This window comes from Streptomyces sp. NPDC051913 (genome assembly GCF_044593635.1).
Taxonomy (GTDB): Bacteria; Actinomycetota; Actinomycetes; order Streptomycetales; family Streptomycetaceae; genus Streptomyces.
Genome location: NZ_JBIUCI010000019.1, coordinates 61,333 through 176,675 on the forward strand (window position 1 = coordinate 61,333; position 115,343 = coordinate 176,675).

Here is a 115,343-nt window from a genome sequence, read left to right on the forward strand (position 1 = left end):
TCCCAGCTCGGCGGCGCCATCGGCACCGCCCTGCTCAACACGATCGCCGCCAGCGCGGCCAGCGACTACGTCTCCAGCCACGCGCAGGGCAAGCCGGGCGCCGAGGTGTTCCACCTCGCCGCGATCGAGGGCTACCAGCAGGTGTTCTGGTGGTGCGCCGCCATCTTCACCGCCGGCGCCGTCCTCGGCGGACTGATCCTGCGCAGCGGCCCGCTCCCGGCACCCGCCTGGGCCGCCAAGCCGAAGGTGGAGGAGCCGGAGGCCGGCGAGCCGGAGAAGGCACTGTCCTGACACACACCGCCTGAGCGACACGAAAGAGGGCCGGGTCACCCCGGCCCTCCTTTCGTTTCCCGGCGGCTTGTGTCAGCCGCGACGCGCGTCGGCTACGGCGCGCGTCAGCTACGGCGCAGCGAAGGCTTGCGCACCCGGAAGTTCGCCATCATGCCCATCGACGCGTGGTCGAACATGTGGCAGTGGTACACGTAGGTGCCCTCGTAACCGGTGAAGGTCGCCTGTAGCTTGACCGTCTCCCCGGGCAGCAGCGGCACCGTGTCCTTCAGCCCGCTCTCCGGCCCGGACGTGACGGGCTTGCCGTTGCGCTCCAGCACCCGGAACTGCACCAGGTGCATATGGAAGTTGTGCGGGGTGTAGAGATTGGCGTTGCGCACGTTCCAGATCTCCGTGGCCCCGTACTCGATCTCCGTGTCGACCCGGTCCATGTCGAACGACTTGCCGTTGATGAACGCGTCCATGGTCGCGCCCGTCTCGTCCATGCTCAGCACGAAGTCACGGCTGACCGTGGCGCTCCCCAGCGCGGGCAGCTTGCGCAGCGTCGCGGGCACCGTGCTGCGGTCCGTGACGGGAGCGGTGACCCGGAACTGCAACACCCGACCGAGCTGGTCGACGGGCTCGCCGGGCAGCAGACCGCCGGTGTTGGCCAGGATCAGCTTGGTGCCGGCGGCGTACTTGGAGAAGTCGATGACGATGTCGGCCCGCTCACCGGGGGAGAGCGACACCGACGTCACATCGAGCGGCTTCTCCAGCAGCCCGCCGTCGGACCCGATCTGCTGGAAGGACGAGCCGTCGGACAACTGCAGCGTGTAGAAGCGCAGGTTGGCCGTGTTGAACAGCCGGAAGCGGTACTTGCGGGCGGCGACCTCGAAGTACGGCCACGCCTTGCCGTTGGCCAGCAGCACCTGGCGCTTCATGAAGTCGCCCATGCTGTACACGAGTTGGCCGCTGTCGTCGAACCGCGCGTCGCGCAGCGCGATCGGCACGTCATACGCCCCCGACGGCAGGTTGAGGTTCTTCTCCACGTCGTCGGTGAGCAGATAGAAGCCGGTCAGCCCGCGGTAGACGGTCTCCGACTCCTGGTGGTGGGCGTGGTCGTGGAACCACAGGTTCGCGTGCGGCTGGGCGTTGGGATACGTGTAGATCTTCGAGTCGCCGCCCGGCGCGATGAGATCCATCGGCGAGCCGTCACTGCTCTCCGGCACATGCGCGCCGTGCAGATGGATCGAGGTCGACACACCCAGCCGGTTGGTCTGCCGGACCAGGACGCGCCGCCCGGAGGTCGCCTTGATGACGGGACCGGGGAAGTTGCCGTTGAAGGTGTACACGCGGGTCTTGCGGCCCGGCAGGATCTCGGCGTCCGCCTCCTGCATGGCGATGTCGTAGTAGCTGGTCAGGCCCAGGTCGCACACCGGCTCCAGCACCTTGGGCACCGGCATCGCCTGCTCGAACTGCGGAACGGTGGTCGGGTCCAGCTCGCTGGCCTCGGCCGTTCCGGCCATCGCGGGCACCAGCAGGCCCGCACTGCCGAGGGCGCCGGTCAGCGCGGCCCCCGTCATGAGGACGGTTCTGCGGTGGATCATGTCCCCTCCCCGTGGAGTGACGTGTGTTGGACATCAGAGACCCCGCAGAGGATGCCCGGCCGCACTCTCCGGTCCCTGGAGTGCTGGTGGAGCAGGAGAGACGGGAGAGCAGCCGTGGGACCGGCCGACCCCTACGGCCGACGGACCTGTCACCTCCCCCCGCCGCGACCTGTCACATAGACGAGAGACGAAGTCCGAGGAGGGGCCCTGCGTGAGCCGTGACGAAGAGTTCGAGGTAGTACGGCCCCTCGAGGCCACCCACACCGCCTGGGAGACCCCCCGCGCACCCCGGCCACGACAACCCCCGCACCCCGACCCGTGGTTCACACCCCCGGCACAGACACCCGACGCCGGGCCGGAAACACCCGAGGCCCGGGCGGAGACACCCGACTACGTGTCCACCGCGGCCGTACTGCTTCTGGAGCGACTGTCGTCGCTGGAGCGAGCGGTGCTGGTGCTGCGCGAGATGCTCGGCTGCGACATGGCGGGGATCGCGGCGGCCGTGGGCCAGCCGGAAGTCACCTGCCGTGAGCTCGCCGCCACCATCACCGCGCGAACCGACACCGGCACCCGCCCCTGGCCGCGCGAGATCACCGGCGCGGACCGGGTGGCCCGGCTGCTCACGGCGATCGTCCCGGCCCTGCTGGCCGTCGGCATCACGATGCGCCCCACGGACCCCGCCGGCACCCCGGGCGCCCTCTTCCACGACCCCCACGGCACCCTCCTGGGCGCCCTGGCCCTCGACATCGCCGACAACCGCGTCCACACCGTCCACTGGCTTCCGGCCCAACAGGTCCGCAAGGAAACAGGGGAGCAGACATGACACAGCACACCGCCCCGATCCGGCTGCTGCTGGCCGACGGCCGGCCCGGGCCACGGGCACGACTGCGCGCGGTCCTCGACGCCGAGGCGGACATCGAGGTCGTCACCGAGGCCGAGGACGGCAGGCAGGCGCTGCGGTCGGCCCGGGAGCGGCGCCCCGACATCGTGCTCACCGACGTGACCCTGCCCGGCCTCGACGGCATCGAGGTGACCCGGCGCATCAGCGCCGACCCGGCCCTGGCCCGGGTGCGGGTCGTCATCCTGACCGGCGACAGCCGCGACCGGCACGTCTTCGAGGCGCTGCGGGCCGGCGCCGCCGGATACCTCGTCGACGACACCACGCCCGCCGAACTCGCCCACGCCCTCAGGGTCGTCGCGCGCGGCGACGCCCTGCTGGCCCCGTCGGTCACCCGCCAGCTGATCGGCCGGCTCGTCGCCCGCTCGCTGCCCCCGACCCCACGGCCGGCCCTGCTCGCCGAACTGACCGACCGCGAGCGCGAGGCCGTCGCCCTGGTCGCCCGCGGACTGTCCACCGCCCAGATCGCCGCCCGGATGGTGATCACGCCGCTGACCGCGAAGTCCCACATCGACCGCGCCCGCGCCAAGCTACGGGCCCGAGGCCGCGTCCAACTCGTAGGCCTCGCCTACGCGTCGGGCCTGGTCGGCTCGGGCCCGTGACGGTTCCTGTCCGTCCTTGTCAGTCCCTGACAGGCCTCATCCCGTCTCCCAACCCCGCGAGATCCAGCAGCAGTTCCTTGACCTCGGTCGCCCCGTACCGCCCGCGCGCACCCCGCGGATCCGAGCACAGCAGCACCGGCCCGTCCTGCGGACTGTCCGGCAGCCGGCCGTGCGTCCCCTTCACCGCCGCCGCACCCGCGTCCAGCCCGATCGCGCTCATCAGATAGCGCATGCCCATCTTCTTGCGGGCCAGCGCCACCGCCGTCCGGCCCTTCGCGGCGAGGGGCGCCGCGGGGTCGAAGAACAGCTCGGCGGGGTCGTACCCGGGCTTGCGGTGGATCTCCACCAGGCGGGCGAAGTCTGGGGCGCGCTCGTCGTCCAGCCAGTAGTAGTACGTGAACCAGGCGTCCGGCTCGGCGACCAGCACCAGATCACCGGCCCGCTCGTGGTCAAGGCCGTAGGCCGCCTTCTCCGCCTCGCCCAGTACCTCGGCCACGCCCGGCAGGTCGGCGCACACCTTGCGCGCCAGCGGCAGATCCTCGGGATCGTCGACGTACACGTGCGCGATCTGGTGGTCGGCGACGGCGAACGCGCGTGACGTCCACGGGTCCAGGTACTCCATCCCGGCCTGGGTGTGCACCCGCAGCAGGTTCTCGCGGCGCAGCGCACGGTTGACGTCGACCGGACGGGACGCCCGCGTGATGCCGTACTCCGACAGCGCCACCACGGTCGCCCCGCGCCGGCGCGCCGCCTCAAGGAGCGGGGCGAGCACCGCGTCCAGCTTGGCCGCGGCGGCCGCCGCCTTGCGTCCGTCCGGGCCGAAGCGCTGGAGGTCGTAGTCGAGGTGCGGGACGTAGACCAGGGTCAGATCCGGGTCGTGGCGCTCCATGACGAGCCGCGCGGCCCGGCAGATCCACTCCGACGACGCGATGCCGGCCCCCGGGCCCCAGTAGTTGAACAGCGGGAACTCGCCCAGTGCGGTGGTGAGTTCGTCGTGCAGCTCGGGCGGGTCGGTGTAGCAGTCGGGGTCCTTGCGGCCGTCGGCGTGGTAGACGGGACGCGGGGTCACCGTCCAGTCGGTGTCGGCGCCCATCGCGTACCACCAGCAGATGTTGGCGACCGTGTACCCGGGATGGCGGCGGCGGGCCGCGTCCCACAGCTTGTCGCCGCCCACGAGCTTGTTGTGCTGGCGCCACAGCAGGACTTCGCCGAGGTCACGGAAGTACCAGCCGTTGCCGACGATGCCGTGCTCGCTGGGCGGGGCGCCGGTGAGCAGCGTGGCCTGCACCGAGCAGGTGACCGCGGGCAGCACCGGGGCGAGTTCGGCCTGCCAGCCCGTACGGGCGATGGCGGCCAGCCGCGGCATGTGCTTGAGCAGGCGCGGGGTGAGCCCGACGACGTCGAGCACGACGAGGGGAGTGGGCCGGGCGTTCAATGGATCAGCTCCCTAACAGGTTGCTCGCGCAGTCCCAGAGCGAGCAGTGCGTCCCGGGCGAAGGCCACCTCGGCGGCGATACCGTCGGCCAACTGGCCTTCGGTGACAGGGCGTTGGGCGGCGGGCAGCACGTTCCAGGTGTACGTCTCCACCTCCAGGTGGTCGCACAGCGCCCGCTCCCCGCCGACCAGCACGTCCAGCGCGTCACGCAGCACGTCGAGCGTGGCGTGCAGCGGCGGCTGCGGAGCCGCGTGCAGGGGTACGTGGTAGTGCACCCGCCACGGCCCGGGCAGCCGCGCGTCGAGCGCCTCGCCCAGGTCGTCGGCCGCGTGCCCGGCGGCGGAGCGGGTCTGGTGCAGGAACCGGGGTTCGGCGTACCCGCGCAGCGCGTCGGCCGTAGCGGCCTGCTCCGGATGGTCCGCACCGAGCGCGGCGGACACCTGCACCTTCACCACCGGCAGCCCCGCACCGGCCAGCCGGGCCAGCGCGTCCTCGGGCTCCTCCCACCCGCACGCCAGATGGGCCAGGTCCAGGCACACCCCGAGGTAGCGGGTGTCGATACCGGCCAGCCCCGCGGCCACCTGCTCGGTCGACTCCAGCACGCAGCCGGGCTCCGGTTCGAACCCGACCCGGATCAGCCGCCCGGTGCGCGCGTGCACGCCCTCAAGGCGTTCCGCGAGCTCGTCGAGCCGTCCCTGGGCCACCGCCTGGTCCGCCACCGTCCACGGCGTACGCCAGGCCAGCGGCAGCGTCGACACCGACCCGCGGGCGGCGTCGTCGGGCAGCAGCCCCGCCAGCACCCGCGCCAGGTCGAGCGTGTACGTCATCCGTGCGTCGCTCAGCCAGTCCGGCCGGTACACCGCGTGCTTGACCACCGGCGCGTGGAAGGCGCCGTAGGGAAAGCCGTTGCAGGTGACCACCTCCAGGCCGCGCGCGTCGAGGTCACGGCGCAGTCCCTGCACCGCGGCCGGGTCGGCGGCGAGCCGGGCGGCGACCGGCGCGGCCAGCCACAGTCCGACCCCGAGCCGCTCGACGCCCAGACTCCGCCGGGCCGGCACCGCGTAGGTGTCCAACTGCCGCACGATCTCCGGCAGTTCCTCACCGGCGTGGACGTTGGTGCAGTAACCGAGATGGACCGTCTGCCCGTCGCGGTGCGCCAGCCGCATCAGCTGCCTCCGCGCGCGATGGAGTTCCCGGCGAACGCGGAGGCCGCCTCACCCGCCGCGTCCGACAGATCCAGCCGCCCGGACTGCCCGTAGAACTCGATCGGGTTGCGCCACAGCACCCGGTCCACGTCGTCCTCGCTGAACCCGGCGTCCAGCATCGCCTGCCCGGTGGCGCGGGTGAGCAGCGGGTCGCTGCGTCCCCAGTCGGCGGCGGAGTTCACCAGGATCCGGTCCGGCCCCCACTCCCGCAGCACCACCGCCATGCGCTCCGGCGACATCTTGGTGTCCGGGTAGATGGAGAAGCCCATCCAGCAGCCGCTGTCGGCGATCTGGGCGACCGTCACCTCGTTGAGGTGGTCGACGACGACGCGGCCCGGGTCGATGCCCGACTCCCGCACCACGTCCAGGGTGCGCCGGGTGCCGCGCTGCTTGTCGCGGTGCGGGGTGTGCACCAGGACCGGCAGGTCGTGGACGACGGCCAGGGCGAGCTGGGCCGCGAACACCTCGTCCTCCGCCGGGGTCATCGAGTCGTACCCGATCTCGCCCACCGCGACCACCCCGTCCCTGGCCAGGTAGCGCGGCAGCGCGCCGAGCACCTCACGGCAGCGCGGGTCGTTGGCCTCCTTGGGGTTCAGCGCGAGGGCGCAGTAGTGGCGGATGCCGAACTGGCTCGCGCGGAACGGCTCCCAGCCGGTCAGCGAGTCGAAGTAGTCGGTGAAGGAACCGGCGTTCGTGCGCGGCTGGCCGAGCCAGAAGGCCGGCTCGACGAGCGCGCGCACACCGGCCGCCGCCATCCGCTCGTAGTCGTCGGTGGTCCGTGAGGTCATGTGGATGTGCGGGTCGAAGATGCGCATCAGACTGTCTTCTCCTTGAAGTCTGCGGACCGTGCCGACGCGGTGTCGCCGATCCCCCCTTGGTGTGCGGTCCGGGCCGACTCCGGGTGCCGGTTCTCCTCGGATACGGCGGATCGCGCCCACTCCGGGTCGCTGATCAGCGCCAGCAGGACGGTCGCGTCGTCGGGCAGGGACCGTCCGGCGGCCCGCCGTTCGTCGTCCAGGTCGGCCAGCATCCGGGCCAGTTCGCCGTCGGCCCGCCGGTCCAGGTCGGCCACGGCGGTCAGCGGTATCTCCATGAACACGCACTTGAGTACGGCCTGCCGCCACATCCCGTCGTCGAGCCGCCGGGCGGCGGGCCCGACCGCGGCGGCGACGAGCCGCGGGTCGTTGGTCCGGATCGCGTCGTGCAGCAACTCCACGGCGGCGGCTCCGATGTCGAGGCCCTGCGGCAGCTCCCGCGCACCGGACCCGATGCCTGTGTCCATGTGCTGCGGCAGCTCCACCGCACCGACCCCGACACCCGGCCCCGACAGCGCGCGCAGCACCGCCCGCTTCTCCGCCGCGCCCCCCTGCCAGTACAGCGCGGCGACCTGCCGGGCCAGCGCCGCCCCGCGCAACGGCAGCACGGCCAGCAGCAGCACCCGGGCCGCGTCGTCCACGCTCCAGTCCGCGAGTTCCGGACCGGCGTCGGCGAGGAGGCCCCGGCCGCACCGCCGGCCCACGGCGGGGAACAGCATGGTGATCGCGTCCGGGTTCTGCGCCACCTGCCAGCGGGCGTCACCCAGCCACTGCGGGTCGGCGACCCGGTCCTTCACCACGTCCGTCATGACGTCTGCGAGATGTCGGCCGGTCACAGGGAGACCTCCTCCGCTACACGGGTCGCGCTCAGGAACTCGGCCGCGGCGCGGGCGTGCGTCAGGAACGCCAGCGACGTACGCGCGACCGCGGGGGCGGCATGGGAGTGGCGGGGCAGCTCCACGGCCGTCAGCCCGCGGTATCCGGTCTCCGCCAGGGCCCGCAGCGCGGCCGGGAAGTCGACCTCGCCGGAGCCGAACTCCAGATGCTCGTGCACATCCCGCCGCATGTCGTCGATCTGCACGTTGACCAGGTACGGACCGGCCTTGGTGACACAGTCCGCCACCGGCAGCGGCTCGACACAGCGGCAGTGCCCGATGTCGAGCGTCAGCCCGAAGCAGTCCGGCGCGCCCAGCTTGCCGCGCAGCGCGAACCAGTCGTCGAGCGTCTCCACCAGCATGCCGGGCTCCGGTTCGAACCCCAGCCGTACGCCCGCCGCGTCGGCTGCCTCCACCACCTCGGCGCACCCGCGCACGAGCCGGTCCCAGGCCAGCCCCCGCGAGACCGGGGAGGGCCGGACACCGGCCCAGAAGGAGACGGCCTCCGTGCCCAGGTCCGCCCCGATGTCCACGGCCCGCCGCAGGAAGTCGAGCCGGGCGGCGGGTTCGTCGTCGAGGAGGGTGGGGGCGTGCTTGCGCCGCGGGTCGAGCAGATAGCGGGCGCCGGTCTCGATGACGACGGCGAGCCCGAGCCGGTCGAGGCGCGCCGCCAACGCCTCGACGCGGCGCGGCAGTTCAGGTGCGAACGGGTCGAGGTGATCGTGGTCGAGGGTGAGTGCGACGCCCTCGTAGCCGAGGTCGGCGATGACGGCGAGGGCGTCCTCGAGGCGATGGTTGGCGAACCCGTTGGTCCCGTAGCCGAAGCGGATGTCCGAGGACGTCATAGGGGAGCTGACAGGGGAGTTCATGGGGGAGTCCATAGGGGAGTTCACAGGGCTCATGTCGGCGACACCCGCCCCGCCAGGACCCGGCCGATCGGAGCGCAGGCGGCCACCGCCGCCGCCGCACCGGGCCGCGCCGACCGCGCGACGAGCGCGCCCTGCAACGTCGGCAGATTGGTGATCCCGGCCGCGACCGCGGCCCGTACGCTGCCCGCGTCCGGCGTGGCCAACGCCCGTACCTGGGCGTCGCCGTAGCCGGCCGCGTACCAGGCGGCCAGCGACCCGACCAGCCCCGGCCGCGGCGACCGCCCCGAGGCGGCGAGCGCGACCCCGGCCGTCGCGGCCAGCGTCGCCCCCGGCAGCAGCCGGCCGGCGCCGGACACCTCACGGCGCGAGAGCGCGGTGACCGTGTACGTGTGCGCCGCGACGGTGAGCGCGGGCACGAGCGCGCCCCGCCAGCCGCCCCGGCGGGTACTCGCACCGAGGAGCACGTCCAGCCCACGGCAGGCGGCCATGGCGGCCGGCCCCGCGGCGGTGCCCTTCAGCTTCACGTCGTACGCCCACACCGCACCGGTCAGCGGCACCGCCACCGCGAGCGCCCTGCGCCCCCCGGACAGCCCGGCGAGCGCGAGCCCGGCCGCGCTGAGCCCGGCCGCGACCCCCAGCGCCGCCCTGGCGCTGACCCGGCCCGAGGGGATCGGCCGCTCGGGCCGCTCCTCGGCGTCCAGGTCCCGGTCCGCCCAGTCGTTGGCCGCCATCCCCGCCCAGTACAGGCAGACCGCGGCGGCGGAGAGCCCGGCGGTGCGCGGGCCGAGGGCGCCCGCGGCGGCGGCACCGGCGACGGCGTCGCCCGGCACCGACAGCGCGGCGGGCGCGCGGACCAGTTCCACGAGATCCCGGGATGTGGTCATCGGCCGCCGCCCGAGCCGGTGCCGAGCCCGGCGAGATAGGTGCGCAGCGTCTCCCACTGGGCGTGCAGCGCATGATCCACGTCGCCCAGCGGGTCCTTGAAGAAGTAGGACAGGGACTCCAGCGGTCCGGTGTGCCCGGCCTCGTGCGCGGCGGCGGTGATCCGGGCCAGGTCCAGGACGAGCGGCGCCGCGAGCGCCGAGTCGCAGCCCTGCCAGGTGAACTGCAGGCACATGCCGGTGCCGAGGAAACCGTCGAAGGTGATCAGGTCCCAGGCCGTCTTGAAGTCGCCGATGTCGGCGACGTAGTCGATGCGGGTGTCACCGTCGGGCGCGTAGCCGAGGGTCTCGTGCAGCACCCGCTGCTTGCTGGCCGTCTTCGCGGCGTTGGCCTGAGGGTCGGTGAGGCTCGCGCCGTCGCCGCCGCCGAGCAGGTTGATGCCGGACCAGGAGCGCACCGAGAGGTTGCGCATCGCGAACATCGGCGCCAGCACCGACTTCAGCAGCGTCTCGCCGGTCTTGCCGTCATGGCCGGCGTACGGCAGGCCGCGCTGTGCCGCCAGTTCGGCGAGCGCCGGCAGCCGGGCTCCGGTGGAGGGGGTGAAGTCGACGAACGCGCAGCCGGTGTCGAACGCCGCGTAGGCGTACAGCGAGCTGGGCGGCAGCACCTTGCCGGGCACGGCGAGCGCGGCGGTCAGGGCGGCGAGGTCGGCGTGCGCGGGGTGCGACGGGGGAGCGGGTTCGGTGGAGGACACGTTGACCACCACCACCCGGTCCAGGCCGTGCCGTTCGGCGAACGCCCTGAGGTCGGCGGCGATCAGCGCCGCGTCCTCGGCCTGGGTGGCGGCGGCCGGGGCGGTCCGCAGGTTCGCCTCCACCGCGTCGAGGTCCTGCTCCAGCGCCTGCACCAGCCGGGCCGGCACGATGCCGGCGGCGGCCAGCTGCTCGGCCTTCTTGGCCACGGGGACCGTCGTCACGTCGTGACCGCCGAAGACCAGGTCGCCGAAGCCGGGCAGCGCCGACACGTCCAGCGCGGGATGAGCGGTCACGCAGCCCACCGGGTCGGCGAGCCCGGCACGCAGCGCGAGCGCCCCGATCACGCTGGTGGTGGCGACGGAACCGCGGGCACCGATGAACCAGATGCCAGCACGCACGTTGTCTCCTTCGATCACGAGTTCGATCACGAACACAATGGATCTTGTCGGTCTGTCACGACCGGGGTGGATCTTGATGCGTCGCGGGCCGGACCGGACTGCCCTTGGAGGCCCGGTCCGGCCCGCGAGCGGGACGACCGGACGGTCAGCCGATCTTGACGATCTGTCCGTCGCCGGTGGCGTGGATGTCCGTGGAGCTGGTGCAGGCCGGGGCGTCCGTGCAGGCCGGCCACATCATGGTCTTGTCCGCGACGTAGATGGAGCCGTCGGCGCCGGCCAGGAAGCCGGTGGGCGCGAACAGCTTCTCGTCCGCCAGGACGGTACGGGAGTTGTCCTTGTGGTTGATCTGGATGACGTTGCCGATCGGGTCACCGGTCGGCAGGAACCCGGTCGTGTCGAACTGGGTCACATAGAAGTCACCGTTGGCACCGAAGCCACAGCCGCTGATGGCGCTGAAGCCGCTCTGCCAGACCTTGAGCTTGCCGGTCTTGGGCGAGTACCGGTACACGTTGGCCGCGGTGGCCGAGTTGCCGTGACCGGTGATCTGGCCGATGTACACGCCACCGTCGGGGCCGACGTCGACACACATCGGAACGGCGTCCGAGCCGCCCGGCGTCTCGGGCACGAAGGCGAGGACCTTGGTCTTGCCCTTGCGGTCCACCGAGTTGAGCGTGTTCGCGCCCGCGTCCACCAGGTAGAAACCGCCACCCGGCTTCGTCGTCAGCGCGTACGGGTTGGACGCCGGGTAGGTGTCGGACAGGTCCGGGTTGTTCTTGGTCCAGTTCCAGTTGACCGTACCCGGGTTGGCGATCACCTTGCGCTGCCCGTCGGTGATGTCCATGATCGAGCCGTACTGCTTGCTCAGCGTCTTGGTCAGCTCCGGGTCCAGCCCGGCCGGAACCTGCTCCGGCGAGCCGGCCTGCAAGGTGTAGATGTGGCCCTTGCGGTCGACGGTGATGCCGTTGGGGCCGATCGTCTCTTCCTGGTTGAACGCGGTCGGCAGGTTCTCCGCGATCCGCACCGGAGTGCCGGACGAGACATCCGCGACCGAACCGGTCTGGCCGTAGCACCTGGTGGCGAAGCCGGTGCCCTGGCACGCGGTGGGGGTGGCCCCCATCTCGGTGACCAGAAGCTCACCGTCCGGGCCCCAGGCCAGGCTCCGCGGTGAGTTCAGACCCTTGGCCACCACGGTGACCGGCGCGTCGCTGGTGAGGTGGCGGGTCGGCCGGGCCTTCTGAGTGGCGGCCTCGGCCGCCTGCTCCGACGGTCCGACTCCCAGGCCGACGAGCGCTGCTGTGGCCGCCACTCCGGCGACCAGCATCCTGCTCGTTTTGAGACGCCGCATCTTGGACTCATTCCCTCCGGTCGAAACCACGACTTGCTGACGGGTGTTCACGACAGGACGCACCGGGACCGACTCGCACTGATGCGGTATGACCCGCCCCCTGCATCTTGTTCTGGCGCCTCAGCATCAACGACATGGCTTGTTCATGACTGCCGATCAACTTGGCGCCGACTTGGCGCCGAGCCCTGACGCCTCCGCGCCCCAACTCCCGCTGCTCGTCCCCCGCTTGCGCCCGAGTCCAGCCCACGGGCCACTACCGGACTTTCCGGCTACGTTCGTCTTCTCCGCCGGTCACATTTCGGCGCCGCGGACTGTCATGGGGGTGAGACCGCGGATCGGCGCGGTCGCGCGCGGCACGGAGCCGAGGCACACGGCGGACGAGGCCGGATGCGAGGAATCCGGCCCGAGACACCGGAACAGATCGGGAGAGACCATGGGTGACAGGCTCGACATGTCGTTGATGTACGCGATGCACAACGCGCTGCGGCGCGAGCTGGAGATCATGGCCACGATCACGGCACGCGTCGACGACGACCCGCGGCGCACCCTCGCCGGTGCCGCCGGCTGGGACATCTTCAAGAAGGCGCTGCACATCCACCACACCGCCGAGGACGAGGCGCTGTGGCCGGTACTGCGCCAGACCGTGGCCGACCGCCCCGACGACCTCGCCCTGCTGGACGCGATGGACGCCGAACACGCCTCCATCGACCCGCTCGTCGAGACCATCGACGCCGCCCTCGCCGACCCGGAGGCCGACGCCGACCGCCTCGCCGCCGCCGTCGACTCCCTGGCCACCAACCTCACCGGCCACCTCAAACACGAGGAGGACCAGGCCCTGCCCCTGATCCAGGAGGTCCTCACCCTTGAGCAGTGGCAGCACTACGGCAGGATCCACGGCGCCAAGACCGGCCCCGACGGCCCCCTCCTGACCCCCTGGGTCCTCGACGGCGCCGACCAGGAAACCATCGACGGAATGCTCGCCATCCTCCCCGAGCCTGTCCGCACCGCGTACCACACGGCCTGGGTGCCGGCGTACATCGAACTCGACAGGTGGAACACGAAGAACTGACGACACACGACGGACGCGGCCTCTGCCCACCAGAGGCCGCGTCCGTCGTGCGTGGCGCGACGAGTGGCCGGACCGTGATCACAACTCGTGCCACTCACCCAGCTCGCCCGGCTCTCCCACCTGGATGAATCGGTGGATGAGGGCCCACGCGCGATCGGTGGCGAGGACGTAGTCCCCACTGAACCCAGCCGAGTCGTCCATGATCGGTACGTGCACGACCGCATCCGCCGCGGCGGTTCCGTCACCGAGGAGAAGAGCCGACTTCTCGGCACCGCTGAACAGATGGACGACTGCTTGATCACCTTGGAAGCCAAGGGTCAGCCAGGGAAACTCATCGCCCGGCAGGCTGACCTCCAGGTACCCCCGGCCGCGCGAGCGCAGCGCGGTGAAGTGCTCCGTCAGCTCCGCCACGGCGGAGGTTCGTTCCCGCGCGCAGAACCGTCCCGATTCCAGATCCGTTGCCGCCCACGACACGAGCATCTCTACGGCCTCCCTTCCTGGGGCGCCGAGCTGCCGCCCATAGGGGAGCACGGGGAAACGGCGTGACGTGACCAGCGGCAACGGCGCCGCCGTCGAACGGCACCACACGGCACTTTAGGGCGGACCGCTCAGCGCGCGGCGCGCACTCGTCCCTCATCGAGCGTGACCACCTGATCGGCCCCGCCGAAGCCTTCCCGCTCATGGGTGACCAGCAGCGTCGTACGCCCCCGCGTGGCATCGAGGATGTCGGCCAGCACCGCCGCGGCGGTGTCCGGGTCGAGCCCCTCGGTAGGTTCGTCCAGGACCAGCACCGGCGGATCGGCGAGCAGCGCCCGCGCCAGCAGCAACCGGGTCCGCTGACCGCCGGAGGGCTGCGTGCCGTCCGGTCCGAGCACCGTGTCGAAGCCGTCCGGCAGCGACTCGATCCAGTCCAGGATCCGCGCCCGCCGCGCCGCCTCCCGCAGCTCGGCGTCCCCGGCATCCGGCCGCGCCAGCAACAGGTTGGCGTGAATACTGGCGTGGAAGACATGCGCGTCCTGCGTCATCCCGGTGATCACACGCCGCACCTCGTCACCGGCACACTCCCGCAACTCACGGCCACCGACCAGGACGCTGCCGCCCTCGTACTCCACGAACCGCATCAGCGCAGCGATCAGCGTCGACTTCCCCGACCCACTCGCACCGAGCAGCACCGTGCGCCGCCCGCCAGGCAACTCCAGACTCAGCCCGTCCAGAGCAGCAGGGCCGCCCGCCTCATGGCGTACCGTCACATTCTCGATCCGCACCCCGACCGCCCCGTCCACGACGAGCGACACCGGCGCAGCCGGCTCGACGACCGGGGCCGGAGTGTCGAACAACTCCGCCAACCGCCGCGCCCGCACCCGCACTTCGGCCAGCCGGAACGCCGCCGCAGGCAGCGGCTCCAACGCCTCGAAGGCAACCAGCGCCAGCACCGCCAGCACGGTCAGCTGTACGGCGGGCAGCCGCCCGTCGGCATGGGCGCGCAGCGCACCGTGCACCACCGCGACCAGCGTCGCCCCCTGGAACAGCAGCAGCACCGCCGAGGCCAGCGAGGTGGTCAGCGCGCGCCGCCGCTCCAGCCGGGCGATCCGCGCGGCGGCATCCTGCGCCCGCCCCACGGCCCGCCCCCGCGCCCCGTACGCGGCGAGATCCGCCGCCCCTTCCGTCAAGTCGACCACACGCGCGGCGAGTTCGGCCCGAGCAGCCGCCTGCTCCCGCCCGGTGCGATGGGCCACCGCGAGCACCGCGGCCGGCACCAGCAGCACAGCCAGCGCCAGCATCAGCCCGAGCATCAGCCCTGCCTGCGGCAGCAGCATCCACGCCGTCACCGTGGCGGCGATCCCCACCGCGACCGCCGCGCCGGTCGGCAGCAGCACCCGCAGCAGCAGATCCTGGGCGGCGTCGACGTCATCGACCAGCCGCGTCAGCAGATCACCACGACGAAAGGCGGGCGTCCCCGCGGGCGCCAACGGCACCAGCGCCTCGTACACCCTCGTCCGGAACCCGGCGACAGCCCGCAGCACCCCGTCATGCCCGAGCAGCCGGTCGCCGTAGCGCAACGCCCCACGCCCCAGCGCCAGCGCGCGCACGGCGACGATCGCCAGGCTCACCGACGCGAGCGGCGGATGCTCGGCGGCCCGCGTGATCAGCCAGGACGCGGTGGCCATGAGCGCCGCCGCGGCGAGTTCACTGCCGGCCGCGGCGAGCCCGGCGGGCAGCAACCGGCGCCAGTACGGCAGGAGTTGGCGTGCAAGACGCAGCGTCGGATGAGGGGACCCGCCTGACGGCCGGACGGGGGAATGGACGGCCGCCAGGCGGGAGTCGGTGTGGCCCATGGCCGAGATGTGCGAGGTCATGAGGCCACCGGCCCTTCTACGGGCACCAGTTGGGACGAGACGAGATCGCTGAGAGCGTGCCGGGTCACGACCGTGCCCACATCGGAGTCGACCAGCCCGCCCCTCAGCGTGACGATCCGGTCGGCATACGGCAGCAGGCTGGTGCGGTGGGCCACCACGATCGCGGTGCGCCCGCGCATCAGCCGCACCGTGGCGTGGGTGACGGCGGCCTCGCTGTCGGGGTCGAGGTGGGCGGTCGGTTCGTCGAGCAGCAGCACGGGGGCGTCCTTGAGGAAGGCCCGGGCGATCGCGATGCGCTGCCGCTGACCGGCGGAAAGGCCCGCGCCGTGCTCGCCGAGCGGGGTGTCGTAGCCGTGGGGCAGCGCCTCGATGAACGCGTCGGCGTGTGCGTCGCGGGCGGCCTGCCGTACCTCGGCCTCGCTCGCGTCGGGCCGCCCGAGGCGGATGTTGTCGGCGACGGACGCCGCGAACAGATGCGGCCGCTGCGGCACCCACGCCAGCCGCTCCCGCCACTCATCGGCGTCCAGGCGGTCCAGGTCGATGCCGCCGACCGTGATCCGGCCCGAAGAGGGCCGCGTGAACCCGAGCAGAAGCGCCAGCAGCGTGGACTTTCCGGCCCCGCTGGGCCCGACCAGGGCGATGTGCTCCCCGGGCCGCACATGCAGCGAGACCCGGTCCAGGGCGGCTGCCGCGCGCCCCGGATAGACGACGCCGACCCCGTCGAGCCGCACCGACACGGCACGCACCTCGGGCACCACGATCCGCTCCTTTGACCGCGCACCGCCGTCCTCGCCCTCGTCGAGGACCGCGAAGACCTGCTCGGCCACCGTGACCCCCTCGGCGCTCTCGTGGAACGCGGCCCCCATCGCCCGCAGCGGCAGATACGCCTCGGGCGTCAGGAACAGCACGATCAGTGCCGTCCGCAGATCCAGGTGTCCGTCCAGCAGCCGCAGCCCGACCGGCACCGCGACCAGCGCCACCGACAGGGTCGCGACCGTCTCCAGCACGAACGACGACAGGAACGCCACCCGCAGGGTCCGCATGGTCGCCTTCCGGTGCGCGTCGGCCATCTCACCGACCCGCCCGGCCTGGTAGTGCTCCCGCCCGAACGCCCGCAGCGTCGGCAACCCGGCCACGACGTCGAGAAAGTGCCCGCCGAGCCGCGCCAGCAACCGCCACTGCCGCGCGGTGCGCTGGGCGGTGTGCATGCCGACCAGCGCCCCGAACACCGGGATCAGCGGCAGGGTCACGACGACGATCAGCGCCGAGGTCCAGTCCGTAGCGAACAGCCACCCGACGACCGCGACCGGCACCACACCGGCGGCGGCCATCGTGGGCAGCGCCCCGGTGACATACGGGTCCAGGGTGTCGAGGCCACGGGTGAGCAGGGTGGCCGTCTCCCCGTGCCGGCCCGCCGCGAGCCTGAGCGGCGCACCTTGTCCGAGCCGGTCGGTGAGCCGCTCGCGCAGGGCGTGCTTGGCGCCGGACGCGGCACGCTGCGCGAGCACACCGCGCGCCCACGCCAGCAGCGCCCGTCCCACGACCACGGCACCCAGCGCGGCCGGCGTCCCGAAGGCGACCGCATGCCCGCCGAACCCGTCCGCGAGCACCGTCGCCAGCAGGGTCACCTGGCCGACGACGAGCCCCGCGCCGAGCAGCGCGAGGGCCGTCGAGGTCACCAAGTGGCGCCGCAGCACCGGCAGTTCCCGCATCAGCCGACGTTCGACCGGTTTCATCCCGACCCCTTCCCGTTCCCGTACGGCCGCTGCTCAGAAGTAGCTGGGGTGGCGCACACCCGTACGGCCGCGGAAGGCCCACCAGCTCCACGCCTGGTAGGCGAGGATCGTCGGCACCACCAGCACCCCGAACACGCTGAGGATCTTCAAGGTGGCGTCGTCGGTGACGGCCTCGTGGATGTCGAGTCCGTGCCCGGCCGAGCTGATCAGCAGATACGGGTAGTGCCCCGCCCCCACCAGCAGCACCGGCAGCGCGGTCGCACAGCAGGTCGCCACGAACGCCCGCACCTCGTGCCCGCCGGTGAAGGACCACCAGGCGACACCGAGCGCCACCACCAGCGCCGCCGCGATGACTCCCGACACCCCGCGATTGGTCATCGAGGCACCCGAGCCGAAGAACGTGAGCAGCAGCGCGACCACGGCCGCGCCCCCGGCACCCACCAGCAGCCGGGCACCCAACTCCCGCGCCTTCGCGGCCATTTCGGCTTCCGACCGGATGGCGACGAAGCCGGCGCCGTGCGCCGCGAAGAGCAGGATCGTGGCGATGCCGCACACCAGCACGAACGGCGAGAACACCTCACCGAACCCGACATGGAAGCTGCCGTCGGCCCGCCGCGGCACCCCGTGCAGCAGCAGCCCCACCACCAGCCCCCAGCACAGCGCGGGCAGCGCACCGCCGAACACCACCAGCGCGTCCCACACCTGCCGGCTCCGGGCCCCTCGGGCCCGCCGGCGCAGCTGCACCGCCGCGTTACCGAGCACCAGCCCGGCCAGAATCGCCACGATCAGCGGGTAGAGGCCGGACAGCAGGGTGCCCTCCAGATGCGGGAAGGCACCGAACATCACCCCGGCGAAGGCCACCAGCCACACCTCGTTGCCGAGGAAGAACGGCGCGATGGCGTCGAGCGCGGCATTACCACCCTCAGGCTTCTCGGCCCGCGCCTCCTCCTCGTCCGAGGCACGGAGGAAGGGGTGCAGCATCTGTGCGCCGTAGTCGTATCCACCGAGCACGAAGTACCCGGCGAGCATCAGGCCCAGCAGGCCCAACCAGGCGATCTCCAGAGACATCTCGCTCAACTCTCCCTCTAGAAAGCCGGGACCGGCCGCTTGTCGTCGGCGCCGCCCGTGGGCTGCTCGGGCAGGCCCTCGGGAAGCGGCTCGGTGACGCCGAGCTGGGTGGCGTCAGGACCGCGTACGGCGAACCGGGCGATCAGCGTCCAGTTCGTCACCGCGAGCCCCACGAAGATGGCGATGAACACCGTGCAGGACACGATCAACGAGGTCCTGCTGACGTGGGACAGGGCGTCCTCGACCGTCAGATGGCCGTAGACGATCCAGGGCTGGCGCCCCACCTCACGCACCACCCAGCCGGCCACCGAGGCGAGGAAGGCGAACGGGATGACCGCCACCATCAGCCAGGCCATGGGACGCCACCGCACCAGCCGGTCCTTCCACAGCAGGAACACGGCGATGAAGGTGATGGTCGAGATCGTGTTGCCGATGATGGTCATGGCGTTCATCGACAGGTGGATCCAGCCCTCCGGCGGCACGTAGTCGCCAGGCCCGAACTGCTCCACCAGCCGCCGCTGGACCTCGGCGACGCCGGAGTTCTCCAGTACGGCGTTCTTCATCGGCTGGGTCCGCTCGATGATCGGACGCTGGAGCTCACCCACGACGACGACGAAGAACGAGGCGAGCATCGCCACCCACGTCCCCAGCCGCAGCGAGGAACGGAACAGCTCCGTCTCCTTCGTCCCCCGAAGGAAGTGGAAGCAGCTGACACCGGCGACGAACAGACCGCCCGTCGTCAGCGCGGCCAGCACGATGTGACCGAGGGCGACCAGCGACATCTCGTTGGTCAGCAGCGCCCCGAAGTCGGTCAAGTAGGCGACACCGCCGCGTACTTCGTAGCCGACCGGGTGCTGCATGAAGCCGTTGGCGATGAGGATCCAGTACGCGGAGGCGTACGCGGTCAGGGCGACCAGCCAGATCAGCGTGACGTGCACGCCGCGCCGCAGCCGCCCCCAGCCGAAGATCCACATTCCGAGGAAGGTGGACTCCGCGAAGAACGCGATCAGCGTCTCCAGCGCCAGGGGAGCGCCGAAGACGTTCCCGGCGAACTTGCTCAGTCCGCTCCAGCTCAGGCCGAACTGGAACTCCATGACGAGGCCGGTGACGATACCGACCGCGTAGTTGATGACGTAGAGCTGCCCCCAGAAGCGCGTCATGCGCTCACGGACAGCCCTCTTGGCGGGATCACGGGTATATGCGGCCCTGGTGTGCATGAACGCGACCAGGGGGACGAGCCCCATGGTGAGGATCACGAACAGCCAGTGGATACCGGTGGTGGCCGCGAACTGGAGTCGGGCCAGCTCCGCAGCGCTCATGGTGCGACCTTCCTGAGGGAGGGCGGCGGGACAAGGACAGAAGTGCGGGACCCTCGCGTCGCGTGTACAGGCGTCGGGCGGTGAAGCCCGCCACCTGTGCGGTGGCCCCGGAAAGACGGTAGAGAAGAACACTCATGCATTTCCAAGACCGGTTTTGCCATGTGACGATGCCTCGACAGTTATAGGTGAAGGTGGACCGTGGATCTGCTGCAGTTGCGCTACTTCCAGACCGTCGCCCGTTTCGAGCACATGAGCCGCGCCGCGGAGGAACTGGGCATCGCCCAACCCTCGCTCAGCCGCACTATCGCCCGCCTTGAGGCCGAGTTGGGCTCCCCGCTCTTCGAGCGCCACGGCCGCGGCATCAAACTCAACGCCAGCGGCACCATGTTCCTGCGCCACGTCGACCGCACCCTCAGCGAGCTCGACGACGGCGTCAGAGCCGTCCGCGAGGCCGGTGACCTGGGCCTGGGCCGGGTCGGCATCGCCTGCGAGACCCTCCTGACGATCACCACGGTCCTCGGCAGCTTCCGCCTGGCCCACCCCCGCGCCGACGTCCGCCTCTTCCAGTCCAACGCGGAGGAGATGGAACGCCAACTACGCGCGGGAGAGGTCGACTTCTGCGTAGCCTCCCAGCAACTTCCCGACCCCCACCTGGACTCCCTCGAACTCACCCGGGAGGAGGTCCTGCTGGCCGTTCCCCGAGGTCACTGGCTGGACGGACGCGACAGCGTGACGATCCCCGAGATCGCCGACGAGCCCTTCGTCACCACCCGCAGGAGCCACTGGCAACGCGCCCTGCTGGACCGCCTGTTCGCCTCAGAAGGCCGCACCCCGGTGATCTCCTGCGAGGGCGACGAGCCCGGCGCCAGCCAGGTCCTCATCAGCGCGGGCCTGGGCATCGGCCTCATCCCGGCGATGTCCCGCCAGGCCGGCACCGACACCCGCGTCCCCGTCGCCTGGGTCCACCTGGACGCCCCCGCCTGCCACCGCGTCCTCACCCTGGTCTGGCGCCGCGACGCCTACCTCTCCGAAGCGGCCGTGAAATTCCGGGAATTCATCACATCCCGCCCCTTCATGACCCACCGACTCCCGGACCCGCGCCGACCGAACCCCTAGACCCTCTCGACCGAACCTCAAGCGGAACTGGACTTGGCCCGCCCAAAGTCCTCTGGTACGTTCACTGCCCTTCCCCGCCCGCCCCGCGCCGTATCGCCCGGCGGGCGAACAGAAGAGCCGGAGAGGTGTCGCGTCCCCACCGACTCTCCAGCGATCCTCCACGCCTCTTCACTGGGGTCCACATGCCCAAGATCACGTACATCTCCGCCGACGGCACCGAACGCACCCTCGACGCCCCCCTCGGCACGACCGTGATGCGCGCCGCCGAACTCAACGACGTAGAAGGCATCGTCGCCCAGTGCGGCGGCAACATGCAGTGCGCAACGTGCCACGTCTACGTCGACGAAACCACCCTCGACAAACCAGAACCCCCCCACCCCGACGAGCACTACATGCTCGACTACACCGTCTGCCCCCGCCGCCCCACCAGCCGCCTCAGCTGCCGCCTGAAGATCACCGAGGCAATGGACGGCCTGATAGTCCACACCCCCGAACGCCAGAACTGACACTGAGGGCCTGCCCGGCGGATCATGCCGCAGACGCGGGGTCTGGTGCGCCGATCTGCGGCGTTGTCGTCGGTCGCCGACGCTCCGCGTCGACTCCCTCCTCCGCCTTGCAGCTCGACGCACCAGACCCCGCTCACCCGCACCACATGACGAACCGCGGCTTTCCTGCGACCTGATCCGCCGGACAGGCCCAAGCCGGACCCGACTCTCCATCCACCCCCAGCCAAGGTGAGAAACGGAAACTGCGGAGGACCGCCGTTCCACCGACACACACCTGGGGGCCCGATGACGTCCGGAGAAGCCGACATAACCCGCCTGTACACGGCCGTGGAAGAAGCAGCAGCCCTGCTGGGCGTGGACTGCTCACGCGACGCCATGTGGCCGGCTCTCACCGCGTTCCAGGACGTACTCACCGACGGCAGCGTCGTCTTCAACATGGTCACCAGCGGCGGCCACATCGGAGACCTCTCCTTCGACTTCACGATGCCCACCACCGCCGGCGACCCCTACACCCGCGCCCTGACCCACGGCCTGGTGGACGACACGGACCACCCCATCCGCACCCTCTTCGCGGACATCCAGGCCCGTTTCCCCATCCAGTCCTACGGCGTCGACCACCGCCTCAACGGCGGCTTCAACAAGGCCTACGTCTTCTTCCCCCTGAGCGACCTCCAGGACCCGGCCCGCCTGGCGGACCAACTGCCGTCCGCCCCCAGCGGCCTGCAAGAACACCTGCGTACGTTCACCGCGCACGGCCTGGACAACAAGGTCTCCGCGATAGCGATCGACTACGCCCGCCGCACCTGGAACCTCTACTTCAACGGCCTCTCCCCCGACCACGTCACCCGCGAGTCGGCCCTCTCCCTGATCCGCGAGCTAGGCCTCCCGGACCCCAGCGACCAACTCCTCTCCTTCATAGAGACGTCATCGGCGCTCTACCCCACCTTCGGCTGGGACTCCACGAAGGTGGAACGCCTCAGCTTCTCCACCCGCACCACGGACCCCAGGGCCCTGCCCGCCCTCCTGGAGCCGAAGCTCGGCGAGTTCGCGGCCAACGCCCCGTACACCTACGACGGCGACCGCGTCCTCGTCTACGCGGGCGCCCTGTCCCGCAGCGAGGAGTACTACAAGCTCGCCACGTACCACCAACTGGCCACACAGGCCCACGACCGCATCCGCACAGCAAGCTGACCCGACCTCAGCCCCGCGCAGGACCGGGCCAGCCACACAACACCGCATCAAGAGCATCGATCACCCGGTCCCAGCTCTCCGAACTCTCCGGAGCACTGTGACTGAACCCGCCCTGCGCCTCCAGGCTGACAAATCCGTGAAAAGTGCTGCCCAACAACCGGACGGCATGCGTCTGCTCAGGCTCGACGAGGTCGTACCCCCGCAACACGGCCCGAGTCATCAACGCATGCCGTCCGCCCGCACTACGAGCCGCCTCCTCCGGCGTGAGCCGCAACTGAGCCGCCGCATACCGCCCAGGATGCTCCCGCGCATAGTCCCGATACACATCCCCGAGCGCCCGCAGGGCATCCTTCCCGGCCCGCCCCGCAAGCGCGACGGCCCCCCGGTCGGCAAGCTCCTCCAGCGCCAGCAGCGCGATGCGCACCTTCAGGTCATGCGAGTTCCGCACATGCGAATACAGACTCGCCACGGTGACCCCGAACCCCCGGGCCAGGCCGGAAACAGTCACGTGCTCAAACCCGACCTCATCAGCCAACTCGGCCCCGGCGAGCACCACCCGCTCAACACTCAGCCCCACACGCGCCACGACGATCACCCCAGACCAAAACCCTTTAGGGAAGAACCTAATCCCTTCCGGCCACGTCGCCGCCCGGGCCCACTACGCCGCCAGGAGAACAGGCGCGCCGGCCCTCGCGGCCTGCACCGACGACGGCGCGTTCCGGTCACGCCGCCCGGCGAAGACGAAGAGCCGCAGCACAACGAACCGCCCCGCCCCCGCAAGCCCGGAGGCACCGAGATAGACGACCTGCGCGGTCACCACGCCGGGCGAGGACTGCACCAGATGGAGAACGAACATGGCAAGGCTGGTCACGAGATAGGCGACACCGGCAGATCCGGCGGACTGCCAGTGCTCACGCCATCCGGCACCGCGCTTCTTGCCGAAGGTGTAGCGAGCGTGAAGCTCGGTGCACAGCACGGTGGAGAGGGCGGTGACCACAGCGTTGGACACGCCCCAGGGCACCACGGCGGCCAACATCACCACGGCGAAGCTGCTGAGCACCCCCACGCCCCCGCCGAAGACCACGAACCGCACGAAGGACGCGACCGGCCCAGGCGCGGACGAGGTCTCCACCAGGGTCTTGTCCGAGAGCGCCGACATGGCGGTGTCCTTCCGGGCTGAGGGCGCCGAGCGCGCCGACACGTTGTTTCCGATGCTGGAAAAGCTACGTTGCGTTCAAAGATGTGGCAACCGAATTATTGCCACTGAATCCCATCACTCCAGCTAGATGCCAATATTTCGTTGCAACGAACGCGGATGTAATGCAATGAGTCTCAGTCGGTACGTTGCAACGGGCTGGAGGTGAACGCTACGCGGAGAGCACGAGCTTCAGTCCCACTGCTGGTCCGCGAGGGAGGAGACCGGCTGAGGCTTCCCGATGACGGCCAGCGCGATGAAGAAGCTGATCTGCCCGATGGCGATGGTGAGGGTGGCCAGCGCCTTCTTGTCGTAGTGCCGGGCCACCTCGGCAAACAACTCGTCGGTGACACGCTCCCGACCGTGCGGAGCAGCCTGAAGGGTGGCCTCCACCAGAGCCAGGGCAGCTCGCTCGGCCCCGGTGAAGTACGGCGCGTCCTGCCACGAGGCAACTGCGGTGATGCGCTCCTCCGACTCCCCGGCCTTACGCAGGAAGCTGGTGTTCAGAACCGTCAGATAGGTGTTCCCGACGATCTGCCCGGCCCGCAGATGAACGAGGTTGATCGTGGTGCGCGGCACCGACTGGTTGCCCGTGGCCCGGAAGAACGCGGCACTGATGTCCTTCATCTCAGGCACGTAGGCGGTCGGGTCGGGCATCCGGGAGATCGAGGCGGGGTCCGTGTGTGTCATGGCTGCTCTCCTTCGCATCAACGTCGAGGTGTTCACTGAATTGACGGATGCCAGAAGGAATTTGTGACGAGATCAGGCAGGGAAGCGTGACTCGGCCACACAAGTCCCCGAAAACCGCTTGGCGGCCCGGGGCCGGCCGCTGCTAACCTCGCGGAGGCCGTGCGAGAGATCGAGGAGGTGGTACCCGTGAACGTATCGACATGGGTGCTCTCCTCAGGAGTCACGGGCGGACGATAGGCAGGTCGTCCGGGAGCGCCGCCCCAGTGCACTCCCGAAAGGCACGACCATGCACATCACCTCTGACCAGCGTCTCGACGACGAAGTCCGCGAGCGCGCCTTCACCTTCGGCGACATCCCCGGCTTCCTCTGGACCCCCGCATCAGCCTCCGCGGCCGCACCGGTGCCACTGATCCTGCTCGGCCATCCGACTCTCGGACTGACGAGGATGTACCCCCGGCTCGTGGCCCGGGCCCGGCACAGCGCGGCGCAGGGCTTCGCCACGGCCACCATCGAACTCCCCGGCTGCGGGGACCGCCCCCGCTGGCCCGCCATGGAGCAGACCCGCGCCGAACTACGCCGCACACTGCAGGCCGGTGAACCGGTCGGCGACGAACTCATCGACGCCCTGGTCCTCCCGCTGGTCGACAAGGCCGTCCCGGAATGGCAGGCCACCCTGGACGCCCTCCTCGCACTGCCCGAGATCGGCGGCCCGGTCGGCTACTCGGGAGGCGTGATCTCCATCGGCGTCCGGCTGGCATCGGTCGACCCGCGCATCAAGGCGGCCGGCCTCTTCGCCGGGAGCTACGTCCCGCGCGCCATCCTCGAAGAGGCCCGCCAGGTCACCATCCCGCTGCACGTCCTCCTGCAATGGGACGACGAAGGCAACGACCGCCAGGCCGCCTTGGACCTGTTCGACGCCTTCGGTTCCAAGGAGAAGACCCTGGAGGCCAACATGGGCGGCCACACCGGCGTCCCGCAGTTCGCGGGCGAGAGCGCGGCCAGGTTCTTCACACGCCACCTGAACTAAACCGGGCCCGTCAGACCGCCACCAGACGGCCGCCCTCCACACCGCGGGCCCCCGCTGTACGTTCAGCGGGGACCCGCGATCAGCACTGGTCCTACTGGTGCGACTGGTCCTACTGGTCCTACTGGTCCTGCGGGATGTCCTCAAGACCGCTCGTCTCGAACTCGGCATCGGGCATCGCCACCCCGCCGAGGAGGCCGTTCATGAGCTCCTCCATGTCGAGCGTCGTGGCGCCGGCGGGGGCGGTGGGCTTGGTGCCCTCGCGCATCCGCAGGGTCAGGCCCAGCTTCTTCACCTTGGCGTTCTCGGCCAGCTTGGCGAGGTCGAGGTCGACCTGGGCCAACTCGCCGTTCTTGAGCGTGAAGTCGGCCGTGACCTTGGCATTGGGAGCGTCCTTCAGCTCCTTGGCCGTGGGCAGCGGCAGGCTGCGATTTCTCATTTCAGTGTCACCATCAGTTCTCACTTGGATGCCATGGATTCCTGCTGGTCACGGCGCATACGTAGTGACATCAGATGAGAAGGATTGGTGACATCGATTGAGAATCACCAGCGCACCGAGATGAGAAGCCCATAGAGGTGGCTGCCTGACCTGCAGTTTTCTATCCGATCCCAGTGGATGCCGGTTCGGCGGCCGGTCGTCTGGCGGCGCCCTGGGACGTCTTCGTCGGGGGTATCAAGTGGCCTGGCCTCGCTGTTCGTTCGCTGCGCGTCCGGCTCAAGTGTCGCGTGCTTCGATGCCTGCAAGAGTCGGGCCGGGTTGTGCCTGCTGGAGGCCAAACGTGGCATTGCGGGGGATATTGCAGAGGTCCTGGTTCGTTGATCTGGTCCCCCAGGCGATGGACCCGCAAGCGAAGGCCAATGGGCTCCCTGGAGCGCGTAGGGACTCCCACCTGTATGGGGACGATGACGCCGGGGGTTGAGGATGCCTGCTACCTCGAGGACTGACCCCCACGCGTGTGGGGAAGACAGACGATCGGCGGGCAGCCCACCCCGGACTACAGACAGACCCCCACGCGTGTGGGGAAGACCGCCGCGGTAGCAAGGACACCTGGTCCGGCGAGGACAGACCCCCACGTGTGTGGGGAAGACGGTGATCGCGTCTACCTCAACGGCAAGGGCATGGAAAGACCCCCACGCGTGTGGGGAAGACCGGTTCAACCTGCAGCACGGGAGCCTCACTTCCGAAAGACCCCCACGCGTGTGGGGAAGACATCTGCGCGGTGATGTCGCCCTGTTCCTGGCGGGACAGACCCCCACGTGTGTGGGGAAGACCCTTCACGACCTGCGTCTTTGACGATGGCCAGGCTGTACTTTACCTCCCTTGGTTGAGCTGTGGTCCACCCTCGCTTGTGGAGTTGCCATGGTGCACGGGGCGTGGCCGGATTCAGCCGGGCAGCGTTTGGGGGTCTTTGATCAATGCCTGCACGGTGATATCTGTTGCCTCACTGTCCCGTAATGATCACTCGGGGTAAAGGTGACAGGGGGGAAGGATGCTGGACGGCGAGATCGCGGCGGAGGCCAGCGGGCCACCCAAGCTGAGGCTGGCTGGTTCGCAGCTGCACTTCCCCACTCCGCCCAGCCCGAAGAAGCAGGTCTTCGCCTACGACCCGGGGGAGTTCGAGGAGTTCGTCAAGGAGTGGGTGCCCGCTCTCGAGACTCGGTACGTGCGTGTGGAGCGGCACGGCGGCTCCGGTGACCATGGTGTTGATGTCGCGGCTTACCTGACGGCGCAGGCCATGGAGGGGGAGTGGCACAACTACCAGTGCAAGCACTACGGGGACGCGCTGAACTGGTCGAAGGCAGCACCGGAGATGCGGAAACTGTTCGCCGCGATCGTCCAGGGCCACTACACGCGGCCCAGCCGCTACATCTTCACGGCCCCGATCATCGGCCGGAGTCTCGTGCGGCAGTTCGCGGTGCCCTCCCAGACGCGCACGAAGTTCCTTGACGAGCTCGCCTCCACCACTGACCCCGCCATCACCTCACTCAGCCCCGCCCAGCGCCAGGCAGTGACGGAACTGGCCCGCGCAACCGACTTCTCCATGTTCGAGACGATCGACATGGACGACATGCTCGACCTGCATCGCACCACCCGCCACCATGCCGACCGGTTCACCCAGCCCCTGCCTGCCCGCCCCCAGATCTTGAAGCCGCCCAGCGAGCACACCCCTGAGGAAGCCCGCTACGTCCAAAAACTCGTGGACGTGTACCGGGAGCGGTGGGGAGACGAAGCCGACACCCTGGAACGCGCCGCGAAGCACCCGGAAGCACGCGAGCACCTCCACCGGCAACGCGAGGCCTTCTACAGCGCCGAGTCCTTGCGCCTGTTCGCCCGCGACGCCACCCCCGAAGGCCACTTCCAGGCCATCCTCGACGACGTCCACACCATCGTCGTGGAGGTCGCCGACGGCCAGCACCCCCGTGGATGGGACCGGCTGATAGCCGTGTTGACGGCAGCCGGCGCAGTCGTCCTGACCGACACGAACCTGGCCCGGCAAGTGAGACCCCTGGACCGAAAAGGGGTATGCCACCACCTGGCGAACGACGGCCGGCTCACCTGGTGCCAGGGAGGTCACGCATGAACCCGCTCAACAGCCCCCTCGAAGTCGGCGTACGCGCGCTCGCCCTGCTCGCGGAAAGCCACCCCGAGCCGATGGACCTGACCCAGCTGGTGCTGCTCGACTACGCCCTCCTGCACAGCGCAGAGTTCGACGGACCCCAGAGCCTGCACCCGGACCTGCCCGCCCGCCCCGGCGAACTTGGCATGAAACGCCGCCTGCTGGAACAAGGCCTCCTCGTCCTCGTCCGGGCCGGCCTGGCCGGCATCGAAGCCCACCACGACGGCCTGAAGTACCGGGCGACCGAACGCGGTCCCGCTTTCATCGACATCCTCGAAGCGCCCTACGCGGACCGTCTGCGCGACCGCGCGGAATGGGCCGTCCACGAGTACGCCCCCCGTGTCGACGTCGATGCCGCCACCCGCGCCCTGATCAGCCGCCCTGCGGAAACGCCCCTGCCGACCGAGGCCTCCCGTGACTGACCTCAGCCTGCTCCACCTCACCTACGCCGGATCCGGCAAACCGCCCGCGCAGGTCGTCTTCGACGACGCTATGACGGTCATCTACGGTGCCTCCGACACCGGCAAGTCCTTCATCGTCGAATCCATCGAGTACATGCTCGGCGGTGCCACCCTGCCACACATCCCCGAGGCCGAGGGTTACAGCCAGATCCTCCTGGGCCTGCGCATGCCGGACGGCAGGCCGCTCACGCTGGTGCGCCGCCCCCACAGCACCGCAGTCGCCGCCCACTTCGCCGATCTGAGAGACCTCGTCACCCGCACCGCCGACCGGGAACTCACCGCAGTCCACACCGCCCGCAGCACCCGAAGCCTGTCGATGTTCCTGCTCGACGAACTCGGCCTGGGCGACATCACCATCCGCAAGAACGAGGCCGGCGGCACCCGCGCGCTGACCCTGCCCGACCTCGCTCACCTGGCCGTGATCACCGAGACGCGCATGGTCGACCCGCTCTCCCCGGTCCTGCGCTCCGCGGCCTCCTCAACCAAGACGGCCGCCATGTCGGTCATGAAGCTCCTCCTCACCGGCGAAGACGACCCCGTCATCAACACCGGCCCCAACGCAGGCCAACGCCGCGTCAACAAAGGCCAGATCACCCTCCTGGACCAGATCGTCCTCGACCTCACCGCGAAACTCACCACCCAGGAAAACGACACACAGCTACGCCAGCGCCTCGCCCGCATCCAGACCACCATCGACACGCAGTCACAGTCCCTGCGCGTCATCTCCGAACGGCACCTCAGCGCCGTCACCACCCGCATGCAGGCATCCCAGGACCTCGCCGCGCTCGAGAGCCGCCTGAGCGAGGTCAGCGACCTCCTCACCCGCTTTAGGCTCCTCGAGCAGCAGTACCAGTCCGACCTGGACCGCCTTGCCATGGTCAGCGAAGCCGGCAGTCTCCTGGGCTTCTTCCGGGTGGGGACCTGCGTGTTCTGCGGCGCCGCACCCGAGCACCAGCACCCGGGCCACAGCGCTGAGGAAACCACCCAATTACATGACGCCGTCCAGGCCGAAACAGCCAAGACCACCGCTCTGCTCGCCGACCTGCTGCCCACCATCACCGACTTGAGCCATCAGCTCGACCACCTGGTGCAGCGCCGGCAAGCCCTACTGCAGCAGGGCAGCGAACTCGACACACAGATCGACAGCGCCGAGAGCCAACTGGAGCCTCTGCGCGCGCACATGGACGACCTGCTCACCGCGCGCTCCGCCATCGAGCGGGAACTGGAACTGCACTCACGCATCAACGAGCTGCAAGAACGCCGCTCGAAACTCGACGGCCAAGGCGCCGTTGCCTCGAGCCGTCCGGCCGAGCACATCCCCACCCGCACGCTCAACGACTTCGACAGCGTCCTCAGGGAAACGCTGGCCGCATGGAAGGTACCCGCGGTCGACTTCGCGGAATACGACCAGTACACGGCCGACGTCCGTGCCGGAAGCCGGCCCCGTGAGGGACGGGGCAAAGGCGTCCGCTCAGTCCTGCACTCGGCGTTCACCACCGCTCTCGCCCGGTACTGCATCGACCAGGACCGGCCCCACCCCGGATTCATCGTGCTCGACTCCCCGGTGGTCACCTACCGGGAACCAGTGGGCGACGACGTCGACATCACCGGAAACGTCGTAGAACACTTCTACCGCCACATGGCCACCTTCCCCGGGCAGGCCATCATCATCGAAAACGGCGACCCGCCCGCCGACATCCTCACCACCGCCACCTCCTACCGCTTCACCGGCTCCGACGACGGCAGGCCCGGATTCTTTCCCACCACCCGCGCCCCCGAAAGCACCCCGTAACAACCCCTCAAGGGAGGGTGCTGCAGTTCTGTGCGGAACTCCCCAACGCCCTGAGCCGGCCCGGTGCTTCGCATACCGCCTTGACCGGGATCGGCTCCAGGTCCGGATGCGCGTGCCGTGGTGCTCCGCGCCGTATGCATCCGCAGAACATTACACGCGGACGGCAAGCAGACGCGGGCACGACAATTCGGGCGAGCCGGCCCACACGCTGCTGGACCCGTTCTCAGTACCCCGGAACTACAGGTCCTCAACAGCACGGACCGTGCGCGACCGGGCTGGGTGATCCTGCCGTAGGTCAGTATCACCAGCACCTCGGCCCGGTGCAGTACACCAGGCACATCCGAGCCACCTGGACCGGAACAGCGAGTGTCGAAGACGCAGCCCAAGCATTGGGAATCTCCAGGTCGAAAAGCCAAGCACTCGTCTGCCGCGCCGACTTCCCCTGCCGCGTGCTCCGGATCGGCCGCACCAGCCGCATTTTCACCCTGTTCCTGCTTCGATTCCTCGAAAGCGGCAACCTGAATACAATCTCGCCAACAACGGGCACGGCGCTGACTCCTGATTTTGAAACCCGCTCTCTCGTCCTTGAGATAGGCCGAGCGCCCATTCCGCCAACGACCGTCTGAGAGGATCTGCCGTCGCACCGCCCTTACGCAACGACACGGGCCTGCCCATTACCTTCCTCGTAGAGCCCGGTGAGGGCTCGTGACTCCAACGCCGGTATGGCGTCCGGCAGATCACCCGCGCCAAGGCAGCGGGGGCTCGGCACGGTCGAATCCCTGGCCCGGATTGGCCGGGTCCACCCCGCCAATGCGGTGTGCAATCCACTTTTCTCAGCCGTTGGTGGCCAAAGAACGCCCTCGGAACTGTGGCCATTTTTCGATCATCACCCCTGAAACGTCGTTGACCCCTCCTGTGACTCGTGATCAGATCCATCCGCCCACTGTCCGTTAGCGCTCAACTGCTGGGCGCATGACGGGACTAGGTGAGCAGACACAGGAAGGGAAATAGCATATGCGTCTCAGACGGGCGTTTGCCGCGACTGCAGTCTTAGCCGTTGTCACGGCAGGTATGGCCACAGTCTCAGCTACAGCTGAGGAAGCACCGCCAGCCAGTGCACAGCCCGCCCCCTCGTACCAGGAGAGAGAAGCAGCCGCCAACAGACCACGTTCCGTCCCGAAACGCACGGACGCAAAGGCGTCGGCGTCGTGCCATGCCATCCAGCAGCAGGCTGCCGCCGACGGCAAGGGCGAGGCGTTATGCATCGAGACCCTGAGCGCCTCGGAGGTGCCGAAACGGCTGAAATCTGTGCGCACTTCTGCTGCCGGAGCAGGGGTCGTGTGGTGCGATGAGAAGGAGCTGGGTCAGGTCTTCGTGACCCGCACCTCGATCTGTGAGCATCAACTGATACATGCGGTGCTCATAAACACCCAGACCGGAGAGCCGTTGGGGGACGCATACCTGACGGTCAAACAAGAGGTGAACACGCGGGACGTGGACGGCTCGCCCATGAATGTGTACTTCGACGAGTACTTCTACATGCGGGTGCAAGCCGTCTCCGGAGCCCTAGTGGCGGGCTTCAACGTGGCCATCGACGCCGACTGTGCTCCCACGTCAGCGTGCCAACAAGGCCCCGGCCCCTGGACCGGCCCGGCGCCCGTCACGCTGCTCTCGGAGAAGGACGGAACCTGGCTCCGTTCATGGAAGAACACGACACTTCACGACACGTTGGCCCTGGGGTACACCATCACGGCGTCTCTGGGTACAGAAAGGGCCCGCTACTCCTGGGGAGTCAACGAATCCAACGCCTGGCAGGTGCGCTGCGACAACGAAATCACCAAGTACGCCGGCTGCGTTGTCCCTGCGTTCATCCCGACGTTCGTCACGGACTACGCCAAGTACCCGGCAGGCAGCGACTACGTCAACTCGGCCATGCAGTACATCAAAACCCATCCGGGCCGCGAAGGTGACGGCCAGCCTCTGCACCGCGAGGCAAACGACACGGTTGCGACAAAGAACCGCAACAGGGTGTGCGACAGCAGTTTCAAGCCCGAGGACTTTTTCAACAAGAAGTACGAGATCCAATGCGACGAGTACCCCTTCGCCCGCACCAAGGAAAGCGGTGGGCAACTGGGTATTACTTCGGGAAGCCAATGCAAGCAGTTCTCTGCCATGCCAGGGTTCAAAGACCAGGAACCTCGCCAAAATTGGACAACACAGGCCCTGGGTGTGCCACACGGTCCTGCGAACTGCGCCCGGGCCAGCATGATCAAGCCAGACAATGAAGGAATTGGAGGTGATCTCGGTCGCTTCTATACCAAGAACCGAATGATCGACAATGATCCGTTCTGGGTGAAAGCGCCGACCTGGCGTCCCTAAAGGAGTCTAGCGTGGGTTCGCCAGCATTTCTGCGGCGAACCCACGGTCGCGTCGCCTAGCCGAAAGCAGCGGACTTCAACGGTTCGAAGTCTGTGGCCCGCGGGATTTCGAGTGAGAAATCCTGTTCCAGGCGTGCCAGTACAGTAGAAGCAGGGTCATCAGATTCTGCGAGACCCTCGATCGAAATCCCGCCTGCGACTCCCCCTACCGGATGGATCGGGTCAAACGAGTTAATAACTTCACCGTTGATGAAATACTGCACCCAACTGGCCATGTTAGCGGTGCGGGTGAACGAGACGAAGCGAGTCGCTCGGGACACCTCGAGTCCAACGGAACGATTCGTTGCGTACGATCCGAACGACTGAATCGCGAAGGCCCACCCTGCAATCGAACCGAACCTGAGAACTTCCACATTAGGGCGGAGAAAATTCAGTTCACGCAATTCCTCTTCGTCCAAGTCGTGGAATTCCAGGCTTCCTTCCTCCGGGTAGCGACTACACAACTCAATCGCCTCGGCCTGATCCCTCGTCAGCATCAGCGCTCCGTCGGGATCAGATCCCATCCGTCGGATGAAGTTTTCCGGAGTCGTCCCCTCGCAAAAGGCCACGCTGAACCCCTCAGAGAAGGAAGCGCGTAGCCATTGCAGTCCATCGCTCATGTTTCTCCCTCTCAGGCCGCTGAGGCTAATGATCATACTGAGGGACGCTCGCCTGGACGCCGGTAACCGGGCTGGATGCCGGCGCCCTCTAACCAGCTCGTGCATGGTTGGCGTTGGCACGTCGAGGACCGCGGCTTGCCTCCAGGTTCACTTTCGCTGATTGCCGGAGAGCATGGCGGTCTGCTGGTGCGAGAGGAGCCCGGCTACGGCTTGGACGATGTCGGTCATGTGCTCGCGGCGGCCGTGGTGCCGGGCGAGGGCTCGCCAGTTCTTCAAGTGCGCGATGCCGTGCTCGACGCGGATACGGCGTGAGGAGTGGGCTTTGCGCTGGCGTTCATGCATCTCCTCGTACCAGTCCGGGGCGTTCTTCTTGAACTTGCGGTGCGGTGGTGTCACTACGCGCCCGCCTGTCTGAGCGCCCAGTCCCTGGTAGCCGGCGTCGGCAAGAATCTCCACGGCCGGTCCGTTGGCCAGGAGCTTGACCAGGCCCAACTGCCGGGCATGGGTGATGTCCGCGCAGCTCGCGGGTTCAGCCGGGCTGCAGAACACCACCCGCCCGTCAGCGTCCGACATGACCATGGACTTCACGGCATTCTGCTTGTTCTTGCCGGAGATGAACTTCTCCCGGTCCTTGCGTCCGGCAGCCGGGCGGCGGACCCGGATCTCGGTGCCGTCGATGATCCCGGTCTGCCCGCTTGCACCGAGATGGTCAATGACTTCGGCGAGCGTACGCAGTCGGACGTCGGGGGCAACGGTGCAGCCGCGCATCGCCAACAGCGGCCGTATTTCACCGATTGCGCGAGTGATGGTGGAGCGGTCGACGCCAAACCAGCAGGCCAGCACGTCATGGGTGGCGCCATGGCGAAGGTGGACGAGGGTGGCTAACAGTCGGTCGACGAAGACCAGCTTGTGTTTCGCCCCGGCACCCACGGCTCGGCGACGGGGACGCGACGCGAGACCAGCCTGATGGCGCTCGTGCCACAACGGGCCGATCTCGGCGACGAGTTCGGCGATCACTCCGGGCGTCAGCCCCGTGATCCGCTGGCTTCGCATGATCGCTGCACGTGCACGGTTCCCCACCACACCAACCATGATCAACGATCAGGGTCCTCGACGTGCCAACGCCAACCATGCACGAGCTCGTTAGTGCGGTGTCCAGTGAGGCAACGGTCCCCGTCCTGGCGGGCCGGGTTAGCAGCCACAAGAAGCGCGGCTCGTACGACGGTCGTTCGCCGAAGTTCGACTGCCGCGAACGCCATGCGGTCGAATGCGGGCGGGCCCATTCGCCTTGAGTGCTACCGTGCGAGGGCACTCAGGTAGGACAGGTCGACCATCCGCTACGAGGTCACCGTGCCGGTCGCAGCCCTGATTGACTCCATCTCTCTCCTGCTCGCCCTCGACGGACCATCCCCGTGGCACCGCCGGTGAGACGAGGTGCGAGGTTCTCGTGCCGGGAGTATTGGCACTTCGGCACGCTGTGCGTCTGCCGCCGCTGCTGCTGCGGCACCCCCAGGGCCCGCGGCCGTGGCCCCACCGCCCAGCTAGACGAAGCAGCCATTACGTCACTTCGATCCGTCAGCACGGCACCTGCAAGAATCCGCACGTGAGTTCCCTACCGCCTCGCAAGGCAACCCAACTGTGCTGTGAGACGGACTGCGGTCAGCCTGCCGCGTTCGCTACCCGTACGAAGAGCACCTGGTGCGATGCCCACATCACACAGATGCTGCGCGAGGGCGGCCTGGAACCCCTGGAGCCCTTCACGAAACCGACAGCCTGGCGTCTGACCCAGTGCCTTGCATGCGGCTGTGAGGCGCACTACCGCTTCGAGTACACCCTGGAAAAGAACGCGTACGGGGAAGCGACGTGCCGGGCCTGCTACTGGCGACAGTGGGCAGTTGAGGCTCGCCAGGCCATGGGCGCGTACGCCAACCTGACCCCGGTTCCACAGGCCACGGCGCGAGAACACGCCGAGAAGAACGGATTCGACTACCTCAGCGCGCTGACCGCGCCGTCCCTCTCCGACGACCCGCACCACGTCCGATGCCGCTACTGCGGTCGGCTGAGCGCCGCACGACTCGGGGACATCGGGTTCGGCTGCCAGTGCCAGGCCAACCCCCGCCGCGAGCGGCAGACGACCAAGCGCGCCGGAGCCCCAAAGCGCGACCTCCTCAAGGACAGCGACCTACCCGTCCTTGACTGGTGGGACCACGAGAACAACGACACCGCCACCTGGGAGACCGCCACCGTCAAGGCCCGCCGGGAGGCAGCCTGGCGCTGCCCCGACTGCGGACTGCGGTTCACCAAACGGATCCTCGACATGGTCAACCTGCGCGAGTGCCCGCACTGCGAACCGAAACGACGCGCCGAGCAGCAGGCACAGCACGCGCGCTACCAGACGACGCCGGTCGCCAACGTGCCTGAGATGCTCGCCGCCTGGGACGACAAGGCGGATCCCCAGACCGTGATGGTCGCGGACTACCAGCGCTGTCACCTGCGTTGCCCACAAGGGCACCGCTGTCGCCAGACTCCGCTGACCTATCTGCGCAACGGTTGCCCCTCCTGCCGCGGCCAGGCCACACGCGCGACGCGTCTAGAGGCGATCGAGAGCGATCCAGAAGCGTTCGGACTCAGCGTCGAGATCGCCGCACAGTGGCACCCGACCAAGAACGGCAACGCCCAGCTGGCGACGGTGTCGCCTGGTTCACGCAAGCTCGTGTGGTGGCGGAATGAAGACTGTGGCCACGAGTGGCAGGAGACACCAGCCCGCCGGGAGCAGGGCCAGCGCCTGCGCTGCCCGCAGTGCCGAACGATTCTCGATTCCCTCGCCTACCATTTCCCCGATCTGGCAGCGCAGTGGTCACCAGCTAATCCGCTCTCCGCATGGCAGGTGCGCCCTACCGGCCAGACCCAGTTCACGCCTGCCTGGATATGCCCTACCTACCCGGATCACGTATGGCGGGCGCCCTTGTCCTCACGGGCTAACGGCAGCGGCTGCCCCGAGTGCCGGCAACACGGCAAGTCCCGCATAGAACTCGACTACTGGGAAGCCGCGGAGTGCGCCTTCGGCCGGGCATCGTCAGGTCAGCCAGTCCGGCACGAGGCATTCGCCCGGCGCGCGAGCTGGCTAGTCGACATCACGGTCGAGACGGCAGGGCAGCAAAAACTCGCCATCGAGTACGACGGCGCCTACTGGCACGCGGACAAGACGGACCTCGACACCGAGAAGTCCCGCGACCTGCTTGCCGCCGGATACCTGCTGGCCAGGCTGCGCGAGCATCCATTGCAGCCCTTGCCGATCGGCGACCCGAACTACACGGAGTTCGTCGTGTACCCGGCGATGCCGACGCCGGACGAAACAATCGAGCAGGTCCGCGACTGGGCAAGCAAGCTAGATGGTGAGCGGGCGACCCAGCGCTGAGATCTGTCGGTGGAGCTGCCTGCCAGATGACAGACCCTCAAGCGGGCCTGGAAGCGCGTTGTATCGCCCTCGGGCCCTCAGGCTTGTGGGGAAAACTCTTTCAGCAGTCCCCGCAGTAAAGGGCATGATGGGCAGATTCGAGGATCGTTGGCAGTGCGAGGGCCCGGACGCCGTCGGCGGCGCGGCGACACCGAGCACGGCTGGATTAAGGCGGTGTGCGATCCCTGCCACGACGCGTGGTCCCGCCACACCATCTTGATCCTTAACGGTGCTGTGCGCCGCCGTGGACAATGACGGGGCCCGCTCGCAGCTGGTGGTCAGAGCACTTTCCATCGGCAGCCCAGCCGCAGGCCACCGAGCGGTGTCAGGTGTCAGGTGCTGGCCCTGTCTCAGCCAGCCTGCCGGCAGGGCTGGTCCTGCTGCTCCAGCCATTCGTGATCGCTCGGTTCGTCAGTCCGTCACTTCGGCCGGGCGGGAGGAGGTGCCGTAGCCCCGCTGCTTCGGGGCGATGACGTACGCATCGGACTCGGCGATCGACTCGACGCGGGCGGCACCACGACCGAAGGCCGCATCGAGGTCGTGATCCGCGGCCGCGACGAGTACACGCTCGCCGGCGAACTCGCAGGGCTGCTCAAATGGCTTGAGGTGACCGGCCCTCCGGACGTGCGACACCACCTAGCCCCGATCGGCAACGCGCTCGCCGAACGCTACCGCCGAGACGCGCCGCCCACCGTGAACGCCCGCCGGTGAGGGGGCTTCTCCAGGCCGCCCGACGCAGTTATGAGGCTTCCTCGAGGCGGATCGCATGAAGGCTGCCGTTCTTGGTCACGATGTACAACACGCCGCCCGACAGCTGAGGAACGCCCTGCTCGGCAGGCTCCCACACCAGGCCTGCGTCGATGTCCCCAAGACGGCGACGGGTCTGAAGATCCCATCCCTGTAGTACTCCCGCACGGCTCACCGCCCAGGCAGCGCTGCCCGCTACGTAGGCCGGCGCCTCGAATGATGCCGTCGGCCGGGCGGGTGCATCCCACACCTTCTCTCCCGTCGCGTCCGACAGCGCGAAGAGCCGGCCAGGGTCCCAAGCCGCAACGAGTATCTCCTCACCCGCAGCCACCGGGCGGGCCCGAAGGGCCCTGGCCACTTTGACTGTCCATCGGTTCTCACCGGACAGGGCATTCCAGGAGGAGACGTGGCCGTCCTGGTGGGCCAGACGAAGCGTCGTGTTCGATGACAGCATGCCCACGACAGGACCGGGCAGCTGCTCCCGCCGCACGAATGCACCGCTGTGCACGTCGTAGGTGCTCAGCCACGGCGCTTCTCCTCGCTCACCGGGAGAGATCACGTACACGCTGTCAGCGCTGACCAGCCACCGCTGCGCAGAAGCGAGACGGATCGGTTCGGCCCAGCGTGGGCGGCGCTTCTCGGTGTCGAGAGCCAGCAGTGTCCACGGCCTGGACGCGTCGCAGCCGGTCCAGGTGACGAACACACCGTCACCGACCACACGCGGAGTCTCCAGGAAACCAGACACCGCCGGCTCCGGCCGCCAGCTCCACAGGCGCCGCCCCGAGGCCGTGTCGTACACGTGCAAGACGCCCTGCAGATCGGGCACGTAGAGAGTGCCACGAGCACACACCGCCTGTCCCGCCGCGCACTTGTCGATCCGGGGACCGCTCTCCACTCCGGTGTGCAGGCTGCGAGGGCGCAGCGTGCTCCCGATCGCCGAGGCGAACACCGTGGTGCCGTCCACCGGGGGCTGATTGTCGTAGCCCATCGACTTCGGCTTCCACAGCGGCTTGCCGGAAGCGGCATCAAGGGCGTGCAGAACGTGGCCGTCCACGACCAGCAGAGTGCCGTCATGAACGCGTGGCTGGCGGGCATGCGGCCGCAAGAGACCGGTATGCGACCACACGACACGAGGAAGCCTCGACGTAGTGGCTCGCCCGCGGCGAGGCCGGGGCAGCGGCACTGCCACCTTCGGCGTCTCGTCACGGATGAACGGTGCGCCGCGCAGAGCCCGGAGCAAGGATTCCCGGTTTACGGTCGCCCCGGCGGGCGCGTAGTCACTTGCGCACTCCCGCAGCCGGGAGAAAAGCGCATCCCCATCGGCTGCCCCGGTCAGGCAAGCCATCGACTGCAGCCGTTCCACCGCCGCGGTCCGGTCAACAGGCCGTACACCCTCCAAGCGCAGCTCAAGAACAGACAGATGCGCCAGGAGCCGCCACGTCAGGGCATCGCAAGCAACTCCCGAATCAGGAGCACCATGAGCCACGGCGGCCGAGATCAGGGACTGAAGGTCCGAAAGCGCGCGGTGAGCAGACTTGTTCAGCCGTCCCGGCTCGGCCACGCGGTGCCGGAACACGCCGGCACTTCCGGCAGCCGCAGCAGCTGTCGTCAGGGCTTGCACCGATGCCGCCCGCGGGAAAGGCGCGGCCACGGCCAGAGCCAGATGCCAGCGGCCCGCGCAGAGATACGTCCACTGCTGCTGCAGGGTGGCCAGGAAAGCCCGCATCAGCTCCACCGATGAGGAGTCGCTGACAGCGAGCCGGGGGCGGCGCCGTACGCCGATCGACAGATAGTGCAACGCCCCGTTGCCCGCACGGCCCGTCACCACATAGTCGTCCACCGCTGTCACGGCGCGAGCCTGAAACCGTATTTCGACGGGCGTGACATGGTCACCCAGACCGGGCACCGGCGTCTGCGTCAGGAGATGCGAAAGCAGCACGGCGCCGAAGTGATGCTCGAGCACAGTCCCGCCCCCGCCAGTGGCGTAGGGACTCACGCCTGCGGCTGCTCTCATGCCCCGTCATGCCCTTCCCGGATCGTGCGTGCAGGTGCCAGCCGCCGCGCCGTGCCGCGCTGCTGACGTCGACGCACCGGACCGGTACGCCGTTGCACGCCGCGTACCAGATGCGGCCGGCACAGGACCTGTCGGGTGCGGCGACCGTGGTGTCCGATCGAGTAGGCCCGCCGGCATCCGTGTTCCTCACTGTCGGCTCCCGGCCCGGCGCCAGCGGTGCAGCAAAGCCGGACTGCCGGGGCGCACGGCGCAGGCGATGGCCACGTTGGGCCAGCCGTCCGGATGACTCTCGGGGTGGTCGTCTGGCCCTGCGTGCATCGTCGCGGTGGCCGAGGTGCTGCGGATGCCCTCTAGCGCGCTGAAAGGGAGCAGGCCACACGCTGCGTGGAGATCGCCTCGTGGGCAGGTACTGGGGGAGTGCTCTGCTGCTCCGCGCGGGCGGCCTCCAGCAGGCGCCGCCATGACGCAACGGTGGGCCGACGCCGCAGGAGCGCCCGTCGCTCACGCTCGGTCATGCCACCCCAGACGCCGAACTCGATACGGCTGTCCAGGGCGTAAGCCAGGCACTCGGTGTGCACGGGGCAGCCGGTGCACCGCGCTTTCGCGCGATTCTGCGCGGCCCCCTCGACAAAGAGGTCGTCTGGATCGCCGGTCCGGCATAGCCCGCGCTCACTCCAGTGAGGATCCGATATCACCCCGGTACTCCTCTCCTTAGTCCTGGCCGCCGTGCGGCCTGGCGGTTCATGCTGCAGGCATGTGACAGTACGTCCTGCCCCACAGGAGGGGCGCGAACTGGCTGGAGTCTGCACACGTTTGAGTGACAGGGACTTGCCTGATCAGCAACAGAACCGCTAGGGCACTTGAGCACGTGCGGGAAGGACTCTGCCAGGGCCGACCAGCCTCCACGATCCGGGGAAGGCCCTCCGCCCTGCGATGTGACGATCAGCAGGTCGCCTTCTGAATGTGCTCCCACGCCGCCTGGGCCGGTGGGCCCAGCCACCGAACAGCCGGGGAGCGGCGGCTCCTATGAGGCAGCGTCCTCGGGGTGAGGCTCCTTTTGGAAGCGGATGATTCGTGCGCGTGGCAGTGAGGCGAGGGTCATGCTGTGAGTTGCGATCACGAACTGGCAGCCCTGGGCGACCCGTTCGTACATCCACTGCACTTGCCGGGCGCTTGCGTCCGGGTGCAGGCCTGCCTCCGGTTCGTCGAGCAGGAACAGGCGATTGGGACCGTCCATGCCGTCCAGGAGGGCACTGGCCCCCTCGGGCGAGGTACCCAGGTAGGACACGAACAGGCGGCTCTCGGGCTGCCGGGACGAAGACCAGCGTGCCTGCAAAAGCTTGGCGAGTGCATGGCTGAGCGGGCTGATTCTCTGCGGCAGGCCGGGGTTGCTGAACTGGCAGCCCGTCAGCAGCGCCAGCGCCTCGAGCACCTTGGACTTTCCTGTGCCGTTCGCACCCGCCAGCACGGTGATACCGGAGTGCAGGGCCAAGCCCTCCTGCAGACTCCGCAGGATCGGCAGACGGGGCAGCTCCATGTGGTCCCCGACGGCCAGTTGCACCGACTGCACGAACCCCTCCGGTGCACCTGTCTGGTGAGCGAACACATCGGCGAGGTCGTCGAGGCACTCTCCGCATGCCTCGACTTCTTGCCGGGCGCGACCCAAGGTGCGGTCGACGTCCGCAAGGTCGCCGACGTGAAGAGCAAGAGCCGGCGACAGGCCTGGCCCGGTCACGGCTGCCGCTGGCTCGCCCAAGCGGCCTTCCGGCAGTAGCAAGCTGCTGAGATCGGCCACGTGCTGCGACCACTCCACCAGCATGCGCTGCGCACGCTCTCGCTCCAGCTCCGCCATGACCTGCTGGGACGTGCCTTCCTGCAGGCGACGGATCCAGGCCGGCACGGACGGGTCGTCCTGCGCCAGCCGTCCCCGCGCCTGGGCCAGCTGCAGATCATCCACGCGTTCCCGGATCCGCTCGCACAGCACGGTCAGCGCTCGTGCCACCTGCCGCAAGCGGTCCCGTTCCGCCAGCAGTGCCGCCTCACGGCGCTCTGCTTGGCGCAGTTGCTCGCCCAGGCCGAGTGCCCTGTGCGCGAGGGCACTGTCTGCTCGTTCGTTGCGGGGGGCCGCATGCTGCAGCGCCAGTTCCCAGGGGACCCGCACCTCGGCCAGGCGCTGTTGCTGGACTGCAGCGCTGTCGGTGGTGATGTCCACGACGGCCTCGATGAATTCCCACGTCAGGCCGCTTCCCGCGAGGCGTGCATAGGTTGCGCTCCGGCGCGGGGGTTGAGCGTCGCCGAAGTGTTCCGGGGTAAGCCGGTCGAGCAGAGCAGGCACGGTGCAGCCGGCCAGGTCAAGCCACGACCGCAGCAGGCCAGCCACCTCGTTGTGCGCGGCACTCGGCCCGGACAACGGTCCCCATTTCGTTCCCGCCCCTGGCATCCGGTGGCTCCCTTTCATCTGGTTCGCCTGCCCAGCTCCATGCTGCCGGGCCGCGACGCCGTCCGGGGCCATCCGCCGGACGGCCCGGACGGCTGACCGCGCCCCTGACGTCCGCAGGAGGCTGAGAAGCCCATCGGGCCACTCGGAGGAAGAAGACATGACTATGACGTCGCTTGACCCCCAAGCAGCACCCGCACCGGTGCACGGTACGGCCAAGATGGTGCGGTGGATCAACGGGCTGACGGCGCTGGCTCTGATCGTGGCCGTCGTCGTGCTCGCCCTCACCGACCAGAGCGCCGACATGGGTACGGTCCTCGGGATCGGCGGGGCGGCGCGTGCCGCGCAACGGACCACGCACATCAGCATCCGTGTCCGGCGTTCGCCGACCTGTACGGCAAGGATTTCCCCCTGTGCCCGCACCCGCCGCACATCGGCGCCTGACTGTCTGTGAGCCGTCGTCCTCGGCAGTGATGGTGCGACGGGATCAGCTGCTGGGCCCCGTAGGCCAGCTTCAGCTGGTGGTGAGCCGGACCGCTATTGGGCAGGACTCACGAGTGGCCGGCGCGACGTCGAGGTCGGCTGTGCCAAGGTGCAGGCTCAACACGTCCAGACTCCTGCCGCCGAGCAGTTGGCGCGTCGCCTCCGCTACGGCGAGGCAGGCGGCAATCACGCCGACGAAGGCAGCGCCGACTGCGGTCCCGGCGAGTTGGACCGCGCCGCACGCGTCACGGCGGGACAGGTCATCGAAAGCGTGGTTGCGCGGCAGCACGACGCTGTCGGCCGGTGGGTCGGCCCAGGCGGTCACCTGGTCGCTAGGGCGTGCCGCGGGAAAGCGGCGGAGCTGGATGGCGTTGAAGTCGGCCGGGCCTGCGCCGAGTCCGGCGTCGATGGCTAGTCTCCAGCCGACGGCGCTGATCATGCGTCGGGTCGGCAGGTTGTCCACGCCGAGGAGAGCGACGTGGGTGTCGTTCGGGGGGACGCGGGTGTTCTGCTGAAGGCGCTGCTCGACGATGTGGGTGTCGAAGCCGAGTGCGTCGAGGCAGGCGGCGACCAGGCGGGTCTTGCGGACCTGGGCGGGTTGGCGGGGGGTCAGCATGCCAGTGCTGTGGTTGGCGTCGACGGCCTTGTCCACGTCCTGGAGCAGGATGGAGACCCCACTGGGACTGGGGTAGGGCAGCCAGGACAGGGCCCAGGCATTGGCTTGTCCGAGATGGCCGAGTCCGATCAGCCACCATGCGGCTGGCACATGGGTCAGGGGTGGTCCCTCATTGCCTTCTCCGGCTGGGGACCACAGGTTGAGGCTGATGGGGCGGTGGCCGACGTCGCTGCCGGGACGGGCCTGCACGGCGCCGAACGCCTCATGGACACCGAGGGCGGCCGCGCAGAGCGCGGCCAGCACGTTCCCGGCATCGCTCACATCCTCTTCCTGAGTGTCCGCGCCGGCTGCCGTTCCCGCAGCCGGCCGCACTGAGGCAGTCCACCTGTTCCAGCCCACGTGCAGCACGACCGCACGAGTGGACAGGCTCAGGGAGAGAGCGGGGAGCGGTGTGCCCAGGAGCACCACCGGCCAGTGCGCTGGAACGTCCCGCAGGTTCGTCGCCAGGGTGCCGCCTTCCGCGGCCACGACATCGGCGACGGTGCGCCCGCGGTGCGGGCCGGCCGTCATCACGCCGTCGCCGTCCGCCACCACCGTGGTGTTGCCGAAGGCCCGCACGGCCGTGGCGATCGCGGTGCACAGTGCAGCCTGGTACGCAACATGCAGGCCAGACTGAGACCCGGCGACGATCACAACGCCGGTGTCGGCGTGGGCGTGGAGCGCGGCTTCGAGCGTCGGATGCGTCCCGTCGTGCACGCCCAGCAGGGCGGTGCGGTGGACGATATCTTTGCTGGGGACGTTCACGTGTTCCTCCGAAGGCGCTTCCAGCCCGCGGCCAGATGGTGGAGCAGGGCCCGTTGAAGACGGTGGCGGCCGTGCTCGCGGATACGGACGAGGGCCGCGGACTGCGGCCCGAAGGAGGACGACCAGCCCCCGTTCTCCCGTACATGCACGCCCAAGGCCGTGGGGTCGGTGACACCGCTGGCGAAGCGGGGGGCGATGAGCGCCACGTGGCCGTCGAGTGCGACCATCGGGTTGGCGGCGTCGGTGCGGCTTTGGACCACGCGGGCGGAGGGGTGGGTGTGGATGTCGCCGACGACGCGCAGTCGGTCGCGGCGGCAGCGGGCGGCCAGCGCGGTGTACCCGTCGGCGCGGAAGGTGATGGCGCCGGTGAGGCAGCCCGGGTCGAGGTCGTCGTAGTAGGCGATCGCGGTCACCGGCTGGGGGAGGCAGTCCGCAGGGTGGTCACGAGCCGTGAGCAGGAACGCCCCCGACTCACGCCGGCCCGCCCCGCGGCGTGCAAGCTCGCGGATCATGCTCCGGAACAGGGAGGCGTCGAAGACCAGCCGCGCGTCCGTCACGAGACGCCGCCTGACGGCAGGCGGGCTTCGGACAGCATGCGGTGCATTTCCTCCAGATAGAACACGATGGTTTTGCTGGAGTCCCAGGCCCGCGCCGGTGATTCGGTGGCCCACTGGCCGTGTGTCGCCAGGCCGACCCGGTCGCATGGCAGGTAGGGGGCGTTCCCGTTGCCGGGCGACCAGTCCGGGCGGAAGACCTCGGGGTTGCGGCCCGTGACGGGCCAGCGGTCGACCGGCAGGGGCGCATCGGCCACCAGGTCCCACGGCTGCCCGGCGGGCGCGGCGGCCGGATAGTTCTGTACGTCGAGGCGTATCCCGCACTCCGCGCCACCACCGACAGCGATGGCAACCGTCATCGTCGGCCAGGCGATGCTGACGATGCGCCAGAGCCCGGCGTCGATCCCGGCGTCAACTGCCGCATCCTGAAGATCGCGCAGTAGCCCTGCCTTGCACGGGTCGACGCCCGGCTCCGTGGCGCTGGTCATCCCTGGGACCTGCCGGCGTGGACCAGGTCGAGCGCCACCGCGCACGAGCCGGCCGGGACGATCGAGCCGACCGGGTCGGTCAGCCGCAGGTCCGTGGTGGTACCCGGCAGGCGCAGCACCAGGTCGGCCGCGTCGGCGGACGGGATTCCGAAGGCCTCGACTGCCTCCTTGCGTACCTGCCGCACCCGGGTGGCCGGGTGCGCCTGCACGACCTTCTCCGTGCCGGCGTAGGCGACGGTGACCTCGATCCGGTGGCACTTGTGGACGACGACGTGGCCCGGCTGCTCTCCGAACAGCTCGGCCACCGTCAGCTGTGCGTCCAGCTCCGTTTCGTCGCCGACGCGGTAGGCCTTCGCGTCGGCCTCGATCATCACCACGTCGGCGAGCCGGGCCGTCGCCTCGACCTCCCGGGTCTCCGCGCCGCCCTGGCCGCCCTTGTAGGTGTGGACCCTCATGACCTGCACCTTTCTCCAGAAATAGCGGCCAGGAGAAAGATCAAGGCCGCATCTGGAAGCGATCATACCGCAAAAAGTCGCGAGACCGGTAAAGATATCGAGAGTCAAGGAGAGTGTGGGGCGGCTTGGATGACGTACCGGCGACGGGATACGTTGATACGGTGTTCTTGACGATCCCCGACGCTGACCTCAGCGAGGTGCTCACCTCGCAGACCCTGCTCCTCAAGGTCTGGCCAGACGCCGCCCGAGAGGTCATGGTGCTGCTGCAACTCCTCAGGTCGGCGATGCCCACGCTCGCCGACGCCCTCGCCATCGGGCTGATCGCCATGGCCGCACCGACATCGATGTCCCGCATCGAACTGAGTCACCGGCGGGCCGCGCTCACGGCCACAGGCTGTCGCACCGACGGCAGCACGGTGGAGGCTCCGCACTCCCACCTCACCGAGATCACTCGCCTCGAGGTACACGATGTCCGCGCCGAAGGGCGCTCGGGCTTGTGGGTGCAGTCATGAGCGACACCGCGAAGGAGTTCCAGCCCAATTGGGGAGTCCACCCCGGCGAGATCCTCGGCGCCCTCCTCGACGAGCGGGGGATGCGGCAAGTTGAGCTTGCACAGCGCACGGGACTGTCTGCAAAACACGTCAACCAGATCGTCAAGCAGACGATCGGGATCAGCCCGGACGTCTCCATTCTCCTCGAGCGCGCGCTCGAGGTCCCTGCCTCCACCTGGATCAACCTCGACACGCAGTACCAGGCATTCGAAAGTCGGCGCCGTGCCGAAGCAACGCTCGGCGAATACGGCACCTGGGCCAGCCGGTTCGACACCGCCACCCTGCGTCGTCACGGGATCATCGATGCCGCAGACACCGGCATCACGCGCGCAGAGAAGATCCTCAAGCTCTTCCAGGTCGCCACGCCCGACGCCTTCACCCAGACATGGCTACGACCGTCGGTGTCCTTCCGCCGCAGCCAGGCATTCACCATCAGCGAGCCCAACACCGCACTATGGCTGCGCCTGGTCGAGCGCTCCGCACGCGATGTCTCCGTCGAACCGTTCAACGCCAGAAAACTGCGTGCTGTCGCCAAGACGATCCCGACCATGACCACCATGACCGTGCCCAATGGATTCGTCGCGGCGCGCGCCGCCCTCGCCGAGGCCGGCGTCGCCCTCACATTCGTGCGCGAGGTCCCAGGCACGCGCGTGTGTGCAGCCACATGGTGGATCGACGGCGACCGCCCGGCCATCGGCATCACGGAACGCCAGCGGCGCCACGACACCTTCTGGTTCAACCTCCTGCACGAGATCGGACACATCGTGCGGCACCCCCGCCGCACCAGCTTCCTCGACCTAGAGGGAGGAGGCGCCGCCGATGAGACCGAAGCCGAAGCCAACGACTTCGCGGTCGACCTGCTGTTCCCCGGTGACACCAGCAACTTGATCGCCCGCGCAACATCCCACCGCGAAATGATCATCATCGCTGCGCGGCTCGGCATCGGAGTCCCGATGGTCGCCGGACGTCACGGGAACCTGACCGACAACTGGAGACTGGTCAGCCGGCTGCGTGACTCGATCTCAGACGAAGACATCAGCGCGTTGGAGACCATTGCCAAAGAGGCCACCGTATAGGGCGTTCGCGGCAGCGCCAGTCCTGCAAGCCGAGGCGAAACCGTCGAGAGCGGGGGGCTCACGTAGAGCCGAGCCAACAGTCAGGTGACAGCTGAGGGGCCGGGCGGCCCGGTAGGCATCGACCTCGGCGTCCCTGAGAGGACAGACCCCCACATGTGTGGGGAGAGGCTCTCCGCAAGGTCATCGCCCGCGAGGTGAACGACAGACCCCCACGTGTATGGGGAAGTCCCTTGACAGCCTTGGCATTTGAAGATCAGCCGGGCGCTGCTTGCCTCACTTTACCTGGGCTGGATGTGCTGTGGGACGAACTTCTGCTGAGAGGGCTGCGAGGCTGTAGTCCCGCCTGGTCCGGCGCCGCTGCAACGAGCACGATGTGGTGGCTGTCCTGGTCAGCCCCAGCAGCGCGTACAACGAGGTGCGTCGGCGCTGCGCACCTCGTTGGCTCGTCAGGCGGCCGGGAGGGCGACGCGGGCCCAGACGGTCTTGCCCGGGGCCTGGCCGTCGGTGGTCCAGCCCCAGGTGCTGCTGAGGGCTTTGACGATGGGCAGTCCGCGATGGCGCTCGCCCAGCGGTGGGGGAGGGGCGAGGACAGGGCGGCGCCGACTGGGATCACGCACGATGCACAGCAGCGTCTGCGGGCGCAGGGCCAGGCCCAGCCATACCGCGCCCTGCGTACTGTCGCGTGCGGAGGCCCGGCTTCGGCCGTGGCGGACGGCGTTGGCGACGAGTTCTGAAGCGATCTGAACGGCATCGTCGCTGATGTCGGCAAGGCTCCAGCGGAGCATGGCCTGCCGGGTGAACTGCCGGGCGATGTAGCAGCAGTTGGTCGTGGCCGGGATGCGGCGGGCGGTGAACGGAGTGCTGCCCAGTGCGGTGCGGACGGCCAGGTTCTCGGTGGACGCCGGCGGCTGGCCCAGGAAGAGGGACGGCTGTCTTCGGGGCTCGTGTGCGCAAGGCGCGATGTCTGGCAGAAAAGTCTCGTCGTGACCTGGCGTCATCGTCCGTCCCCCGGAACTGATGCCGTGCCGGGCACGGCGTGCCGTCTTGACCGTCACTATCGCGGCCCGCTCGTCGTTCTTGCAAGCGAGGGGCTGCAATTGCAGAGCCCGTGTATTCGTACGTGTGAACGGTCATTCGCTTTGCGGAACGGGCTGGCCCCGGACCGTTTCAGAAAGGCACGGTGAGGCATGGCACAGGTGGACAACGGCGTCAGCGCGGACACGCTGGACGGCGCGCAGTGGCGTAAGAGCGGGCGCAGCGGAGGCAACGGCAACTGCGTGGAGATGGCCGTCCTGGCAGGCGGCGCCGTCGCAGTGCGCAACTCGAGGTTCCCCACAGGGCCTGCCCTCATTTACACCCGCGAGGAGATCGAGGCTTTCCTCGGAGGGGTCAGGGACGGCGATTTTGATTTCGCGGTCAAGTAACTGCAGGTAGAGGCATGGCCAATTCCTGACGTGGCCGCAAGCCGGCTGCCATACTCGCCTCCTCAGTCGCAGGAACAGGAGCACCTCGTATGGCAGCCGCGCGGAAGCCGCCGTCGATCCTCGGATTTCCGCACCGCCCGGAGTGGGGGCCGGCCGCCCACCGCAAGGCGCTCGCCGGACACTTGCGGCGCTGCCGGGACCACGCCGGCCTCCAACCCCGCCAGGCCGCCCGCTGCATCAACGCCTCCGAGTCGACCATCAGCCGTATGGAGAACGGCCTGTCCGCACTCAAACCGGAGGAGGTCGAGTACCTGTTCGACGCCTACGGTGTGGACGATCCCCGGGAACGGCACCGGATCGCCGACCTCCTTGAGGAAGCAGCCAAACCCGACGTCTGGCAGCCCTACGCCCAGTCCGTTCCGGCACTCCTGCGTCCGCTGCTCGCCATGGAGCCGGCCGCCCAGCGCATCATCTCCTACGAGCCCCAACTGGTGCCCGGCTGGCTGCAGACCGAGGAATACGCCGAGATCGTGATGCGGGCCGCCCACCCCACCATGCTGGCCCGCCAGATCGCAGAACGCGTGGCGCTGCGCGTGCAGCGCATCGAGATGCTGCGCCGTGAGACGACACCGCCGGTCCTGCTGGCCGTCATGGACTCCGAAGTGTTCCGTCGTCAGGTCGGCACGCCGGGGGTGATGTACCGGCAGATCCAGCACCTCCTCGCGCTGCTGGAAGAGCTTCCCTACCGCCTGCGCCTGCAGATCGCCCCGCTGAGCGTGGGCGCCGCGGGCGCCATCGGGCATCCGATCGTGCACCTGCGGTTCTTCGCATCCGACTACCTGCCCGACATGGTGTACCTCGAGCAGTACGAGGGAGCGACCTACCGGGAAAAGCCCGCGGAGTCCGAGCGCTATCTGGCCGTGCTGAACAACCTGTGCGGCGTGGCCAGCCCGCCCGCGCAGAGCCCTTCGCTGCTGACAGCGGCACTGGCCGCATGGCGCTGAGCACCGTCGCGGCAGCGGGCGTCAGCCGCGTACGAAGCCGACGCCTCCGTACTCCTCCCACTCCCAGGTGAGCTGGGCAGGCACATCGTCCTGCCCGGGCCGCCACGCGGACACTTCCACCAGGCCGGGCTCCACCAGATCCAGCGGAGCGCAGAACGCGGCCACGTCCGCCTTCTCCCGCACTCGCCCCCAATGACCCTGGGTCTGCACGTCCATGAGGCGGGTGACGACGTCCCGCACCTGAGCGGAGTCGCTGACCAGCTGGCACACCACCATCATGCTGCCGGCCGGCAGCCGATCGGCGACCTGGGCGATCAGCCGGGCTGGCTGGGAGCTGTCCGGGAGGCAGTGAAGGACCGATACGAACAGCGCCGCCACCGGCTCAGTGGGGTCGATGAGCCTGTCCACCGGCTCACTGCTGAAGATCGCGTCGGTGTCCCGCATGTCCGCCTGCAGCACGGCAGTGTTCTCGTTACTCTCCAGCAGCAGCCCGCCGATCCTGCGGACAATGGGGTCGTTGTCGATGTAGACCACCCGGCTGTCCGGGTCCACCCTTTGTGCCACCTCATGGACATTGTCCTGGGTCGGCAGGCCGGAGCCGTGGTCGATGAACTGGCGGATGCCATACTCGGCCGCCAGCACATGCACCACACGCCGCAAGAACTGCCGGTTGTTCAGCGCGAGTTCCCGCATGCTCGGCACATGATGGAGCAGTTCGTCGCAGGCCGCCCGGTCCGCGGGATAGTTGTCCCGCCCTCCCAGCAGATGGTCGTACATGCGCGCCACGCTCGGAACCGTGACATCCACCCCGTACGGCAACACCCGCGCCCCCTCCCGCTTCGGGGCGCCCCGACAACGCACCCGGTGGGTGACAGAGTGTAGCGGCGATGGTGCAGCGGTTCGGCGTGAACGAAACCCCTCATCACTCGAGCGAGGCACGCAGCAACAGGCCTGACACCTGCTCAGGCGGCACCCCGGTCACCTCGGCGATGCGCTCACAACTCAGGTCCATCTGCCGGCTCAGCACCTGCACATCGTCGCGCAGCTCTCGTGCCGTCGGGCCGCCGTCTGGGCAGGCGGCCTGCACACCGCGTGCGCGATCAATGTGGTCGTGAAGAATGCGCCAGGCTACCGCGGCCGGAGCGGCGCTGCCGAGGATCGCAGTCCAGGCCACCGCCAGCTCGGTGAAAGCCGCGGTGACCGCCACCTGCGCGGGGCCGCTCCTGCCAAGACACAAGGCGGCGAACTGCAAATAGGGCTCGTAGTGGCCTTCGCGGAAGGCGGCATAGGACGCCAGCGCCGCCCGCTCGGCCCGCAACTGCCCGGCAGCGGGAGGAGTTCGGCCGCCTGACGCATGGATAGCGCCCGCCGGGAACGCGGCACCTGCCACGGCGGAATGTGCGCTCATGGCACCTGCCCCGGCAGGGCAATGTGGACCGTGCCCTCCGGCAGGCGGGGATCGTCGCACATCAAGAACGTGTAGTGCACCGCCTCCCACAACGGCTGGAAGTCCACCGGACGCCCGCCCAGGGCATGGACGAGGGCGGCCAGGACCTCCCATTCGGGAACGTCGACGCCCGCCAGCACCCGGCGCGCGGTTGCGGCATCGACCGCGCGGGCCGTCAGCAGCTCGATCCGCTGCGGCGAGGGTGACTTCGCCGCCAGGTACAGTCCGCGCACCGCCGCGTGCAACTGCGCGAGGGCCTGGGGGACGGGCTGCCGCGCCGGAGCCGTGAGCCCGTGGGCCGCCTCGAACAGCACACGCAGCTCCGCCGGATCGGAGCCGAACAACCTCGCCAGCGAACACACCAGGTCCCAGGTCGGCAGGCGGTCACCCGACAGGACACGCGAGATGAACGACGGCGACAGCATGGTGGAGTTGGCCACCTCGCGGATGGTCAGCCCGCTGGCCGCCTGCAGTTGCGCCAGCGCCGAAGCCAACTGGTCCGCCGGGGAAGTCCCCTCGCCGCCGGCCTCGGCACTCTCACCCTCCACCAGATCCGCGGCCCGGGCCGTACCCGTTCCACGCCAGCGCGCCGGAGCAGCCTGTTTCTCGTTGGCATGCAGATCCATCATCCGCGCCACCCGCTCGGGCCCCCAGCGCGCCCGCGCCGTCTCCGGCGCGACATGAGCGGCCCTGGCCACGTCTTCCCATTTCTCACCGCGGTGCCGGGCATCTTGCACCGCACCCGCGATATAAATTTCCAGCTCCCGCCGGATCGCCTCGGCCCGCTCCAGCAGCGAGCCCAGCTCCTCCTCCCGCATCTCGCTGTCCAGCAGCTGCTGCGCCAGCCGGCGCACCTCGGCGGCCACCGCCGCACCCAACGGAGCCTGCTGGTCCGCACGCTTAGCCCGGTGTCCCTGCCGGTGCCGCTGAGCACGCCGACGGCAACCGGGGCCGCAGTACTTGCGGCGACGGCCGGCACCCGCCGTCTGCACCAGCGGGCCGTTGCATGTCGCGCATGTATCAGCCTGCGACGTTCCAGTCGCCACGTACGTCTTCCTCTCTGCTTCTGAATTTTTCTGCAGGCCGCACAGCGTTGCGCCCACGCGGGGCAACGCCACCGCCGGGGGGACGGACCGGCGCACACAGTGCACCGGTCCGTCCCGTGAGGCAGCCTCAGTCCAGCCGGGCCCACAGAAAATCGATCCGTGACCCGCGCCCCGCGGCCGCGGCGATGGCGGCGAACGCCACGCACGCCTCAGCAGGCCACGCGTCGGCGGACGGCAGGACGAAGGACAGAATCAGCACGACGACCGGGCCCAGGCTCACCGTGACAAGGAGGGCACGCAGACGTGCGCGGAAACCGGCTGCATTGCTAGCGTCCGCGTGCGTCCCGGACACCACGGTGCCCTGGACGACATTGGAGGCAGTCATCTTTCTCCTCAAGGAATTGACGGCTGTTCAAAATGCGGAGGGGCCCTGGTCCGTTGGTAGCCAGCCTTGAGCCGGGGCCCACCTTCGGCGTGACCCTAGCGTTCTGGCGATCCGTTCGGCTATCGGAGTGAGTCACTTACGGGTAAGTGGCCGCATTACCGTGCGAAAAAATCTGCGGAAGCGCGCATTCCAGCAGCCATCAACCCTGATTATTTCAGAATCCGACAACACCTGAAAGAAAGTGAGCATCCCTGAAAGGGAATGACTCTGATACAGGGTGCGCCGTCGCGTGAAAAACCAGAACGCCGCACTCCGGCGCACACGAGACTCTGGCTCGCGCCCGGCGACTGCGCATAGAAGCAACCCGCTCCCCGAATCCGTGACCGGACCCGAGGGGGGGTGCCTGCGGGGAGCTGGCTGCCCGCAGGAAGTACAGAAGACCGAAGCTTTTGCCTCGCGCGCTCTGTCACCGGAGCGAGCTGATCGCCCTGACAGAAACCGTCATCGATCATGCACCTGCCCCGACCCGCCCTGTGTGCGGGGCCGGCAATCGAGAGCCGGTCCCGGGCGGTGGAGCTGACAACAGATCCCACGTATCTGGGGGAGACGGCAGCCTGGGCGAGAACGGTGATGCGCTGCAGAGCAGACCCCCACTCGTGTGGGGAAGACGCGGCCATGCGTGAGCAGGGCGACCTGCCGGCGGACAGACCCCCACGCGTGTGGGGAAGACACTTAGCGACCTGGTCTTTTGAAGATCAGCAGGTCGGCTTTTGCTCACTTTACCTCGGTCGGACGTACGTAAGGCTGGCTTGGCGGCGGTCATTTTTAGCAGGGCGGCCGGGCCAGCCTGGGCAGTCGTTGGCGGAGCGTTGCTGAAGACTGCGGCAGGATGGTGTCAACGGGGCGGCTGTGGACGGTGGTTGGAGCGCGGGGGAAGTTGTGGGAGTGCGGGAGGACGCCCGGTCCGGCGGGCTTGACCAGACGCCGTGGGGCAAGTTCGACCAAGGTCAGCGGGCGGTGTACGCACTGCTGTTTCACCTTCTGGACACTGCGGCGATCGCCGGAGAGGTGTGGGACCGGTTTTTGACGCGTGGTCAACGAAGGCTGATCACGCGCGGACTCGGGATGAGCACGGCACAGGCCCGCTGCCTGGTGATGTTCATGGCAGGCCTGCACGACCTGGGCAAACTTTCGGCTTTCCAGCAGCAGGAGGCGCATCCCTGGGCGCGGATCAGCGAGGCACTGCGCGCCGACACCTGCAACTGGCAGCGCATGCCACACGAGCGGGCCTCCATGCACAGCGTGCTTCAGCTGCTGACCGAGGTCGGATACCGGGCCGACACCTCGGACAGTCCCGGGGTGCGGTTCGCGCAGATCCTGGGCGGCCATCACGGCCGTTTCCTGCAACTCGACCTCGACGGCGCGGCCAGCACCGAACGCGTCAACCGCGCGCTGGGCGGTCCGCTCTGGCAGGACCTGCGACGCCGCTACTTCGCCCTGCTGCGGCACCTGACCGGGGCCACCACGGTGCCGCACCGGGTCTCGATACCGGCCGCTGTGCTGATCACCGGGGTCGGAGTGATCGCTGACCGTCTGGCGAGCCAGGGCCACTACTGGCTGCCCAAGGCGCGCGCCCCGCTCTTCGCCCCGGTTGAGCACTACGCTCAGGCCGTCAAGGAGGCCCCCGGCGTGCTCGACGCCTCGGGTCTGGCCCGCATCTCGCTGCCCACTACATCCTTCGCCCAGGCCCATCGCGGTGTCACACATCCGAACGACCTGCAGGCCTCCCTGATCAGGCAGTTGGCTACCGTGATGGGAGACAAGGGGCCGGGCATCGTGGTGGTCACCGATGCCACCGGCGGTGGGAAGACCGTCGCCGCGCTGGAAGCCGCCCGCGTCTTCAACGCCGGCGGTGACACGGCCGGCGTCGCCTGGCTGCTGCCGACGACCGCCACCGCGGACGCCGCCTACGACGTGCTCGAGGCCTACGTGGCCGCACACCGACCCGAGCACGCCCCCGTCTCGCTCGTGCACAGCTCCGACTGGCGCAACAGCGCCTACAGCGACCACCGTCTGGCCGCCCACGCACCGTCCACCACCGACGAGTTCTGGACCGAAGACCTAGACGCGATCCAGGACCAGGACGCGAGGGCGGAGCAGCGGCCTGAGGAGCGGGTGACCGTGCCGGACGGCTGGCTGCGCGGCTGGGACCGGGCGCTGCTGGCCCAGTTCACCGTCGCCACCGTCGACCAGGCCCTCATGGCCGCGCTCCCGGTCCGCTTCAGCATGCTGCGCCAGCTGGCGCTGTCCGGCCGGACCATCGTCGTCGACGAGGTGCACGCCCTGACCCCGTTCATGCAGCGCCTGCTGGGCCGCCTGCTGAACTGGCTGGGCGCGCTGGGCTGCCCCGTCGTCCTGCTGTCTGCCACCCTCCCGGCCCGCACCTGCAACGAGATGGTGCGCAGTTACCTCGCCGGAGCAGGAAACTCCCGCAAGCAGCTGGCTGAGCGCGACTTCGCGCCCCCTTATCCGGGCTGGCTGTTTGCCGCGGCCGCCGACGCCACCGTGACCCGCATCGACCCGCTGGTGGCCGTGGCGCACGCCCAGCGCTTTCGCCGCAGCGCCGACATCCGCCTGCACCCCGTGCGCCACGACACGCACACCGACCCCGACGGCAGCCCCGCCCGCGAGAGCCGGCTCGAGCGCATCGTCGCCGAGATCACTCCCGTCGTCGAGAGCGGCGGCTGTGCCGCCGTCGTGTGCGCGACCGTGGCCGACAGCCAGCGCACGTACCAGCACTTGCGCGACAGCCTCCCCTGGCCTCGTGGAGCGGACGACGCACTGGTGCTGCTGCACGCCCGCCTGCCCGGCCACCGGCGCGAGGACCTCACCCGCCGTCTGCGCAGCCGTCTGGGACGCACCGGGCAACGCCCCGAGCGCCTGATCGTGGTGACCACCAGCCTGCTCGACATGAGCCTCGACATCGACGTCGACGTGATGGTCAGCGACCTCGCCGCCCTGCACACCCTCCTGCAACGCCTGGGCCGCCTCTGGCGCTTCGAGCACCTGCGAGCCGCTGGCACCCGCAGACCCGCCTGGGTGCGCCGGCGTCCGCGGCCCCTGCTGAGTGTCCTGCAGACAACCGACCACGAGGGCAACACCCTCCTGCCGGCCGCCTGGCGCACTCTGGAAGAGCCCTTCCTGCCGTATGCCACCGCCGACTTCCTGGCCCGTCGACCGGATTCCACCCTGGCCATCACGCTGCCCGACGACGTTCACCGCCTCGTCGAAACGGTGCACGGCGACGCCGAAGAACTCGCCCGCACCTCACCCACCCTCGAACACCGCTACCGCGCCTATCAGACCCGGCTCCGCGTCGAGGAACACCGCAGCGATCTGCACCTCATCCCCACCCCGCTGCACACCCTGTCGCTGTCCGACCTGTACCGCGAGCGCCTCCACGCCCGCGACGCCGCGACCCGTCTGGGCGTCATGCCCCGCCGCCTGCTGCCCCTGTACCGCACCCCGTCCGGCCGCCTGGCCCTTGACGAGGTCGGCACCCAACTGCTGAACCTGGACCGCAAACCGGCCCTCGCGCAGATCCGCACGATCCTCCAGCACACCCTGCCCGTCCCCGCGGCCTGGGTCGCCGACCTGCGCCCGGAACACCACGCCCCGACGGCCTGGCGCGAGCACGCCCTGCTTGCCGACCTCGTCCTGCTCCCGCATTCCGCCGATCTGCCCCGCCAGAGCGTGGCCTTCGGCCGCCACAGCCTGCACGTCGACCCCGTGCTCGGCCTGGTCCACGCCACCAATTAGACAACACCGCTGCGCGCGGGGCATGCCACGGAAGGCGAGCGCCGGCCGACGTAAATGATCTGGACTCCAGGGTGACGAAAAACCGGTGGACCAGCCGGTAATCAAACGATGAACCGCATGGTCAATAGTTCTCCGATCAGTGGCTAATATGGAAATGCGACGACAGGGCGCACAGCAGAACCAGTCGCTGCGCCTCTTCCCCTGCGCTGCCGCACGGCTGAGCACTGCACCCCTCCTTGGGCTCCGCCGTCGGCACATCCGGCTCCTCCGGCACGGCCAGACCTCGGCCGTCACTCGCAGCCGGGCAGGTTCGCGGGAATCTCCGGCATCAGGAAGCCGCTTGATTCCTCACTCTTCCCCTGCCCGGCATCTGGAGTTCCCCCGTGCCTGCGCCGTCATATCCAATAGACAAAGAACCCTGCATTCCCGTCCTATTTCTCGACGGACGCCACCAATACCTCGGACTGCGTGAACTGCTGCTGCACGCCCACGACATCGAGGACCTGGCCCTGCCCCTGCCGCCCGCGGCGTCCGGGCTGCTCCGGGTGCTGACCGCGATCGTCGCCCGGATCACCGAACTGGACGACCCTGAGATGAGCGCGGGGGCCTGGGCGGCCTGCCGCCGGGCGCTGCTGGAACAGCCCCACGGGTTCGACGCGGACGCGATCCACGCCTACTTCGACCGCTATACCTGGGACTTGTTCGATCCGGTGCGGCCCTTCCTGCAAGACCCCCGGCTGAGGACCCAGTGCACGGCCAGGGCAGGCGTCAACAAGCTTGTCTTCGGCCGACCGGAAGGCAACAACTTGGCCTGGCTGAGCCCGCACACGGACACCAGCCCGCACCCCGTGCCCACCGAGCAGGCTCTGTGGCATCTGCTCATCCACCACTACTACGGAGGTGCCGGCACCTGCTCCGTACGCACCGTCGCAGGCCGCTCCCTCAGCAAGGCCAAGTCCGGGCCGCTGCGCTCGAGCGTCTCCTTCCACCCGCTGGGCCGCACCCTGTACGAGACGCTCCTGGCCCATCTGCCCAAACCCGCAGACCACTGGCCCGAAGCGGCCGACCGGTGCCCGTGGGAGGAGCCCGAACTGCCCGACCCGCTGGCACCACCATCCCCGGTCACCTGGCCGGGCCAGCTGCTCACCGGCCGCTCGAACCACGCCCTGTTACTGATTCCTTCCGCCGACGGCAGACAGGTCACCGACGCCTACGTGACCACCGCACGTGACACCAAGCTCCCTGCCCTGGACCCGTATCTGATTCACGAGGCCACCGCCCGTGGCACCGGTGAACGCATCCCGCGCGAGGCGGACGCCGACAAAGCCCTGTGGCGGGACCTCGACGCGCTGTGCCTCGCCGGTGACGAAGACGCCGCCGTCCAGCGCCCCGATGCGTTCACCACCCTCAACGACCTGCCGGCCGGCCTGCGCGCCCAACTCCGCGTCCGCGTGCACGGCTTCGACCAGGAAGGCTGGACCCGCAACCGCACCTGGTACACGGCCCTGACCCCGCCGATCTGGCCCTGGACGCAGGAGCACGACCCAGGCATGGCCGAGCGGATCGCCGAATGCCGCACAGCAGCCGAGGCGGTCGGCGCGCTGCTGGAAGAAGTCTCCAAAGACGCCTGGCGCACCATCACCACGCCCTCCGGCGGCTCCCGCCCCGCTCGCGCCCCCAAACGGCTGCCCCTGTGGACCAAACACACCAGCACCTCCTACTGGCCGCGCGCCGAGCGCGTCTTCTGGCACCTGCTGGACCATCCCGAACCTGACGCGCGGACCGCGTTCGCCACCGAGGCCGTTGCCGTCCTGCGCGAAGTCACCCGCCCCGTCGTCGCCCGGCACTTCCCGGCCGCCCGCGCCGTCGCCCAAGCCGTCTCCACCCTGCTGGGTGCGCCGCGCCCCCGCCGCCGCAGCGCCCGCTGATCCCGCCGCCCCTCGAGGCTGCCCCAACGCCCGCTTCCCCGATCAAGGAAGACACCGTGCCCACCCTCACCACCGCGCAGCGCCGCGCCCACTACGACACCTTCGTCAACGAAGTGATCGACGTGTGCGCCGTCAACGGCGCCCGCGCCGCCCTTGCGTCGGGCCGCGGACGCCCCGTCGAGGAATGCGCCCGGATGAAGCCCTACCTGGTCGCCCGCATCGGCTCCTTCGGCGCACGGCGCGCCCACTACACCGTCGCGAGCCTGATCGCAGCCCAGCGCCACCTCGCGCACGAAGACGGCCCCTACGCACCGGAAACACCCTCGCCCACCGACAGCATCGAGGAGCCCGCCCGCCCCGGTTTTGGAACGGCCGGTGACGAGCAGATGGGCGACCGGCTGGGGGAGGGGGCCGGGGGAAAGCCGACGTCGCCGTGGGCGGGCCGTGCGTGGCGGGCCCGGCCGAATCTGGGCACCACCCTGGCCCTTGCCGTGATCCGGCACGGATTCAAGCAGTCCCGCATGGACGACCGCCTTCGCGTCCTCACCCGGCTGCCCACCCCCATGCTCCACCCCCGGCTGTGGACGCTCACCTCCCACCTCGCCAGCCGCGACGCCGCCCGCCTCGACTTCGCCGTCCTCCTCGACGACCTCGCCTGGTGGGACGAGGACCGGCTGCACACCGCCGACCGCTGGAGCGAGTCCTACTTCCGCACCCTCGACCGTCTCGCCCCCCAGGAGAACTGACATGGCCGCCTATGCGCCCGCCCGCTACATCGACCTGCACGCCCTGCAACCGATACCCGCCTCCCTGCTCAACCGGGGCGAGGACGACGATCCCAAGACGATGCTGCTGGGCGGTGCCGTCCGCGCGATGGTCTCCTCGCAGGCCTGGAAGCGGGCCATGCGCATGATGATGGAGGAGGACCTCGACGAGCACGCCGCCCGCACCCGCATGCTGCCCCTGCGCGTGGCCGACGCCCTGCGCGCCGACGGCTGGCCCGAAGAACTGGCTGCCTTCACCGGCGCCCAAATCGCCCGCTCGGCCAGCCGGGAGGGCCTGAAGACCGAAGAAGACCAGGGCGGCATCACCTCCGCCCTGCTCTACCTGCCGCGCAGCATCCTCACCGAGCTGGTCGAGCTGTGCCAGGAACACCGCTCCGACCTGGAAGAGGCCCGCGCCGAAGCCGCCGCCGCGGCTGACCGCCCCGCGCCGAAAGGCAGGAACCAGAAGACCCCCACCGTGCCCGCCGTCCTGCCCACCCGGACGGTTGCCGCACTGATCAAGCGGCGCACGGCGACCATCAACCTGTTCGGCCGCATGCTCGCCGAGATTCCCGACGCCCACGTGGACGGCGCCGTGCAGGTCGCCCACGCCTTCACCGTCCACCAAAGCGACGCCCAGCCCGACTACTTCACCGCGGTCGAGGACTGGGGCGACCCGCACGGCGCCGGCAGCGCGCACCTGCAGACCGCCTTCTTCACCACCGGTGTCCTGTACCGCTACGCCACCGTCAACCTGACCGAACTCACCCGCAACACAGGCGATCACGACCAGGCGCTGCGCCTGCTGACCCTGTTCGCCGAGACGTTCATCGAGTCCCTGCCCCAGGCCAAGAAGACCTCCACCGCCCCCCACACCCTGCCCCACCTGGTCCACTACGCCGTCCGCGACCGCCGCCCGGTCTCCTACGCCGCCGCCTTCGAACAGCCCGTCCGCCACGCTCCCGGCGGCGGCCACACCCTGCCGGCCGTCGCCGCGCTCTCCCGGCACGCCGCCGCAATCAACCGGCTCCTGGGCGAGCGCCGCCGCATCGCCCACGGCTACGCCAGCTTCCAGGAGACCCCCGTCGACGACCTCGGCACCCTGCACCCCTCCTACGAGGACCTGACCGAAGCCCTCACCCAGGCCGCAGCCCTGCCCTCACCCGCACCGGCAGTCGTATGAACGGGCTCCTGCTGCGGCTGTCCGCCCCGCTCATGTCGTTCGGGGAACACGCCGCCTTCCACTACCGCGACACGCTCTACTTCCCCACCCGCTCCGCGCTCATCGGGATGTTCGCCGCCGCCGACGGCCGTACGCGTGAGGAAGCACTGGCCCCGGACCCGGCCACCGGCACCATCCCCTACAGCGAGCTGCGCTTCACCGTCCGCATCGACCGGCCAGGCCACCGCCACACCGACTACCACACCGTCGGCGGCGGCCGCGCTCACAAACAAGGCCTGCGCACCAGCAGCGGCAACTACCGCAGCCAGAAGGCGTCCACTCTCATCAGCCACCGCGTCTACCTGGCCGACGCCGTCTTCATCGTCGCCGTCCACGGCCCCGACCCCCTCCTGGAAAAGATCGCCAGCCGGCTGGAGCAGCCCGCCTTCGCCCCCTACCTGGGGCGCCGCGCCTGTATCCCTGACGAACCCCTCGTCCTCGGCGGTCCCTATCCCGACCCGGTGCGGGAACTGCGCGCCCGCGTCCCGCTCAGCCTGCCCGCCCCGCCCCACCCCGAACAGGACACCGTGCCGGTCGACTTCGTCTGGGACCGCCCGCCCGAGCACCTTCCCGCCGCACTCGCCCACCGTGAAGTCGCCGACGTTCCCGTCGACTTCACCCCGGCACACCGCTTCCACCACGCCCGCCGCATCTGGCACACCACCGAACCACTGCCCGCCACCTTGTACGCCGCCCCGCCCGCCCTCCACGCCCTGACCGCCTACCACCTGCAGCAGGACACCCCGCGATGAGCATCCCGACCGCCCCCGGCACCAGCACTGGCACTGGCACTGGCATCGCAACTCTGGTCCGTATCAGCCTCAACGTCCACAGCCCCCAGGTCCGACGCGACCTGGCCCGCCCGGACAGCCTCCACAAGACGGTCATGACGCTGGCCCCCGCAGGCCTGGGCGACAGCCACCGGCAGGAGGCCGGACTGCTCTTCCGCCTGGACCAGGCCACCCGCCACGCGCCGCCCACCTTGCTGGTCCAGTCCCAGCTGCCGCCCGACCTCGCCGACCTGTCCCCCGCCTACGGTCAGACAGAAACCCGCGACCTGACCCCGATGCTGGCGGCCCTGACCGCCGGCCGGCGCGTGCGCTACCGCATCACCGCCAACGCCGTCGTCCGCCGCAAAGCCGCCGACAACCCAGACCGCCGCACGGACGAGCCGCTGCACGGCGACGCCGCCCTCCTGTGGTGGCACCGTAAAGCCGCCTACGCAGGACTCGCCCTGGACAGCGCCGCCCTCACCCCGATGAGCCGATCCCGCCACCCCATCAGCAAGGAGCACGGCAGCGACGGGAAAACAGCCCACTTCCGCTACGCGCTGACCCGCTTCGACGGCCAGGCCACCATCATCGAGCCCGACCTGCTGCGCCACGCCGTACTCGCCGGCATCGGCCGCGCCAAGTCCCACGGCGCCGGACTGCTCTCCCTCGCCCCGGCCTGACCCCCCAGCCGCTCCTGCGGAGCAGAAAGACATTCCTCCACCGTGCCTGCCACACCATCCCCCGACGGCCCCTACGACCTCACCTCACTGCGCGCCGAATCCGTGCGCCGACTGATACGCCTGCGCGATGCACAGCGCCTGACCCACCAGGACATCCGCACCGTGGCTGCCGCCTTCAACGTCCACCGGCACACCGTGCGCGGCTGGATGGACAACGCCGATGCCCACAACGGCACCTACACCCCCAAAGGCCGCCGACGCTTCACCCTTACCCCGGCCCTGCACGACGCCCTGGCCCGCTGGCACGGCAACGTCACCGCCGCCTACCGGGAAGCCAAAGCCGACGGCCTGCTCGGCGATCCGCCCGCCGCGAGCCTGGCGACCTTTCATCGCGCGGTGCACCGGGAACTCTCCCCCGGCCAGCGCGCCGCCCTGGCCGGGGGAGAGCGGGCCCGGCGTCGCCACGACGTGCACCGGCTGCGTCCACACGGGCACCGCAACGAGGTCTGGGAGACCGACCACGTCGAAGCCAGCGTCTTCGTCAACGTCGACGGACGGCGCCGCAAACCGTGGATCACCTGGTTCGTCGACCACGCCACCTGCGTCATCACCGGCCTGGCCATCACTCCCCACCACCCCAGCCAGGAATCCGTTCTCGCCGCCGCCCGCGACGCCATCCTGTGCGGCCAGCATCACCGGTCCTTCGGTGGCGTCCCCCAAAAGGTGCGCGTCGACCGCGGCCGCGACTTCCTCAGCAACGCCGTCGACGAAGCGTTCAAGAAATTCGGCACCGAACTGATCGTCCTGCCGCCCTACAGCCCGCACCTCAAAGGCACGGTGGAATCCCTCAACGCCGCCGTCAAGCACACCCTCTTCAAAGGCCTGCCCGGCTACAGCCACGCCCCGGCAAGCCGCCGCGACAAACGCGGCCACCCTCTGTGGCAGCTGCACGAACTCCTCGAGTTCGAGACCTTCGTCCAACTCGTCCTGGACTGGGTGCAGTGGTGGAACAACGACCACACCCTCGCCCGCCTGCACCGCCGCACCCCCGCCCAGGCCTGGGCCGACGACCTCACCCCCCTGGACACCATCGCCCCCGAAGCCCTGCACACCTACACCCTGCGCAACCCCGGACACCCCCTGAAGATCACCAGCAAGGGCGTCCGCTGGAAAGGCGCCTACTACGTCGGGGACTGGATGCACGGTTACGCGGCCGCCGGTGAACTCGTCCGCCTGCGCCACGAGGCCAACCACTTCCACGAGGTCCACCTCTACGACGCCCACACCCTGGCCTACCGCGGCTGCGCCTACCGCAGCGACGAGTTGAGCCCCCGCGAAGCCAAACGCCTCCAAGGCGCCCGCGAACGCGAAGCCGACCGCTACGCCGCCAAGGCCCGACGCGCCCGCAAGAGCGCCACCGCCCGTTACGCCGCCACCTCCACCCCCGGCCCGCCCCAGCGCCTGAACCGGATCTCCGCAAGCCAGGCCGCCGCCGAACTCCGCGAACTGCGCACCCCCGAGCAGGAGGACACCGGCGACACGCGCCCCGACCTCCTGCACCGGCCCAAACCCTCCGCCACCGGCTGGACCCAGCCCCTGCCCGACACCAAGGACACCCCATGACGACCAGCCCCGACGAACGGCCAGCCACCGGCCCCAACTACCACTACCTGCGCCTGCCCGGGGCCCGCGCCATCCTGACCAAGGCCAGCGAAGAGACCTACGCCAACCTCCTGACCACCCTGCGCGCCGACGGCGGCAACGGCGCCATCATGTGCGTCCACGGCGGCGTCGGCCTGGGCAAGACCTTCGCCGTCAACAGCCACCTCGACGAACTCGCCCCCCACACCACCCTGCGCATCAAACTCAGCTCCGCCAAAATCCAGGCCCTGCGCGAAGCCCTGTACAAGAAACTCGACCTGCCAGGACAGCCACCGGCCGGCAGCACCCGCTGCGAAGCGGCGATCAAAGACGCGCTGCGCGAGACCTCCCGCGTACTCGTCGTCGACGAAGCCCAATGGCTCGACACCCGCACCTTCGAATTCATCCGCGAGCTGTGGGACGACGACGAAACCCGCCTTGCCGTCGTCCTCGTCGGCGCCGAAAGCTGCTACCAGAAGATCAAGAACCGGCCCGCGCTCGACTCCCGCATTCTCATCTGGCAGCGCTACAAACCCCTCACCCCCGGCGAAGTCCTCACCGTCATCCCGCAGTACCACCCCCTGTGGGCGGGCGTCCCCACCGAGGACCTGCTGTGGATCGACGACCTGGCCTGCCACGGCAACTTCCGCCAATGGGCCAAGATCACCTACCTGATCCAGGAACAGCAAGGCGGCCAAGACCCCACCAACCCCAACCCCACCAACCCCGCCGCCCTCGGACACCCGCACTACAGCCGCGACCTGGTACGTGCTGTCCTCAGCCGCCTGGACCCCACCCAGCGCTTCGCCGACTGAACACATCCGGCGAGACGGCGCCGTGTACTACCTGCGCGGAACACGCCCTTGCCCGCAGCGAAGCCCGGCGGAAACTGACGGGCAGCCCCGACCTCTCAAGGCTGCCCCGGGCGGTCGTCCGCGTCAGGCGCCGAGAGGTGAGCGTCGATCCAGGACAGGCCGCCGAGGTCGAGGTGCTGGCGGGCCCGGGTGACGGCGACGTAGGCGAGACGGGCGTCGGTGTCGCTGACGGGCTGCCGGACCGGGCGGCCCTGGTCGTCGTGCTCGTTAGTGTCGTTGGGCGGCGTGAAGTCGCCGCCGATCTGGACGGTGGGCCATTCACGTCCCTTGGCGGAGTGAGCGGTGGAGACGGTGACGTCCGCACAAGCTTCGTCAGCGAGCTGGGCGACAGCCGCGAGGATGGCATCAGGACCATGAGTGTCCACGAGGTCGACGAAAGGCTGCAGGTCGCGCCCTGCGGGGTCGTAAGCGGCGTAGTCCTGCAGCTCGCCCCAGGAGGCGAACAGCACCAGCTCGGGATGGGTGGTACTACGGCCGTCCTTGAGATCACGGGCGGCGCCGGCCAGCGCGGCCAGCTGCCGGCCGCCGCGGGCCAGGGCGACACGGTGGCCGGCGCCGAGCAGCCGCATCACTTCGACCACGGCACCGGTATTCGTCCGGCACAGCACAGCAGCAGGATGCGCGAGCGGGCCGACCTGGGCGGCGAGAGACTCGGTGCCGGTCAGACGGATGGGCGCATCGGCGAGCGCGAGCCACCGGTTGGCCTCCTGCGCGATCCGAGGCCCGAAACGGAACGAGCGGGTCAGCGTGAGCGCCGTGGCATCGAACCCGGTCATGACGTCGCGGGCGCCGCGCCAGCCGTAGATGGCCTGGGCGGAGTCCCCCACCATCACCAGCTGGGCATGGTCGCGCTGGGCTGCGAAGACCTTCTCCAGGACCGGGTTGGTGTCCTGGGCCTCGTCGAGGAAAAGGAAGTCGGTGTCGATGACCGGCTTTTCCAGCGCCCACATCTTCAGGTAGTGGTCGTGTTCGAAACGCACCACACCGTGATCGGGATGGTGCAGGTCGGCCCAGGCTTTGAGAGCGAACGGCATCACCTCGTCGGCGAGTTGTCCGTAGTCCTCGTCCGCGTCCAGGCCGCGCAGACGCGGCACATGCTGGTGGGTCAGGGTTCGGTCGGCGGAGTAGCAGAAGCGGGTCACGGTGCGCAGCACTGTGTGGGACAGCGTCCGAGGGCTGACCTCACGGGAACTGATGCGCAGGGGGCGGGTGATGCCGAGTGCCTGGCCGGTCTTCCAGGCAGGCTGGCGGGGGCTGCTGAGCCGGCGGGCGTAGCGGTGCCCGACGGCGGCGAACGCGAGGGCGTGTGCGGTCTTGCACAGCACCGTGCGGGGAAAACGGGCGGCGGCATCCCGCGCGATGTCTCGGTTGAAGGCGACATAGCGGCCGCGCCGACGGGTGCCGCCTGCGAGCAGAGCGAGCGTGCTGGTCTTCCCCGTACCGGCGCCGGCCTGCAGGACGAGATGGTGACCTGCCTGGAACACGTCGCAGGCGTGCGCCTGTTCGTCGGTGGGCTTATGCAATGAGGGCTCCGCGAGAGAAGAGAAACACCAGGGGACAGGAGAAGACTGCGAGGGGAAGAGGGCCGTAGTTATCGCGGCAGGCCCGGCGGGTGACGGGCACCGCCGGCGCCGTCAGGCCAGGGCCGTGCCACCGCCCGGCCCGGGTGCGGGCCGCGCAAGCAGGACCTCTTCCCAGACTGTGATGGGTGGGCTGGCCCGCGAGGGGGCCCTCCAGGCGCGCAAGGCCCGTGGCCATGCAGCGCTGAGCGACCCTGCGGTCGCCGTCCTCAGGGAGGCGGCGGTCCGGCAGGGCGCGGGCGCCGGACGTCGGCGGGCAGCCGGTTGTGGAGGTACGCGTGGTGGCGCAACGGGTCAAAAGGCTCCCACTCGGTCACCGCCAGGTCGGGAGCCGCAGAGACGGCCTCGTGCTGCTGGCAGCGCTGGGCGCGCCATCGCAGCTGCTCCGCGTAGGGGATGGTGCTGAGGTCGTAGACCGCCATGACCTCAGCGGGCAGGGCCAGCTGACCTGTGGTCGCGGTGGCCGGTACCAGTCTCCAGGTGCCGGCCGGGGCGCCGGGGGAGAACAGGGGACTGGTGCACCGGTGGCGGCGCCGGGTCTGGGCGACGCACTGGATCTCGTCCACCGGGCGGGCGGCGAGGTAGCGGACGTACAGCAGTTGCACGATGGGCCGGGCCGGGCGGCAGGCCCGCGGGCCCGCTGCGGCAGGCGTGGCACCGTCAACCGGGGCCGGGGGAGGGGTGAAGGCGCCAGTGTCGATCCGGCGGCGAGTGTTGACGGCCAGCGCCCGGCGCAGTGCGGCCAGTCCGGGAGGAGTGGACAGGCTTTCCCGGGCCGGGCACACGACCGCGTGCCGCACGCGGCACCAGTTGCTGCCGTCGCCGGCCGGGTAGGCGGCCCCGGAACTGACGTGCCAGCGGCATCCTTCGGGTACCCCGGCGGCCGGCAGCTCGCGAGGGTGGAGGCGGACGGGCTGCTGTGTATCGGTGCCGAGGTGGTACCACTCGATCCGGTTGCCGCACTCGCGACACCGGTCGCCCTGGCCGCAGCGCAGCAGCCGGCTGGCACTGCCGGGGGCAACACGCAGGGACCGCAGAGGCAGAGGCCTGCCGTCCGGGTGCCAGGCGGGGCGAGATGAAAAGGAGCGCATGCGGGCGAACCTGCCAGCCAACACGCCGACTTGGCGCCGGCCGTGCTGAGAGATCGCCCGACCGGCCGCACAAGGTCAGACACCTGCGCGAACAGCAGTTCATGCGTTCGAGGTGCTCTCGCCGGTTCGGGTGGTCTGCGACGGCCGCACGGACGGGTCGTCAGTCCGGGGCGGGGCCGGGCAGGTCATGCCCGCGGCACAGCGTGCTGAACAGCTCATCCAGTGGCGTGGCCAGCGCGTGGGCCAGGGCGTGCCAGGTCTTCAGAGTGCCGATCGTGCGGCCCTGCTCGATCTCGATGAGGGTGCGTCTGGCCAGGCCGCTGCGGGCAGCGAGCTCGTCGTAGCTCCACCCGCGCGCGGCCCGCAGGCGCGCGAGTTCCAACCGCAGCGCGTCGAGGTCCGGATCGGGCGGCAAGATCGTCACCCGTCCATCCGACGGTGCAGACCCCTGCCCTGTCAGTGCAGACCTCTGCCCTACTTTTCCCAGGTGGCAGCGTCACGACAGGGCAGAGGTCTGCACTACGGTGTCCCGGCCGCCCCCACAACCAAGGACGGTGCCAGCCCCAACCACCTGGAGGACCACACGCCCATGAGGCTGCGCACAGCATGTCCGGCACCACCCCGCGCCTGGACCGTGGAACTGCGCCCGCACCCCCGCGGGCTCACCCTCGTATGCCAGCACTGCCCGCCGGGCGCCACACAGATCACCGCAGCTTCCGCCCGCTCAACCGCCCTGGCCCACCTCGCACGACACGCACGCGGCGACCTGCGCCCACCGCACCTGCGCATCTGCCAGTGCCACGAACGCGGCTGCCGCTGGCACCCCCGCCACCGCGGCTGCAATGGCCCCATCAGCCTCCTGCTCGCCTGTGAACGCGGCGGCCGCCTATGGCGCCTCGCCGACGCCTGCAGCGCCTGCGCCGCAGCAACCGCCCAGGCCGCCGTCGTACCCAACACCGTCCTTGCCGCCGCACCCGCGTCACCAGCCACCGCCCGGCGACGCACCGGACGCCACCCCAAAGAACCCGGAGAACGCACCCGGGTCTGCGAAATGCTCAGCTACCTCGCTGCCGCGCTCCCCGACAACACCTCAGCCACTGCACGCCTGCTGGCCCTGCAATGCGCACTGCGCATGACTACCACCATGCAGGTCCGGCTGCCACAAGGCGTACTGCGCAGCCTCCGCCTCGGCAACACTCCCGACCCATGGTGCGAACTGGAACGCGCGCACTGGCTACGCCTTACCGCCGCACACGCCGCCGCCGAGATCACTGCAGAACTCCTCGATGTCACACTCCTCGGCCAAGCCCCCGCCCGCCCTGACCGGCGGCAAGCCGCCGACTGGGCCCTGCGTTGCAGCTCCCCCTCTGCAACGCGCGCAACCGTTCCACTGCCCCAACTGGCAGGCCTCTACCTCGCCGCGCACACGGACCCGCACACGAGCACTGGCCTGGCCGAACTCGACCAGATGGCCCGCGCCTGCGGCACCCAGTCCGCACACCTGCCCACCACCCTGGACCAGCTGGCCGCCGCCCGGCTGCTCGCGACCTGGCGGGCTTGCCCGGAATCAGGAGACCTGCAATGGACCCTTGCACCCGCCACTCCACCCCGCGCCGGTCACCGCCGATAGCGAGAGCCGTGAGAGGACTCCCTGGAGCCGCCCCTGCACCCCCTGGCGCCCTCGAGGCGAGCAGAGCAGTCACGGTGCAGTATCCGAGCACGCTTCGGGGCCGGTGCCGCTGATGCCGTCGTCGAAAACCATCGCCGAGGGCGGGCGCCGCTGTGTGGGGGGCGTGGCCAGGTCATCCGGGCGTTCGCTTCAGGACTTCGCCGCTTTCGAGCCATGCACTGGTTCAGAGGGCAGGATCTTCGGCAGCACCAGTTCTTCGCCTGGGTGTGCGGACGCCCCAGATCAGCTTAGGAGCTCGCACGCGTATTCAGAGTGCTCGAGGCAGCCCCCATGGGGGCTGAGTCTCGGCCAGAAGCAGAGATGAATGTCGCGTACATGACCCATGGTGCCTACGGTGTGACTGCTCGTGCGTTGAGGGTGGGGGTTCATGGGGCCGTAGTTGCTCTGTGACGTGCTCGGGGGAGGGCGCATGCGGTCGCGGGCCAGAGTTTGTCGTGCATTGAGATCTGGCAAGCATCGGCTGGTGACAGCGGGTGCGCTGGTTCTTGCGCTGGCTGCAGGAGCTGTGACGGCTGAGGCTTCGCCACCAGAGCTGGAGCCAGAGCCTTCCCAGAGCGCCGTATCGACGAACGCAGCAGCGTCTCCGGCGCAGGGTCAAGGCCCCCTCGCAAAGGCGGAGGCCGCGGCCACCCAGACCACCACCGACAACGCCGTCTACGCCTACGATGCGGCGGGCCGTCTTGTCGGTGTCACCGATCCCGACGGTGAGACGGCCCGTTATCGCTACGACGAGGCCGGCAATCGGCTTGGCATTGACCGGTACGCCTCCAGCACTCTCACCGTGCTGTCAGTTGTGCCGGTGCGCGCGGCGCCCGGCGCCACAGTCACCATCTCGGGCACCGGCTTCTCCTCCACCGCTGCCAACAACACCGTCACGTTCGGAGGTAGGGCGGCTACGGTCGTCACGGCCTCTGCAACCCGTCTCGTCGCGAATGTTCCATCAGACGCAGCCAGCGGAACAGTGGTTGTGACCGTGGGAAGTTCAAATGCCCAGGCGGTGGAGCAGTTTACGGTGGCCACGGCCGACCCCGTGATCTTGACGGTCGCACCCAGCGCCGGCGTGCCCGGGGATCACATTGTTCTCTCCGGTTCGGGCTTCGCTGCCACGGCTACCGACAACGTGGTGAGGTTCAACGGCATCGTTGCCGCGATCAAGGACCACACCAGCACGTCGCTGACCGTCGAAGTCCCGCCAACCGCCCGTACCGGCAGCGTCGAGCTGGACACTCCGGACGGCTCAGCGACCGCGCCGGGAGACTTTACGGTCACTCAGGATGCAACCGAGGCCCTGTTCGACACCACAGTGCGCGCTTCGACCACGGATCCGGACCCGTCTCAGGTCGCGGTAGTGACCGCCGAGCACAAGGCGCGGGTTCTCTTCAATGCCGAGCGGGGCGACACAATCGGATTCGGCCTTGAGGGAGCGTCCTTTTCCTCGCGTGCCACCACCAGCCTCGTTTCCCCCCAGGGAACGACTCTCGACTCCACCACCTTCCTGTCCACGGCTGCCGACTGGGAGGTGCTCAACCTTCCTGAGTCTGGGACCTATCAGTTCGTCATCGACCCCCAGTCCAGCGACACAGGGTCCGTAGCCGTGTTGCTGTCCAAGCCAGCTACGGGGGAACTGGCCTTCGACGGACCGACGGTGACTACCCAGTTGTCCCGGATGGGCCAAGACGGCGCATGGACGTTCACTGCCGCCCAGGGCGATTCGTTGAGTATCGGAGTCGACGCCACCGCGATGGGTGGTTATCTGGTCTGCTACGTGTACCTCCCGGACGGGACGCGATCCACCTACGTCCCGGTCCCGGACGGAGACACCTACTCGAGAGACATCGACACCCTGCCGCAAAGCGGTCGGTACACGTTCCGCTGTGACCCCAACAACGGCGGCACCGGAACTGTGCAGGTCACCGTCTCTCATTACGTTCAAGCGGGTGTCCTCAGTGCCACTGGTGCATCCACGACCGTGGCCCTCGCACGACCCGGCCAGGACGGCATCGCGACGTTCACCGCACAGGCCGGCGATTACGTGAGTGTGGCCGGCACCGGGACCACCATGCCGACCTACGCCACAACGTCGATGACCGCGCCTGACGGCACCTATATCGCCAGCTTCACCTCGGCACCTGGTCGCAACACCGACTGGGATAGCGGGGTGCTGACGCAAAGCGGCACCTACACAGTCCGTGTCGCAGGCAGGTTTATCGAAACCGGCAAGACGACGCTGACCCTGTCGAAGGCGTCCGATGCGGGCCTGGTCCCCCTGGGCGGAGCCGCTGTCACGGCATCGGCGACCCGGCCCGGGCAGGACATGCTCGCCTCCTTCACTGCGCAAGCAGGTGATGATCTTTCATTGGGTTTGACAGCGAACACGTTCACCCAGAGCCTGCCGGTCACCATTCTGGCGCCGTCCGGCGCCACGGTGATCAGCAACCGCCGGATCTCAGCTGGTGCTTCGGGCACGATCGCTTTGACCGATGTCGCTGAATCGGGCACCTACAAGATCCTCATCGATCCCAGCAGTCTCGCCACTGGCACCATCAAGCTGAACCTCGCGCCAGCGACGACAACTGCCATGGCCGACGCCTTCACCGCAAATGTGCCGCGCCTGTCGGTGAAGGCCGCGTGCCGAGTGCAGTACATGGCGGATCACTTCTATGTCCCACTGCCGGATTGGTTCGAGGTCCGGGCCGATCGGTGCGATGACCTTGAGCGGCACGCTGAGGCAAAAGCGGAGAAGGACAAGAAGGCGGCCGGTGCACTTCCGCAGGGCCCGGATGCCTGGCAGCCGAGTGCGGCGAACCTGAAGGGCCGTGACTGGATCACCGGTCGCGGAGCGGCCCCTCAGGCTCCGGCCCGGCTGCGCGCCCCGCCTGGCAGCACCGCGTTGACCGGCCATGTCCTGAAACTCGACGGTACGCCGCTCGCCAAGGTCACTGTCCGGGTCGGAAAGAAGACCGTCCGCACCGACGCCCACGGCCGCTTCGTCCTGGCCGGCATCAGAGCGGACTCCACCACCGCCGTCGTGGACGGTACGAGCGCGAACACCAGAACACGCACATACGGCCGCTACGACATCCGCATCCATCCCGTGGCAGACAAAAGCACGGACCTGGGGTTCCCGGTTTGGATGACCCCGTTGGACACCAAGCACACCGTGACCTTCGACGCCCCCGCGAAGACCAACATCACGCTGACCACCCCGCAGATCCCCGGTCTGGAGGTGCGCCTCCCCAAGGGCTCTGTCGTGCGCGACGAACACGGCAAGACCGTCACCGAACTGGGCATCACTGCCATCCCGGTGGACCGTTCGCCCTTCCCGCTGCCCGAGAACAGCGTGGTACCGGTCTTCTTCACAGTGCAGCCCGGCGGCACGTACGTCTTCCCCGAGGGCGCGCAGATCGTCTACCCGAACTACACGCACGAAGCACCAGGGGCCCGTATCGACTTCCTGGCCTACGACCCAGGGAACAAGGGCTGGCACACTTACGGCCACGGCACGGTCACCCGTGACGGGAAGCAGGTCGTACCTGATGAGAAGACGCGGATATGGGCCTTCCACGGCGCCATGCTCAGCGTCTCCGACGCGATCCCGTTCGACCTGTCCGCCGTCGCGGACATTTTTGACTGGCTGTCGGGCGACCCGGTCGACCTGCAGACCGGACTGCTCACCGATTCCCGCACCGACCTTGGCGTCTCCGACCCGCTGGGTTCGGCCGAGGTCACCCGCACCTACTGGCAGGGCGATAGCCGCTCCCGCGCCTTCGGCATAGGCCGTGACCTGTCGTACAACCTGTACCTGCACTCCCGACACCTCTACACAGAGGTGGACTTGTACATCCCGGGCGGCCAGAAGGTTCATTTCGTCCGGACATCACCCGGTGGCGCCTACGGCGACGCGGTCTTCGAACCCGAAGGCACCCCCACCACCCTGAACGGCGCCAAGATCCAACAGGAATCGGGCGGTTGGCATCTTCGCCTACGCGACGGCACCGACTACATCTTCCCCTGGTACGGCCCGCTGAAAGAGATCCGCGACCGCCACGGCAACACGATCCGCCTCACCCGCTCCAACGGTTCCAAAGGCGACATCACCACCATCGTGACACCGGGTGGACGCTGGATCACTCTGACGTACGACGACAAGCACCGCGTCACCAGCGCACGGGACAACACCGGCCGCACGACCTCGTACGCCTACGACAGCAGGGGACGCCTGGAGACGGTCACCGACCCGACAGGGAAGGTGAGTAGCTATACCTACGACGGCACCTCAAACCGCATCGCGACCGCCAGGGATGCCCGCGGCATCGTCTACATGACCAACACCTACGACGCCGACGGCCGGGTCAAGAACCAGATCCTGACCGAGGGCGCGGAGTACTCCTACGACTACACCCACACCGGCACCGGCCAGATCACCGCAACACAGGTCGTCCAACCAGGCGGCTCAGTGCGCAGAACGGAGTTCGACGACGCCGGCTACGGCGTCTCCGACACCACTGCGTACGGCACATCGCTGGAACGCAAGACCAGCTACGAACGCGGCACGAATCACCGAATCGCTGCCGTCGTCGACCCGCACGGACGGCGCACAGAGCTGGCATACGACACGATCGGGCACCTGACTTCCGCCCTGGAACTGGCCGGTACAGCCGACGCCCGCTCCTCGGGCACCACATCCTTCGACGGCCCGTACGACCAGCCCACCAAGATCACCGACGCCCTGGGAAACACAACCGTCCTCACATATGGCACAACGGGCGATCTCCAGACCTCAACAGACCCGGAAAGCCGCACGACCGCCTTCACCTTCGGTACCGACGGCCAGATCAAAACGGTCACAGACGCAGCGAACGCCGTCACCGAATACACCTACACCCACGGTGACCTGGCGTCTGTAAAAGACCCCACGGGCCGTGTCACCCACCAGTTCACCGACGCGGCTGGACGCATCAGCGCACTGACCGATGAAGCAGGCTCGCTCACCGCGGTCGCCTACGACAAGCTCAACCAGGTCCGCGAGGTTTCCGACCCGCTTGGCAACAGCACCGCCTTCGGCTACGACGCGAACGGCAACCTCACCACGCTGACCGATGCGCGTGGCAACAGCACCAGCTGGGCGTATGACGACGCCGATCGCCTTGCATCGGCCACTGATCCCGTCGGCGCACAAGCCCTGTTCGAATACGACGCAGCCGGCTTCATGAACAAGGCCACCAGCCGGTCCGGACTGTCGGCCACAGCCACCTACGACCCGCTCGGCCGTCCCAAGACCGCCAGCTACGGGGTCAACGCCTTGGGGCAAGCCGAATCAACCGTCTCCTACACCTACTACGACAACGACCTGCTCAAGCAGATAACCGACAGCCAAGCCGGCATCCAGAGCTTCACCTACGACGCCTACGATCGCCCCGCCACCATCACCGGCCCTACGGGCACGGTCAGTTACGGCTACGACACAGCCGACCGTCGCACCCTCATGACCGCAGCCGGCACTACAACCACCTACGGCTACGACAAATCGAGCATCCTGACCTCCGTCAAGACCGGGAGCCAGGAAGTCACATTTGGCCTGGACGCCACGGGCCTGGAGAAGACCGCGCACTTGCCTGGTGGCATCACCCGCACGACCGGTTATGACGACGCCGGAATCGTTATGTCCATCGCCTATACCCAAGGCTCAGACACAATCGGCGACCTCACCTACACACGGGACACCCGCGCCCTGCAGACCGGCCTCACCGGCTCGCTGGCCCAAGTTGCCCTGCCAGCAGCCGAAACCGGGACACAGTTCGGCAAGGACAACCGCATCACCACCTATGACGGGAGGGCCTTCAACTACGACAGCGACGGCCAGCTCACGGACGACGGTCTCCGCACCTACACCTGGAACGCACGCGGCGAGCTCACCGGACTGACACGCAGTGGGGCCACCTCATCGTTCGGATACGACCCGCTCGGCGCCCGGATCTCCAAGGCCATTGGCGGCGTGACCAGCCGATACCTCACCGACGGCTCCAACCCGCTGGCGGAACAGACCAGTTCAGGAGATACCACTGCCACCACGGCCATGTCGGGACTGGACGAGTTCCTCACCCGCAGCGAGAGCGACAAAACCCAGATTTACCTGACCGATGCACTCGGCACCGTGGTCGGCCTGGCCGACACCGACGGCTCGATCGCCACCACGTACGCCTACGACCCCAACGGAGCGCCCACCGGCTCCGGCGCAACATCGTCCAACCCGTACACCTTCACCGGCCGCGAGGACGATGGCACCGGGCTGCTCTATTACCGCGACCGCTACTACGACCCCGAGACCGGCCGCTTCATCTCACAGGACCCCATAGGTCAGGCCGGCGGCACCAACCTCTACCAGTACGCCCTGTCCTCGCCCACCACCTTTACCGACCCCACGGGCGACAACCCCATGGTCGCCGGATGCATCGTGGGCGGCCTCGTGGACGGTGGCCTGGACTGGCTCTCCCAGCGCCTGTCCGGCCGCAAGGTCAACTGGGGTCAGGTCGGCAAAGCCGCCGCAGCCGGCTGCCTCGGCGGCATGCTGGGAGCGGGACTTGCCGCTAAGGCGGGGGCGAGGGCAGGTAGTTGCGTCAAGCCGAACAGCTTCACCGGCGACACCGCGGTGCTCATGGCCGACGGCACCCGCAAGCCGATCAGCGACGTCGCCATCGGCGATGCCGTGATCGCCACCGACCCGGAAACCGGGGAGACCGGGCCCCGCAAGGTCACCACCTTGATCAGGGGAGCCGGAGAGAAACAACTCGTCGACATCACCGTCGACACCGACGGCGACGCCGGATCCGAAACCGCCACGGTCACCGCCACCGACGGGCACCCGTTCTGGGTACCTGCACTCCACCAGTGGCTCGACGCGAGCGACCTCGAATCTGGGCAGTGGCTGCAGACCAGCGCCGGCACCTGGGTGCAGATCACAGCCGTCCGGCACCAGGTCCGCTTGACCGCCGTCTACAACCTCACCGTCGACGGCCTCCACACCTACTTCGTCGCTGCAGGCGGCCTGGACCTCCTGACCCACAACGCCACCTGCATCCTGGGACTCACAGACGACATCAGGGTCTACAGGAACGCAAGGCCGGAGGTCGACTTCGGGGACGACATCCTCAACCTCCGCGGCACCATGAACGGCGCAAGGGGCGGCAAGGGCGTCGGCGCCTGGAACTGGACACGCAACAAGCGCTTCATCGACGATGCACTGGCCAGTGGCAAGACGATCCGTCTGGTGACCGATCCCAACAAGCCTCTCTACATCGGAGGTAACGCCTACCAGCGGGAACTCAAGTACCTCAGGGACAAGGGGTACGGCTGGCGCAAGGTGGGTGAATACTGGGAGGTTTTCAGAGTCAGGCCCTAGTCCAGCCGAGAAAACCGAATGCAGGAGGTCCCGTGGTTCCGACAGCGAAGGTCTTCTTCGAGGAGGTCCGAACGGCCTGCGCCTCCACGGCGGCCAGCCTGGGACTCAGTGGTCCCGACGAGACCGATGAAATCATGCCATGTTCCGACTACAAGGGCACAGTTGTCCAATACAGCCTCTCTCTCAATGAATCAGAGGGAACAGTGAGATGCAGCGCCATGACCGAGACGGACACCGTCATGCTGACACTGAACATTGAGCCTCTGGCCATGGCACTTGGAGTTGTGGAAAAGCGCGGCGGTGTCTCCTACAGCGCCCGAAACCTGAAGCAACTCAGGAAATCCATCCAAGGACAGATCGACTACGTCCAGCGCGTACACCCGTTCTTCACCGACGCCGCCACTGCCGAGAGCCTGATGCGCCAAGCCGGTGCCCGTGAGTGGCGAAAAGGCGGCGCGTAGTGACAGTTGTGATGGGTGTAGCCACGTCAAAGCCCGGGCTGTGAGGTCGTTGAGATGAGTCGGTTCACGATGTCAGCGAGTCACTCAGAAAGAATTGCGATCAAGGGCGCTCTGTGACGACAAGTAGACGGAGGATCCTCCGTGCCTCGATCGCCGCCACCGCCGTTGGAACCGGTAGCCTCGCACTTGCCGGAGCCATGGCGCTGCACGGCGACTCCGCTGACCAAGACGGAACGCCGGCCCATCTGCGCGGCACAGCACCACTGCCCTACGCCCAGATCATCGCTCTTGATCTTGTGCCAGGCCGAGACCGCCCTGACCGAGCACTACGTTCCGCACAGCGCACTGTCGCAGCGCTCGACGGCAAGTCAACAATCGCTTGGCTGGCGTTAGGTGAAAGCCTAATTTCCGAAACTTCGGACAAGCCGCGATACCTCAAACGCATGCCAGCGTTCGCGGGCGATGTGCTGGATCCAAAGCAGTCTCATGGCGATCTCCTCCTTCAGATCACCGGAACTTCCGCCCGTGCTCTGCGTGCAACAGTCGAGCAGATACTACGCGCCCTGCCGCAATGGCAGGTGCGATGGAGCATGAAAGGGGATCGCCCGGAGAACCGCATCGAAGACGGGAAGGGGCTGTTCCGGAATCCGTTCCACTTCACTGAGGGATATGGGAATCCGGATACACGTGCCGAGACCATAGAGCGGTCCACCATCCAGGATGGGCACGGTGAGCCCGCCTGGGCGGTGGGAGGCAGCTACCAAGTCATACGGATCATCAGGCTGGCGACTTCCTTCTGGGACCGCGACACCGGCCATGAACAAGAACGCGTGATCGGCCGCCACAGAGATGGACGCTGGCTCGATGGCACCCCCGACACCGAACGGCCGGTCTTTGCCGCTGACCCGCACGGCAGAAACACACCGCTTGACGCACATGTCCGCAGGGCGGCCCCAGATCGACGCAGCCCTCCGATGATGGTGCGGCGCGGCTACAACTATCACCGAGGCCCCGAAGATCAGGGCCTCATCTTCTCTTGCTTCCAGAGAGACCTGGCCGAGGGCTTTGAGGCCGTGCAGATGCGACTGGAGGGAGAAGCCATGGCCAAATACGTTCTCACCATTGGAGGAGGCTACTTCTTTGTCCCACCACCAGGCGAACTATGGATGGATGCAGCTCTGTGAGCCGCTCCGGGCCTCATGGAGGCTCCGGACTGTCCCGAGTTGGGTGGAGCCGAGTTTTGGTTTCCGGTTACTGGCGTGGGCGAAGTTCGTACTCCACTGAGTGAGCCTGCCCAGCGCAGAGTGTCTGCGCGGGCGGTTGTGCAGCGTCTGGCGTGAAGTGCCGTACCGGGCCGCGGCTTCGCCGATAGGAGAGCCGTCGAGTACCTAAGAGCTGTCCCGCAAATGGTCGGTGGGGCGTGGCGCCAGGTGGTGAGCGGATACTCGCGAGACTCCGACGTGGCAGCTGTGGCAGCCTGCGGACATGCCAGAGCTGCGCGTTCATGCAGGCCGCCACTACGCCGTCCAGTTCCACTACGCCTTGCCGGACGACGCCTGGTGTGTGGAGCTGAGCGAGGCCGTCCCGGCGCCGGCTTCGTGGGCTGACATTCCCAATGCAGAGACGCACCTGCCAGGAACTGCGTTCGTGGTGGCGGTGATACCTGACGAGGACTCAAGTCTGGAGCCGACCGTTCACATCCACAGCCACGACGAGCACGTCATCCCCTACGAGATCATGCGCTGGTTCATGGAGCAGGTGGCCGAGCAGGTTGAACGCTGCCGCCTCGCGTTCGAGCAGGGAGCACCTGAAGCAATGGAATGATCGCGCAGTGAGTGGTGTGATCACGGCGTCGGAACCTTCCTGGATAGCCCCGTTCAGCGGCCTGAGCCCGCGGCAGTTCGGCAAGCTGATCACCGCGTTACGACGCGAGGGCGTAGACCCCGTCCGCAAGGGACGGCCATGGAGCCTGCCGCTGGAGGACCGGGTCCTGCTGGTCGCCGCGTACTGGCGGACGAACCTGACATTGCGGCAGCTCGCCCCGCTCTTCGGCATCTCGAAGTCGGCAGCGGATCGCATCATCGACCACCTCGGGCCCTCGCTGGCTCTGCAACAGCGCAAGCGGTTCCGCAAGGACACCGTGCTGATCGTGGACGGCACCCTGGTGCCAACCCGCGATCACACCATCGCCGAGCAGTCGAAGAACTACCGTTATTCGACCAACCACCAGGTCGTCATCGACGCTGACACCCGACTGGTCGTCGCGGTCGGCCAGCCCCTGCCCGGCAACCGCAACGACTGCAAGGCATGGGAGCTTTCCGGCGCAAAGGACGCCGTCGGCAAGACCACGGTCATCGCGGACGGCGGCTACCGCGGCACGGGCCTGGTCATCCCGCATCGACGCGAACGCGGCCAGACCGAACTGCCAGCTTGGAAAGAGGAACACAACGCCTCCCACCGCAAGGTCCGGGCCCGCGTCGAGCACACCTTCGCGCATGAAGACTTGGAAGATCCTCCGCGACTGCCGCCTCAAAGGCGACGGCGTCCGCTACGCCATGCTCGGCATCGCCCGCCTGCACAACCTCACCCTCACCGGGTGACGGAGAAGCCAGCAGGTCATCCGACACGTCAGAGATCATTTACGGGACAACGCTTAGACGCGGTTAGCTTGACGGCGGACGTCGAGCCACTGGCCATCGCCGTCGGCTTTGTGGAGAAGCGCGGCGGCCTCTCCTACAGTGCCCGGAACCTGAATCAGTTGCGGGCATCACTCCAAGGCCAGGCCGACTACGTACGACGTGTGCATCCTTTCCTCACTGACCCTGCCACAGCCGAGAGCGTGATGCGTAATGCTTATGCTCGTGAACGGATTCGGCGCGATTCATCGTGACCGGAGTCAGGCGGCACTGCTGCTCATCGACGGAACACCCGCCTAGGGGCGTCGATCCGTAGATGGCTACTGCGGCGACCCCGCAAGTGCAGTTCGGTGTCGATCGCGGTGAGAGAACCGCCATCGACACCGAACGGCCTAATCCGCCAGGCCACGGCTGAGAGCGACGCGTTCACCGAAGCCACGACATGGACAGCTCACCGTTGACGGTTCGCTGGAGCGGGGTGAGCTCCCCGGCTCGGCCGGGGTGTGAGGGGCATGGTCGCTCACCGGTCGGTGCCCATGGAGGCCATGTCGGCAAGACCCGGGATACCTCGGCGCTCCTGGCGAGGGCCACCGTCAGGTCGTTAGCGCGGCCAGGCGGCGCAGGCGAGATCCATAGGAGCCGCCCCACCGTGTCGGTCGCCGCCCGCACGTTAGTCCGCGCTGACAGCACTTGTGAGAGTAGCGCGGCCATCGCCGCCACGGTCGGTTGGGGACGCCATGAACCCGAAAGGAATGGTGAGTTGAATGCAGGAAGACTGGTTGGATGGCTTCTCGCGCTGGCTGTTGGCTGCCGGATATGAACGCGTAGATGTCGAACTCGATGGTCCTTTCGGAAATATCTTGATCCGATTCGAGGGTGAAGAGTGTGAGGTGATTACAGGGAGGGAGAAGCTGCAGTGGTATATCGGTATTGCCCCCAAGGGTGGCAGGCCAGTTATGATGCCTCGCGTATGGGCTAGTTATCTAGATGGGGTGGAGCCTGATGTTCGCGACGCGGAGCGTCTGGAATGGCAACTTGAATTTATCTACAGCCGTTTGACGGAGGTAGAAGAAGTTGCGGCTCGAGACAGCGACGTTGGCGATAAGCTCCGCGCTATAAATCGTAAGCTAGTAATGGATCGATTGAGGCTGGGTCCTGACATGAAGAGGCGTAAGAATGAGTAACGCAATGAGCCATTCAGCGTCACCGCTCCCGGGTGGACCTTGCCACAGTCGAGAACGCGATGCGGAATGCCGATGCCCGCGAATGGAGCTGGCGCGCCCCATTGTGATCTTCTAGCACTAGCCCAGCTGCCGTCCGACCGTGAGGCCACCGGCAGGGCATGAAGGCGTCGCTGCAAGCCTCTACGGAGAGTGGGTTGAGGAGGGCTATACAGATACCGGAAAGATTCGCCGCGAGGATGTCGGATGATGCCATCTGGGCGGAGAACATGAAATTCCTTGACCGAGGTATCTCCAAGGGCCACGGATTCCGGCTCGCCAGTTCTCCCAGCAGGGCAAAGGCGGGGACCGGATTCCAAAAGGAGAATCTCTATCTCCTCAGCAAGGGATATGTGTTCACCCCGAGCAGGAACGCCATGGTCCCAGGCATCGGTGCGAGGAGGTGAGATGAACTATGGCCCGTTGGCGTGGGTCAGCCACCGGCTATCTCCAGCAGGCGTTCGGTCTGGCGGACCACGTAGTCGGCGCAGGCGTCCACCTTGTTGTCGTGCCGAACGACGTCCGTGTACCCGTGGTCGTAAACGCCGACCTCTCCGTCCTCCTTCATGTACAGGAGGGGGGTGGTCCTCCTGTTATCGGAGTAGAGCTGCCAGTCTTTGATCAGCTCGGGTCGGCGTCGCAGGCGTTCGGTCACCAACCGGGTGAATCCTGCTTTTTCCAGACGAGGCGGATTGGCCTCCTCAAGAAGTTGCAGTGGACTCTTGGAGCCTTCCTTGTAGTCGCGTGGCAAGTTCAGGAGACGGTCGAGCCAGTCCTCGTCAGCAGGCATAGCACCAGTATGCCGCCGGCTCGGCGGGGTAGGAGGGCTTTGGGGAAGCCGCCGTCGAGCGAGGCAATTCGAAGGGCCACGGACCTCGTCACCAGTTCGCCGAGTAAGGCCACGTCGGGACCGGTCTCCAGACGGAGGTGCTCGAGGGTGGCGACGGCAGGCTGTTTTGGAAGCCGCGGGCAGGTCAGGGCCTGTCCTGAACGGAGGTGGCTGTGCCCGGTTTTGTCGTAGAGCTGGGCCAAGCCAGAGGAGTGGGGCCAACTGCACCGACCCGTCCAAAGTCGGGAGCCTGATGCGCAAAGCCGGGGCTGATGAATGGCGTCGACAGGGTACGTCGTGATCCATGCTTCGGTCTTGCGGCTGTGGCTTCATGGGGAGCGAAAAGGATAATTTGCGGCTGCACAAGGAAAGCGAGGGTGGAGGCGCGTGGCTCGACGCAAGGTCAACTTCTTCGACGAGGTTCGTACAGCCTTCGCTGAACTGGCAGACGACCTCAGGCTCGCAGGGCCTGAGGAGAGCGAACGAATCGCACCGAGTTCTCACTACAAGGGCGCTAGAGTTGAGTATCGGATCTTGCTCGATGTCATGGAGGGGACTGCTTCCTGTGACGTCGAAATCGCCACCGACACCGTCGACCTGACAGTGGACATCGAGCCGCTGGCCATAGCAACTGGGGTTGTTGAAAAGCGCGGCCGTATTTCCTACAGTGCCCGAAACCTGAATCAGTTGCAGAAATCGCTGCGAGGGCAGGCCGACTACGTGCGGCGTGTGCATCCGTTCCTAGCCGACCCTGTCACAGCTGCGCGCCTGATGCGGGAAGCCGGTGCTCGTGAGTGGATCCGGCCCGACCAATCGTGATCCGGGACCACCAGCCCAACCTCCTTCCCAGAGGCAGAACACTCAGCTGGTGGAGCCGATCGGTCGACGGCTATCGGCCGATAACGCAAGCGCAGCTCGGTGCTGATGACTTGGGACCGCCATCGACACCGAGCGAGTGAATGGGCTGCGCCGATGCTCCAAGGGTCTGCGGAGTGCCGGGTGAGGACGGCGTGTGCAAAGCTCGTGGCGTCATACCCGAATTTGCGACATCAACGCCTCAGTTGAAGTGACTGCTGGCCGTCCTACTCGCTGCTCAGGAGCCACTGCGACAGTCGTTCTCGCCCGCAAGCGTGCCGTGACCGTGCGCACGCTGCTCTGGGCCGGTCGGGAGGGGGATCTGCCTGCGGTGCGTACCTTCCTCGGGGACGACCTCGTCCGCGCTGACGAGCGAGGTGGCGTGCTGGTCCTGAGGATCCGCACGATGGAGCGGGGCGCGGAGCCGGATGAGATCCCGCCCGGCTGGGTGCTGATCGAGGGGGTGCGCGGCGAGCACTACGCCTGCGAGGGCGCCATCTTCGCCGAAACCTATGAGGTGGTCGACGCCGACACGGTGCCCCACGCGGACCGGGCCACCATCTTGCGTGAGGCCGCCGACGCGATCGAGGAAGACCAGGCCCGCGAGGAACGCGAGGAGCGTAACCGGCGCGGAGGGCTCGCCAAGGATACGATCCTGCGGAGCACTGCCGTGCGTGCGAAAGCCGACCTGCTGCGCCGCATGGCCTCGGCCCAGCAGTAACCGCCGTTCAATCTGGCTCTGGCAAGTCCTACGGCAACCCGTGCACGTGCGGTCCCACCGCGTTCGACCAGGCGTTCCCGGCCGACGCGTCCCAGTTGGTCGACCAGGTCATCGCGCCCCGCAGGTCCGGATAGGTCTTGGACGGCTTGAAGGAACCGCAGCCGGTGCCCTTCGTCAGACAGTCCAGGGCGTTGTTCACGACGGTCGGTGACACATACCCGCTGCCGGCGCCGCTCGTCGAGGCGGGCAGGCCCAGCCCCACCTGGGACGGGGCGAGTCCGCCCTCCAGCTGGATGCAGGCGAGCGCGGTGAGGAAGTCGACCGAGCCCTGCGAGTGCACCTTGCCGTCGCAGCCCAGCATCGAACCGCTGTTGTAGTACTGCATGTTAACGACGGTGAGGACGTCCTTGATGTTGAGCGCGGTCTGGAAGTAGCCGTTCGACGTCGACTGCATGTCGATCGTCTGCGCTGAACGGGAGCCGTCCGCTGCCCGAGGCAACCTACCCCGACTTCACCCCCAAGCTGTGGGGCTTGGCCGGGAACCGACGGAGCCTCGAGCGTGATCGCAGTGCGATGCGGATGCCCCAAAGACCTACACCCCCATGAGATTGGCGGGGAAGTCGGGATGGTTTGCGAAGAACTGTGCCTCGCCACGCATCCAGTTGAGGGATTCCAGTGACGCCTCAATGTCGTTGTGGACTAGGGACGCGGTGAGGCGGCCGTACGCCTCGCCAAGCAGCCGGTGATGTTTCGGCGCCCGCTCGGCCTCCTCGAACCGCGACTGCAAGAAGTCGTACCAGAGTCCTGCCTCGGTACGCAGAGAATCCCCGGCCGTCCCGCCGAAAATGCCCCGCGCCTGCTCGGCTGTCATGATCCGGGCATCGGTCATGCCTGTTCACCTTTCCCCAGGGGGACGGTAGGTGTCCCTGACACATCTGCCGGGCTCAACGAGCGGTTGGCGCGTTGCGCACGCCGGCTTCGTCGGTCCGGTTGACGCAGATATTCCTCGGCGAGTCCGCCGGACCGCAGTCCGGGCGGCCCCGGGAGTTGGAAACCTCACCGAAGGCGCGGACGAGGCATAGTCGGACTGGCTTGGGTCCAGGGGTACCGCCCGGGGCGCGCTGTCCCTGGATGACAGCCGTCTTCTCTCAGCGGGCGAGGGTGACTTCGACGGGGCTGTTCGGGCATTCGCTGAGGATGTCGGTCAACTCGGCCTGTTCGGCGGTGTCGATGGCCAGGCCCCACCGGGTTTTGATGGTGATCCAGTCGGTGGCGTAGGTGCAGTGGTAGCCGGCGGCCGGGGGCTGCCAGGTGGCGGGGTCCTGGTCAGCTTTGGAGCGGTTGCTGGTGGCGGATACCGCGATCAGGGCGCGGGGGTCGTCGAGGTCGTTGGCGTAGGCCTGGCGTTCGGCGGAGGTCCAGGCGGAGGCGCCGGAGTCCCAGGCTTCGGCGAGCGGGACCAGGTGGTCGATGTCGAGGGCGCGGGCGGCGGTGAAGTAGGTGTCGTCGTACGGCGAGTACCAACTGCCACCGGTGAGTGCGCAGTTCGGGCCCTGTTCGGGGGCGGTGACGGCTTCGTCGAGGAGCACTTCGGCGCGGGTGGTGCATCCGTCGCGGTCGGCGTCGATCCAGTGGCGGAACTTGGTGCGTTCGTAGCCGGTGCGGTCTTCGTCCTGGACGGGGAGGGCGGCCAGCGCCTCGCGGACGGGTGCGGCGATGGTGTCGCCGGGAGCAGCGTGCGCGCCGCCGACGGCGTGCGCGGTGCTGGGGGTGAGCGGGGCGGTCAGAGCGCAGACGGCGGCGGCCGCGGCGGCGGTGCGGGCAAGACGCACGGAGCAGGGTTCCTCTCGAAGATCACCAACAGGTCCGGGATCTTCGTAGCGGCAGGGGGACTCCTCGCGTGCGGGCTTCGGTGCTTGGCTCACTCTCCTGGGCGGGTAAGTCGCATCATCGATCCGCGTGTTCCCAGGCGCCCTGCTGCTGGTAGGGGCGCCGGCCAGTCCTCAGCGTTCGGCGGCACGCGACGAATTCCCGGCGGCTGGGGTGGGAGAAGGTGCTGGTTCGCCGCGCGAGGCGGGCGCTTTAGTGCCAGACTGGCCGGGTGCCCGCCAGGCTCCTTCGTCTTGGCGGGCAAAGCCGTGCTCCGGGCCGGGCGCGCGAGGCCGTGCTCAGTGGCACGAGACCCCGGCCGTGTCATGACAAGCCGACCGGGGTCCTGTGGTGCACTTCGTTGACCAGCCGGTCCAACGACTGACCGACGGCTGGCGTCACGCTGTCCCGAACAGTGGCACGTCGCCCGGCGCGATGTCGGTGCGGCTAGCTGGTACCAGGCACGTATTCCAGGGCTGCGGTATTCCTGCGCCAGTAGGGCCTCTTGGCGACGGGTGCTGGGTGGCGCCAGCGGCCGACGCTGTCTCTGGCGACATCCACGCTGACTTCGGCGACGCGGGCCGACCCATGAGCCTGACCGTGAGTCTCGCGTCCCTCGGGTCGCGGTCAAGGGGAGGTGTGAAGCGGCGACGGTGTTCCTGGCCCGGGTGGCGGGGGCGCCGATCGGCTGATCGGCGCCCCCGCCACCTGACGGACTACTGGTGTTGGACCGTCTTGAAAGATTCCAGGTGTGGGTCCGAGCCGGTCGGGCCCGTGCGGGTCACGGTGTCCGGCTGACCGCCGTTGGTCCGGGCCGCGTAGGTGCTCTGCAGGGACGTTGCCGGGATGACGCCGTTGTAGTACGGGTGGTACACGAACTGGCTCGCGCTCGCGCTGATCGCGGCGCCCGCGGTGTCCAGGGCGGCCTTGGCGACCGAACCGGTGCCGCCAAACGCGATCACGGAGTTCGTGCTCGCCGACTCGCGCAGCAGGTAGCTCTTGACCTCGCTGGAGAGGCTGTCCTTGGCGGTCCACAGGACGGGCCCGAAGACGTTCATGGCCGCACCAGCGGAGACGCCGCCGCGCCAGGAACTGGTGTAGGCGAGTGCGGCGGTGCTGGGCGCGGACCACCAGAACTTGGCGATGGCGACCGAGGTGGCCTCGTTCGTCGGCGCCGTGATCGGGTAGTACGAGAACGTCGACGGCCAGTTGGAGAAGTACGTGTGCGTCAGGGCGTACTTCGCCGAGGAACCCACCGTGATGATCATGGTGTTCTTCGGGTTCAGGCTGTTCAGGTATGACTTCACCGACGAGGTCAGCGAGTTGCCGTTGTTGAGCACGACGCTGCCCGCGCTGCTCGTGCCGTCGGCCCCGGCAGCCGCGGCGGCCGCGAGCGCCGAGTGGTAGTCGGTGCCGGTGGCCAGGAAGACGTACTTCGGGCTGCTCGTCACCGACTTGGCGACGGCGACCGAAGTGGCGTAGCGGTCGGTGCCGGACAGCCGCTTCGGGGTGAAGCCGAGCGAGCTGACCTGCGAGGAGACCGTACTGGTCAGGATGGACGTGCCACCGATGAGGTAGACGTTCGAGCCCGGCTTCAGGGTGCGCTTGAGCTCGTTCTTCACCGCGGTCGTCAGGCCGCTCTTGGTGGTGCCCAGGACCGGGCCGTGCTTCTTGCCGGCGAGGGCGGGCGCGGTGAGCGAGTACGCCGAGTCGTCGCGGTTGATCAGCACGGCGGCCTTGGCATCCATCAGGCCCGGGACCTTGGTGCCGCCGTAGGTGTTCCAGGTCCAGCGCGAGGAGGCGATGTTGCTGGCGTAGACGTCGGAGCCCCAGACACGGCCCGCGGAGTTCTTGCGCAGCGGCTGCCAGCTGGGGTTGCTGCCCTTCGGCGTGCCGGGGATCGCGGTCGGCGTCCCGGTGGCCACGTCGACGTACTCCGTGGTGTGCACGTCGGAGCTGTCGCCGGACGTGTGGACGTCGGCGATGATCCGGGCGCCGGTCGGCGACCAGGACGGGTTCGCGTAGCCGCGGCCGTCGGTGGTGATCTGCTTGGCGTCGGTGCCGTCGGCGTTCGCCGTGAACAGCTGGCCGTTCACGCTCCGCACGAACGCGAGCTTGGTGCCGTCCGGGGAGAACGCCGGCTGCACGGCGTCGGCGATGACGCGCTTGACCGTCTTCGCGGACGAGTCGTAGACCCACACACCGTCGTTGTCATAGCAGCCGTAGTTGATGCGGCGGGAGAAGGCCACCAGGCCGTTCGGGCTGACCGTCGGGTCCTCGTCGCACACGGAGGCCGGCTCCTGGGTGGCCGACAGCAGGGGCTTGGGGGCCCACGCGCCGTCGGAGGGGCCGTAGACGAGCTGACCGCCGGTGGAGTAGACGATGTAGCGGCCGCCCCACCAGAAGGCGATGTCTTTCTGCTCGGCGCTGGAGCGCACGCCCGTCGCCCAGGGCAGGCTGAACCGCGAGCTGCCGTCGGGCCGTTCGCTGGCGAGCCGGCCCCCTTCGGAGACGATCCGGCTGCCGTCCGGAGCCCAGACCGCGTAGTCCCCCGTGTGGGTGCCCACCTGGGTGGCGGTCCCGGTGGCCGGATCGACCAGCGTCGGGCCGTCGGTGAGGATCTTGCCCTCGGTGCCCGGCCAGGGCCCGGCGTCGTCGGCGGCGGCGCCCGGAGCGCCGGCCAGCGTGCCCACCGCGGCGAGCGCCGCCGCGGTCGCGAGCACCGCGGCACGGCGGCGCGTGAACTGTCTCAAGTTGTTGACCCCCCATGGATCACGAACACAGGCCCCGTACAGGGGCGGAGTAACTGTAGATGCCACGGGGACGCATGGGAACATAGTTTCGAGGGAAGGGTCCTACCTTTCGCATGCGGCCGCTCGCCCCAGCAGCAGCTCCCGATCCCGCTCGTTGCGCGCGAGCCCGGCGGCCCGCTACGCGCGGCACGGACACATCTCAGCTGGAAGGGGTTCGCCGCTCATCTGACCGAGACCTGTGCTGCCGACGGCCCCAACGTGATCACGGATGTCGCCACCACTGCGGCCACCACATACGACAGTCAAGTCCTGCCCGGCATCCACACCCGCCTCGCGCGTCGCGGCCTGCTGCCCGCCGGGCACCTGGTCGACGCCGGCTACACCTCTCTGCCCCACCTGGAACAGGCCGCCCGTGAACACCAGGTCACCGTCTCCGGTCCGCTGAAGAGCAACCCCACCCGCCAGCACCGCTGAGGCGAAGGCTTCGCCTGGGACGACTTCCACATCGACTACGACAAGCAGCAGGTCACCTGCCACCAGGGACAGGTCAGCGCGGGCGACCGTCTCGGCGGACTGCCACCGGCTGGGGAAACCCCCACACCCCGCCAGCCGACTGCCTTCCAGAACTACCTCGACCAGCGCGAGATCCCTCGCCCGAAGTCCTGGCGAACCCTGGGCAGTTGAATCCGCCGACACCAAGATCCCCAACAGAGTCCGGCAAGTGCACGGTAGCCGTCCCACTTGGGCTGAGCCGCCCACCCCTGGGGCAGGGCCGGGTCGTTGACCGGCACGGCGCGCATGGGTTCGGGCAGCGACCAGCGGGAGGGCGAAGACGAGGGCGTGGTCGACACCTTCCACACCTGAACCCGGTACCGGCTCCCGCTCTCCCAGACGGGCGACGCCGTTCCAAAAGCTACGGTCCGCCGCCAGCACCACGGGGCTGTCAGCGGGATGGGGCAGCGGCAGGCCGGACAGCTTGGGCTGCATCCGGTCGACGTCCAGGCGGCCCCGGGTTCAGTGCGCCGTACGAGGTGTCAGATCATTGGCCCGATCCGGGAATGCCCATCTGTTTACGCAATTCGTCATAGGGGTCGTCCCTGACGGCGGCGTCCATTAGCTCGGAACTTGGCGCATCGAAAAACTGCAGCCGGTTGGCGTCGGACGGGGCCGACGTCACATTGACTCCGAACGTTCCTGTTGCGGCCATGCCGTCCCCGTCAGGTGCGATCACCGTTGTCGATGGCGTGGTGGACGTGCTGCCCCCGGCCACGACGTAGACGTGGTGCGTGCCGGCGTCTACGGCAGGAGTGGTCGCGGTGATCTTGGTGTCGCTGATCACGCGGAACGTTTTCGCGTTGGTTTCCTTGCGGTTCTGATCCCGGAAGTACACCCTCGTGGCCCCGGTGAATCCCGACCCAGTGATCGTCAGTTCGTCGCCTCCAGCCGGTGAGGCGCCAGGAGGACTCAGGTGGGTGATGACGGGTGCCATGGCTCAGCCCTGTCGCTTGAGGGCCTGAACGCGCGACACCGTAACGGAGTGTCCACGCCTGATCATGCTAAGTGAGCGCATGTGTCACTGCATTTCATCAGCCACACCGCCGTGACCGGGCCTCACCGCTCTTGACGGTCTCTCCAGAGCGGGCACATCGTGGCGCATTGCACCACATCTGTTCCAAGGGGGCACGATCATGTCTTTCGAGTGGCGCTAGCTGGTCCGTCCTGACGGCTCGTTCTGGCGCACGCCCAACATCGACGGGTCCCTCGACGCGGTGACCGATGGGGAACTCCACCGCCTGGACAGTGCCGTGGACCGGCGCCGCGAGGACAAGGAACGAGTGTCCTGCTCGCGGTGCGGCCGGGAGGTGGTGCTGTACTGGAGGGCGCCGGCGCCGGGCGTGATGATGGAGCTGTGCGAGGACTGCGACGGCCACCGCCCGGCCGCAGCCGACCTGATCCGCTGGAAACGCGATCCCGCCCGGCGCGCGGTCGACCTGCCCTTGCTGTTCGAGATGTGGGAGACCGAGACCATGGAAGCCATGGGCTTCGTCTTCCACCCGGCCGGAGACGACCCCCACGCACAGGACTGACCCCACCCCACTGCTGTCGGGTGGTCAGGGCGGGGGATCGCCTGGGCTGGCGGGCAGCTGCTCCGGGGCAGCGGGCGCGGTCTGGGTCTCCGGGCCGCCGCCCACCCCGTACACGGCGCGCACCATGTCCACCCCGGCCTGGCGCTTGTCCGCATCCGAGTCCTCGACCAGTGCTCGCACAGTGGCGGTCGTGCGGTACCGCGTCCAGGCGGTTCAGCATGTCGGGCAGTCCGCCGGGCAAGAGGCGCCAGACGATGACGACGACGAACGCGAACGTGGTCCCGAGCGGAGTCAGGCCTGCTGCCTCAACATCGCTCGGCAGCTCAGGGCGTGTAGCTCAGGGCGTGCGCTGGCGCTGGAATCGCTGGGCACTCCATGGATGTCCGTGGCTCATGCCATGATCCGGCCTCATGAGTGACCGATCGCTTTCGCCTGCCTGGCTGGCCTCGTGGACAGACAGAGTTTCCGAGACTCTCACGGCCATGACAGGCGAGTTCGAGCATCGGCACGGCTTTCCCCCTGGGACCAACCAGGTCCGGCTGGCCGACCACGACGATCAAGCCGCGGCGCATACGCTCGCCCAACTCACCACTGCACCAGCTGACCTGCTCACCCTCTACAAGAGCGTCGGCGATGTCAGCTGGGAGGACGTCGGCAACGGCTACTTCCTCGATCCGGCCGGCGACGTCTTGCTGTGGCTCCAGGAGCACGGCGTTGTCGACGTCGGTACGGACCAAGAGGCCTGTGGCTTGGGCATCGGCTCGAACGGCGGCGGCCTGATCTACGTCGCGGGGCCCGAGGGGGCCGTTTACCGGACGCGGACGGCGTCGCTGGATAACCCGGAGTTCGACAAGGTGGCCGATGACCTCCGACAGTTCCTGGAGTTGCTGGAACGCGTCCTGACAGGGTTCAGCGCTGGCGGCGATGCGGGATGCCTGTAAGCACAGGCCCCCAACGCCCGTTCTGGTAGGTGCTGTTAGTCGGTAATTGTATTACTTGTTTCTCTATGTGTGGAGTGTCGTGATATCGACGTTGTCAGGCAAGGTAATTGGGCGGGCGCAGAGATTTCTGGAGCCCGATGAGCGGGTCCGGCGGGTGGTGTTGGCTCAGGGCGGGATCAATCCTCGACTTCGGATCGTGTTCTTCATGGTCGCGGCGGTCGGGGTGCGGGTTCTTCTTACTGCGATGGGAGAGGCTGAAGGTGCTGCCGGTCTTCTCGGCGGTTTCCTGGGCGGGCTCGCCGGGGCGTTTCTTGCCAACGGGTTCACCACTCGGCGCGGGGTGCTTGTGACGGACCGCAACGTCGTCGTGCTGGAGTACGGGCGGTTCGCTGGTGTGAGGCCGATCCGGGTGATTGCCCGACTGCCTCAAGGGACGCGGATCGGTCCGATGTCCGGGACTTGGGCCCCCATCGAGCTGGCCGGTGAGCGGCTCTGGGTGCACAAGAAGTGGCAGGGAGACGCGGCCGCGTTCACGCCCGCGCAGCTGGGGTAGCGCCGGGCTGGGGACCACAAGGCTTCCCACCACTCAGGTGTGGAACTGCTAGGAGCTGCGGCATGTTCCGCTCCGGCGGTTCGTCCTGGGACCGCCGCGCCGACCGCACGTGTCGCCGTGGTGTCGGGGGGCCGACGCCGAGGCTTTCTGGGAGGTCAGCTTGTCCGACCCGGCTTCCTGTCCGTCGATCCACACCAGGCCGGTGTGAGTTCGATCGACCGGTGCCATCCACTGCGGACGTCGCCCCGATGCGGCCACGGACGCGAGGTGACGAGCCTGCCGGTGTGACAACCGTCGTGCTTGGGCTCATCTGGTTCACCCGCGTTGCCGGCAGGCTGCCGCCAGCCTGGGTGTGCAGTGCTCGCCTTGGTGTCGGATCAGGTGAAGGGGTTCCTCTGGTGTCCCACTAGGCTCCCTGCAACTTGAGCCCCGGCATATGCCGGGGCTTGTTCTGCGGGTGCGCCCGGACGGGGTACCTGGGGAGGGGTGGATGATGCGGGGTTCTGCGGCCAGAAGACGGGTCGTTGCGGTGGCGGGTGTGGCGGCGCTGCTGGCGCTGGCCGGCGCGTGCGGCAAGGCCGGCGGGGGCGACGATGGGGGAGGGGTGAACTCGGGGTCCGGCGTGTCTGCGGGTGCGGCGTCGCAGGGGGCTTTGGGGGAGCAGGCTTCTGAGGGTGGGAAGGGGCTCAGTCAGAAGGCATTGGACCGTCTGGCGTTGAGCGCGCAGGACGTGCCTGGTTACGGCGTCACCACGGTCTCGGGCAAGGGCCGTCCGGTGGATCGGGGCAGCGTGACGGCCTACCGTGCCGCCACGCCCGCGCCGTGCCGGCCTGTCTACGCGGCTGCGCAGCTGGGCAGCCTGCATGACTTCACCGCGCAGGTCGTCCAGGACGTGGTGTCCGACTCGGACGGACTGGGGCAGCATGCGAGTGTGAGCCTGGCGTCCTACACCCGTGCCGACGCCCAGTCGGTGATGAGCGAGCTGCGGACGGCGCTCGCGCAGTGCACGACCGCCGATATGCGCCCCTCTGCCGCGCATCCCGATGCCGGGCTGGGATTTACCGGTGCCCAGTCGCGCCCGGTTTCCGGCTACGGCGATGAGGCTGTGGCCTTTGACGCAACCCAGGTGATTGTCGGCAGTGGTGCCGGGCTCGAGATTCCTGTGACGGTCCTGGTCGTTCGCCAGGACTCCACGATCGCCACGTTCCTGTCCCTCAATCCCGTCCAGCCGCCGGCCATCCCCCAGGACGTCCTGGATGCACAGCTGAAGAAGCTCGCCTGACCTGGTGTGAGCAGGAAGGGCAACGGGGGCTGAGCCCTGGTCAGGGCACAGCCCCTGTGCCCCCTGGAGCGCCATGGGGATGCGCCGGGCGCTTCGGCTGCGTCAGAGCGCGGATGTCGTCCGAAAGCGTCGGGCCGCGAGGTACAGACGCCGTCAGTTCCAGCTGGGGGAGGCGTGCGGCGGGCGGCGTTTTCACCGGAAACCTTCCGTCTGCCTGTCGGCGCGAGCTTGTGACCTGGGGTTGTGCGGTTGTGATCAGAGTCACCGACCGGGGGGTGGAACCGTCCGTTTGGTCCTCTGTTCGCAGGATGTTCATGGCAGTTACTGTCTCGCTTCACTGATCAACTTTCGGGTCGGGGCGGCGTCATCGTGCTGGGGAGCACGGCCGTTCGGAGCCGGTGGTCGGGTGTTTCTCATTGGTCTGTGGCTCGTGCACACGTGTGCGGGGCTGGGTGGGGCGGGGGTTCGAGTGGCTGCTCGGCGTGCGCGTTGGTTGTCCGTGACGATTGCGGGCGCCGTGATGGCGGGCCTGTTGTCGACCGGGACGGTGCTGTCCCCACCGTCGGCAGCCGCGGACTCGGGGAGTTCCACGCCCCTGGTGCCGTCGCAGTCGCTGGGAGCGGTACCGGCGCAGGAGGCCGAGGAGGCCGGTAAGGCGCTGCCGGAGCCGTCCTGGCCGGCGGCGGCGCAGGCGACGGTGGATCTGTCGCAGGCCGAGCCCGGGGAGCCGGGCACGGTCACACCGGAACCGACCGCCCCTGTCTCCGCCACACCCAGCCAGGACGCCGCCACCGAGGTTGCCGACGTGGTCGAGGTGGCACCGCTGCCCGAGAGCGACGGCGCTGCCACGACTCAGCTCGCTGGGAAGCGGCTTGCCGCAGAAGAGCCGCCCTCGCCCTCCCCGGAGCCCAGCGCGTCGGGGAGCGCCGAGGCGACGGCCGCGCCTGCCAGCGGCGACCCCAGCACCGATCCGTCGTCGCAGCCGTCGCCATCAGCGTCGGATGGTGCCGGCGAGCCTGCCGGGGATGTGGTGTCGCCGGAGCAGGTGGATGTGCGGGTGCTGGACCGCGCTGAGGTCGCTCCGGCCGGCGGTGTTGGCCTGGGTGTACAAGTCACCCGCACCGACGGAGTGACCTCGCCCGGCCAGGTGCAGGTAGCGATCGACTACTCGGGCTTCAAGTACGCCTACGGCGGTGACTTCGCCTCCCGGCTCCGCCTGGTGAAGGTCCCGGACTGCGCGCTGCAGACGCCGGAGGCCGAAGGCTGCACCGACCGGGAGTTCGTTCCGGTCGAGAACGACACCGCCGCGGGCACGTTGACGGCGACGGTGACTGCGGAGCCGGACAGTGACGGCCTGTCCACGCAGCTGGCTGCGGCCTCGGGTTCTGCGTTCCTGTTGAACACGGGCTCGTCATCGGACAAGGGCGACTACCGGGCCTCCACCCTTTCCCCGACCGGCTCATGGGAGGTGGCCACCGGGTCAGGCGCCTTCACCTACAACCTTCCCGTCAGTCTGCCGAAGCCGGCCATGGGCGAGGCGCCGTCGCTGGCGATGACATACAACTCGCAGTCCGTGGACGGCCGTACGTCGGCGACGAACAATCAGGCGTCCTGGGTCGGTATGGGCTGGGACCTGAGCGTCGGCTTCATCGAGCGCCAATACCGCAACTGCAGCCAGGACGGTCTGTCCACGATCGGGGACTTGTGCTGGGACTCGCCCAACAGCACCGATGAGCCGGACGGTGCGGTCTATGTCATCAACCTCAACGGCGTGTCCTCGACGCTGGTGCAGGACAACACCGGCACCGGCTCCTACCACCTGCGGGACGATCCGGGCTGGCGGGTGCAGCACCTGGACGGCGGGCACGGCGCGGACGACGAGTACTGGGTGATCTCCACCCCGGACGGCAAGCACTACTACTTCGGCTGGGGCCGCTCAGAGCGCACCGGCGCCGCCACCGGCTCGGTGTTCACGGTGCCGGTGGTCGGCAACGATGCCGGGGAGCCCTGCCACGACCAGTTCCCCGAGCCGTGCACGCAGGCCTGGCGGTGGAGCCTGGACCGCACGGTGGACGCCAACGAGGTCGAGTCGGTCTACTTCTACGACAAGGAGAGCAACTACTACCGCTCGGTCGCCAATACCGACAAGGCCCGCTCCTACACCGCGGGCGGCTACCTGAAGGCGGTCGAGTACGGCTGGCCGACCCAGATCACCGGGTCCAAGCCGACCGGCCGGGTTGAGCTGTCGCATGTGGGCCGGTGTGTGGAGCGCATGGGGGACGCCGATCCGCTGCGCAGCGAGCCGGGCGCCTGCCCCTCGATCGCTTCCAAGCCGACCTCGTACCCGGACGTGCCCGTCGACCTGATGTGCGACGGCACCTCGGCGGACTACTACTGCGCGGGCAAAACCTATTACCCGACGTTCTTCAGCAAGGACATGCTGTGGGACATCAAGACGTTCGTGCTGAACACAGCCATGAGCGGCTGGGATCTGGTGCAGCAGTACCAGACCAAGCACGGCCTGCCCAACCCCGAGGGCACGATCGGCAAGACGCTGTGGCTGGACTACGTCCAGCGCAAGACATACGGCAACGGCACGGACATCGTCCTGCCGGTCATCAACTTCAACGGCGTTGACCTGGACAACAAGGTCGGCTCCACCGAGCTCAACTTCCGCCGCGTGAACACCATCCACGGTGACCTGGGCGCCACCACGACCGTCGACTACGGCTCGCCCAACCCGTGCAGCATCGACGCCCTGCCGAGCGAGGCCTCCAACACCAAGGACTGCTTCAGACAGAAGTGGACCCCGGAGGGCGAGACCGACGCCAAGACGGGCTGGTTCAAGAAGTTCCTGGTCATGTCGGTGACCGTCGACCCGACGGTCACCGACAGCCAGGACGGCGCCCCGACGATGACCACCAGCTACGACTACCAGGGCGGCGCCGGCTGGCGCTTCGGCAATGACCCCCTGACCAAGGACGCCGACGAGTCCTGGACGGACTGGCGCGGCTACCAGAAGGTCGAAGTCACCTCCGGCACCGGCACGGTCAAACACTCCACGTTCCACTGGCTCTACCGCGGCCTGGACGGCGACCGCACCGCCAAGGACACCACGGCCACCCGCTCGGTCAAGGTCTACGACGGCGAAGGCACCGCATACACCGACTCACCCTGGCTGCAGGGCAAGACCATCGAAACCTCCAACAGAGACGACACCGGCAGCTCCCAGGAGAGGGTCTTCCACCACTACTGGGACCACGTCACCTCCACCTACGAGGGCCTGCCCGACGCCCGCTTCGTCCGCGAGGACGAAACCACCACCCTCACCAAGATCTCCACCGGCTGGCGCACCCACGTCGTCCAGAACGAATACGACGCCACCGAACCAGCCTCCGCAACCTACGGCCTGCCACTGCGCACCGACGACCAGGGCGAGGCCGACGTTGCCGACAACCAGTGCACGACCTACGGCCGCGCCTACAACACCGACTACTACGACGGCAGCAAAATCCAGCGGTGGATGATCCTGACCGACGAGACCCGCCACTACGCGGTCGGCTGTACGGATCGGGCCGCGGCCAACCAGGACGCTTACACGGTCTCGCTGTACGACAAGGCCGCCGACGTGGCGAGCAACAAGCCGGTGGACGGCAACGCCACCGAGACCCGCAAGTACGCCAGCGCCAGCACGACCGACTTCATCAAGGCACGGTCCGACTACGACGACGCGGGCCGCGTCACCTGGACCGAGGACGCCGACCGCAACCGCACCACCACCACCTACAACCCGACCAACACCTGGCCGGTTGACGGCGTCACGACCACGACGCCGAAGCCCAGCAGTGTCGTCGGTGATCTGCGGCCGGCTCTGTCGAGCACGGTGTGGACGTCCCGGTTCTGGGGTGTGCTGTACCAGACCAAGGACCCCAACGGGAAGATCACCAAGATCACCCTGGACGCGGCGGGCCGTCCGACCGAGGTGTGGAAGCCGACCGAAACCGGCACGTCCCCGTCGCTGAAGTTCAGCTACAGCACCCCCACCGCCACCAGCAACGGCATCCCCGACTCGGTCAACGGCTTCCCGAAGGTGGCCACCCACACCCTGCAGTCCGGGACCACCTACCTGTCGGCCTACGCCTACACCGACGGCCTCGGCCGCACCCGTGAAACACAGACGCCCCTCCCCGACGGCAATATGGGAACTGCGAACCGGCAGGTGGCGGTCACCCGCTACGACACGGCTGGCAACGTCACCGGAACCTCGGCCGTCTTCGCCAACGTGGGCACCGCAGGCTCCGGCGGCCCGGCCAGCCCCAAGGTTGAGGACCTGCCCTCCTATACCGACCTGACCCTGGACTGGGCCGGCCGCACCACGGTCTCCCAGATCCTCGTCGGGAACGGGTCCACGACCACGAGCTCGTTGAACGGACGGGTGGTCACGCAGTACTTCGGCGACTACACCACCGTCACGCCCGCGGTGGCCGACCCCACCGACACCTACACCGACGTGTACGGGCAGACCTCCAAGGTCGTCGAGCACAACAGCACCTCGACTTTCACCACTTCGTACGGCTACACCGCCAAGGGCAACCTCGAGACAATCACCGACGCCCGAGGCAACACCACCACGTACACCTACGACTGGGCCGGCCAGCGCATCACGACCCTCGATCCGGACGCGCGCAAGAGCGACACCACCTACGACAACAACGGCCGCATCGACACCGTCACCAGCAACTACAACTACCCCGTCATCAACCGGTCGACGGTGCTCACCTACGGCTACGACAACCTGGGCCGCAGGACCTCGGTATCCAGCGGCAGCACCCAGCTCGCCTCCTGGAAATGGGATGGAATCGGTGTCACCGGCGGCAAGGGCCAGATCACAGAGACGACCAGCCAGGACAGCGAAGGCAGGATCTACACCACCAAGACAGGCGGCTTCGACGACCGCGGCCGGCCGCTGAGCACCACCGTCACCATCCCCGACGAGGTCACCGGGCTGGCAGGCGACTACACCACCAGCTACGGCTATGACGCGGCCGACCACCTCACCTCGGTCACCTATCCCGAGGCGGGCGGGCTCGCCGAGGAGACCGTCACCGCTGGCTACGACGACTACGGTCGGCCCCGCACTGTCATCTCTCCTCTGCAGACGTATGTCCGGGACACGGACTACGACGCCTACGGACGCCTGACCAGCCGCTCCTATGGCCCCACCCTCACCAGCAGCACCGCCGCCAATGCCCAGCGCACCTACGGCTACTACGACGACAACGGCACCCGCCGTCTGCAGAGCATCATCACGACCACGGCTTCTGGCCCCGCCGTCACTCCCACCAAGCTGGAGCGGCAACAGGACACCTACACCTACGACTTCGACGGCAAGCTCACCCAGCTCCGCGAGCAGGCCACCGGCCAGACCGCGCAGTCGCAGTGCTTCCTCTACGACCGGCAGGGCCGCCTGACCGGCGCCCACACTCGCTCCACCGGAGCCGGCTGTCTCCTGGGTGTCTCGGACTTCACCGGCCCCGACCCCTACGAGACGGACTACACCTACGACCGCATGGGCAACCTGCAGTCCGTCACCGACACGGACCAGGCTGGCACGGCCACCACCCGCGACTACCTCTACCCCGGCTACGACGACGCCGGCACCTGGACCACCGCCAACGCCGCACAGCCGCACGGCGTCCGCAAGATCAACACCATCACCGCAGGCACCACAACCGGTACCGAGACCCTCACCTACGACAATGCCGGCCAGATGGACACGCGGGTCGCCCCGGGCAAGTCCACGGACTACGACTGGACCAAGCTCGGCCAGCTCGCCACCGTCAAGACGACCACCAGCGGCGGCAGCGAACTGACCCGCTACGCCTACGACGCCGACGGCAACCTCCTGCTCCGCACCACCCCGCAGGAGAAGGTGGTCTCTTTGGGCGGCATGGAAGTGCGCATCGCCGACGACAAGGTGACCGCGACCCGCTACTACACCAGCGGCGGTGCAACGGTCGCGATGCGCACCACGGAAGGCACCGCCGCCGCCGGCGGCAAGGTCACCTACCTCATGGCCGACACCCAGGCCTCCACCCAACTCGCCGTCGACGCCACCACCGGCACCACCACCCGCCGCCGCTACACCCCCTTCGGCGACGAACGCGGTGGCACCCTGCCCACCGGCACCGACAACGGCTTCCTCGGCAAAACCGAAGACACCAGCACCGGACTCTCCCTCCTCGGCGCCCGCGCCTACGACCCGCTCCTCGGCCGCTTCCTCAGCGCTGACCCCCTCAGCACCCCCTACGACCCGCAAAACCTCTCCGCCTACAGCTACAGCGCCAACGACCCCATCAACTACTCAGACCCCACCGGTCTTCTGACCGAACCCATTGGTATCAGCGGCGGCGACGATCCCTATGACGACAGCCAGAACAGCGAGAGCTGGGAGGACTCGGTAACTTCGTCATCGGAGGACAGCCGTGGGCTGCTCACCCAATTCGCCCTTGCAAGCCCCAGCCAAAGTTCGAACATGGCGGGCGGCTACTGGTTGCCCGAAACCAACGCCTTCGGTGTACCAGAAGTACTCTGCTTTGGCCGCCGTGCCTGCAGCCGTGCCCGTAACCACCTCCTCGAGCATCCAGAGGACGTTGCGGGAGCAAAGGAAATTGCAGCCACCTACTGCCTGAATAATTCCGACGAATGCGCGAAAGACGCCCGGATTTGGGAACGGACAAATGAAATAGGCTACAGCGAATTCACGATGCTTTTCAGTTTCGGTTACGGCTCATTGCTAAAGGGGGCCTTGAAATTTGCAAGCTGCACCAAGTGCTTCTTGGCCGGAACTGAAATTCTCATGGCAGATGGCACCACCAAGGCTATTGAGGATGTCCGGCCAGGGGACAAGGTCCAAGCCACTGATCCGGAAACCGGAAAAACCGGTTCCCGAGAAGTCACCCGACTCATCATCACCGAAGGCGACAAGCTCTTCAACGAGTTGTCCATCGCAACGGGCGACGGCATAGAAAAACTGACGGCGACATACGAGCATCCGTTCTGGTCGCCGTCCGAGAACGACTGGATCGAGGCCGGCGACCTCACCGCCGGAATGACCCTGCTCACTGATAATGGCGAAACTGTCATCGTCACGGCCAACCGGGCCTACAGTGACCGCGCGAAGACGTACAACCTCACCGTTGACGACCTGCACACGTATTATGTGCTGGCGGGGAAGATTCCGGTGCTGGTTCACAACAGCAACTGCAATCTTGTCCAGCATGAGGCTGCGGGTGGCCACGCGATCGCACGGCACGTCGGCAAGACTGATGCTGAACTGGTAGCCCGGAATATTCGCCACTCCTCAACATTCACTGATTTGGCAGCAGCGGAGAGGGCTACGGGTGGAAATCTTGCCGCCAATCAAGGGCAAATCTCTCAATGGCTTTCGGGAAGTGAAAGGCGTCTGGTGATTAACGGGCCGATGAGTCGTACGGATGGAAGGGTGTACGTGCGTGCCACGCAGACGTTCGTACAGCCTTCGGGGGTGACCACCGTCCTGCAGCGGAATCCTTCGATGCCAAACGGGTACAACATCGTCACCTCATACCCGAGTCTGTGATGGACATGGAGAGAATTCAATATCTTGCACAGGCTTATTTCCATCAAGATTATGACCTGGAGGCGGAGAATCCTATTCACATCTTGACGGAGTTCCGAGACGGTGAACCTCCCGAGGTGGTCGAGGAACTGAGAAGTGCTATGGAAAGGGTGTTGAGTTCGGGTGGGTGCGAGGAGGAGCTAGCTGCGCTTTGGCTCGACAGGGCTGGAGCCTGCTACGACCCGCGCCAGGACGGGATGGAGATGTCGGTCTGGTTCCGTCAGATGATCAACGCGCTTCTGTAGCAAAAGCAAAGCGAGAGGCCCTTCTGAAGGTTCCGGAGGGGCCTCTCGGCTGTCTGACGGCAGTAATTGACGGCAACGTCAGACGGAGGGTTTCCAACATCATGTTGAGGCGTGGTGAAGGACGACGACGGCCGGACGGAAACGACGACCACGGCCAGAGGTATGTGTATCTGTCCGAGATCACCGACCGCTACGCGCGGTGCGACACCCGCCGCATTCTCGAGCGCATCCAATACGCCGGGCCCACCCCCGCCGGCCCGGCCGTCGGGGGCGACGACTACGACCCGCGCGCCGCGACCGAAGACGACAGCATGTCCTCGTGGGCTCGTGCGGCCGGACCGAGGCCCCGCTACCGGATGCCCGACCCGTATGTGGGGGAGGGCGAGCCGCCGAGATCCTTCGCGACGCTGGTGATCGTCTGGCGGGGGTCGTCGAGAAGTTCTCGTGCTCGCGCGAGTTGCTTGTCTGACAGGTTCCGTGGCTCCACCAACGCGACAGGGTTCCCCTCCGCGTCCCGCTGGATGTAGCTGTTCTGCTTCCCTGTCGTCACCTCGATGGCCACGGCCTGCGCCAAGCCCATGTCGATTGAGTGCCCTCCTTCTCTCAACTCTTCGGCGAAGGCCTCGTACGCGTCGAACGCGCTGTTGAGTTCGTCCAGTCCTACCTCCTGGTTGTCAGCCGTCACGCCGTAGGCGCCCTGGGCCCGGCGCAGCCGGATGGCAACATCGATTGCGTCGCTCAGGGTCTTGTCCACGACCCCTATCAACCCGCCATCGGTCAGTAGGTCACGCAACGCTCCGCTGTCCGAGCAACGTGCTCTCGACCACGCGACGACCTCGTACCGGTTCGCCCGGCCGACCCCCCAAGCAGCGAGAGCGCGAAGGCTTCGGACACGAGGCTCCATGACCGGTTGACACGAGACGGCGGAGCCCATCATGCGCGGGACAGGGCGGGACCGTGCGCTGTCCGTCGATCGCTGAGACCCGAGCTGCCGGGCCTATGCCGCGGCCGCCAGCCAGGAGACCCGGTCGGGCTTCGCGTCAGCGGCGTCCCACTCCCTGAGCACGGCACGAACCTCGACGACGATGACAGAGCGCACATCTTTGCCCTGTGCGACATGCCGTAGATAGGGCTCGGCTGCCTGGAGGAGCGCGGACCGCGGGTGCATCAGGGCCATCGCATTATGGGCGCCCTTGCCACGGAGATGGCTCCACGCGTCGAAGTCTTGCATGCGGGGCTTGCCGAGGGCAGGGATGTGGCCGTCCACGTATTCCCGCCCGCTCGGCTTCTCGCATGACCACGCCGTTTCCAGAGCGCATCTCGGGCAGGCGAGGATGCCGGTCATGGACGGGAACCGGCGCTGCCACTCGCGGTCCAGGGCGTAAATGTCCTGCGCGAGCGGAATGGGCCTGCTGCACTTGCAGCAGGAGATGCGGAACTTCGGGACAGCCACAACAGGCTCCAACCTGCGCTACCGAGGGAGGGGAGCGCCATGGTGCCCGGCTTCTTGCCGGTGCGAGCGGCCGCGGCGTGCGACATGCCCTACAGCAGACACCGGCGGCGGATTCGTGTACCCGGACTCGGGCTCCGCGCGTGATCGTGGCACGGCAACGGCGGAACGAAGCGGTGAGCTGCAGTTGCGGCTCAGGCCCGGTGCGGATGGTGTACACCGCCGTGCTGTTGGAGTGAACCGGGACGACGGTGCCGTTTCCCGGGCGCCGGGAGCTCAGTTGGGCGGGCGTGGCCAACAGGAAGTCGAAGTCCGCGGTTGTTCATGAGTGCAACGCGCACGGGGTGGTGCCGAAACCCATGGTGTTCCGGGACAAGCCGGCCGTGATCCAGGGCCGGATGTACCCGCCCACCGCACGGATGCGTGTGGAGGACGATGACACCGTCTTCGATCTGATCGCGTCGCTGTATGCCGTGGTCCATGAGGAGGTCACCGGGCCGTGCGCCGACATCCTGATGGTGATCTGCCATGCGTGGCTGGAGCAGTGCCCGGTCGGGTTCCCGTTCCTGGAGGACGTCCCGGCCAGTTTCTCCGCTCTGCGTGAGCGGGCCGCCGGTCTCTTCGCGAACGGCGTGTACGGGCGGGACGAGCACGGCGGATACGTCGCCGCGCACAGCCATCATGCCCATGGACGTCCCGGCCCTGTGCACCGGCACGATCACGCGCCCCGTCCCGCGACGGTGCCACCGGCATTCCGCGGTCCGGCCTACCAGCCGGCCGAGGAGCAGCCGGCCATCTGGTGAGCGGGCTGATGGCACGCCATGGAGAGTTCCCGCATCAGCTCCGTCACCCGATCTCCTCCGTGCGGCCGTGCGCAGCCCGGATCCGGGCTGCGACGGGTCCGGCCGGCACGTGAGCGGCCGGCGCACGTCGCGACCAGTTGCTGTTCTTGGAGACCGTATCTGGCCTGTCCTACGGCACCGCGCTGGGCGTCGCTCGTCCTTGCTCGATGTGCCCGTCTGTAGATCACTCGTTTCGCGAGGCGGACCAGGAGACGTCGGAGCAGGCCGTGCTCGTCGCGCGCCATCGTCTCGCCGGAGTCCGGCCGCAGTTCCCGGCGGTAGGGGGCTCAGCAGGTTGTCATCACCCCGGGGAAGCAGCAGCCAGCTGCAGACCAAAGAGGCTCAGGACTCTCGGGTGTCGGGCGTGCCGAGCATCGGTCCGACGGCCTTCTCGTCCATCCCGAGAGGATTGTGGGCGTATGGGTAGAGAGGCTGGCGGGATGCGTACTGTGGGTCGTTGTCGTGCGGTGTGACCATGAGGGGTGTGCGCAGTCCTCTGCCGAAGTGACGCAGCCAGTGGATTGCCTGCCACCGGTACTGGGTGCGACGTAGGACGACAGCCCGCTCGTCGTCGTACGGTTCGCCTTCCGGCCAGAACACCACGTACCAGCAGTTCCGGCCACGCAGCGAAGCCCACGCGCTCCACACCTTGCCGGACCAACCGATGCGCTGCTTGCCTGCGGTCACTTTCTCGTCCCTCCCGCCGATGACACAGACATCGGGCTTCCCGCCAGGGTCCCTGCTCAACCTGTCGCAGTACAACCGGCGCGGGCTGCGGCAACCGCCAAGCGCTGACCCCGGCACGAGGTCAGGCCGCCCGCGACCGTGTCGGCGCGGACAGCACCTTGGAGGAGACGGTGGAGCGCATCATGCGGGAGAGCAGCCTGAATCGAGTGCCGTCGATCGAGAGGTGCTGGCTGACGACAGCTGCCGACTGTCCTCCAGGACCGGCGCGGACCGCTCGATAGGGTGACCGTGCCGAGGGCCGCCTCGGCCTCCTGCACCCAAGCGGTACGGCGTGGGTGGTCTGGGACGAGCAGGGGGTTCGGGTGGCGGACGTTTCGCCCGCGCAGGCGCTGGCCCGTGCGACGGCCGTCGGTGGGCGGGTGGCCGACCTGGTACGACGGGAGCCCCGAGGAGAAGACCAGCCGTGCCGTTGGGAACTCGTCATGACCCTCAGCGGCAGCCCCGAGGACCGGGCGGCCGCCGCGTGGATCATCGCCGATGAAATCATGCGGGAGCGTACCGGCGGGCGTCCACGGCCGTACGGAAAGTGGCGCGAGGCCACCTTGAACGGGGTGAAGCTGACCGGGAAGGATCACGTCCTGGTGAAGGCCTTCGCGGAGCCCGTCTTCGAAGCGGCAGCCGCGAAGAAGAAGCACAACCACGGGCTAGCCGGGTACGTGGGCGAGTGGCTCTGGTACCTCCTGATCCGCGACCTGCCCGAGGATCCAACGCGCGCCGTGGAGATCCTCGGACCGCCGAAGGCCGCTGTCAACGACGGAGGCGGCGACGGACTCATCGTCTACCGGGAAGGGGGAACGGCCCGCGGCTTCTCCTTTCGTCTGTGGGAGATGAAGAAGTACACCGGGGAGGCGAACCGTCCGGATGGGGCGATCCACAAGGGTTGGACGCAGCTCAGCACCGAGGGGGCGACCTACCTGGGGATGCTCTCCTGGGGCGACAAGCTGCTCGCCGACGACACCCGGGAGTTCGTGGGCAGTCTGGCCGAGCAGTGGGTCGATGAGGAAGAGTCGGCTGGCGGCGGCGTTAGCGTCGCGCTGAACACCACGGCGATCCCGACGAAGGCCTTCCATCTCGCGCACGAGCACTTCACCACCCACAAGCACCCCGGCGCGCTGCAGGGCCTGGTGGTGGCGATCGACAACCTCGAGGGCTTCGCCCATGAGGTGAGGGAGTACGTGTGGACCGCACTCTAGATCCGGCTGTACTCGCGACCGCCCTCGGCGAGTACCGTTCCGGCGGGGTCCTGCCCTCGGCGCAGGAACTGCTGGCGGCCATCACCCAACTGGAGATCGCCGCCTTCGGCAGGGACCAGGAGATCCCGGACGACGTGTTGGCGACGGCGTGGCTCCTGCACGGATTGGCCGCGGTCGAGCCCGAGACACCCGGGTTCGACCCGATGCGGATCCGGCAGGCTCTCGCGGTCAGCGCGCACGTGATGGACCTGGCCCTGGCCGACGAGCGACACTCGCCCACCGAGCGGCTGAGGATCGCCTTCGCCGCCCAGGCCGGGTACCGCAGGTGCGAGCAAGAGCCCAACGCTACCGCCGTCTACCGCCAGGTCAAGAACCTGGTGAACTTCACCTCCTCGCTTCCGGCACACCTCGACACCCTGGCCCTGGAGGCCGGCGTCGTGTTCCTGGCATTCGACCGGCCCGACCTGAACCGGGCCCTGTCCGCCTGGCGCCGCCAGTTCGCTGAGCTGCGCACGCTGATGAACGACGAACCGCTGGCGGGCACCATGTACGGACCGGCCGAAGCCGTCGTCGAAGCGGTCCACCTCCTGCGCCTGTTCCTCTCGTTCGGCGATCTGGACCGTCTACACGATGCGCAGGACCTGCTGGGCAGCGTGCTGGACGGGCGCGCCGGCCGCGGTGACCCGACCGCCCGGTGGGTTGCGGCTCACCTTCTCGGTCTGAGCGGCGAGATGGCCGCCAGCAGTCTGTACACGCTGCTCCCGGAGGGGACGCCGGATGCGGTTGCCCGGACCTTCGCGGTGTCCCACCCGCCGGTGATGACCCTGTGGCGCCCGCAGCGCCAGTTGCTGAAACTGGAGCGGGGCAACCCGGTCGACCCCGGCACCGGCCGGAGCCTGATCAGCGTGCCCACCAGCGCAGGCAAGACGCTGATGGCTCAGCTGGTCATCTGCTCCCATCTGGCGCAGAAGCCCGGGCGCGTGGTCTACGTGTCGCCGATGCGCAGCCTCGGCCGGGAGATGCGAGCCGCGCTGCGCGGCCGACTGCGGCTGATGGAACGCAAACTGGTCGCCGAGCAGCCGGACTTCCCGCTCGCCGACGGCAGCGGGTCCCTCGTCGGGGACGTGGACGTTGTGACCCCGGAACGGCTCATGCACATGATCCGCAACAATCCAGGCGGCGCGCTGGATGACGTCAGCCTCATCGTCGTCGACGAGGCCCACCACCTCACGCAAGGACGGCGCGGCTTCGTGCTGGAGAGCCTGCTCGCTCTCCTGCGAACCCGCCCCGACGTCCGGCTGGTGCTGCTGTCCGCCGCCGTCGGTAACCGGGCTGCCCTGGCTTCGTGGCTGGACCCGACGCGGCCGGCGGAGGAGATCTATTTCACCGACGACTGGCGCGGCCCCCGGCGTCTGCACGGCCTCATGTACCCGCGGCTGCTCAAGGGCCGGGCCGAGCGCGCCCCGCGCAGACCGAGTAAGAACCACCCCTCCACCACCCGGGCCACTGTGCCGGTGGCCTCCCAGCTCGACGTCCGGCCGACCGCCACCAGTGGCACCTTCGGTCGGACCATCCCCGGCGTCGGCACCAGGGCGTACGCCTCCCCCAACGCCTGGCAGTGGAACAAGGACACCAGACTGACCGGTGGCATCGCGGACTACGAGGTGTTCGCCGCCGGCGCCGCTGGCCTGACCCGTGCGGGCAGCGTCCTGATGGTCGTCGCCAGCAAAGTCATTGCCAGGAACGCCGCATACGCCATGGCCGAGCGGTTGGATGTCCGCCCCCAGGCGGCGGCGCTCACTGAGTTCCTGGCCGAGACCCTCGGCGAGCAGCACCCCCTGGTCGACTGCACCCGCCACGGCGTCGCCTTCCACCACGGTGACCTTCCCGACGACGTCCTCCACGCCGTCGAACAAGGGCTTCGCGACGGGGACCTGCTGGCCATCGCCAGCACCACCACCCTCACCGACGGCGTCAACCTTCCGGTACGCACTGTCATCATCAGTCACACGGTCGAGGGTGATCACACGCGCGGGAACCAGCGCAGCCTCAGTCCTGCGGAGCTGTTGAACGCCATCGGCCGGGCGGGCCGGGCGGGGCGTGAGAGCGAGGGGTGGGTCATCCTCACCCGCCCCTACCCGCCCCGACCAGCGGAGTTCGAGACCCTCACCCCTGACACCGAGCAGCTCACCGTCACTTCCGAACTGCTCAGCCAGGAAGCTCTGCGGGCCCTTGCCCTTGCTGAGTGGCAGCTGCAGAACTCCCTCGACAACCTGTTCGGCGTGATGGGGACTGTCGCGGCCGACTTCGCCGCGTTCGTGTGGCTCGTCCTGCAGACCCATGCCGAGACCCTCCACGCCCCCGGCGACCGGCTGGACCCGGTGCGATCCCTACTCGCGATGGAACAGGCCGACGACGAGCAGGTCCCGGCCCGCTGGATGGCACTCGCGGAGAAGGTGGCCACGGTCTACGACGCCACCGACCCCGGCTCCGCACGTCGCTGGGCCAGCACCGGCACCAGCATCGGATCCGCGCGCTTCCTCGACAGCATCGCCCAGCGCCTCGCGGAGCAGCTGGTCGCCCAGGCGGTTCCCGCAGACAGCCTGGACGAGATCAGTGTCTTCTTGGGACCGCCCGAATGGCCGCTAGAACAGACCCTGAGCTTCCTATCCGAGCAAGCCGTTTTCGAGAGCCTTCTGGTGATGCCCGAGACCTTCGGGTGCTGGAAGTTCACCGGGACGCCCAACGGGCCCAACGGGGGCTTCGCCGCCGACGTGCCGATCAGCGGCGCGATCCGGGACTGGATCTCTGGCACCTCCATCCCGGAACTGGCCCGCACCTGGATGCCTGACAGCCTGCCGGCCGATCCCCGGCCGCTGGAGCAGGCCGTGCACAGCATCAGCAAGGCCTTCGAGCACGCGATCAGCTGGACAGCCGGCGCGCTGGTCAACCTCGTCAATACCCACCCTCTGTTGACCCCCACCACGCCCCGCCTCTTCGCACACACGGCCTGGCACATCCGGCACGGCGTCGATACCGAACAGGCGATCACCCTGCTCACCTCCGGCATCACCTCCCGCCGCCTGGCCCACCAGATCGGCCGCGCCGCGGCAGATGCCCGCATCAGTTCCGGCGAACTCCGCACCTGGCTCGCCGATCAGCAGATCGACGGCTGGATCACCGCGTACAAGGCCAACACGTACGAGGTCGAGGACCTACTCGACTACGTGAGCAAGCCGGCCAACCCGCTCAACGAACTGCTGCGCGGCCGCCCCGTGACCATCCCTCTTGCACGGATAGGCCCGGGCACCGGAGACGGGCCGGTCACCCTGACCCACCCAGGCAAGAAGCCGGCGACCATCAGAGTCAACCGCGACGGAAACCAGATCGCCGCCATCCCCGCCGCCCGGCATCACGCCGTCCTCACCATGATCGACAGCGGTCTCGACCTCACCCACCATCTTGAGGCCGGGCAGCTGGTCACCACCTCGGCCACGGCCAGCCTGTAGGGCACCGAGGGTTGGCCGACGCCGGGCGGGTTCGACCTCCCGGTGATCTACTGTTCTGGGTCGTCAGCAGAACGGTAGACAGCTCGACCGGTGTCCAGGCGCTGAAGGATGCCGACCGCGGCGAGGTCGCGCAGGATCTGCCGGGCGCGCTTCGCGTCGACGGCAGGGCCGATCTCGTGGAGCGCGGCGACGGCCGACCCAGCGACCCGCGCGTCCTGGAACTCGCTGGCGGCCGTTGACCCGAATTCCCGGCCCAGCGCTGAAGGTGTCCCTGCTGGATCACCGTACGCAGTTGGTGAAGGCGATGAAGCAGGAGAGCGCCCGCAGCGAGCTGGCCCGGGCCGTGGTGGCCGCGCAGCAGAAGATCACTCAGCTCAAGCGAGGCTGACCTGCGCTGGCCCCGTTAGTTCGGCATGCAGGAAAGCGGCGGGTTCGTACCGCTGATATTCGGTACGAACCCGCCGCTGTTTCGGCCCTGTGCGGTGGGCGAGGGTCTCGCCGGCCCGGACTACTTCAGGTAGCGCAGTACGGCGTTGAGGATGGCGGGGATGTCCTCGGGGTTGACGAGGCGCAGCGCCACGTAGGCGAGGACGAGGATGACGACCGCGCGGGCCAGCGTGTGCACGATGGCGGGCCGGTCAGTGTCGGGCGCCTTGGAGAGGGCGAGGTAGGCGACCACGCCCAGGACGATCAGGGCGAGCAGCATCAGGCCGTTCATGGGGTGTTCCTCTGCGAGACAACGGTGGGCAGCCAGGGCCCGGCGCCTGGGCTCTGGCTCCCTGCGGCGCGTGTGCGGCGCAGGTGCTCACTACGTCATCTGTCGATGCGCAGGTGGTGGTCGATATCGACAAGGGATCTTTTGGCGCGACAGTGCCGTGTTGTCGGCGGGTGTCGGGTGAGGGTGTCGGGCTTGTCGGCGGTTTCCTCAGATGTGTTGGGGTGTGTCGGCCGACAGTGTCGACGCAGGTAGAAGCTTGATCATCTTTTATCCTTGGTGATCACTGTTGGTCCCGACCCGCCCTGGTGTGGGGGTAGTTGGGGTTTTAGTGCATGCTGTGGCTCAGTGACTGTACGTAGATCGGATATGTGCACATGGCAACGAATGGGCCTGCCACGCCAGTCGATGAGGCCTGGCAACGACACAGCCTCCGTACCGCGTTGGTGACGCTGTACAAGGACGGCGGGGGACCGAGCGGCCGTCAGTTTGAGCGTGGAGTCAGTGGCGACGACCTGTTCATCGGCAAGGACACGGCACTGGGCATCGCCAAGGGCAAACGGGTCACCAGCGAGACACAACTGCTGGCCTTCGTCGACACCTGCTTCATGGCCGCCCGCCAGTCGTTCGGTGATGAGGAGAAGGCGCAGTGGAGGGCGCGATGGAAGGATTGGGAGGAGTTCCGAGAAGCGTTCCAACAGCGGGCTTCGCCATCCCCGGGGGATGATGATCAGGAAGGCGCCAGTGGTCAGGAGGCCCCGCGAAGGACCGTGCTCACGGTGGACCGGCAAGGCGTGAGCCTTCGGTTCCCCATGACCATCCGGCTCCCCATCCCCGGGAAAGCAGCCAGGCGCGCGCACATCCTATGGATAGCGGCATTCGTGCTGGCCGTTGTGACAGGTGTGATCACACTGCCCGGTCTGGGGGACGACGGGGACGGAAGCCAAGGAAAATCAGGCGCCACGCCCGGCCCGTCAGCGACGAGCACCGCACCAGAATCCAGCAGTCTTCGCGGCCCGGATCCCACAGGCAGCCGACCTCCGGCCACGGACGACGAACTGCTGCACCTGAGCCGGACCTCCGGTCCGCAGCGCACGATGGTCACCCTCGACGCCTCCGGGTTCACCGCGCATGAACAGGTCCGCTTTGAGATCTTCGAAGGCGGCTGTAACGTCCCCTTTCCCAAAGACGACCGTCCCGTCCTGCGCGACGTATCGGCCGACTCCGACGGCGCGGTCAAAGCAAGCCTCCGCCTGTATACCGATGTCGACTGCGCTGGCGGTTCGGTAGAGGTCAGGGCCACCGGACGTGATTCAAAGACCACGCGGTCAGCCGACTTCACCTTCAACTGACGCCTGACCGGATCCGTCGCCACGAGCCGGCCAGATGCTAGTTCGGCCTGTTCCTAGAGGCGCTGCCCGAGTTCCTTGGCAGCCTCTGCGCCACCCTCGTCATCACCATCGGCACCTGGACGGCTCGCAAAGCCCGAGACCGCGCCGTCCCCAGGAGCAGCGAGACGCCTCCCGACAAGTGACAAGCCAGAGACAGCGCCGTTCCTGCTGAGGTGAGCGTGGGCTACAAGGGGGTGTATGGCAGCGATGGGGGCAGCGGGCGATGAGGCGGCTGTGGCGGAGGGGATGTGGCGGGCCACGGATCTGACCCGGGCTTACCTCGACCAGGACCGGGTCCGTGTGGGGGCGTGTCTGGATGGGCTGGACAGTGTGCAGGTGGAGCATCTGCTGGTCTGGCAGGTGCTGGAGCACGACATGCTGTTCGATGATCTGGGGGAGCCGTCGATGTCCGTGCGTGTTCTGGATGAGGTTTCGGCTCTGGCACCGGTGGACTGCGAGTTCGTGATGACGACCGCGGTGCGCGAGGCAGTTGCCGCGGGCACCGGCCTGTCCAGCAGGCTTCAGGAGTTTGCGGTGGCGGCACAGGTCCATGCGCTGACGGTGTGCATGGTCGTAATGCTCTTGGAGGCCCACGGGCGTCACGGTGCGCTGGAGTTCGTCGCTGCGTCGGCTGAGGACTTTGTCCGGCGGGGCTTCCCGCGGCCCTATCCGGCTACGTGAGGCGGCTGAGGCGCCGCTGCGCCGGGCTCGGCCGATGAACCGCTGTGCGTTGCGGCGCCGCGTCCGGCGGCACGAGACCCTAGCCTTGCCATGACGAGCCGGCCGGGGTCTTGCGCTGCACTTCGTTGACCAGCCGGTTCAACGAGTGACCGACGGCTGACGTCACGCTGCATGCGCCGCGGAGGAGCGCGGTGCGAAGCCGGATCGACCAACACAGCGGGCCCGCGCCGACGGCGTGCGACGCGGACCCACCTGGACCCTATTTGATGCCGTGGACGGATGGTGGTGAAGGCGGTGCCGGTCAAGGTCCGCTGCTCCTAGGCTGGTTGGTGGTGTACGGCGGCACGGTTCGGGGGCACGGATGGCTGACGCGGGGGCGTCTGACGGCGGGTCGGGCGGGGTGTGGTTCATCAGTCATGCGGGTGCGGATCGGGCGTGGGCGGAGTGGATCGCCTGGCAGCTCCTGGACGCCGGCTACCAAGTGGAGCTGGACTGCTGGGACTGGGGCGCCGGCGACAACTTCGTGCTGAAGATGAACGCCGCCCTGGAACGCGGCCGGTTCCTGGCCCTGTTCTCCCCGGCCTACTTCGAACCCGAGCGGTTCACCACGCCGGAGTGGACCGCGATGGTGGCCATGCGGCAGAAGATCACCCCCGTCCGCGTGTCCAACGTCGATGCCCCACCGATCCTGCGCGCGTTGATCTCCCGGGACCTGTTCGGCATCGAGCAGCCCGAGGCGCGGCGGGTGTTGCTGGAAGCGGTCAACGGTCCGGCCCGGCCGGATGCCGAGCCGCCCTTCCCCGATGATGGCGGGGCGCTGCGGCAGTTGGGCGGCAGCGGTCCACGCCTGCCGGGCATGCTGCCAAGGGTGTGGAATGTACCGGCTCGCAACGCGTCCTTCACCGGCCGCGACACCCTCCTCGTCCAGCTGCGCCAGGCCCTGGCGGCGGACAGTCGGGTGGCGGTGAGGGCGTTGCATGGCCGGGGCGGGGTGGGCAAGACCCAGCTGGCGATCGAGTACGCGTACCGGTTCGCGGGCGAGTACGAACTCGCGTGGTGGATCGCCGCGGAGGACCCGTCCCTGATTCCCGACCAGCTCGCCGTCCTCGCAGCCCGGATCGGCGCCGCACCCGCCGGCACGCCAGCGGCCGAAGTCGTGGAGCTGCTGATGGAGGAGTTGCGGACCCGGTCGCGGTGGCTGCTGGTCTTCGACAATGCCGAAGACCCCGAAGCCCTCTCGCGCTTTCTGCCCGGCGGCACTGGACATGTGGTGATCACCTCCCGGAACCCCAACTGGCAGGCATGGGTCACCCCGTTGGGCGTGGATGTCTTCTCCCGCACCGAGTCCCGCACCCTGCTGGGCACGCACCACCACGCCCTGGACGAGGCGGATGCCGACGACCTCGCCCAGACCCTGGAGGATCTCCCCCTCGCACTCGCGCAGGCCGGCTCGCTTCTCAATGGCGGCCTGTCGGCCGCGGACCTGAAAAGCGAGTTGGCCGCGAACAGCGCGGCGGTGCTGGCGGAGGGCTGCCCGGCCAGGTATCCGGTGTCGCTGGCCGCGCAGATCCGTCTGACCACCTCCCGTCTGGCGGCCGAGCAGCCGGGCGCACTGATCTTGCTGTCGGCGCTGGCGCTGCTGGCCCCTGAGCCCTTTCCCGTCACGGCCTGCGCGGGCCGTCTGCCCGACCAGGCCTCCGCACCGCTGACGCAGGCTCTGCGGTCTCCTCTTGCGGCTGGCCCGTTGTTGCAGGCGATCGGCCGGCACAGTCTGGCCCGGGTGCAGGACGGCAGCGTGCAGCTGCACCGGCTGACCCAGACCGTGCTCGCCGACCAGCTCACCACCGACCAGCACCGGCAGGCCGCCCAGGACGCCGAAACACTCCTTTCCTCCGCCCATCCCGGGGACGTCACACAGCCCGCGACGTGGCCCGGCTGGCGGCAACTACTGCCTCATCTCTTCGCCATCGCCCCAGCCTCGATCGCCACCGAGGCGGGACGGGACGTGGTACGCCAGGCCTGTTGGTACCTGATGGACCGCGGCCAGGCCCACCCCGCCCGGGACCGCCTGGAAGAGCTGCACGACACCTGGTTGCGGCAGCTGGGCCCAGACCACCAAGAAACCCTGCGGACCGCCAATCACCTTGCCCGTGCTTACGACGACACCCAGAACCACGAGCGGGCGCGCGACCTGGAGACGGATACTCTCGAGCGGCGCCGCCTGATCCTGGGAGACGACCACCCCGACACCCTGGGCACGGCGTCCAACTTGGCCGTCTATCTGGCGGCGGTGGGTCGGGTGGAGGAGGCGGTGGTGTTGGGTGAGGAGACGTTCGCCCAACAGGGGCGGGTGTTGGGTGAGGAGCATCCCGACACCCTGCGCACGGCGTTGAACCTGGCCGTCCGTCTGCCGGATGTGGGTCGGGTGGAGGAGGCGCTGACGCTGGGTGAGGAGACACTGGCGCGGCGGCGCGAGGTGTTGGGTGAGGATCACCCCGACACTAGGCAGGCTGTTGAGGTGCTGGAGTGGATCAAAGGGCGGCAAGTCGAAGATCCGGAGCGTCCGGTCTCAGGGGGGTGACCTCGACACCCTTTCTGTGGCAGCCTGCTTCCCTTCCCTGGTGTCTACCAGCGCATTCCCAAGTCGGTGAGGGCGTTGCGTTGTTCGGGGCTGAGTTTGTCGGCGCGGCGGCGTGTGTTGGAGATGAACGAGCCCAGTCCGAGCAGCTCGCCGTCGACGTTCTCGCGGTGTTGGCGCGGTACGCGCAGATGCCCCTCGCGGGCGTGGAACTGGCGGGCGGCGCTCATGTTCCGCCTGAGCAGGCAGGGATGGTTACCACGGAGGGGTCGGTGTGCCGTCTGGGTCCAGACCATGAGGCCACAGTCTCGTGAGGAGGTCCTGCTCCCCAGACCGGCGGTACAGGACCCTGATGCTGCCGTGGTTGGCGGCTTGTCGGGCCAGGCTCTCAGCCTGTGCCCGGTCTCCGGCTTTCTCTCGCCCCATGGCCAGGTGATAGAGAGCGATGGAGTTACCGTGGTTGGCGGCTTGTCGGGCCAGGCTCTCAGCCTGTGCCCGGTCTCCGGTTCTCTCTCGCCCCATGGCCAGGTTGTACAGGGCGATACCGTCGCTGTAGTCGGCGGCATGCCGGTAGAGAACCTCGGCACCTGCTCGGTCTCCGGCTTTCTCTCGCCCCATGGCCAGGCTGTACAGGGCGATGGTGCTGCCATGCTCGGTGGCCTGTCGGGCCAGGTTTTCGGCACCCGCCTGGTCTCCGGCTTCCTCTCGCAGCATGGCCAGGCTGTACAGGGCTCTGGGGTTGCCGTGGTTGGCGGCCTGTCGGGCCAAGTACTCAGCCTGTGCCTGGTCTCCGGTTCTCTCTCGTAGCACGGCCAGGCTGTACAGGGCGATGGTGCTGCCATGGTCGGCGGCTTGTTGGGCCAGGTTCTCAGCGCCTGCTTGGTCTCCGGTCTCCGCTCGCAGCATGGCCAGACGCACCAGAGCGATGGTGCTGCCGTTGTCGGCGGCCTGCCGGTAGAGAACCTCGGCGCCCGCTCGGTCTCCGGCCTTCTCCCGTAGTGTGCCCAGACGGACCACTGCGCCGGTCTTTTCGTAGTCTGCGGCCTGCCGGGCCAGGCTTTCGGCCCCTGCCCGAGCCCCAACCTCTTCACCTACCGTGGCCAGATGGGCCAGAGCGCTGCTACTGCCGTGGTCGGCGCTGCGGTGTCGGAGGTGGTGGGCCCATTGCAGGCGGTGCCGTATCTCGGCGGCCTCAGCGAGGCTGTAGAGGTCGTCGGGGTGGGTGAGGTGAGTGTAGGCGGCGCTCCAGAAAGATGCAGGCGGGCAATGAGGCCGGCGGGTAGTGCGGCCGTGCTGTTCGAGGTAATCGGCGAGTCTGAACACCGGTCCTCTGGAGGGCGGGACAGATAGAACGGCATCGGCGGATGGAGCGGGCGGGCTCCATGAGGGCCGGGGAGCGGTGCGCCGCAGGGGGGCCTGTTTACCGTGGACCGGTTCGGCAAGTTGGGCATAAGCCTGTTCTGCCCAGTCGTCGGTGAGCTGGTCGTAGTCGTCCTGGCTGAGGTAGCCGAGGGCAGCGTCGGTCAGGAAAGCCTGAGGAAGGTGGAGACCGACGCCGAGCCTGCGGGCGTCCATTGCTGCTTCCAGCAGCGCTCTCACGGGCCCGGTGGAGCGCTGGTAGCGGTTGAGGAGTTCAGGAGCCCCAGCAAGGTCCTGAGTGATCCGGCCGGCGCCCCGCGCTCGACTGAGGGCATCCGCAAGCAGTTCGTCCCCCTTTTCGGCAAGGACCGTTGCCGTGGCCAGGGCTGCAGTGTCGAACGCGTCGGGGACACTCAGGGTGTGGCCGGCCAGCAGTTCCCGCACCCGGCTGTACGGATCATCGCCGCCCGCTTCGGGCAGGACGGTGTAGGCGTTTGCGTACTCGGGCCACAGTGTGCCCAGCACCAGGACCGGACCGCGCTCCTTGTCGGTCAGAAGCCGGTGCACGGCTGCAGCGATCTGCTCGCCGAACTTCTGGTTTCCGAAGTAGTGCTGTGCCTCGTTCAGCCACACAACCGTTCGTGGCCCGACCCGGTGCAAGTCCTCCAGCGCGGCCTCAGCCCGGGTCGGATCGAAGGGATGCCACAACCGCCACTCGTGCTTGGCCAGCTCCTGGACGGCCTGCCAGCACGCCCGGGTCTTGCCCGTCGACGAGGACCCCACCGGGACCACGATCCCGCTGAACCCCTGAGTTGCCGCCGCTATCGCGTCGGCCAGCACAGTGTCGTGCGCGCGTCTCACATACCCGGGAAGCGCCCGCACCCCACCGGCGTCCGATGCAGTTGGGCCGGGCCCGGCGGGATGCACTTCCAGTTCGTGTGCATCCCACTGGCCGATGGGGCGGCCGGGCCCCGACCCATAGGCAGTCACTGCGCCTGTCTCTCCAGCCGCGGTCCGCCGCAGGTCCAGCAATTCCCCCACTGGCAGCTTCAGCACACGGGCCAGCTTGGTCACCGTGTCCACTGATGGCACATCCCCCTGGGGCGAGAGGGTCTTGGACACCGTCCCACGCCCGAGCGCTGCCCTGGCGGCGAGCTGCGTCTGGTTCAGGTTGGCGTGGGCAC

General features: G+C 68.2%; 96 protein-coding genes and 3 pseudogenes (2 of these 99 only partly in view). 50 read left to right on the top strand and 49 right to left on the bottom strand.

Going from position 1 to position 115,343, the window contains the following annotated elements; all coding sequences use genetic code 11:
* Nucleotides 1–291: the 3' end of an MFS transporter gene (locus tag ACIHIX_RS39145; RefSeq protein WP_399964966.1), read on the top strand. The gene continues 1,221 nt to the left of window position 1, outside the view; the window shows 291 of its 1,512 coding nt (coding positions 1,222–1,512); its start codon lies beyond the left edge, outside the window; its stop codon occupies nucleotides 289–291.
* A 104-nt stretch (nucleotides 292–395) separates the two neighbouring features.
* Here the strand turns inward: ACIHIX_RS39145 and ACIHIX_RS39150 are convergent, their stop codons facing one another.
* A complete protein-coding gene (locus tag ACIHIX_RS39150) occupies nucleotides 396–1,874 on the bottom strand; it encodes a multicopper oxidase domain-containing protein (protein ID WP_331728876.1) in 1,479 nt (492 codons plus the stop codon).
* A 211-nt stretch (nucleotides 1,875–2,085) separates the two neighbouring features.
* Between ACIHIX_RS39150 and ACIHIX_RS39155 the strand changes: the two genes are divergently transcribed.
* Nucleotides 2,086–2,697 carry a hypothetical protein gene (locus ACIHIX_RS39155; protein ID WP_399964969.1) on the top strand — a complete coding sequence of 204 codons (612 nt, stop codon included), beginning with the start codon at nucleotides 2,086–2,088 and terminating at the stop codon, nucleotides 2,695–2,697.
* Entirely contained in the window at nucleotides 2,694–3,374 is a 681-nt protein-coding gene (locus tag ACIHIX_RS39160; protein ID WP_399964971.1) for a response regulator, read from the top strand. The genes ACIHIX_RS39155 and ACIHIX_RS39160 overlap by 4 nt, the downstream gene beginning before the upstream one ends.
* A gap of 19 nt (nucleotides 3,375–3,393) precedes the next feature.
* Here ACIHIX_RS39160 and ACIHIX_RS39165 read toward each other — a convergent pair whose 3' ends face one another.
* From ACIHIX_RS39165 to ACIHIX_RS39200, 8 genes are all read right to left on the bottom strand, one after another.
* Nucleotides 3,394–4,809, bottom strand: coding sequence for a nucleotide pyrophosphatase/phosphodiesterase family protein (locus ACIHIX_RS39165; protein WP_399964973.1), 1,416 nt, complete (start codon nucleotides 4,807–4,809; stop codon nucleotides 3,394–3,396).
* Nucleotides 4,806–5,975, bottom strand: a complete 1,170-nt coding sequence (gene eboE, locus ACIHIX_RS39170; RefSeq protein WP_399964975.1) for a metabolite traffic protein EboE — start codon at nucleotides 5,973–5,975, stop codon at nucleotides 4,806–4,808. The genes ACIHIX_RS39165 and eboE overlap by 4 nt, the downstream gene beginning before the upstream one ends.
* Nucleotides 5,975–6,829 carry a TatD family hydrolase gene (locus tag ACIHIX_RS39175; protein ID WP_399964977.1) on the bottom strand — a complete coding sequence of 285 codons (855 nt, stop codon included), beginning with the start codon at nucleotides 6,827–6,829 and terminating at the stop codon, nucleotides 5,975–5,977. The genes eboE and ACIHIX_RS39175 overlap by 1 nt, the downstream gene beginning before the upstream one ends.
* Complete coding sequence (locus ACIHIX_RS39180; RefSeq protein ID WP_399964979.1) at nucleotides 6,829–7,665, bottom strand: EboA domain-containing protein; 837 nt, start codon at nucleotides 7,663–7,665, stop codon at nucleotides 6,829–6,831. Before ACIHIX_RS39180 ends, ACIHIX_RS39175 begins: the two co-directional genes overlap by 1 nt.
* Entirely contained in the window at nucleotides 7,662–8,573 is a 912-nt protein-coding gene (locus tag ACIHIX_RS39185; RefSeq protein ID WP_399964981.1) for a sugar phosphate isomerase/epimerase family protein, read from the bottom strand. Before ACIHIX_RS39185 ends, ACIHIX_RS39180 begins: the two co-directional genes overlap by 4 nt.
* 29 nt (nucleotides 8,574–8,602) lie before the next feature.
* Nucleotides 8,603–9,457: an SCO3242 family prenyltransferase gene (locus ACIHIX_RS39190; RefSeq protein ID WP_399964983.1), complete on the bottom strand. Its 855-nt coding sequence runs from the start codon at nucleotides 9,455–9,457 to the stop codon at nucleotides 8,603–8,605.
* Nucleotides 9,454–10,608 carry an inositol-3-phosphate synthase gene (locus ACIHIX_RS39195; protein ID WP_399964985.1) on the bottom strand — a complete coding sequence of 385 codons (1,155 nt, stop codon included), beginning with the start codon at nucleotides 10,606–10,608 and terminating at the stop codon, nucleotides 9,454–9,456. The genes ACIHIX_RS39190 and ACIHIX_RS39195 overlap by 4 nt, the downstream gene beginning before the upstream one ends.
* Nucleotides 10,609–10,753: 145 nt before the next feature.
* Entirely contained in the window at nucleotides 10,754–11,953 is a 1,200-nt protein-coding gene (locus tag ACIHIX_RS39200; protein WP_331728853.1) for a ScyD/ScyE family protein, read from the bottom strand.
* Between the two features lie 433 nt (nucleotides 11,954–12,386).
* Here ACIHIX_RS39200 and ACIHIX_RS39205 point away from each other — a divergent pair, with 433 nt between their 5' ends.
* Nucleotides 12,387–13,022 (top strand): hemerythrin domain-containing protein, encoded by a 636-nt coding sequence (locus ACIHIX_RS39205; RefSeq protein WP_331728851.1) that lies wholly within the window; start codon nucleotides 12,387–12,389, stop codon nucleotides 13,020–13,022.
* 78 nt (nucleotides 13,023–13,100) lie between these two features.
* Here ACIHIX_RS39205 and ACIHIX_RS39210 read toward each other — a convergent pair whose 3' ends face one another.
* The 5 genes from ACIHIX_RS39210 to ACIHIX_RS39230 all read right to left on the bottom strand — a co-directional run bounded on the left by ACIHIX_RS39210 (nucleotide 13,101) and on the right by ACIHIX_RS39230 (nucleotide 19,502).
* Nucleotides 13,101–13,433, bottom strand: coding sequence for a hypothetical protein (locus ACIHIX_RS39210; RefSeq protein ID WP_399964988.1), 333 nt, complete (start codon nucleotides 13,431–13,433; stop codon nucleotides 13,101–13,103).
* 197 nt (nucleotides 13,434–13,630) lie between these two features.
* Nucleotides 13,631–15,379 (bottom strand): thiol reductant ABC exporter subunit CydC, encoded by a 1,749-nt coding sequence (cydC, locus tag ACIHIX_RS39215; RefSeq protein WP_399964990.1) that lies wholly within the window; start codon nucleotides 15,377–15,379, stop codon nucleotides 13,631–13,633.
* The gene (cydD, locus tag ACIHIX_RS39220; protein ID WP_399964992.1) at nucleotides 15,376–17,115 is read right to left on the bottom strand and encodes a thiol reductant ABC exporter subunit CydD; all 1,740 of its coding nucleotides are present in this window, start codon (nucleotides 17,113–17,115) and stop codon (nucleotides 15,376–15,378) included. The genes cydC and cydD overlap by 4 nt, the downstream gene beginning before the upstream one ends.
* Nucleotides 17,116–17,148: 33 nt before the next feature.
* The gene (gene cydB / locus ACIHIX_RS39225) at nucleotides 17,149–18,183 is read right to left on the bottom strand and encodes a cytochrome d ubiquinol oxidase subunit II (RefSeq protein WP_399964994.1); all 1,035 of its coding nucleotides are present in this window, start codon (nucleotides 18,181–18,183) and stop codon (nucleotides 17,149–17,151) included.
* Nucleotides 18,184–18,200: 17 nt separating this feature from the next.
* On the bottom strand, nucleotides 18,201–19,502 hold the full coding sequence (locus tag ACIHIX_RS39230) for a cytochrome ubiquinol oxidase subunit I (protein WP_399964996.1): 1,302 nt from the start codon (nucleotides 19,500–19,502) through the stop codon (nucleotides 18,201–18,203).
* 198 nt (nucleotides 19,503–19,700) lie between these two features.
* Between ACIHIX_RS39230 and ACIHIX_RS39235 the strand changes: the two genes are divergently transcribed.
* The 3 genes from ACIHIX_RS39235 to ACIHIX_RS39245 all read left to right on the top strand — a co-directional run bounded on the left by ACIHIX_RS39235 (nucleotide 19,701) and on the right by ACIHIX_RS39245 (nucleotide 22,315).
* Nucleotides 19,701–20,618: a LysR family transcriptional regulator gene (locus ACIHIX_RS39235; RefSeq protein ID WP_399964998.1), complete on the top strand. Its 918-nt coding sequence runs from the start codon at nucleotides 19,701–19,703 to the stop codon at nucleotides 20,616–20,618.
* A gap of 182 nt (nucleotides 20,619–20,800) precedes the next feature.
* Nucleotides 20,801–21,124: a 2Fe-2S iron-sulfur cluster-binding protein gene (locus ACIHIX_RS39240; RefSeq protein WP_331728831.1), complete on the top strand. Its 324-nt coding sequence runs from the start codon at nucleotides 20,801–20,803 to the stop codon at nucleotides 21,122–21,124.
* Nucleotides 21,125–21,409: 285 nt separating this feature from the next.
* Nucleotides 21,410–22,315 carry an aromatic prenyltransferase gene (locus ACIHIX_RS39245; protein WP_399965000.1) on the top strand — a complete coding sequence of 302 codons (906 nt, stop codon included), beginning with the start codon at nucleotides 21,410–21,412 and terminating at the stop codon, nucleotides 22,313–22,315.
* 7 nt (nucleotides 22,316–22,322) lie between these two features.
* Here the strand turns inward: ACIHIX_RS39245 and ACIHIX_RS39250 are convergent, their stop codons facing one another.
* The 3 genes from ACIHIX_RS39250 to ACIHIX_RS39260 all read right to left on the bottom strand — a co-directional run bounded on the left by ACIHIX_RS39250 (nucleotide 22,323) and on the right by ACIHIX_RS39260 (nucleotide 24,200).
* Nucleotides 22,323–22,901 (bottom strand): TetR/AcrR family transcriptional regulator, encoded by a 579-nt coding sequence (locus tag ACIHIX_RS39250; RefSeq protein WP_399965144.1) that lies wholly within the window; start codon nucleotides 22,899–22,901, stop codon nucleotides 22,323–22,325.
* Between the two features lie 72 nt (nucleotides 22,902–22,973).
* Nucleotides 22,974–23,474 (bottom strand): GtrA family protein, encoded by a 501-nt coding sequence (locus ACIHIX_RS39255; RefSeq protein WP_399965002.1) that lies wholly within the window; start codon nucleotides 23,472–23,474, stop codon nucleotides 22,974–22,976.
* Nucleotides 23,475–23,702: 228 nt separating this feature from the next.
* Nucleotides 23,703–24,200 (bottom strand): carboxymuconolactone decarboxylase family protein, encoded by a 498-nt coding sequence (locus ACIHIX_RS39260; RefSeq protein WP_399965004.1) that lies wholly within the window; start codon nucleotides 24,198–24,200, stop codon nucleotides 23,703–23,705.
* A 286-nt stretch (nucleotides 24,201–24,486) separates the two neighbouring features.
* Here ACIHIX_RS39260 and ACIHIX_RS39265 point away from each other — a divergent pair, with 286 nt between their 5' ends.
* The gene (locus tag ACIHIX_RS39265; protein WP_399965006.1) at nucleotides 24,487–25,227 is read left to right on the top strand and encodes an alpha/beta hydrolase; all 741 of its coding nucleotides are present in this window, start codon (nucleotides 24,487–24,489) and stop codon (nucleotides 25,225–25,227) included.
* Nucleotides 25,228–25,345: 118 nt separating this feature from the next.
* On the opposite strand, the pseudogene ACIHIX_RS39270 reads toward ACIHIX_RS39265, so the two are convergent.
* Nucleotides 25,346–25,642 (bottom strand): annotated as a pseudogene (locus ACIHIX_RS39270) (hypothetical protein); the annotation flags it as partial.
* A gap of 1,072 nt (nucleotides 25,643–26,714) precedes the next feature.
* Between ACIHIX_RS39270 and ACIHIX_RS39275 the strand changes: the two are divergent.
* The 4 genes from ACIHIX_RS39275 (at nucleotide 26,715) to ACIHIX_RS39290 (ending at nucleotide 32,474) form a co-directional block, all read left to right on the top strand.
* Nucleotides 26,715–27,806 (top strand): ABC-three component system protein, encoded by a 1,092-nt coding sequence (locus ACIHIX_RS39275; RefSeq protein WP_399965007.1) that lies wholly within the window; start codon nucleotides 26,715–26,717, stop codon nucleotides 27,804–27,806.
* Entirely contained in the window at nucleotides 27,803–28,264 is a 462-nt protein-coding gene (locus ACIHIX_RS39280; RefSeq protein ID WP_399965009.1) for an ABC-three component system middle component 2, read from the top strand. The genes ACIHIX_RS39275 and ACIHIX_RS39280 overlap by 4 nt, the downstream gene beginning before the upstream one ends.
* The gene (locus ACIHIX_RS39285) at nucleotides 28,257–30,095 is read left to right on the top strand and encodes a hypothetical protein (protein ID WP_399965011.1); all 1,839 of its coding nucleotides are present in this window, start codon (nucleotides 28,257–28,259) and stop codon (nucleotides 30,093–30,095) included. The genes ACIHIX_RS39280 and ACIHIX_RS39285 overlap by 8 nt, the downstream gene beginning before the upstream one ends.
* 1,014 nt (nucleotides 30,096–31,109) lie before the next feature.
* Nucleotides 31,110–32,474, top strand: coding sequence for a hypothetical protein (locus ACIHIX_RS39290; RefSeq protein WP_399965013.1), 1,365 nt, complete (start codon nucleotides 31,110–31,112; stop codon nucleotides 32,472–32,474).
* Nucleotides 32,475–32,529: 55 nt separating this feature from the next.
* On the opposite strand, the gene ACIHIX_RS39295 is transcribed toward ACIHIX_RS39290, so the two are convergent.
* The gene (locus ACIHIX_RS39295) at nucleotides 32,530–33,132 is read right to left on the bottom strand and encodes a DUF6461 domain-containing protein (RefSeq protein WP_399965015.1); all 603 of its coding nucleotides are present in this window, start codon (nucleotides 33,130–33,132) and stop codon (nucleotides 32,530–32,532) included.
* Nucleotides 33,133–33,279: 147 nt separating this feature from the next.
* Nucleotides 33,280–34,224 carry a transposase family protein gene (locus tag ACIHIX_RS39300; protein ID WP_399965146.1) on the bottom strand — a complete coding sequence of 315 codons (945 nt, stop codon included), beginning with the start codon at nucleotides 34,222–34,224 and terminating at the stop codon, nucleotides 33,280–33,282.
* A gap of 628 nt (nucleotides 34,225–34,852) precedes the next feature.
* On the opposite strand from ACIHIX_RS39300, the gene ACIHIX_RS39305 reads away from it, so the two are divergent.
* Complete coding sequence (locus tag ACIHIX_RS39305) at nucleotides 34,853–36,550, top strand: zinc-ribbon domain-containing protein (protein ID WP_399965017.1); 1,698 nt, start codon at nucleotides 34,853–34,855, stop codon at nucleotides 36,548–36,550.
* A 450-nt stretch (nucleotides 36,551–37,000) separates the two neighbouring features.
* On the opposite strand, the gene ACIHIX_RS39310 is transcribed toward ACIHIX_RS39305, so the two are convergent.
* The 4 genes from ACIHIX_RS39310 to ACIHIX_RS39325 form a co-directional block, all read right to left on the bottom strand.
* Complete coding sequence (locus ACIHIX_RS39310) at nucleotides 37,001–37,222, bottom strand: hypothetical protein (protein WP_399965019.1); 222 nt, start codon at nucleotides 37,220–37,222, stop codon at nucleotides 37,001–37,003.
* 106 nt (nucleotides 37,223–37,328) lie between these two features.
* The gene (locus ACIHIX_RS39315) at nucleotides 37,329–39,299 is read right to left on the bottom strand and encodes a PQQ-binding-like beta-propeller repeat protein (RefSeq protein ID WP_399965021.1); all 1,971 of its coding nucleotides are present in this window, start codon (nucleotides 39,297–39,299) and stop codon (nucleotides 37,329–37,331) included.
* A 401-nt stretch (nucleotides 39,300–39,700) separates the two neighbouring features.
* Entirely contained in the window at nucleotides 39,701–40,045 is a 345-nt protein-coding gene (locus ACIHIX_RS39320) for a WhiB family transcriptional regulator (RefSeq protein WP_399965023.1), read from the bottom strand.
* A gap of 329 nt (nucleotides 40,046–40,374) precedes the next feature.
* Nucleotides 40,375–41,790, bottom strand: a complete 1,416-nt coding sequence (locus ACIHIX_RS39325; protein WP_399965025.1) for an AAA family ATPase — start codon at nucleotides 41,788–41,790, stop codon at nucleotides 40,375–40,377.
* 163 nt (nucleotides 41,791–41,953) lie between these two features.
* Here ACIHIX_RS39325 and ACIHIX_RS39330 point away from each other — a divergent pair, with 163 nt between their 5' ends.
* Nucleotides 41,954–42,241 (top strand): hypothetical protein, encoded by a 288-nt coding sequence (locus ACIHIX_RS39330; RefSeq protein ID WP_399965027.1) that lies wholly within the window; start codon nucleotides 41,954–41,956, stop codon nucleotides 42,239–42,241.
* 60 nt (nucleotides 42,242–42,301) lie between these two features.
* On the opposite strand, the gene ACIHIX_RS39335 is transcribed toward ACIHIX_RS39330, so the two are convergent.
* The 4 genes from ACIHIX_RS39335 to ACIHIX_RS39350 are packed head-to-tail and all read right to left on the bottom strand — an operon-like array spanning nucleotide 42,302 to nucleotide 45,187.
* Nucleotides 42,302–43,690, bottom strand: a complete 1,389-nt coding sequence (locus tag ACIHIX_RS39335) for a hypothetical protein (RefSeq protein WP_399965029.1) — start codon at nucleotides 43,688–43,690, stop codon at nucleotides 42,302–42,304.
* The gene (locus ACIHIX_RS39340; RefSeq protein WP_399965031.1) at nucleotides 43,687–44,247 is read right to left on the bottom strand and encodes a hypothetical protein; all 561 of its coding nucleotides are present in this window, start codon (nucleotides 44,245–44,247) and stop codon (nucleotides 43,687–43,689) included. The genes ACIHIX_RS39335 and ACIHIX_RS39340 overlap by 4 nt, the downstream gene beginning before the upstream one ends.
* Complete coding sequence (locus tag ACIHIX_RS39345) at nucleotides 44,244–44,732, bottom strand: hypothetical protein (RefSeq protein ID WP_399965032.1); 489 nt, start codon at nucleotides 44,730–44,732, stop codon at nucleotides 44,244–44,246. Before ACIHIX_RS39345 ends, ACIHIX_RS39340 begins: the two co-directional genes overlap by 4 nt.
* Nucleotides 44,729–45,187, bottom strand: a complete 459-nt coding sequence (locus ACIHIX_RS39350; RefSeq protein WP_399965033.1) for a hypothetical protein — start codon at nucleotides 45,185–45,187, stop codon at nucleotides 44,729–44,731. Before ACIHIX_RS39350 ends, ACIHIX_RS39345 begins: the two co-directional genes overlap by 4 nt.
* 161 nt (nucleotides 45,188–45,348) lie before the next feature.
* On the opposite strand from ACIHIX_RS39350, the gene ACIHIX_RS39355 reads away from it, so the two are divergent.
* On the top strand, nucleotides 45,349–45,699 hold the full coding sequence (locus ACIHIX_RS39355) for a hypothetical protein (RefSeq protein ID WP_399965035.1): 351 nt from the start codon (nucleotides 45,349–45,351) through the stop codon (nucleotides 45,697–45,699).
* Complete coding sequence (locus ACIHIX_RS39360; RefSeq protein WP_399965037.1) at nucleotides 45,696–46,814, top strand: ImmA/IrrE family metallo-endopeptidase; 1,119 nt, start codon at nucleotides 45,696–45,698, stop codon at nucleotides 46,812–46,814. The genes ACIHIX_RS39355 and ACIHIX_RS39360 overlap by 4 nt, the downstream gene beginning before the upstream one ends.
* 446 nt (nucleotides 46,815–47,260) lie before the next feature.
* On the opposite strand, the gene ACIHIX_RS39365 is transcribed toward ACIHIX_RS39360, so the two are convergent.
* Nucleotides 47,261–47,812 carry an ATP-binding protein gene (locus ACIHIX_RS39365; protein WP_399965039.1) on the bottom strand — a complete coding sequence of 184 codons (552 nt, stop codon included), beginning with the start codon at nucleotides 47,810–47,812 and terminating at the stop codon, nucleotides 47,261–47,263.
* A 189-nt stretch (nucleotides 47,813–48,001) separates the two neighbouring features.
* On the opposite strand from ACIHIX_RS39365, the gene ACIHIX_RS39370 reads away from it, so the two are divergent.
* Both ACIHIX_RS39370 and ACIHIX_RS39375 read left to right on the top strand, forming a co-directional pair.
* The gene (locus ACIHIX_RS39370) at nucleotides 48,002–48,238 is read left to right on the top strand and encodes a DUF397 domain-containing protein (RefSeq protein ID WP_399965042.1); all 237 of its coding nucleotides are present in this window, start codon (nucleotides 48,002–48,004) and stop codon (nucleotides 48,236–48,238) included.
* Between the two features lie 89 nt (nucleotides 48,239–48,327).
* Nucleotides 48,328–49,242 (top strand): helix-turn-helix domain-containing protein, encoded by a 915-nt coding sequence (locus tag ACIHIX_RS39375; protein WP_399965044.1) that lies wholly within the window; start codon nucleotides 48,328–48,330, stop codon nucleotides 49,240–49,242.
* Nucleotides 49,243–49,263: 21 nt separating this feature from the next.
* Here the strand turns inward: ACIHIX_RS39375 and ACIHIX_RS39380 are convergent, their stop codons facing one another.
* From ACIHIX_RS39380 to ACIHIX_RS39395, 4 genes are all read right to left on the bottom strand, one after another.
* Nucleotides 49,264–50,103, bottom strand: coding sequence for an SAM-dependent methyltransferase (locus tag ACIHIX_RS39380; RefSeq protein WP_399965047.1), 840 nt, complete (start codon nucleotides 50,101–50,103; stop codon nucleotides 49,264–49,266).
* A gap of 61 nt (nucleotides 50,104–50,164) precedes the next feature.
* Nucleotides 50,165–50,650 (bottom strand): hypothetical protein, encoded by a 486-nt coding sequence (locus tag ACIHIX_RS39385; RefSeq protein ID WP_399965048.1) that lies wholly within the window; start codon nucleotides 50,648–50,650, stop codon nucleotides 50,165–50,167.
* Nucleotides 50,647–51,555 carry a helix-turn-helix domain-containing protein gene (locus tag ACIHIX_RS39390; RefSeq protein WP_399965051.1) on the bottom strand — a complete coding sequence of 303 codons (909 nt, stop codon included), beginning with the start codon at nucleotides 51,553–51,555 and terminating at the stop codon, nucleotides 50,647–50,649. Before ACIHIX_RS39390 ends, ACIHIX_RS39385 begins: the two co-directional genes overlap by 4 nt.
* Nucleotides 51,556–51,862: 307 nt before the next feature.
* Nucleotides 51,863–52,120, bottom strand: coding sequence for a hypothetical protein (locus ACIHIX_RS39395; protein WP_399965053.1), 258 nt, complete (start codon nucleotides 52,118–52,120; stop codon nucleotides 51,863–51,865).
* 945 nt (nucleotides 52,121–53,065) lie between these two features.
* Between ACIHIX_RS39395 and cas3 the strand changes: the two genes are divergently transcribed.
* The 8 genes from cas3 (at nucleotide 53,066) to ACIHIX_RS39435 (ending at nucleotide 63,762) form a co-directional block, all read left to right on the top strand.
* The gene (gene cas3 / locus ACIHIX_RS39400) at nucleotides 53,066–55,939 is read left to right on the top strand and encodes a CRISPR-associated helicase Cas3' (protein WP_399965056.1); all 2,874 of its coding nucleotides are present in this window, start codon (nucleotides 53,066–53,068) and stop codon (nucleotides 55,937–55,939) included.
* A 383-nt stretch (nucleotides 55,940–56,322) separates the two neighbouring features.
* Nucleotides 56,323–57,867 (top strand): type I-E CRISPR-associated protein Cse1/CasA, encoded by a 1,545-nt coding sequence (gene casA, locus ACIHIX_RS39405; protein ID WP_399965058.1) that lies wholly within the window; start codon nucleotides 56,323–56,325, stop codon nucleotides 57,865–57,867.
* Between the two features lie 56 nt (nucleotides 57,868–57,923).
* Nucleotides 57,924–58,613, top strand: coding sequence for a type I-E CRISPR-associated protein Cse2/CasB (locus ACIHIX_RS39410; protein ID WP_399965060.1), 690 nt, complete (start codon nucleotides 57,924–57,926; stop codon nucleotides 58,611–58,613).
* 1 nt (nucleotide 58,614) lies between these two features.
* The gene (cas7e, locus tag ACIHIX_RS39415; protein WP_399965062.1) at nucleotides 58,615–59,814 is read left to right on the top strand and encodes a type I-E CRISPR-associated protein Cas7/Cse4/CasC; all 1,200 of its coding nucleotides are present in this window, start codon (nucleotides 58,615–58,617) and stop codon (nucleotides 59,812–59,814) included.
* On the top strand, nucleotides 59,811–60,605 hold the full coding sequence (gene cas5e / locus ACIHIX_RS39420) for a type I-E CRISPR-associated protein Cas5/CasD (RefSeq protein ID WP_399965064.1): 795 nt from the start codon (nucleotides 59,811–59,813) through the stop codon (nucleotides 60,603–60,605). The genes cas7e and cas5e overlap by 4 nt, the downstream gene beginning before the upstream one ends.
* On the top strand, nucleotides 60,602–61,306 hold the full coding sequence (cas6e, locus tag ACIHIX_RS39425; RefSeq protein ID WP_399965066.1) for a type I-E CRISPR-associated protein Cas6/Cse3/CasE: 705 nt from the start codon (nucleotides 60,602–60,604) through the stop codon (nucleotides 61,304–61,306). The genes cas5e and cas6e overlap by 4 nt, the downstream gene beginning before the upstream one ends.
* A gap of 42 nt (nucleotides 61,307–61,348) precedes the next feature.
* Nucleotides 61,349–62,929 carry a transposase family protein gene (locus tag ACIHIX_RS39430; RefSeq protein WP_399965068.1) on the top strand — a complete coding sequence of 527 codons (1,581 nt, stop codon included), beginning with the start codon at nucleotides 61,349–61,351 and terminating at the stop codon, nucleotides 62,927–62,929.
* The gene (locus ACIHIX_RS39435) at nucleotides 62,926–63,762 is read left to right on the top strand and encodes an AAA family ATPase (RefSeq protein WP_399965070.1); all 837 of its coding nucleotides are present in this window, start codon (nucleotides 62,926–62,928) and stop codon (nucleotides 63,760–63,762) included. The genes ACIHIX_RS39430 and ACIHIX_RS39435 overlap by 4 nt, the downstream gene beginning before the upstream one ends.
* Before the next feature lie 95 nt (nucleotides 63,763–63,857).
* Here the strand turns inward: ACIHIX_RS39435 and ACIHIX_RS39440 are convergent, their stop codons facing one another.
* The 3 genes from ACIHIX_RS39440 to ACIHIX_RS39450 form a co-directional block, all read right to left on the bottom strand.
* A complete protein-coding gene (locus ACIHIX_RS39440) occupies nucleotides 63,858–65,345 on the bottom strand; it encodes a UvrD-helicase domain-containing protein (RefSeq protein ID WP_399965072.1) in 1,488 nt (495 codons plus the stop codon).
* Between the two features lie 266 nt (nucleotides 65,346–65,611).
* Entirely contained in the window at nucleotides 65,612–66,493 is an 882-nt protein-coding gene (locus ACIHIX_RS39445; RefSeq protein WP_399965074.1) for a DUF6083 domain-containing protein, read from the bottom strand.
* A gap of 160 nt (nucleotides 66,494–66,653) precedes the next feature.
* Nucleotides 66,654–66,917: a helix-turn-helix transcriptional regulator gene (locus tag ACIHIX_RS39450; RefSeq protein ID WP_399965075.1), complete on the bottom strand. Its 264-nt coding sequence runs from the start codon at nucleotides 66,915–66,917 to the stop codon at nucleotides 66,654–66,656.
* 63 nt (nucleotides 66,918–66,980) lie between these two features.
* Between ACIHIX_RS39450 and ACIHIX_RS39455 the strand changes: the two genes are divergently transcribed.
* From ACIHIX_RS39455 to ACIHIX_RS39490, 8 genes and pseudogenes are all read left to right on the top strand, one after another.
* Nucleotides 66,981–68,123, top strand: a complete 1,143-nt coding sequence (locus ACIHIX_RS39455; RefSeq protein ID WP_399965077.1) for a hypothetical protein — start codon at nucleotides 66,981–66,983, stop codon at nucleotides 68,121–68,123.
* A gap of 523 nt (nucleotides 68,124–68,646) precedes the next feature.
* Nucleotides 68,647–75,582: an RHS repeat-associated core domain-containing protein gene (locus ACIHIX_RS39460; RefSeq protein WP_399965079.1), complete on the top strand. Its 6,936-nt coding sequence runs from the start codon at nucleotides 68,647–68,649 to the stop codon at nucleotides 75,580–75,582.
* 32 nt (nucleotides 75,583–75,614) lie between these two features.
* Nucleotides 75,615–76,043 (top strand): hypothetical protein, encoded by a 429-nt coding sequence (locus tag ACIHIX_RS39465; protein WP_399965081.1) that lies wholly within the window; start codon nucleotides 75,615–75,617, stop codon nucleotides 76,041–76,043.
* 197 nt (nucleotides 76,044–76,240) lie between these two features.
* Nucleotides 76,241–77,227, top strand: a complete 987-nt coding sequence (locus ACIHIX_RS39470; RefSeq protein WP_399965084.1) for a Dyp-type peroxidase — start codon at nucleotides 76,241–76,243, stop codon at nucleotides 77,225–77,227.
* 301 nt (nucleotides 77,228–77,528) lie between these two features.
* Nucleotides 77,529–77,867 carry a hypothetical protein gene (locus tag ACIHIX_RS39475; RefSeq protein WP_399965086.1) on the top strand — a complete coding sequence of 113 codons (339 nt, stop codon included), beginning with the start codon at nucleotides 77,529–77,531 and terminating at the stop codon, nucleotides 77,865–77,867.
* A gap of 7 nt (nucleotides 77,868–77,874) precedes the next feature.
* Nucleotides 77,875–78,643, top strand: a pseudogene (locus tag ACIHIX_RS39480) (transposase).
* Nucleotides 78,644–79,443: 800 nt separating this feature from the next.
* Entirely contained in the window at nucleotides 79,444–79,863 is a 420-nt protein-coding gene (locus ACIHIX_RS39485) for a hypothetical protein (RefSeq protein ID WP_399965088.1), read from the top strand.
* 158 nt (nucleotides 79,864–80,021) lie between these two features.
* Nucleotides 80,022–80,306: a hypothetical protein gene (locus tag ACIHIX_RS39490; RefSeq protein ID WP_399965090.1), complete on the top strand. Its 285-nt coding sequence runs from the start codon at nucleotides 80,022–80,024 to the stop codon at nucleotides 80,304–80,306.
* A 26-nt stretch (nucleotides 80,307–80,332) separates the two neighbouring features.
* Here ACIHIX_RS39490 and ACIHIX_RS39495 read toward each other — a convergent pair whose 3' ends face one another.
* Nucleotides 80,333–80,689, bottom strand: a complete 357-nt coding sequence (locus tag ACIHIX_RS39495; protein WP_399965092.1) for a hypothetical protein — start codon at nucleotides 80,687–80,689, stop codon at nucleotides 80,333–80,335.
* 426 nt (nucleotides 80,690–81,115) lie between these two features.
* Between ACIHIX_RS39495 and ACIHIX_RS39500 the strand changes: the two genes are divergently transcribed.
* Entirely contained in the window at nucleotides 81,116–81,547 is a 432-nt protein-coding gene (locus ACIHIX_RS39500; protein ID WP_399965094.1) for a hypothetical protein, read from the top strand.
* Between the two features lie 316 nt (nucleotides 81,548–81,863).
* Nucleotides 81,864–82,304, top strand: coding sequence for a hypothetical protein (locus ACIHIX_RS39505; protein WP_399965095.1), 441 nt, complete (start codon nucleotides 81,864–81,866; stop codon nucleotides 82,302–82,304).
* Between the two features lie 28 nt (nucleotides 82,305–82,332).
* On the opposite strand, the pseudogene ACIHIX_RS39510 reads toward ACIHIX_RS39505, so the two are convergent.
* The 4 genes and pseudogenes from ACIHIX_RS39510 to ACIHIX_RS39525 form a co-directional block, all read right to left on the bottom strand.
* A pseudogene (locus ACIHIX_RS39510) lies at nucleotides 82,333–82,770 on the bottom strand (chitinase); the annotation flags it as partial.
* 126 nt (nucleotides 82,771–82,896) lie between these two features.
* Nucleotides 82,897–83,193 carry a hypothetical protein gene (locus ACIHIX_RS39515; RefSeq protein ID WP_399965097.1) on the bottom strand — a complete coding sequence of 99 codons (297 nt, stop codon included), beginning with the start codon at nucleotides 83,191–83,193 and terminating at the stop codon, nucleotides 82,897–82,899.
* A gap of 259 nt (nucleotides 83,194–83,452) precedes the next feature.
* Nucleotides 83,453–84,136, bottom strand: coding sequence for an HNH endonuclease family protein (locus ACIHIX_RS39520; RefSeq protein ID WP_399965099.1), 684 nt, complete (start codon nucleotides 84,134–84,136; stop codon nucleotides 83,453–83,455).
* Between the two features lie 753 nt (nucleotides 84,137–84,889).
* Complete coding sequence (locus ACIHIX_RS39525) at nucleotides 84,890–86,926, bottom strand: cell wall-binding repeat-containing protein (RefSeq protein ID WP_399965101.1); 2,037 nt, start codon at nucleotides 86,924–86,926, stop codon at nucleotides 84,890–84,892.
* A 258-nt stretch (nucleotides 86,927–87,184) separates the two neighbouring features.
* On the opposite strand from ACIHIX_RS39525, the gene ACIHIX_RS39530 reads away from it, so the two are divergent.
* On the top strand, nucleotides 87,185–87,400 hold the full coding sequence (locus ACIHIX_RS39530) for a hypothetical protein (protein WP_399965103.1): 216 nt from the start codon (nucleotides 87,185–87,187) through the stop codon (nucleotides 87,398–87,400).
* Nucleotides 87,401–87,965: 565 nt separating this feature from the next.
* Here the strand turns inward: ACIHIX_RS39530 and ACIHIX_RS39535 are convergent.
* On the bottom strand, nucleotides 87,966–88,415 hold the full coding sequence (locus tag ACIHIX_RS39535) for an IPT/TIG domain-containing protein (RefSeq protein ID WP_399965105.1): 450 nt from the start codon (nucleotides 88,413–88,415) through the stop codon (nucleotides 87,966–87,968).
* A 280-nt stretch (nucleotides 88,416–88,695) separates the two neighbouring features.
* Here ACIHIX_RS39535 and ACIHIX_RS39540 point away from each other — a divergent pair, with 280 nt between their 5' ends.
* Nucleotides 88,696–89,013: a DUF6300 family protein gene (locus ACIHIX_RS39540; protein WP_399965108.1), complete on the top strand. Its 318-nt coding sequence runs from the start codon at nucleotides 88,696–88,698 to the stop codon at nucleotides 89,011–89,013.
* 24 nt (nucleotides 89,014–89,037) lie between these two features.
* On the opposite strand, the gene ACIHIX_RS39545 is transcribed toward ACIHIX_RS39540, so the two are convergent.
* A complete protein-coding gene (locus tag ACIHIX_RS39545; protein WP_399965110.1) occupies nucleotides 89,038–89,193 on the bottom strand; it encodes a hypothetical protein in 156 nt (51 codons plus the stop codon).
* A gap of 302 nt (nucleotides 89,194–89,495) precedes the next feature.
* Between ACIHIX_RS39545 and ACIHIX_RS39550 the strand changes: the two genes are divergently transcribed.
* From ACIHIX_RS39550 to ACIHIX_RS39570, 5 genes are all read left to right on the top strand, one after another.
* On the top strand, nucleotides 89,496–89,954 hold the full coding sequence (locus ACIHIX_RS39550) for an SMI1/KNR4 family protein (protein ID WP_399965112.1): 459 nt from the start codon (nucleotides 89,496–89,498) through the stop codon (nucleotides 89,952–89,954).
* 79 nt (nucleotides 89,955–90,033) lie between these two features.
* The gene (locus ACIHIX_RS39555) at nucleotides 90,034–90,507 is read left to right on the top strand and encodes a hypothetical protein (protein ID WP_399965114.1); all 474 of its coding nucleotides are present in this window, start codon (nucleotides 90,034–90,036) and stop codon (nucleotides 90,505–90,507) included.
* 538 nt (nucleotides 90,508–91,045) lie between these two features.
* Nucleotides 91,046–91,789, top strand: a complete 744-nt coding sequence (locus tag ACIHIX_RS39560; protein WP_399965116.1) for a hypothetical protein — start codon at nucleotides 91,046–91,048, stop codon at nucleotides 91,787–91,789.
* Nucleotides 91,790–92,309: 520 nt separating this feature from the next.
* Nucleotides 92,310–99,410 (top strand): polymorphic toxin-type HINT domain-containing protein, encoded by a 7,101-nt coding sequence (locus ACIHIX_RS39565; RefSeq protein WP_399965148.1) that lies wholly within the window; start codon nucleotides 92,310–92,312, stop codon nucleotides 99,408–99,410.
* On the top strand, nucleotides 99,410–99,694 hold the full coding sequence (locus ACIHIX_RS39570) for a contact-dependent growth inhibition system immunity protein (protein ID WP_399965118.1): 285 nt from the start codon (nucleotides 99,410–99,412) through the stop codon (nucleotides 99,692–99,694). Before ACIHIX_RS39565 ends, ACIHIX_RS39570 begins: the two co-directional genes overlap by 1 nt.
* 349 nt (nucleotides 99,695–100,043) lie before the next feature.
* Here the strand turns inward: ACIHIX_RS39570 and ACIHIX_RS39575 are convergent, their stop codons facing one another.
* Together ACIHIX_RS39575 and ACIHIX_RS39580 are read right to left on the bottom strand one after the other, a co-directional pair.
* Entirely contained in the window at nucleotides 100,044–100,448 is a 405-nt protein-coding gene (locus tag ACIHIX_RS39575) for a hypothetical protein (RefSeq protein ID WP_399965119.1), read from the bottom strand.
* 243 nt (nucleotides 100,449–100,691) lie between these two features.
* On the bottom strand, nucleotides 100,692–101,147 hold the full coding sequence (locus tag ACIHIX_RS39580; protein WP_399965121.1) for a hypothetical protein: 456 nt from the start codon (nucleotides 101,145–101,147) through the stop codon (nucleotides 100,692–100,694).
* A 356-nt stretch (nucleotides 101,148–101,503) separates the two neighbouring features.
* Between ACIHIX_RS39580 and ACIHIX_RS39585 the strand changes: the two genes are divergently transcribed.
* Nucleotides 101,504–101,947: a hypothetical protein gene (locus ACIHIX_RS39585; protein ID WP_399965122.1), complete on the top strand. Its 444-nt coding sequence runs from the start codon at nucleotides 101,504–101,506 to the stop codon at nucleotides 101,945–101,947.
* 381 nt (nucleotides 101,948–102,328) lie between these two features.
* On the opposite strand, the gene ACIHIX_RS39590 is transcribed toward ACIHIX_RS39585, so the two are convergent.
* Nucleotides 102,329–102,673 (bottom strand): hypothetical protein, encoded by a 345-nt coding sequence (locus tag ACIHIX_RS39590; RefSeq protein ID WP_399965124.1) that lies wholly within the window; start codon nucleotides 102,671–102,673, stop codon nucleotides 102,329–102,331.
* A gap of 362 nt (nucleotides 102,674–103,035) precedes the next feature.
* Between ACIHIX_RS39590 and ACIHIX_RS39595 the strand changes: the two genes are divergently transcribed.
* The 3 genes from ACIHIX_RS39595 (at nucleotide 103,036) to ACIHIX_RS39605 (ending at nucleotide 107,823) form a co-directional block, all read left to right on the top strand.
* Complete coding sequence (locus ACIHIX_RS39595) at nucleotides 103,036–103,926, top strand: hypothetical protein (RefSeq protein WP_399965126.1); 891 nt, start codon at nucleotides 103,036–103,038, stop codon at nucleotides 103,924–103,926.
* Complete coding sequence (locus ACIHIX_RS39600; RefSeq protein ID WP_399965127.1) at nucleotides 103,911–107,435, top strand: DEAD/DEAH box helicase; 3,525 nt, start codon at nucleotides 103,911–103,913, stop codon at nucleotides 107,433–107,435. The genes ACIHIX_RS39595 and ACIHIX_RS39600 overlap by 16 nt, the downstream gene beginning before the upstream one ends.
* Nucleotides 107,436–107,670: 235 nt before the next feature.
* Nucleotides 107,671–107,823, top strand: coding sequence for a hypothetical protein (locus ACIHIX_RS39605; RefSeq protein ID WP_399965129.1), 153 nt, complete (start codon nucleotides 107,671–107,673; stop codon nucleotides 107,821–107,823).
* Nucleotides 107,824–107,943: 120 nt separating this feature from the next.
* Here ACIHIX_RS39605 and ACIHIX_RS39610 read toward each other — a convergent pair whose 3' ends face one another.
* Nucleotides 107,944–108,153 carry a hypothetical protein gene (locus ACIHIX_RS39610; RefSeq protein WP_399965131.1) on the bottom strand — a complete coding sequence of 70 codons (210 nt, stop codon included), beginning with the start codon at nucleotides 108,151–108,153 and terminating at the stop codon, nucleotides 107,944–107,946.
* A 443-nt stretch (nucleotides 108,154–108,596) separates the two neighbouring features.
* Here ACIHIX_RS39610 and ACIHIX_RS39615 point away from each other — a divergent pair, with 443 nt between their 5' ends.
* The 3 genes from ACIHIX_RS39615 (at nucleotide 108,597) to fxsT (ending at nucleotide 112,803) form a co-directional block, all read left to right on the top strand.
* Nucleotides 108,597–109,502 (top strand): hypothetical protein, encoded by a 906-nt coding sequence (locus ACIHIX_RS39615; protein WP_399965133.1) that lies wholly within the window; start codon nucleotides 108,597–108,599, stop codon nucleotides 109,500–109,502.
* Between the two features lie 237 nt (nucleotides 109,503–109,739).
* A complete protein-coding gene (locus ACIHIX_RS39620) occupies nucleotides 109,740–110,222 on the top strand; it encodes a hypothetical protein (RefSeq protein WP_399965135.1) in 483 nt (160 codons plus the stop codon).
* A 361-nt stretch (nucleotides 110,223–110,583) separates the two neighbouring features.
* Nucleotides 110,584–112,803: an FxSxx-COOH system tetratricopeptide repeat protein gene (gene fxsT / locus ACIHIX_RS39625; protein ID WP_399965137.1), complete on the top strand. Its 2,220-nt coding sequence runs from the start codon at nucleotides 110,584–110,586 to the stop codon at nucleotides 112,801–112,803.
* A 44-nt stretch (nucleotides 112,804–112,847) separates the two neighbouring features.
* Here the strand turns inward: fxsT and ACIHIX_RS39630 are convergent, their stop codons facing one another.
* Complete coding sequence (locus ACIHIX_RS39630) at nucleotides 112,848–113,030, bottom strand: helicase associated domain-containing protein (protein WP_399965140.1); 183 nt, start codon at nucleotides 113,028–113,030, stop codon at nucleotides 112,848–112,850.
* 25 nt (nucleotides 113,031–113,055) lie between these two features.
* On the bottom strand, nucleotides 113,056–115,343 hold the 3' portion of the coding sequence (locus ACIHIX_RS39635) for a helix-turn-helix domain-containing protein (RefSeq protein ID WP_399965142.1). It continues 64 nt past the right edge of the window; 2,288 of the gene's 2,352 nt are visible here — the last part of the coding sequence; its start codon lies off the right edge, out of view; the stop codon is at nucleotides 113,056–113,058.

Coding starts and splice junctions, on each gene's coding strand:
- ACIHIX_RS39150 (WP_331728876.1), bottom strand. CDS start 1,874: ATGATCCACCGCAGAACCGTCCTCATGACGGGGGCCGCGCTGACCGGC.
- ACIHIX_RS39160 (WP_399964971.1), top strand. CDS start 2,694: ATGACACAGCACACCGCCCCGATCCGGCTGCTGCTGGCCGACGGCCGG.
- eboE (WP_399964975.1), bottom strand. CDS start 5,975: ATGCGGCTGGCGCACCGCGACGGGCAGACGGTCCATCTCGGTTACTGC.
- ACIHIX_RS39175 (WP_399964977.1), bottom strand. CDS start 6,829: ATGCGCATCTTCGACCCGCACATCCACATGACCTCACGGACCACCGAC.
- ACIHIX_RS39185 (WP_399964981.1), bottom strand. CDS start 8,573: ATGAACTCCCCTGTCAGCTCCCCTATGACGTCCTCGGACATCCGCTTC.
- ACIHIX_RS39190 (WP_399964983.1), bottom strand. CDS start 9,457: ATGACCACATCCCGGGATCTCGTGGAACTGGTCCGCGCGCCCGCCGCG.
- ACIHIX_RS39200 (WP_331728853.1), bottom strand. CDS start 11,953: ATGCGGCGTCTCAAAACGAGCAGGATGCTGGTCGCCGGAGTGGCGGCC.
- ACIHIX_RS39205 (WP_331728851.1), top strand. CDS start 12,387: ATGGGTGACAGGCTCGACATGTCGTTGATGTACGCGATGCACAACGCG.
- cydC (WP_399964990.1), bottom strand. CDS start 15,379: ATGACCTCGCACATCTCGGCCATGGGCCACACCGACTCCCGCCTGGCG.
- cydD (WP_399964992.1), bottom strand. CDS start 17,115: ATGAAACCGGTCGAACGTCGGCTGATGCGGGAACTGCCGGTGCTGCGG.
- cydB (WP_399964994.1), bottom strand. CDS start 18,183: ATGTCTCTGGAGATCGCCTGGTTGGGCCTGCTGGGCCTGATGCTCGCC.
- ACIHIX_RS39230 (WP_399964996.1), bottom strand. CDS start 19,502: ATGAGCGCTGCGGAGCTGGCCCGACTCCAGTTCGCGGCCACCACCGGT.
- ACIHIX_RS39240 (WP_331728831.1), top strand. CDS start 20,801: ATGCCCAAGATCACGTACATCTCCGCCGACGGCACCGAACGCACCCTC.
- ACIHIX_RS39245 (WP_399965000.1), top strand. CDS start 21,410: ATGACGTCCGGAGAAGCCGACATAACCCGCCTGTACACGGCCGTGGAA.
- ACIHIX_RS39255 (WP_399965002.1), bottom strand. CDS start 23,474: ATGTCGGCGCTCTCGGACAAGACCCTGGTGGAGACCTCGTCCGCGCCT.
- ACIHIX_RS39260 (WP_399965004.1), bottom strand. CDS start 24,200: ATGACACACACGGACCCCGCCTCGATCTCCCGGATGCCCGACCCGACC.
- ACIHIX_RS39265 (WP_399965006.1), top strand. CDS start 24,487: ATGCACATCACCTCTGACCAGCGTCTCGACGACGAAGTCCGCGAGCGC.
- ACIHIX_RS39275 (WP_399965007.1), top strand. CDS start 26,715: ATGCTGGACGGCGAGATCGCGGCGGAGGCCAGCGGGCCACCCAAGCTG.
- ACIHIX_RS39280 (WP_399965009.1), top strand. CDS start 27,803: ATGAACCCGCTCAACAGCCCCCTCGAAGTCGGCGTACGCGCGCTCGCC.
- ACIHIX_RS39290 (WP_399965013.1), top strand. CDS start 31,110: ATGCGTCTCAGACGGGCGTTTGCCGCGACTGCAGTCTTAGCCGTTGTC.
- ACIHIX_RS39295 (WP_399965015.1), bottom strand. CDS start 33,132: ATGAGCGATGGACTGCAATGGCTACGCGCTTCCTTCTCTGAGGGGTTC.
- ACIHIX_RS39300 (WP_399965146.1), bottom strand. CDS start 34,224: ATGGTTGGTGTGGTGGGGAACCGTGCACGTGCAGCGATCATGCGAAGC.
- ACIHIX_RS39305 (WP_399965017.1), top strand. CDS start 34,853: ATGCTGCGCGAGGGCGGCCTGGAACCCCTGGAGCCCTTCACGAAACCG.
- ACIHIX_RS39325 (WP_399965025.1), bottom strand. CDS start 41,790: ATGCCAGGGGCGGGAACGAAATGGGGACCGTTGTCCGGGCCGAGTGCC.
- ACIHIX_RS39330 (WP_399965027.1), top strand. CDS start 41,954: ATGACGTCGCTTGACCCCCAAGCAGCACCCGCACCGGTGCACGGTACG.
- ACIHIX_RS39345 (WP_399965032.1), bottom strand. CDS start 44,732: ATGACCAGCGCCACGGAGCCGGGCGTCGACCCGTGCAAGGCAGGGCTA.
- ACIHIX_RS39350 (WP_399965033.1), bottom strand. CDS start 45,187: ATGAGGGTCCACACCTACAAGGGCGGCCAGGGCGGCGCGGAGACCCGG.
- ACIHIX_RS39360 (WP_399965037.1), top strand. CDS start 45,696: ATGAGCGACACCGCGAAGGAGTTCCAGCCCAATTGGGGAGTCCACCCC.
- ACIHIX_RS39365 (WP_399965039.1), bottom strand. CDS start 47,812: ATGACGCCAGGTCACGACGAGACTTTTCTGCCAGACATCGCGCCTTGC.
- ACIHIX_RS39370 (WP_399965042.1), top strand. CDS start 48,002: ATGGCACAGGTGGACAACGGCGTCAGCGCGGACACGCTGGACGGCGCG.
- ACIHIX_RS39375 (WP_399965044.1), top strand. CDS start 48,328: ATGGCAGCCGCGCGGAAGCCGCCGTCGATCCTCGGATTTCCGCACCGC.
- ACIHIX_RS39385 (WP_399965048.1), bottom strand. CDS start 50,650: ATGAGCGCACATTCCGCCGTGGCAGGTGCCGCGTTCCCGGCGGGCGCT.
- ACIHIX_RS39395 (WP_399965053.1), bottom strand. CDS start 52,120: ATGACTGCCTCCAATGTCGTCCAGGGCACCGTGGTGTCCGGGACGCAC.
- cas7e (WP_399965062.1), top strand. CDS start 58,615: ATGGCCGCCTATGCGCCCGCCCGCTACATCGACCTGCACGCCCTGCAA.
- cas5e (WP_399965064.1), top strand. CDS start 59,811: ATGAACGGGCTCCTGCTGCGGCTGTCCGCCCCGCTCATGTCGTTCGGG.
- cas6e (WP_399965066.1), top strand. CDS start 60,602: ATGAGCATCCCGACCGCCCCCGGCACCAGCACTGGCACTGGCACTGGC.
- ACIHIX_RS39435 (WP_399965070.1), top strand. CDS start 62,926: ATGACGACCAGCCCCGACGAACGGCCAGCCACCGGCCCCAACTACCAC.
- ACIHIX_RS39445 (WP_399965074.1), bottom strand. CDS start 66,493: ATGCGCTCCTTTTCATCTCGCCCCGCCTGGCACCCGGACGGCAGGCCT.
- ACIHIX_RS39470 (WP_399965084.1), top strand. CDS start 76,241: ATGGCGCTGCACGGCGACTCCGCTGACCAAGACGGAACGCCGGCCCAT.
- ACIHIX_RS39475 (WP_399965086.1), top strand. CDS start 77,529: ATGCCAGAGCTGCGCGTTCATGCAGGCCGCCACTACGCCGTCCAGTTC.
- ACIHIX_RS39485 (WP_399965088.1), top strand. CDS start 79,444: ATGCAGGAAGACTGGTTGGATGGCTTCTCGCGCTGGCTGTTGGCTGCC.
- ACIHIX_RS39490 (WP_399965090.1), top strand. CDS start 80,022: ATGAAGGCGTCGCTGCAAGCCTCTACGGAGAGTGGGTTGAGGAGGGCT.
- ACIHIX_RS39495 (WP_399965092.1), bottom strand. CDS start 80,689: ATGCCTGCTGACGAGGACTGGCTCGACCGTCTCCTGAACTTGCCACGC.
- ACIHIX_RS39515 (WP_399965097.1), bottom strand. CDS start 83,193: ATGACCGATGCCCGGATCATGACAGCCGAGCAGGCGCGGGGCATTTTC.
- ACIHIX_RS39535 (WP_399965105.1), bottom strand. CDS start 88,415: ATGGCACCCGTCATCACCCACCTGAGTCCTCCTGGCGCCTCACCGGCT.
- ACIHIX_RS39550 (WP_399965112.1), top strand. CDS start 89,496: ATGACAGGCGAGTTCGAGCATCGGCACGGCTTTCCCCCTGGGACCAAC.
- ACIHIX_RS39565 (WP_399965148.1), top strand. CDS start 92,310: ATGGCGGGCCTGTTGTCGACCGGGACGGTGCTGTCCCCACCGTCGGCA.
- ACIHIX_RS39570 (WP_399965118.1), top strand. CDS start 99,410: ATGGACATGGAGAGAATTCAATATCTTGCACAGGCTTATTTCCATCAA.
- ACIHIX_RS39585 (WP_399965122.1), top strand. CDS start 101,504: ATGGTGTTCCGGGACAAGCCGGCCGTGATCCAGGGCCGGATGTACCCG.
- ACIHIX_RS39610 (WP_399965131.1), bottom strand. CDS start 108,153: ATGAACGGCCTGATGCTGCTCGCCCTGATCGTCCTGGGCGTGGTCGCC.
- ACIHIX_RS39620 (WP_399965135.1), top strand. CDS start 109,740: ATGGCAGCGATGGGGGCAGCGGGCGATGAGGCGGCTGTGGCGGAGGGG.
- fxsT (WP_399965137.1), top strand. CDS start 110,584: ATGGCTGACGCGGGGGCGTCTGACGGCGGGTCGGGCGGGGTGTGGTTC.
- ACIHIX_RS39630 (WP_399965140.1), bottom strand. CDS start 113,030: ATGAGCGCCGCCCGCCAGTTCCACGCCCGCGAGGGGCATCTGCGCGTA.